The 115,343-nt window shown below is 36.4% G+C and carries 116 protein-coding genes, 1 pseudogene and 2 other annotated features (2 of these 119 cut by a window edge); of the genes and pseudogenes, 77 read left to right on the top strand and 40 right to left on the bottom strand.

The genetic code is table 11. From position 1 onward, the window contains the following. The 3 genes in view from AC3A54_RS00875 to AC3A54_RS00865 are tightly spaced (at most 23 nt apart) and all read right to left on the bottom strand, a layout consistent with a single transcriptional unit that may run on beyond the window. On the bottom strand, positions 1-582 hold the 5' portion of the coding sequence (locus AC3A54_RS00875; protein ID WP_487653050.1) for a GerAB/ArcD/ProY family transporter. 519 nt of this gene lie to the left of the window's left edge; only the first 582 of its 1,101 coding nucleotides appear in the window; it begins with the start codon at positions 580-582; the stop codon falls past the left edge of the window. A gap of 23 nt (positions 583-605) precedes the next feature. Next, positions 606-2,171, bottom strand: coding sequence for a spore germination protein (locus tag AC3A54_RS00870; RefSeq protein ID WP_420489873.1), 1,566 nt, complete (start codon positions 2,169-2,171; stop codon positions 606-608). A gap of 6 nt (positions 2,172-2,177) precedes the next feature. Continuing rightward, the gene (locus tag AC3A54_RS00865; RefSeq protein WP_487653049.1) at positions 2,178-2,303 is read right to left on the bottom strand and encodes a hypothetical protein; all 126 of its coding nucleotides are present in this window, start codon (positions 2,301-2,303) and stop codon (positions 2,178-2,180) included. Positions 2,304-2,924: 621 nt separating this feature from the next. Here AC3A54_RS00865 and AC3A54_RS00860 point away from each other — a divergent pair. Next, positions 2,925-3,548, top strand: a pseudogene (locus AC3A54_RS00860) (hypothetical protein); the annotation flags it as partial. Between the two features lie 2 nt (positions 3,549-3,550). On the opposite strand, the gene AC3A54_RS00855 reads toward AC3A54_RS00860, so the two are convergent. Next, positions 3,551-3,718, bottom strand: a complete 168-nt coding sequence (locus AC3A54_RS00855; protein ID WP_487653048.1) for a hypothetical protein — start codon at positions 3,716-3,718, stop codon at positions 3,551-3,553. Between the two features lie 189 nt (positions 3,719-3,907). On the opposite strand from AC3A54_RS00855, the gene AC3A54_RS00850 reads away from it, so the two are divergent. The 4 genes from AC3A54_RS00850 (at position 3,908) to AC3A54_RS00835 (ending at position 6,447) form a co-directional block, all read left to right on the top strand. Beyond that, a complete protein-coding gene (locus AC3A54_RS00850; RefSeq protein WP_308083517.1) occupies positions 3,908-4,081 on the top strand; it encodes a YozD family protein in 174 nt (57 codons plus the stop codon). 367 nt (positions 4,082-4,448) lie between these two features. Beyond that, positions 4,449-5,237 (top strand): serine/threonine-protein kinase, encoded by a 789-nt coding sequence (locus AC3A54_RS00845; RefSeq protein WP_487653047.1) that lies wholly within the window; start codon positions 4,449-4,451, stop codon positions 5,235-5,237. A gap of 17 nt (positions 5,238-5,254) precedes the next feature. Further along, the gene (locus tag AC3A54_RS00840) at positions 5,255-6,025 is read left to right on the top strand and encodes a sporulation protein (protein ID WP_487653046.1); all 771 of its coding nucleotides are present in this window, start codon (positions 5,255-5,257) and stop codon (positions 6,023-6,025) included. Positions 6,026-6,138: 113 nt separating this feature from the next. Then, positions 6,139-6,447: a YodL domain-containing protein gene (locus AC3A54_RS00835; protein ID WP_487653045.1), complete on the top strand. Its 309-nt coding sequence runs from the start codon at positions 6,139-6,141 to the stop codon at positions 6,445-6,447. 35 nt (positions 6,448-6,482) lie between these two features. Here the strand turns inward: AC3A54_RS00835 and AC3A54_RS00830 are convergent, their stop codons facing one another. After that, positions 6,483-6,611, bottom strand: a complete 129-nt coding sequence (locus AC3A54_RS00830; protein ID WP_308083521.1) for a hypothetical protein — start codon at positions 6,609-6,611, stop codon at positions 6,483-6,485. Between the two features lie 152 nt (positions 6,612-6,763). On the opposite strand from AC3A54_RS00830, the gene deoD reads away from it, so the two are divergent. From deoD to AC3A54_RS00800, 6 genes are all read left to right on the top strand, one after another. Beyond that, positions 6,764-7,465, top strand: a complete 702-nt coding sequence (deoD, locus tag AC3A54_RS00825; protein ID WP_308083522.1) for a purine-nucleoside phosphorylase — start codon at positions 6,764-6,766, stop codon at positions 7,463-7,465. A gap of 365 nt (positions 7,466-7,830) precedes the next feature. After that, positions 7,831-10,026 (top strand): heavy metal translocating P-type ATPase, encoded by a 2,196-nt coding sequence (locus tag AC3A54_RS00820; RefSeq protein WP_487653044.1) that lies wholly within the window; start codon positions 7,831-7,833, stop codon positions 10,024-10,026. A 213-nt stretch (positions 10,027-10,239) separates the two neighbouring features. Further along, positions 10,240-11,742, top strand: coding sequence for a lmo1851 family serine protease (locus AC3A54_RS00815; RefSeq protein WP_487653043.1), 1,503 nt, complete (start codon positions 10,240-10,242; stop codon positions 11,740-11,742). Between the two features lie 319 nt (positions 11,743-12,061). Continuing rightward, a complete protein-coding gene (locus tag AC3A54_RS00810; protein ID WP_487653042.1) occupies positions 12,062-12,871 on the top strand; it encodes an LCP family protein in 810 nt (269 codons plus the stop codon). A gap of 96 nt (positions 12,872-12,967) precedes the next feature. Then, positions 12,968-13,891 carry a CobW family GTP-binding protein gene (locus AC3A54_RS00805; protein WP_487653041.1) on the top strand — a complete coding sequence of 308 codons (924 nt, stop codon included), beginning with the start codon at positions 12,968-12,970 and terminating at the stop codon, positions 13,889-13,891. A gap of 78 nt (positions 13,892-13,969) precedes the next feature. After that, positions 13,970-14,791, top strand: coding sequence for a hypothetical protein (locus AC3A54_RS00800; RefSeq protein ID WP_487653040.1), 822 nt, complete (start codon positions 13,970-13,972; stop codon positions 14,789-14,791). A gap of 60 nt (positions 14,792-14,851) precedes the next feature. On the opposite strand, the gene AC3A54_RS00795 is transcribed toward AC3A54_RS00800, so the two are convergent. After that, complete coding sequence (locus AC3A54_RS00795) at positions 14,852-15,097, bottom strand: DNA alkylation repair protein (RefSeq protein WP_487653039.1); 246 nt, start codon at positions 15,095-15,097, stop codon at positions 14,852-14,854. 96 nt (positions 15,098-15,193) lie between these two features. On the opposite strand from AC3A54_RS00795, the gene AC3A54_RS00790 reads away from it, so the two are divergent. Together AC3A54_RS00790 and AC3A54_RS00785 are read left to right on the top strand one after the other, a co-directional pair. Beyond that, on the top strand, positions 15,194-15,472 hold the full coding sequence (locus AC3A54_RS00790; protein WP_487653038.1) for a hypothetical protein: 279 nt from the start codon (positions 15,194-15,196) through the stop codon (positions 15,470-15,472). Positions 15,473-15,482: 10 nt separating this feature from the next. Further along, entirely contained in the window at positions 15,483-15,956 is a 474-nt protein-coding gene (locus AC3A54_RS00785; RefSeq protein ID WP_487653037.1) for a FixH family protein, read from the top strand. 24 nt (positions 15,957-15,980) lie between these two features. Here AC3A54_RS00785 and AC3A54_RS00780 read toward each other — a convergent pair whose 3' ends face one another. From AC3A54_RS00780 to AC3A54_RS00765, 4 genes are all read right to left on the bottom strand, one after another. Then, positions 15,981-16,385 (bottom strand): hypothetical protein, encoded by a 405-nt coding sequence (locus AC3A54_RS00780; RefSeq protein WP_487653036.1) that lies wholly within the window; start codon positions 16,383-16,385, stop codon positions 15,981-15,983. Positions 16,386-16,484: 99 nt separating this feature from the next. After that, a complete protein-coding gene (locus AC3A54_RS00775) occupies positions 16,485-16,955 on the bottom strand; it encodes an Hsp20/alpha crystallin family protein (RefSeq protein WP_420489741.1) in 471 nt (156 codons plus the stop codon). A 22-nt stretch (positions 16,956-16,977) separates the two neighbouring features. Further along, positions 16,978-17,220 (bottom strand): spore germination protein, encoded by a 243-nt coding sequence (locus tag AC3A54_RS00770; protein WP_309861500.1) that lies wholly within the window; start codon positions 17,218-17,220, stop codon positions 16,978-16,980. A 15-nt stretch (positions 17,221-17,235) separates the two neighbouring features. Next, complete coding sequence (locus AC3A54_RS00765) at positions 17,236-17,478, bottom strand: spore germination protein (RefSeq protein ID WP_307287127.1); 243 nt, start codon at positions 17,476-17,478, stop codon at positions 17,236-17,238. 221 nt (positions 17,479-17,699) lie between these two features. Between AC3A54_RS00765 and AC3A54_RS00760 the strand changes: the two genes are divergently transcribed. Further along, a complete protein-coding gene (locus tag AC3A54_RS00760) occupies positions 17,700-18,467 on the top strand; it encodes an SDR family oxidoreductase (RefSeq protein ID WP_487653035.1) in 768 nt (255 codons plus the stop codon). A gap of 102 nt (positions 18,468-18,569) precedes the next feature. After that, complete coding sequence (locus AC3A54_RS00755) at positions 18,570-18,728, top strand: hypothetical protein (RefSeq protein WP_487653034.1); 159 nt, start codon at positions 18,570-18,572, stop codon at positions 18,726-18,728. Positions 18,729-18,782: 54 nt separating this feature from the next. On the opposite strand, the gene AC3A54_RS00750 is transcribed toward AC3A54_RS00755, so the two are convergent. Both AC3A54_RS00750 and AC3A54_RS00745 read right to left on the bottom strand, forming a co-directional pair. Continuing rightward, the gene (locus AC3A54_RS00750) at positions 18,783-19,343 is read right to left on the bottom strand and encodes a GNAT family N-acetyltransferase (RefSeq protein ID WP_487653033.1); all 561 of its coding nucleotides are present in this window, start codon (positions 19,341-19,343) and stop codon (positions 18,783-18,785) included. Between the two features lie 308 nt (positions 19,344-19,651). Continuing rightward, positions 19,652-20,779, bottom strand: a complete 1,128-nt coding sequence (locus AC3A54_RS00745) for an amidohydrolase (protein WP_487653032.1) — start codon at positions 20,777-20,779, stop codon at positions 19,652-19,654. Positions 20,780-20,964: 185 nt separating this feature from the next. Here AC3A54_RS00745 and AC3A54_RS00740 point away from each other — a divergent pair, with 185 nt between their 5' ends. From AC3A54_RS00740 to dapF, 7 genes are all read left to right on the top strand, one after another. Continuing rightward, positions 20,965-21,288, top strand: a complete 324-nt coding sequence (locus AC3A54_RS00740; RefSeq protein ID WP_487653031.1) for a DUF4870 domain-containing protein — start codon at positions 20,965-20,967, stop codon at positions 21,286-21,288. A gap of 96 nt (positions 21,289-21,384) precedes the next feature. Next, positions 21,385-21,582: a PLD nuclease N-terminal domain-containing protein gene (locus AC3A54_RS00735; protein ID WP_309861524.1), complete on the top strand. Its 198-nt coding sequence runs from the start codon at positions 21,385-21,387 to the stop codon at positions 21,580-21,582. Beyond that, positions 21,582-22,490: an ABC transporter ATP-binding protein gene (locus AC3A54_RS00730; RefSeq protein WP_487653030.1), complete on the top strand. Its 909-nt coding sequence runs from the start codon at positions 21,582-21,584 to the stop codon at positions 22,488-22,490. The genes AC3A54_RS00735 and AC3A54_RS00730 overlap by 1 nt, the downstream gene beginning before the upstream one ends. Then, positions 22,487-23,266, top strand: coding sequence for an ABC transporter permease subunit (locus AC3A54_RS00725; RefSeq protein ID WP_487653029.1), 780 nt, complete (start codon positions 22,487-22,489; stop codon positions 23,264-23,266). Before AC3A54_RS00730 ends, AC3A54_RS00725 begins: the two co-directional genes overlap by 4 nt. Positions 23,267-23,396: 130 nt before the next feature. After that, on the top strand, positions 23,397-24,251 hold the full coding sequence (locus tag AC3A54_RS00720; protein WP_487653028.1) for a patatin-like phospholipase family protein: 855 nt from the start codon (positions 23,397-23,399) through the stop codon (positions 24,249-24,251). A 113-nt stretch (positions 24,252-24,364) separates the two neighbouring features. Beyond that, positions 24,365-25,156 carry a hypothetical protein gene (locus AC3A54_RS00715; protein ID WP_487653027.1) on the top strand — a complete coding sequence of 264 codons (792 nt, stop codon included), beginning with the start codon at positions 24,365-24,367 and terminating at the stop codon, positions 25,154-25,156. A gap of 81 nt (positions 25,157-25,237) precedes the next feature. Then, complete coding sequence (gene dapF, locus AC3A54_RS00710) at positions 25,238-26,221, top strand: diaminopimelate epimerase (RefSeq protein WP_487653026.1); 984 nt, start codon at positions 25,238-25,240, stop codon at positions 26,219-26,221. 9 nt (positions 26,222-26,230) lie between these two features. Here dapF and AC3A54_RS00705 read toward each other — a convergent pair whose 3' ends face one another. Beyond that, positions 26,231-28,075: a DNA ligase D gene (locus tag AC3A54_RS00705; RefSeq protein WP_487653025.1), complete on the bottom strand. Its 1,845-nt coding sequence runs from the start codon at positions 28,073-28,075 to the stop codon at positions 26,231-26,233. Positions 28,076-28,202: 127 nt separating this feature from the next. On the opposite strand from AC3A54_RS00705, the gene ku reads away from it, so the two are divergent. From ku to AC3A54_RS00680, 5 genes are all read left to right on the top strand, one after another. Further along, positions 28,203-29,051: a non-homologous end joining protein Ku gene (gene ku / locus AC3A54_RS00700; RefSeq protein ID WP_487653024.1), complete on the top strand. Its 849-nt coding sequence runs from the start codon at positions 28,203-28,205 to the stop codon at positions 29,049-29,051. A gap of 126 nt (positions 29,052-29,177) precedes the next feature. Further along, positions 29,178-30,140, top strand: coding sequence for a nucleoside hydrolase (locus AC3A54_RS00695; RefSeq protein WP_487653023.1), 963 nt, complete (start codon positions 29,178-29,180; stop codon positions 30,138-30,140). 122 nt (positions 30,141-30,262) lie between these two features. After that, complete coding sequence (locus AC3A54_RS00690; RefSeq protein WP_487653022.1) at positions 30,263-31,156, top strand: NAD-dependent epimerase/dehydratase family protein; 894 nt, start codon at positions 30,263-30,265, stop codon at positions 31,154-31,156. Between the two features lie 188 nt (positions 31,157-31,344). Next, the gene (gene cspD, locus AC3A54_RS00685) at positions 31,345-31,545 is read left to right on the top strand and encodes a cold-shock protein CspD (RefSeq protein ID WP_309861551.1); all 201 of its coding nucleotides are present in this window, start codon (positions 31,345-31,347) and stop codon (positions 31,543-31,545) included. Positions 31,546-31,683: 138 nt separating this feature from the next. After that, complete coding sequence (locus AC3A54_RS00680) at positions 31,684-31,887, top strand: cold-shock protein (RefSeq protein WP_335528524.1); 204 nt, start codon at positions 31,684-31,686, stop codon at positions 31,885-31,887. A 34-nt stretch (positions 31,888-31,921) separates the two neighbouring features. Here AC3A54_RS00680 and AC3A54_RS00675 read toward each other — a convergent pair whose 3' ends face one another. Beyond that, positions 31,922-32,215: a DUF6509 family protein gene (locus tag AC3A54_RS00675; RefSeq protein ID WP_487653021.1), complete on the bottom strand. Its 294-nt coding sequence runs from the start codon at positions 32,213-32,215 to the stop codon at positions 31,922-31,924. A gap of 247 nt (positions 32,216-32,462) precedes the next feature. On the opposite strand from AC3A54_RS00675, the gene AC3A54_RS00670 reads away from it, so the two are divergent. The 7 genes from AC3A54_RS00670 to AC3A54_RS00640 all read left to right on the top strand — a co-directional run bounded on the left by AC3A54_RS00670 (position 32,463) and on the right by AC3A54_RS00640 (position 41,006). Next, positions 32,463-33,134, top strand: coding sequence for a TorD/DmsD family molecular chaperone (locus AC3A54_RS00670; protein ID WP_487653020.1), 672 nt, complete (start codon positions 32,463-32,465; stop codon positions 33,132-33,134). Then, positions 33,127-35,520: a DMSO/selenate family reductase complex A subunit gene (locus AC3A54_RS00665; RefSeq protein WP_487653019.1), complete on the top strand. Its 2,394-nt coding sequence runs from the start codon at positions 33,127-33,129 to the stop codon at positions 35,518-35,520. Before AC3A54_RS00670 ends, AC3A54_RS00665 begins: the two co-directional genes overlap by 8 nt. 13 nt (positions 35,521-35,533) lie before the next feature. After that, on the top strand, positions 35,534-36,112 hold the full coding sequence (locus tag AC3A54_RS00660) for a DMSO/selenate family reductase complex B subunit (RefSeq protein ID WP_487653018.1): 579 nt from the start codon (positions 35,534-35,536) through the stop codon (positions 36,110-36,112). A gap of 8 nt (positions 36,113-36,120) precedes the next feature. Beyond that, positions 36,121-37,029 carry a 4Fe-4S dicluster domain-containing protein gene (locus AC3A54_RS00655; protein WP_487653017.1) on the top strand — a complete coding sequence of 303 codons (909 nt, stop codon included), beginning with the start codon at positions 36,121-36,123 and terminating at the stop codon, positions 37,027-37,029. A 428-nt stretch (positions 37,030-37,457) separates the two neighbouring features. Further along, positions 37,458-38,210: a DeoR/GlpR family DNA-binding transcription regulator gene (locus AC3A54_RS00650; protein WP_487653016.1), complete on the top strand. Its 753-nt coding sequence runs from the start codon at positions 37,458-37,460 to the stop codon at positions 38,208-38,210. After that, on the top strand, positions 38,207-39,121 hold the full coding sequence (pfkB, locus tag AC3A54_RS00645; RefSeq protein WP_487653015.1) for a 1-phosphofructokinase: 915 nt from the start codon (positions 38,207-38,209) through the stop codon (positions 39,119-39,121). The genes AC3A54_RS00650 and pfkB overlap by 4 nt, the downstream gene beginning before the upstream one ends. A gap of 13 nt (positions 39,122-39,134) precedes the next feature. Continuing rightward, on the top strand, positions 39,135-41,006 hold the full coding sequence (locus AC3A54_RS00640) for a PTS fructose transporter subunit IIABC (protein ID WP_487653014.1): 1,872 nt from the start codon (positions 39,135-39,137) through the stop codon (positions 41,004-41,006). A gap of 204 nt (positions 41,007-41,210) precedes the next feature. Here AC3A54_RS00640 and bcbE read toward each other — a convergent pair whose 3' ends face one another. Next, a complete protein-coding gene (gene bcbE, locus AC3A54_RS00635; RefSeq protein WP_487653013.1) occupies positions 41,211-42,491 on the bottom strand; it encodes a bacillibactin exporter BcbE in 1,281 nt (426 codons plus the stop codon). 191 nt (positions 42,492-42,682) lie between these two features. Beyond that, positions 42,683-42,931: a binding site (T-box leader), on the top strand. Positions 42,932-42,967: 36 nt separating this feature from the next. Further along, positions 42,968-43,219 (top strand) — a binding site (T-box leader). Positions 43,220-43,279: 60 nt separating this feature from the next. On the opposite strand from bcbE, the gene trpE reads away from it, so the two are divergent. The 11 genes from trpE (at position 43,280) to AC3A54_RS00580 (ending at position 54,102) form a co-directional block, all read left to right on the top strand. Then, positions 43,280-44,668 (top strand): anthranilate synthase component I, encoded by a 1,389-nt coding sequence (gene trpE / locus AC3A54_RS00630; RefSeq protein ID WP_487653012.1) that lies wholly within the window; start codon positions 43,280-43,282, stop codon positions 44,666-44,668. Further along, on the top strand, positions 44,665-45,276 hold the full coding sequence (locus AC3A54_RS00625) for an anthranilate synthase component II (RefSeq protein ID WP_335548028.1): 612 nt from the start codon (positions 44,665-44,667) through the stop codon (positions 45,274-45,276). Before trpE ends, AC3A54_RS00625 begins: the two co-directional genes overlap by 4 nt. Further along, on the top strand, positions 45,248-46,276 hold the full coding sequence (gene trpD / locus AC3A54_RS00620; RefSeq protein ID WP_487653011.1) for an anthranilate phosphoribosyltransferase: 1,029 nt from the start codon (positions 45,248-45,250) through the stop codon (positions 46,274-46,276). The genes AC3A54_RS00625 and trpD overlap by 29 nt, the downstream gene beginning before the upstream one ends. Next, a complete protein-coding gene (gene trpC, locus AC3A54_RS00615) occupies positions 46,277-47,068 on the top strand; it encodes an indole-3-glycerol phosphate synthase TrpC (protein WP_487653010.1) in 792 nt (263 codons plus the stop codon). Beyond that, the gene (locus tag AC3A54_RS00610; RefSeq protein ID WP_487653009.1) at positions 47,065-47,712 is read left to right on the top strand and encodes a phosphoribosylanthranilate isomerase; all 648 of its coding nucleotides are present in this window, start codon (positions 47,065-47,067) and stop codon (positions 47,710-47,712) included. Before trpC ends, AC3A54_RS00610 begins: the two co-directional genes overlap by 4 nt. Continuing rightward, positions 47,687-48,886 carry a tryptophan synthase subunit beta gene (gene trpB / locus AC3A54_RS00605; RefSeq protein WP_487653008.1) on the top strand — a complete coding sequence of 400 codons (1,200 nt, stop codon included), beginning with the start codon at positions 47,687-47,689 and terminating at the stop codon, positions 48,884-48,886. The genes AC3A54_RS00610 and trpB overlap by 26 nt, the downstream gene beginning before the upstream one ends. A 1-nt stretch (position 48,887) precedes the next feature. Then, a complete protein-coding gene (gene trpA, locus AC3A54_RS00600) occupies positions 48,888-49,673 on the top strand; it encodes a tryptophan synthase subunit alpha (RefSeq protein ID WP_487653007.1) in 786 nt (261 codons plus the stop codon). Positions 49,674-50,566: 893 nt separating this feature from the next. Then, a complete protein-coding gene (gene mnmH / locus AC3A54_RS00595; protein WP_487653006.1) occupies positions 50,567-51,643 on the top strand; it encodes a tRNA 2-selenouridine(34) synthase MnmH in 1,077 nt (358 codons plus the stop codon). Positions 51,644-51,853: 210 nt separating this feature from the next. Then, entirely contained in the window at positions 51,854-51,982 is a 129-nt protein-coding gene (locus tag AC3A54_RS00590; RefSeq protein WP_308083566.1) for a hypothetical protein, read from the top strand. A gap of 30 nt (positions 51,983-52,012) precedes the next feature. Continuing rightward, positions 52,013-52,690, top strand: a complete 678-nt coding sequence (locus AC3A54_RS00585) for a response regulator transcription factor (RefSeq protein ID WP_308083567.1) — start codon at positions 52,013-52,015, stop codon at positions 52,688-52,690. Then, positions 52,687-54,102 (top strand): HAMP domain-containing sensor histidine kinase, encoded by a 1,416-nt coding sequence (locus tag AC3A54_RS00580; RefSeq protein ID WP_487653005.1) that lies wholly within the window; start codon positions 52,687-52,689, stop codon positions 54,100-54,102. Before AC3A54_RS00585 ends, AC3A54_RS00580 begins: the two co-directional genes overlap by 4 nt. Before the next feature lie 73 nt (positions 54,103-54,175). On the opposite strand, the gene sda is transcribed toward AC3A54_RS00580, so the two are convergent. Continuing rightward, a complete protein-coding gene (sda, locus tag AC3A54_RS00575; RefSeq protein WP_374121069.1) occupies positions 54,176-54,301 on the bottom strand; it encodes a sporulation histidine kinase inhibitor Sda in 126 nt (41 codons plus the stop codon). A 237-nt stretch (positions 54,302-54,538) separates the two neighbouring features. On the opposite strand from sda, the gene AC3A54_RS00570 reads away from it, so the two are divergent. Then, complete coding sequence (locus tag AC3A54_RS00570; protein WP_487653004.1) at positions 54,539-56,179, top strand: AMP-binding protein; 1,641 nt, start codon at positions 54,539-54,541, stop codon at positions 56,177-56,179. Between the two features lie 97 nt (positions 56,180-56,276). Next, positions 56,277-56,480 (top strand): DUF6501 family protein, encoded by a 204-nt coding sequence (locus AC3A54_RS00565; protein WP_308084150.1) that lies wholly within the window; start codon positions 56,277-56,279, stop codon positions 56,478-56,480. Positions 56,481-56,565: 85 nt separating this feature from the next. Here AC3A54_RS00565 and yidC read toward each other — a convergent pair whose 3' ends face one another. After that, positions 56,566-57,351, bottom strand: coding sequence for a membrane protein insertase YidC (yidC, locus tag AC3A54_RS00560; RefSeq protein WP_308083571.1), 786 nt, complete (start codon positions 57,349-57,351; stop codon positions 56,566-56,568). Between the two features lie 532 nt (positions 57,352-57,883). Here yidC and AC3A54_RS00555 point away from each other — a divergent pair. Then, the gene (locus tag AC3A54_RS00555) at positions 57,884-59,461 is read left to right on the top strand and encodes a Na+/H+ antiporter (RefSeq protein ID WP_487653003.1); all 1,578 of its coding nucleotides are present in this window, start codon (positions 57,884-57,886) and stop codon (positions 59,459-59,461) included. 66 nt (positions 59,462-59,527) lie between these two features. On the opposite strand, the gene pflA is transcribed toward AC3A54_RS00555, so the two are convergent. From pflA to AC3A54_RS00540, 3 genes are all read right to left on the bottom strand, one after another. Continuing rightward, positions 59,528-60,280 carry a pyruvate formate-lyase-activating protein gene (pflA, locus tag AC3A54_RS00550; protein ID WP_487653002.1) on the bottom strand — a complete coding sequence of 251 codons (753 nt, stop codon included), beginning with the start codon at positions 60,278-60,280 and terminating at the stop codon, positions 59,528-59,530. 68 nt (positions 60,281-60,348) lie between these two features. Next, a complete protein-coding gene (pflB, locus tag AC3A54_RS00545) occupies positions 60,349-62,574 on the bottom strand; it encodes a formate C-acetyltransferase (protein ID WP_487653001.1) in 2,226 nt (741 codons plus the stop codon). Between the two features lie 333 nt (positions 62,575-62,907). Continuing rightward, a complete protein-coding gene (locus AC3A54_RS00540) occupies positions 62,908-63,360 on the bottom strand; it encodes a cupredoxin domain-containing protein (RefSeq protein WP_335549109.1) in 453 nt (150 codons plus the stop codon). 269 nt (positions 63,361-63,629) lie between these two features. On the opposite strand from AC3A54_RS00540, the gene mprF reads away from it, so the two are divergent. Both mprF and AC3A54_RS00530 read left to right on the top strand, forming a co-directional pair. Beyond that, positions 63,630-66,146 (top strand): bifunctional lysylphosphatidylglycerol flippase/synthetase MprF, encoded by a 2,517-nt coding sequence (gene mprF, locus AC3A54_RS00535; protein ID WP_487653470.1) that lies wholly within the window; start codon positions 63,630-63,632, stop codon positions 66,144-66,146. Between the two features lie 346 nt (positions 66,147-66,492). After that, the gene (locus AC3A54_RS00530; protein ID WP_487653000.1) at positions 66,493-67,665 is read left to right on the top strand and encodes a D-alanyl-D-alanine carboxypeptidase family protein; all 1,173 of its coding nucleotides are present in this window, start codon (positions 66,493-66,495) and stop codon (positions 67,663-67,665) included. A 41-nt stretch (positions 67,666-67,706) separates the two neighbouring features. Here the strand turns inward: AC3A54_RS00530 and modB are convergent, their stop codons facing one another. The 3 genes from modB to AC3A54_RS00515 form a co-directional block, all read right to left on the bottom strand. Further along, complete coding sequence (gene modB, locus AC3A54_RS00525; RefSeq protein WP_487652999.1) at positions 67,707-68,372, bottom strand: molybdate ABC transporter permease subunit; 666 nt, start codon at positions 68,370-68,372, stop codon at positions 67,707-67,709. After that, a complete protein-coding gene (modA, locus tag AC3A54_RS00520; protein ID WP_487652998.1) occupies positions 68,372-69,166 on the bottom strand; it encodes a molybdate ABC transporter substrate-binding protein in 795 nt (264 codons plus the stop codon). The genes modB and modA overlap by 1 nt, the downstream gene beginning before the upstream one ends. 136 nt (positions 69,167-69,302) lie before the next feature. After that, positions 69,303-69,566: a hypothetical protein gene (locus tag AC3A54_RS00515; RefSeq protein ID WP_335548272.1), complete on the bottom strand. Its 264-nt coding sequence runs from the start codon at positions 69,564-69,566 to the stop codon at positions 69,303-69,305. A 160-nt stretch (positions 69,567-69,726) separates the two neighbouring features. On the opposite strand from AC3A54_RS00515, the gene AC3A54_RS00510 reads away from it, so the two are divergent. Then, positions 69,727-70,215, top strand: a complete 489-nt coding sequence (locus tag AC3A54_RS00510) for an Hsp20/alpha crystallin family protein (protein ID WP_335548273.1) — start codon at positions 69,727-69,729, stop codon at positions 70,213-70,215. 125 nt (positions 70,216-70,340) lie between these two features. Further along, entirely contained in the window at positions 70,341-70,763 is a 423-nt protein-coding gene (locus AC3A54_RS00505) for a hypothetical protein (RefSeq protein ID WP_487652997.1), read from the top strand. Positions 70,764-70,880: 117 nt separating this feature from the next. Here the strand turns inward: AC3A54_RS00505 and AC3A54_RS00500 are convergent, their stop codons facing one another. After that, on the bottom strand, positions 70,881-71,123 hold the full coding sequence (locus AC3A54_RS00500; protein ID WP_308083584.1) for a YkuS family protein: 243 nt from the start codon (positions 71,121-71,123) through the stop codon (positions 70,881-70,883). A gap of 100 nt (positions 71,124-71,223) precedes the next feature. Here AC3A54_RS00500 and AC3A54_RS00495 point away from each other — a divergent pair, with 100 nt between their 5' ends. Then, positions 71,224-71,364 carry a YuzL family protein gene (locus AC3A54_RS00495; protein WP_308084151.1) on the top strand — a complete coding sequence of 47 codons (141 nt, stop codon included), beginning with the start codon at positions 71,224-71,226 and terminating at the stop codon, positions 71,362-71,364. Between the two features lie 54 nt (positions 71,365-71,418). On the opposite strand, the gene AC3A54_RS00490 is transcribed toward AC3A54_RS00495, so the two are convergent. Then, a complete protein-coding gene (locus AC3A54_RS00490; RefSeq protein WP_487652996.1) occupies positions 71,419-73,038 on the bottom strand; it encodes an ABC-F family ATP-binding cassette domain-containing protein in 1,620 nt (539 codons plus the stop codon). Positions 73,039-73,216: 178 nt separating this feature from the next. Between AC3A54_RS00490 and AC3A54_RS00485 the strand changes: the two genes are divergently transcribed. Next, a complete protein-coding gene (locus tag AC3A54_RS00485; RefSeq protein ID WP_308083586.1) occupies positions 73,217-73,351 on the top strand; it encodes a hypothetical protein in 135 nt (44 codons plus the stop codon). Positions 73,352-73,437: 86 nt separating this feature from the next. Here AC3A54_RS00485 and AC3A54_RS00480 read toward each other — a convergent pair whose 3' ends face one another. Next, a complete protein-coding gene (locus AC3A54_RS00480) occupies positions 73,438-74,040 on the bottom strand; it encodes an SCO family protein (protein ID WP_487652995.1) in 603 nt (200 codons plus the stop codon). Positions 74,041-74,219: 179 nt separating this feature from the next. Here AC3A54_RS00480 and AC3A54_RS00475 point away from each other — a divergent pair, with 179 nt between their 5' ends. The 3 genes from AC3A54_RS00475 (at position 74,220) to AC3A54_RS00465 (ending at position 77,579) form a co-directional block, all read left to right on the top strand. Further along, a complete protein-coding gene (locus tag AC3A54_RS00475) occupies positions 74,220-74,615 on the top strand; it encodes a CidA/LrgA family protein (RefSeq protein ID WP_335549319.1) in 396 nt (131 codons plus the stop codon). After that, positions 74,599-75,276 carry an LrgB family protein gene (locus AC3A54_RS00470; RefSeq protein ID WP_335549320.1) on the top strand — a complete coding sequence of 226 codons (678 nt, stop codon included), beginning with the start codon at positions 74,599-74,601 and terminating at the stop codon, positions 75,274-75,276. Before AC3A54_RS00475 ends, AC3A54_RS00470 begins: the two co-directional genes overlap by 17 nt. Positions 75,277-75,653: 377 nt before the next feature. After that, entirely contained in the window at positions 75,654-77,579 is a 1,926-nt protein-coding gene (locus AC3A54_RS00465) for an endonuclease MutS2 (RefSeq protein ID WP_487652994.1), read from the top strand. A gap of 42 nt (positions 77,580-77,621) precedes the next feature. On the opposite strand, the gene AC3A54_RS00460 is transcribed toward AC3A54_RS00465, so the two are convergent. Together AC3A54_RS00460 and AC3A54_RS00455 are read right to left on the bottom strand one after the other, a co-directional pair. Continuing rightward, positions 77,622-77,792, bottom strand: coding sequence for a XapX domain-containing protein (locus AC3A54_RS00460; RefSeq protein ID WP_308083591.1), 171 nt, complete (start codon positions 77,790-77,792; stop codon positions 77,622-77,624). Between the two features lie 72 nt (positions 77,793-77,864). After that, the gene (locus AC3A54_RS00455) at positions 77,865-78,284 is read right to left on the bottom strand and encodes a hemerythrin domain-containing protein (protein ID WP_487652993.1); all 420 of its coding nucleotides are present in this window, start codon (positions 78,282-78,284) and stop codon (positions 77,865-77,867) included. A gap of 161 nt (positions 78,285-78,445) precedes the next feature. Between AC3A54_RS00455 and AC3A54_RS00450 the strand changes: the two genes are divergently transcribed. The 4 genes from AC3A54_RS00450 to narI are packed head-to-tail and all read left to right on the top strand — an operon-like array spanning position 78,446 to position 84,919. Then, positions 78,446-82,135 carry a nitrate reductase subunit alpha gene (locus tag AC3A54_RS00450; RefSeq protein ID WP_487652992.1) on the top strand — a complete coding sequence of 1,230 codons (3,690 nt, stop codon included), beginning with the start codon at positions 78,446-78,448 and terminating at the stop codon, positions 82,133-82,135. Then, on the top strand, positions 82,125-83,651 hold the full coding sequence (gene narH, locus AC3A54_RS00445; protein WP_487652991.1) for a nitrate reductase subunit beta: 1,527 nt from the start codon (positions 82,125-82,127) through the stop codon (positions 83,649-83,651). Before AC3A54_RS00450 ends, narH begins: the two co-directional genes overlap by 11 nt. Continuing rightward, complete coding sequence (gene narJ, locus AC3A54_RS00440) at positions 83,644-84,174, top strand: nitrate reductase molybdenum cofactor assembly chaperone (RefSeq protein WP_487652990.1); 531 nt, start codon at positions 83,644-83,646, stop codon at positions 84,172-84,174. The genes narH and narJ overlap by 8 nt, the downstream gene beginning before the upstream one ends. A 13-nt stretch (positions 84,175-84,187) precedes the next feature. Continuing rightward, positions 84,188-84,919, top strand: coding sequence for a respiratory nitrate reductase subunit gamma (gene narI, locus AC3A54_RS00435; protein ID WP_335548879.1), 732 nt, complete (start codon positions 84,188-84,190; stop codon positions 84,917-84,919). A gap of 190 nt (positions 84,920-85,109) precedes the next feature. Here narI and AC3A54_RS00430 read toward each other — a convergent pair whose 3' ends face one another. After that, positions 85,110-85,247 carry a hypothetical protein gene (locus AC3A54_RS00430; RefSeq protein WP_308083597.1) on the bottom strand — a complete coding sequence of 46 codons (138 nt, stop codon included), beginning with the start codon at positions 85,245-85,247 and terminating at the stop codon, positions 85,110-85,112. Positions 85,248-85,333: 86 nt separating this feature from the next. Here AC3A54_RS00430 and AC3A54_RS00425 point away from each other — a divergent pair, with 86 nt between their 5' ends. Beyond that, complete coding sequence (locus AC3A54_RS00425; protein WP_335535101.1) at positions 85,334-85,519, top strand: cold-inducible protein YdjO-related protein; 186 nt, start codon at positions 85,334-85,336, stop codon at positions 85,517-85,519. Positions 85,520-85,564: 45 nt separating this feature from the next. Here AC3A54_RS00425 and AC3A54_RS00420 read toward each other — a convergent pair whose 3' ends face one another. From AC3A54_RS00420 to yhfH, 3 genes are all read right to left on the bottom strand, one after another. Then, positions 85,565-85,816 carry a transcriptional regulator SplA domain-containing protein gene (locus tag AC3A54_RS00420; RefSeq protein ID WP_487652989.1) on the bottom strand — a complete coding sequence of 84 codons (252 nt, stop codon included), beginning with the start codon at positions 85,814-85,816 and terminating at the stop codon, positions 85,565-85,567. Between the two features lie 16 nt (positions 85,817-85,832). Beyond that, positions 85,833-86,000: a hypothetical protein gene (locus tag AC3A54_RS00415; protein ID WP_335548877.1), complete on the bottom strand. Its 168-nt coding sequence runs from the start codon at positions 85,998-86,000 to the stop codon at positions 85,833-85,835. A gap of 114 nt (positions 86,001-86,114) precedes the next feature. Next, entirely contained in the window at positions 86,115-86,249 is a 135-nt protein-coding gene (gene yhfH / locus AC3A54_RS00410) for a protein YhfH (protein ID WP_307287180.1), read from the bottom strand. Between the two features lie 298 nt (positions 86,250-86,547). Here yhfH and AC3A54_RS00405 point away from each other — a divergent pair, with 298 nt between their 5' ends. From AC3A54_RS00405 to AC3A54_RS00395, 3 genes are all read left to right on the top strand, one after another. Further along, positions 86,548-88,701 carry a PAS domain S-box protein gene (locus tag AC3A54_RS00405; protein ID WP_487652988.1) on the top strand — a complete coding sequence of 718 codons (2,154 nt, stop codon included), beginning with the start codon at positions 86,548-86,550 and terminating at the stop codon, positions 88,699-88,701. 302 nt (positions 88,702-89,003) lie between these two features. After that, complete coding sequence (gene fdhF, locus AC3A54_RS00400) at positions 89,004-91,061, top strand: formate dehydrogenase subunit alpha (protein WP_487652987.1); 2,058 nt, start codon at positions 89,004-89,006, stop codon at positions 91,059-91,061. Between the two features lie 245 nt (positions 91,062-91,306). Continuing rightward, on the top strand, positions 91,307-92,134 hold the full coding sequence (locus AC3A54_RS00395; RefSeq protein ID WP_487652986.1) for a 3D domain-containing protein: 828 nt from the start codon (positions 91,307-91,309) through the stop codon (positions 92,132-92,134). 53 nt (positions 92,135-92,187) lie between these two features. Here the strand turns inward: AC3A54_RS00395 and AC3A54_RS00390 are convergent, their stop codons facing one another. Together AC3A54_RS00390 and AC3A54_RS00385 are read right to left on the bottom strand one after the other, a co-directional pair. Then, positions 92,188-93,489: a NarK family nitrate/nitrite MFS transporter gene (locus tag AC3A54_RS00390; protein ID WP_487652985.1), complete on the bottom strand. Its 1,302-nt coding sequence runs from the start codon at positions 93,487-93,489 to the stop codon at positions 92,188-92,190. A gap of 227 nt (positions 93,490-93,716) precedes the next feature. Further along, the gene (locus AC3A54_RS00385) at positions 93,717-95,210 is read right to left on the bottom strand and encodes a nitrate/nitrite transporter (RefSeq protein WP_487652984.1); all 1,494 of its coding nucleotides are present in this window, start codon (positions 95,208-95,210) and stop codon (positions 93,717-93,719) included. 476 nt (positions 95,211-95,686) lie between these two features. Between AC3A54_RS00385 and AC3A54_RS00380 the strand changes: the two genes are divergently transcribed. The 3 genes from AC3A54_RS00380 to AC3A54_RS00370 all read left to right on the top strand — a co-directional run bounded on the left by AC3A54_RS00380 (position 95,687) and on the right by AC3A54_RS00370 (position 98,255). Then, positions 95,687-96,340, top strand: a complete 654-nt coding sequence (locus tag AC3A54_RS00380) for a potassium channel family protein (protein WP_308083604.1) — start codon at positions 95,687-95,689, stop codon at positions 96,338-96,340. A 98-nt stretch (positions 96,341-96,438) separates the two neighbouring features. Further along, positions 96,439-96,990: an RNA polymerase sigma factor SigX gene (gene sigX / locus AC3A54_RS00375; RefSeq protein WP_487652983.1), complete on the top strand. Its 552-nt coding sequence runs from the start codon at positions 96,439-96,441 to the stop codon at positions 96,988-96,990. Between the two features lie 119 nt (positions 96,991-97,109). Next, positions 97,110-98,255: an acyl-CoA dehydrogenase family protein gene (locus AC3A54_RS00370; RefSeq protein ID WP_420489839.1), complete on the top strand. Its 1,146-nt coding sequence runs from the start codon at positions 97,110-97,112 to the stop codon at positions 98,253-98,255. Positions 98,256-98,299: 44 nt separating this feature from the next. On the opposite strand, the gene AC3A54_RS00365 is transcribed toward AC3A54_RS00370, so the two are convergent. From AC3A54_RS00365 to AC3A54_RS00355, 3 genes are all read right to left on the bottom strand, one after another. Continuing rightward, entirely contained in the window at positions 98,300-99,979 is a 1,680-nt protein-coding gene (locus tag AC3A54_RS00365) for a putative bifunctional diguanylate cyclase/phosphodiesterase (protein WP_335545422.1), read from the bottom strand. A gap of 227 nt (positions 99,980-100,206) precedes the next feature. Continuing rightward, complete coding sequence (locus AC3A54_RS00360) at positions 100,207-100,386, bottom strand: small, acid-soluble spore protein, H family (RefSeq protein ID WP_487652982.1); 180 nt, start codon at positions 100,384-100,386, stop codon at positions 100,207-100,209. Positions 100,387-100,503: 117 nt separating this feature from the next. Further along, positions 100,504-100,692: a hypothetical protein gene (locus AC3A54_RS00355; RefSeq protein WP_487652981.1), complete on the bottom strand. Its 189-nt coding sequence runs from the start codon at positions 100,690-100,692 to the stop codon at positions 100,504-100,506. Positions 100,693-101,104: 412 nt separating this feature from the next. On the opposite strand from AC3A54_RS00355, the gene ltaS reads away from it, so the two are divergent. Continuing rightward, on the top strand, positions 101,105-103,063 hold the full coding sequence (ltaS, locus tag AC3A54_RS00350; RefSeq protein ID WP_487652980.1) for a lipoteichoic acid synthase: 1,959 nt from the start codon (positions 101,105-101,107) through the stop codon (positions 103,061-103,063). 113 nt (positions 103,064-103,176) lie between these two features. Beyond that, the gene (locus AC3A54_RS00345) at positions 103,177-103,689 is read left to right on the top strand and encodes an HD domain-containing protein (protein ID WP_487652979.1); all 513 of its coding nucleotides are present in this window, start codon (positions 103,177-103,179) and stop codon (positions 103,687-103,689) included. 48 nt (positions 103,690-103,737) lie between these two features. On the opposite strand, the gene AC3A54_RS00340 is transcribed toward AC3A54_RS00345, so the two are convergent. Continuing rightward, positions 103,738-104,220 carry a hypothetical protein gene (locus AC3A54_RS00340; protein ID WP_487652978.1) on the bottom strand — a complete coding sequence of 161 codons (483 nt, stop codon included), beginning with the start codon at positions 104,218-104,220 and terminating at the stop codon, positions 103,738-103,740. 209 nt (positions 104,221-104,429) lie between these two features. Between AC3A54_RS00340 and AC3A54_RS00335 the strand changes: the two genes are divergently transcribed. After that, on the top strand, positions 104,430-107,837 hold the full coding sequence (locus AC3A54_RS00335) for a hypothetical protein (protein ID WP_487652977.1): 3,408 nt from the start codon (positions 104,430-104,432) through the stop codon (positions 107,835-107,837). A 188-nt stretch (positions 107,838-108,025) separates the two neighbouring features. Beyond that, positions 108,026-109,186: a cation:proton antiporter gene (locus AC3A54_RS00330; RefSeq protein WP_487652976.1), complete on the top strand. Its 1,161-nt coding sequence runs from the start codon at positions 108,026-108,028 to the stop codon at positions 109,184-109,186. 75 nt (positions 109,187-109,261) lie between these two features. Here AC3A54_RS00330 and AC3A54_RS00325 read toward each other — a convergent pair whose 3' ends face one another. Further along, positions 109,262-110,728, bottom strand: coding sequence for a cbb3-type cytochrome c oxidase subunit I (locus AC3A54_RS00325; protein WP_487652975.1), 1,467 nt, complete (start codon positions 110,726-110,728; stop codon positions 109,262-109,264). Position 110,729: 1 nt separating this feature from the next. Next, a complete protein-coding gene (locus tag AC3A54_RS00320) occupies positions 110,730-111,266 on the bottom strand; it encodes a cupredoxin domain-containing protein (protein WP_308083616.1) in 537 nt (178 codons plus the stop codon). 257 nt (positions 111,267-111,523) lie between these two features. On the opposite strand from AC3A54_RS00320, the gene AC3A54_RS00315 reads away from it, so the two are divergent. The 5 genes from AC3A54_RS00315 to hppD form a co-directional block, all read left to right on the top strand. Beyond that, positions 111,524-111,652: a hypothetical protein gene (locus AC3A54_RS00315; protein ID WP_487652974.1), complete on the top strand. Its 129-nt coding sequence runs from the start codon at positions 111,524-111,526 to the stop codon at positions 111,650-111,652. A gap of 237 nt (positions 111,653-111,889) precedes the next feature. After that, entirely contained in the window at positions 111,890-112,888 is a 999-nt protein-coding gene (locus AC3A54_RS00310) for an ABC transporter substrate-binding protein (RefSeq protein WP_335547309.1), read from the top strand. A gap of 120 nt (positions 112,889-113,008) precedes the next feature. Beyond that, a complete protein-coding gene (locus AC3A54_RS00305) occupies positions 113,009-114,040 on the top strand; it encodes an ABC transporter permease (protein WP_335531509.1) in 1,032 nt (343 codons plus the stop codon). After that, positions 114,015-114,809, top strand: coding sequence for an ABC transporter ATP-binding protein (locus tag AC3A54_RS00300; RefSeq protein WP_487652973.1), 795 nt, complete (start codon positions 114,015-114,017; stop codon positions 114,807-114,809). The genes AC3A54_RS00305 and AC3A54_RS00300 overlap by 26 nt, the downstream gene beginning before the upstream one ends. Before the next feature lie 251 nt (positions 114,810-115,060). Then, positions 115,061-115,343, top strand: partial view of a 4-hydroxyphenylpyruvate dioxygenase gene (gene hppD / locus AC3A54_RS00295; RefSeq protein WP_335531513.1) — the 5' portion only. 833 nt of this gene lie beyond the right edge of the window; 283 of the gene's 1,116 nt are visible here — the first part of the coding sequence; it begins with the start codon at positions 115,061-115,063; its stop codon lies beyond the right edge, outside the window.

Below are 115,343 nucleotides of genomic sequence, written 5' to 3'. Positions count from 1 at the left end.
AGAGGAGGTTGTTAACCCATTTAAGACAGGCTTAACCCCCGATCCTAACACCGGACGTAAATTATCAACCTCAAATAATTCAATGCCTAAAAACATGACCAAAAGAAAAAAAAGAACCGTAATTGGAAAAATAATTTCTAATAAACGAGCAATGGCATTCACCCCGCCTTGAACTAAGTATAGACCAATCCATAAAAATGGCATCATGATAGCCCATGGTGGAGTTCCCTGAAGTAAGAATAATCGTGTAGTTTCAGCCATTGTTCGAAGCTCATATGCAGACAAAGCAATATAATAGCAGACAACTGTTAAACTTAGCATCGATCCTATCCATTTCCCAAGAAGTCTTTGATTAAATTGGAAAAAAGTTTCGGTCGGGTATCTTTGGCATAGTTTTAAAATTATTACTGCTACAAGAATAATAATTAATCCACTAACAATTACTGCGATCCAAGAATCGGGGGTTTTGATTTTCTCTGTCGTGGTTCTGGGTAGCGTTAAAATCCCTGCACCGAGAATAAAATTTGTGATAAACATTACTGCTTGATGAGAAGTTATTCGATCTAAAGGACTGGAAGTCATAATTAGTCACTCCTTTCGAAACGTTATCTTTTTCTTACTGAATCTTTTGGATGCAACAATTTAGGACGGCGTTTCATCAGAAAAAGAGGGAGCCGAATCATGAAGTCCTTCCAATCTCTCAATCGAAATGATACAGCAGGGCTCACATATGGAATGCCAAAACTTTTAAGCCTGACTAAATGGCTGCTAAGCAACAGGAAGAACAGAACAACTCCATATAATCCAAACACACTAGCAAATAGCATGGAGGCAAAGCGAAGAATTCTTAATGCAATCCCTACATTATATTGTGGGAGTGTGAATGAAGATATGGCCGTGACAGCAACTACGATGACCATGATTGGACTAACTATTCCTGCTTGAACTGCTGCTTCTCCAATGATTAAACCGCCCACGATCCCTAGCGATTGTCCAATTGGTTTTGGTAGACGAAGTCCGGCTTCTCTTAAAACTTCTATAGATACTTCCATTATTAGTGCCTCAATTAGAGGGGGAAAAGGAACCCCCTCTCTGGTGGCTGCAATGGAAAAAACGAGCTTGGTTGGAATTAATCCCGGATGAAAGGAAATAAAAGCAATATATAAAGAAGGAACAAATAAAGCAATAAAGGCTGCAAAATATCGTAATATACGAATTAATGTCGCACCCATCCACCTTTCGTAATAGTCCTCAGGTGACTGCAACAGCATATGGAAGGTAACAGGAACAATTAAGGAAAAAGGTGAGCCGTCCAATAATAAAGCTATCCTTCCTTCCAACAATGCACTCATCACACGATCAGGTCGTTCTGTACTTTGCACTTGCGGGAATGGACTTAAAAAATTATCTTCGATTAATTGTTCAATATAACTAGAGTCCTGTACATCATCAATTTTTATATTATTAATCCGTTGCTTAACCTCTTCTAATAAATGAGGGTCCACAATATCCTTCATATAGGTAATGACTAGTTCTTTTTTGGACCTCTCTCCTACCTGAAAACTGATTATTGATAAGTTTTGATCTTTTCCATGCCGCCGAAGAAGAGCTGTATTATCCTTTAAATTTTCAATAAAGCCTACCCTGGGCCCACGTACCAAAGCCTCAGTAGGCGGCTCATCAATATTTCTTGTTTTAGCTTTAGCACCGCCAACCAGGAAAACGTCTTCTAGACCATCGACTAAAATCGCAATTGACCCAAACATTACTCCGGAGGTTATATCTTTAAGAGTACGAACTTCATTTAAGCCGGAGACAGAAAGGGCTTGGTTTTTAATATACTCTTTTAAGGAGGAGTTTTTTAGAGGATGGCCTGTTTCTTTTGGTGAAGCCGACATGAAATCAACCAAAATATGATTACTAATTACATCCTCATCTGCAAACCCATCTATAAAAATAACGGCAATACGAATACCCGTTGTTCCCATTTGAAACTCACGAAATTTCACATCTGAATTATGCCCAATCTCTTTGCGAATTAAATTCAAATCTGCCGTAAGATTTCCGGTCATTTCATTAATAGATTCTTGAAATGACTGGTTATCCTGTTTTGCTTTTTTTTCAGATTCTTCAATCTTCATCTGGTTTTTGTTTAGCTTCCGCCATTTCACTAACCATCACTCTTTCTCTAATGAATGAATCCATTTGAAAAATTTAAAAAATCCAAATGGAACTAAAAATGTAATAAATGCTTGTACGAAGATGATATAGTCCGGTATTAGAGAAAGAATTTTCTTGAACATTAAAACCTCTCCTATAAACGCTCTAAAGAATTTTTTTATTAAAATACATTGATTGTATTATTTACTTTTTAAGTTAAAATAATCGGATTATTGGAAGTGCTTTGGAATAATTATCTTTTTATATAAATTGAATATAGTTAATAACCATTATTCAGAAATATATTACAGACAAGATACCAAATATTTCTTGAAAGCATATTTTACTATGAGGTGATTTCATCATGAAGGTGAAATATGCAGAAAGAGGAACTTTTGACGCGGAAAAAGCAGCTAGAGGGCTGATTGAGTTGACAAATAAAATTAAAAAACAAAATTGTCAAAAAAATGAAAAATTAATCTAAGCTCATGTACCAATTATGGTATATGTGCTTTTTTTTGAAGCACTTTTTATCTTTAGGCTGTGTTAAAGAACAGTGTTGATATTTATACTCTGTTGATTGGAGCGGAAGGCGCGAAGACTCCTGTGGGAGTACGGTTCAGGGGAGACCCCGCAGGCGCAAGCGCCGAGGAGGCTCGCCGAAACGCCCACGGAAAGCGAAGAGCCTGGAGCGGAAATCAACAGGCAAGTTTAACAGAGCATATCTTTAATTAACAAACGTTTAGGTATCCTGTAAATTTAGAAGAATAACAGATGTCAAATGGCTAGATGGGAAATATGTTTATGAAGTGAATAAAAGTGATGGTTTATTTTTGGAATCTGCCTTACAAATGCTATCAGAATATGAAGGTACTGTTGTGGAACAGGAGCAAATTGATATTGAATATAAGTTTTTTTTCGGTGATTTAGTTCAGGTAAGTGGTTATGGTGCTGATTTATTTAAAGTTGTCGGCTTTCGGACAGAAATTTGGCGCTACAAAGAGGACGCCTGGGAAGATGTTATTTACGAGCTTTCAAGGGTAAGTGACGGAGAATGGCTGGAGGCAGGCGAAGAAGAATTAACACTAGTAGCGGACGCTGAAAGTGCAGATACATTTATACAAAAATTAGGTCTTTTATACTTAGTAAATAAACAGGATCAAGCAGTGAAAAATACAAACTTAAAAAATTTAATTAGAAAATCAGAGTTTGAAGAAATAGAAAGAAAAAAAGAAAAGAAAGAACTCATCGATAATCTCTTAGATATATTTAATGATTATCGGATCCTATATGAATTGTTTCATGATCAGGAATACTTCCAAGTTATGCGGGTCATTCTTAGGAAGTTAGAAAGTCTTGTAAATAATGATGGCAAAAGCCCTGTATAATTCTACCACCTAGCTATTTCAAATAATAAATACAAAACAAAAGGAATTCCACCCCATTTAATTAGGAGAAACATCGTTGCTAATATTTTCTCAAATAGTTGGAGGGTAAAACTATCCTCCTGATTCACATCTTCAACCCAGGCCTCTAACATCAATTGTAATTTAGACATTGTTTTCACCCCATCGTTTTCTTTTTACTAATCCTATGCTTGTCCAAGCGATAAAAGACATGTTTTTTTCATTGAAACCTCTTTATTCAATTTCAGTAAAGAGAACTGGTTTATAGGCAACTGCTTACCAAAGTAAATAGCATGAAAAGGCCATGTACATCATACATTCTGTAAAAAGGGGGCGATGCTATGAGAGAAATTGAAGTATTTATTGATACAGAAGAAATTGCCGAATTTTTCTTTCATGAGCTTGTAAAAAGGGGATACGTTCCTAGTGAAGAGGAATTAGAGGAATTAGCCGATATTACTTTTGAATATTTAATTGAAAAGAGTATTATCGATGAGGAAGTACAGGAGGATTAGTAAATGAATATTTTAGGGAGAAATGAAATGTTTCTACCTTTATGATAAAAGAACACGAAAGCCGAGCATAAGTTGCTCGCTTTTTGTTTTTTATAGACTATTTGAAATATTTTTACCATCGTGAAACCTTGTTGGAGTTTCATCGTATTAAGGAGTGTGAATAAAAGGAGGAGGACTTTATGTTTAAAAAAATCCTTAAATCAATTTTAAAAAGTAAGATGACTCACAAGTACAGTTCCTCAAGCGATGCATGGAAGAAGCACAAACATCATAAGCACAGTCATTTAGGACATCATCATTATAAAAAGAAATATAAGAGCAGAAGTTCTATATCTAGTTTTTTTAGCAGCTAGCAAGGTGTGTGAATATGCTTAGGAAATTTACATTATTTATTTCCAAGATGATGGAGAAGCCACTACCTATTGATGAGGTTATTGCTGACCGTTATAGGGTAGTGGAGTATCTCGGAAGCGGAAGCTACGGACATAGTTATTTAGTTTTTGATTTCTTAAGCAAACATATTAAAGTATTAAAATCCCTTCGGTATCATAAGAGAATAACCCATTCTGGAAGAAAGGAATTTGAACTAGAAAAAGAATTATTAGGCTCGATTAATCATCCAGGATTTCCTAGATATTTTGAGGATGGCACCTTTAAAAACATTCCCTATTATACAATGGAATATATTAATGGGAAGAATTTTGAACAGCTTATTTTTCACGAAGGTAAGAAATTCACTGAAACAGAAGCTTTTAAGTTTGCAGATGAATTACTACAGTACATCGAATTCTTGCATGGCCATAACATCATTCATAGAGACATTCGCATTCCGAATGTAATTTTTGATGGAACGAGAATTCGCCTGATAGATTTAGGATTAGGAAGGTATCTTAAACCGAGAGACGGAGATCTACAAAAAATAGAAGATGTAAGAAAGCAAATTAACTACCAAGCAGATTTTTACGGACTTGGCCATTTTCTTTTGTTTCTCCTTTATTCCAACTTTACTTTCGAAGATGACAGGAAGGAAAAAAGCTGGGAAGAAGAACTAGATATTACAGTTGAAGCCAAACAAATCATTAGAAGGCTCTTGCAGATAGAATCCGCGTATGATCAATGCGCACAAATAAGAGCTGATATAAAAAATTTCACTTAATTTAGGAGGAGAATTTTATGTCTTTCTTTGACAAAGTATTTGCTAGCGTAGGTATTGGTGCTGCATCAGTGGACACAAAACTAGAAAAAGACACTTATATGCCTGGAGAAACCGTACAAGGGGTTGTTGAAATTAAGGGTGGAAAGGTTGAACAGCAAATTGATGAGATTTATCTTTCACTCAATACAACTTATTTAAAAGAGTCAGATGATCGAAAATATAACGTAACTGCTACTATCGACCGATTTCGTCTAACTACACCTTTCACAATCAGGTCCAACGAAAGAAAAGAAATTCCGTTTACCTTCCAGTTGCCGTATGATACACCATTATCTATTGGCAAGTCTAAAGTGTGGGTAACAACAGGACTGGAAATAAAAGGTGGGGTGGACCCAAGTGATAAGGATTTTTTAAAAGTAATTCCTAATCAATTAATGACTGCTGTTTTTAACGCGGTAGATAATTTAGGCTTTAGAATTAGAGAAGCGGACTGTGAAGAAGCACCACGACGCTTACGCGGCAGGTTACCCTTCGTTCAAGAATTTGAATTTGTCCCAACATCAGGTCTATTTCGTGGTAAATTAGATGAGTTAGAAGTGGTGTTTTTATCTTCAGGTAATGGCACACTAGATTTGATGTTCCAAGTGGATCGACGTGCAAAGGGACTTTCAGGATTATTCTCAGAAGCGATGGGAATGGATGAAACGAACGTAAGATTTACTGTATCTAATGCAGATCTTCCTAATTTACAACAAAAAATCCAGAGTGTAATACAAAGATACTCATAATAAACAAAAAAATGGGTTCTCGACAAAAAAAGTTAGTATTCTACAGAGGATTCGACAAGGTCTACATCTAATTATTAGAATAGAAAATAAATTCTAATAATTGGAGGTATAAGATGATCAGAGTATTAACGAGAAAGCCCTGTATCAAATATGATGTGACGATCTTTCAAACTCCAAAGTACCGTGAAAATAAAGGCTATAAACAGGTCTATAGAACCACCATTCCTGCTGCCGGCCGCGAACACTGCTTGGAAGAAACCTTTAGCCGCTTTAATGTGACTGACAGAATACCTTCAAATTATAAAGGGAGATTTCTCTCAACCGGTGACATTATATTAATTGATGAGGGGCGCGGCGGTCAGCACTATTATCAGTTACAAACTGGCGGATGGACCCCAATTAATAGAATAATGATACGTTAAAAACCTAAGGGAACAGCCTTAGGTTTATTTTTATATTATCGCTTTCTTCCACCATCTGCGCGGTTCTCTTTTGCATGCGCTTCGTGCTCTGCCACAATAGCCTCGGCTGGAATGTGATTATTTTTCTTTTGACCATTTATGCGACTTCTATGTTTTTTTCCCATTATCATACCTCCTTTTACATCTAAAGATAGCTTCCCACAAATCAGAAAAAACATAACTATTTCTCAGAAGTGTTTTTCAATAAAAACGGTTTATGATATATTGTCTATGGTACGGAGTGAAACGTACTTATTTTGATTGGAGGTTAAATTTAATGAGTGTACATATTGGTGCAAAAGAAAATGAAATTGCAGAAACGGTCTTGTTGCCCGGGGATCCGCTGAGAGCAAAATATATTGCAGAAACCTTTTTAGAGGATGCTAAATGTTATAACGAAGTAAGAAATATGTTTGGTTACACAGGAACCTACAAAGGGAAAAGGATTTCAGTTCAAGGAACTGGGATGGGTGTTCCGTCGATTTCTATTTATGTAAACGAGCTCATGCAAAGCTATAATGTGCAGAACTTAATAAGAGTAGGTACGTGCGGGGCGATCCAAAAGGATGTAAAAGTACGTGATGTTATCCTTGCTATGACAAGTTCTACAGACTCGAACATGAATCGTCTAACTTTTGGACATGTTGATTTTGCACCTTGTGCCGATTTTGACTTACTTAAAAAGGCGTATGATGCAGGAGTCGAAAAGGGTCTTAATTTAAAAGTTGGGAATATCTTTACTGCAGATTCTTTCTATAATGATAATGCGGAACTTGAAAAATGGGCCAAGTATCAGATTTTGGCCATTGAAATGGAAACGACAGCATTATATACATTAGCAGCCAAATTTAATCGTAAAGCTCTTTCTGTTCTAACTGTTAGTGATCATATTCTAACAGGAGAAGAGACTACAGCAGAAGAAAGACAATTAACTTTTAATGATATGATTGAGGTAGCTTTAGAGGCTGCCACTAAGTAATAAAGAAGAAAATGCCTCTTCCAAATAGGATGAGGTATTTTCTTTTATAAAAAGGAACTTAGGGCCATGATGGAGAATTAAAATGTAGGTTGTGTTAAAGAACATTGTTGATTTTTACACCCTGTTGATTGGAGCGGAAGGCACGAAGACTCCTGTGGGAGTATGGTTCAGGGGAGACCCCGCAGGCGCTTGCGCCGAGGAGGCTCGCCGAAACGCCCCACGGAAAGCGAAGCATCTGGAGCGGAAATCAACAGACCAGTTTAACAGAGACAAAATGTAAAATAAAAAGGCAAAAATGTGACTAATTAAATGATTATATTGATATAAATAGGGTGCAGGGGTATAGTGCAAATGAGGTGAACGAGATGAAAGAGCAACTCAAAGTTGATATTACGGGAATGACATGTGCAGCCTGTTCAGCCAGGATTGAAAAGGTTTTAAATAAGGTAAATGGTGTTGAAGCAAATGTCAACTTGGCTTTGGAAACCGCATCCATTTCATATGATAAAGATTTAGTTTCAAGTAATGAAATCATTACGAAAATTGAAAACCTTGGATATGGTGCTCGTTTAGAAGAGGATCAAAGAGAAACAAAACAGCAATATAAAGAAGAGGAGATAAAGCATAAGAAACGCATGTTTTCCCTTTCTGTGCTCTTGTCTTTGCCACTTTTGTACACTATGCTTGCCCATATACCAATGGATATTGGCTTCCCAATGCCTGAAGTGATGATGAATCCGTGGTTTCAATTGTTGTTAGCCACACCTGTGCAATTTTATATTGGTGGACCTTTTTATATGGGTGCTTATAAAGCACTTAAAAATAAGAGTGCAAACATGGATGTTCTTGTAGCTTTAGGTACATCCGCAGCCTATTTCTACAGTCTTGCAGAGGGCATTAAAACCATTAGCAATCCTGTTTATATGCCGCATCTATATTTTGAAACAAGTGCTGTTCTTATTACTTTAATTTTACTAGGAAAATTATTTGAAACTTTAGCAAAAGGGAGAACAACTATCGCCATTTCTAAATTACTAAGTCTTCAAGCAAAGGAAGCAACAGTCATAAGAGATGGTAAGGAATTTCAAATCCCAATAAATGAAGTGCAGGTATCAGATCGAATACTAGTGAAGCCAGGAGAAAAAATTCCAGTAGATGGACAAGTTTTATTAGGGCAATCCTCCGTCGATGAATCCATGATTACAGGCGAATCGATCCCAGTGGAGAAATCAGTGGGGGATCATTTAATAGGTTCGACTATTAATAAAAATGGAACGATAACAATGAAAGCAACAAAGGTGGGAAAAGACACAGCTCTTGCGGGAATTATAAAGATTGTAGAAGAAGCTCAAGGATCGAAAGCACCCATTCAACGAATTGCTGATATCATTTCTGGCTACTTTGTACCCGTTGTTGTTTGTATTTCATTCGTTACTTTCTTGATTTGGTATTTTATAGTGAATCCCGGTGATTTTCCAACCTCTTTGGAAACGGCTATCGCTGTTCTTGTGATCGCCTGTCCATGTGCTCTAGGGCTGGCAACCCCCACATCTATAATGGTGGGAACAGGAAAAGGTGCAGAGATGGGCATCCTTTTCAAGGGTGGAGAGCATTTAGAAATTGCGCATAGGATAAACGCCATAGTCCTTGATAAAACGGGAACGATAACAAAAGGTCAACCAGTTGTTACTGATTTCATCGCATATAAAGAGGAGAAAAAGGTCCTTCAATATTTAGTCTCTGCTGAGAAATCATCAGAACATCCGCTTGCTGAAGCTATTGTTAAATATGGTATGGAAAGACGATCTAGTACTCTCCCGGTCAAACGCTTTAAGGCTATTCCAGGTTATGGAATTGAGGCAAAAATAGGCGATGATGAAATATATGTGGGAACTGGGAAGCTAATGGATTTAAAAGGTATTTCTTATACAGAGAAAGAAAAAGAATTACTTCAATTTGAAACCGAAGGTAAGACAGCGATGTACATTGCAATTAATTCAACCATCATGGGACTTGTTGCAGTTGCTGATACAGTAAAAGAGACAGCTATGCTGGCAGTTACTCAACTATGCGAATTAGGCATCGAAGTTTATATGCTTACAGGGGATAATGAACGGACAGCAAAAGCCATTGCTTCTCAGGTAGGAATTACGAATGTTATTGCTGAGGTTCTTCCGGAAGAAAAGGCAAATCATATAAAAGAACTTCAGCATAAAGGAATGAAGGTTGCAATGGTAGGGGATGGAATAAATGATGCACCCGCTCTTGCAGTTGCTGATATAGGTATTGCCATTGGTTCAGGTACAGATGTCGCTATTGAAGCAGCAGATATCACCATACTAGGTGGAGAACTGTCATTGATTCCTAAAGCTATATCTTTAAGTAAAAAAACAATGAAAAACATTCGTCAAAACTTATTTTGGGCTTTGATCTACAACTCTGCAGGCATTCCAATCGCTGCTCTAGGATTATTAGCCCCGTGGGTAGCTGGAGCGGCAATGGCATTTAGTTCTGTATCTGTCGTGACTAACTCACTTCGTTTGAAACGAGTCAAGATTTAAAAAAAAATGATGAATTTTTGAAGAGGCTGACCAATCAGCCTCTTTTATCGTATCTGAAATTTCTCTATTATTTATTTCTTATCAATTTCATTAACTTTTCTTTGTTAATTTTAATAAAAAGATGTTATTCTAATCACTAAGGGTTTGCTTTTTGCTTAAGACAATTGTTAAGACTAGCTAGTACATATCTTATTTTTATGGTAAACGAAAGTGGTGAAAGCTTTGGAAGGTAAGAACGTTGAGCAAGAAAAGCTTGAAGGAGAGAAAGTTGAACAGGAGCAAGTGACTGAGAACAGATCCGGATATATCCGATTAAAGAAGTTTCACTTTATTATGCTGTTATTTTTAATGGTGTTTTTATCAGCTGGAATTACAACAATTGCCTTTGCATTTGGTAAAGAAAAAGTGGTAACAGTTGGAGCAGAAAGAACAGAATTCAATAAACTTTATGAAGCATTTGATACCTTGAAAAATGGTTATTTTAAAGAAGTAGATCAGAAAAAGCTTATTAATGGGGCAATTAATGGAATGGTGGAATCGCTTGACGATCCCTATTCTGATTATATGAGTAATGAGGAAGCAAAAAGCTTTCATAGTAGTATTTCTTCATCTTTTGAAGGAATTGGGGCAGAAATCCAAGAAAAGGATGGACATATTGTTATTGTTTCTCCAATCAAAGGTTCTCCTGCTGAAAAAGCAGGGTTAAAGCCAAATGACATGATTATATCAGTAGATGGAAAAAGCCTTCAGGGAATGAACTCTACTGAGGCAGTTACCTTAATCAGAGGTAAAAAGGGAACGAAGGTAGAATTAACTATCCAACGACCAGGAACAGAAGCTCCAATGACCGTTCCTATTGTTCGTGATACGATACCAATCGAGACTGTCTACGGAGAAATGGTTGATGACTCTATTGCAAAGGTACAAATCACAAGTTTTTCAAGTAACACTTCAAAAGAATTAGTTACTACTTTAAATGATTTACAAAAGAAGGGTATGAAAGGTTTAGTATTAGACCTGCGACAAAACCCTGGTGGATTACTAGATCAGGCAGTAAGTATCACAAGTATGTTTGTTCCTAAAGGGAAAATTATCGTCAAAGAAGAAGATAGAAACGGAAAGATTAAGGAAATTGGTTCTCAGAGTCAAGGTAATCCTGACTTACCGTTAGTTGTATTGATTGATAAGGGTAGTGCCAGTGCATCTGAAATTTTTGCTGCTGCTGTAAAGGAATCAGCAGGAATCCCGCTTATAGGTGAGAAATCCTTTGGTAAAGGTACTGTACAAACGGCAGAAGATTTTAAAGATGGTTCTAACCTAAAATACACAATCGCCAAATGGTTAACACCAAATGGCAACTGGATTCACAAAAAAGGAATTGAACCAGACGTAGCAGTAGCACTTCCCGAATTTGCTACATTACCGATTATTGATCCAGAAAAAGAGCTGGCCATTTCTAACTCTTCAACAGAAATTCAAACAGCACAGAAGATGTTAAAAGCGATTGGCTATGATCCGGGTCGTGAAGATGGTTTCTTTGATGAAAAAACAAAACAGGCTGTCATTGCATTACAAACGGCACAAAAGCTTCCTGCAAATGGAGTATTAAAAGGTGAATCGACCTTGAAATTGATGGAGCTATTACGAGAAAAAATTAAAACAAGTGATACACAAATGCAAAAGGCTGTTGAGGTTTTAAAAGGAAGAATGAAATAAAAATAAGATAAACTCGGCTCATACAAGAGCCGGGTTTATTTTTTGGGCTATGTTAAAGAACAGTGTTGATTTTTACACCCTGTTGATTGGAGCGGAAGTCTCGAAGACTCCTGTGGGAGTACGGTTCAGGGGAGACCCCGCAGGCGCAAGCGCCGAGGAGGCTCGCCGAAACGCCCACGAACCGCTCGAGTCTGGAGCGGAAATCAACAGACAAGTTTAACAAAGCCATTTTTTTAAATGAAAAGAATTTATTGTGTATATTTATTAACCATCTTTCCGAGAATGGACAATAAATAAATGGGATGGGTGGTTAAGTAAATTGAGAAAGCTTTGTATTGCTGTTATTGCATTTTCATTTTTAGGTTTTGGTCCCTTGAAATCATTTTTTCAAAATGATGTAAAAACAGATGGTAATCAAATTGGTGAAGATTCGTTTATGCAAAAATTGAAAGAGACAACCCAATTTCTTCCCTTAAGTGGAGAAAACTCAAAAGTAGAAACATTTTTAATAACGGAAAATGAGATTAATAATAATTCTTCAAGACCGAATCTAGCTATTATTATTAGTCGTGATGCTGCTAACAAAAAATTATCTTATGGAACTGCTCAAATTCCTCCTATTAATGATGAAGGGGACTTTGGCACCCTAAAAGAAACGGTTGAAAAAAATTATCACATACCAATTGACTATTGTTTTATTATTGATTCTTCTGGTGCAGCTAGAATTCTTGATTTACTAGCTCCAAATGGAATTCCGAGTCCACTTGCAACAGACCATGATGTGTCAGACCCAGAAGTCCTGAAAGGAAAAGAAATTGTTGACCTTATAAATCAACTGCGTGAACTACCTAATAGTGAGGACTACCTTGTGGGGGTAATTTCAGCGATAAGAAATGAAGTGAATAAGAATCAAGCTGCAAATCAATGGTTTTCAATGGTTCCAGCACTCCTTAATGAAGCGCGACATAGCGTAAAAACGGATATTGCTAAGGGAGAATTATTGGAGATAGGTCTCTCAGCCATCATGAATCCTATAACTAAATTCGAACTGATTCACATGAATGAAGAACAGTCAAAAGCAGTCAATGGTGTTTTCGAGGACAAAGATCAAAAACCAATGATTAATTAACGACTAAAAAAGCGAATGGAATCATTCGCTTTTTTGGATTCTTATCCACTTATTCATATATAATAAAGGGAACAAGATAGAAGAAGGGATAGAAAGATGAAAAAAGCAGAGATTTATATTTTATCAGGATTTTTGGGAAGCGGAAAAACGACCTTACTAAAACGATTACTAGAGGATGAACGGAGCCTAGGTAGAAAAGTAGCTGTCATGATGAATGAATTAGGACAAGTCTCGATTGACTCCGATGCGATAGACGATGACGTCGAGTTGAAAGAGTTACTTGGGGGATGTATCTGCTGCTCCATTCAAGATAAACTTGAATCCCAGCTTCAAGGTTTATTAGTAGAAGAGAAACCGGATGTCATTTACATAGAAACAACGGGAGCGGCCCATCCTGTGGAAGTATTAGATGCCATCCTTTCTCCATTATTTGCAGATAAGTTATTTGTTAAGGGTATTATTACGACGATAGATGGTACGAGGTGGAAAGATCGAAAGGCATTAAGTCCACAGTTACAACAGTTAATTTTAGAGCAAGTAAGGCATGCGGATTTTATTATTGTAAATAAAATAAATGAATTAGAAGAGAAGGACCATGCAAGTATTACCTTTGAAATTCAATCCATTAATTCAAATGCAAGATGTCTTCTTACAAACTATTCACAGGTAGCAATAGGGGATATTCGAAAGCTCTCCGTTTCATTTGAGGAAGCTAAAAACAAAAAATCCCAACGAATACCACTAAACCTGACAACATTTGTTTATCAGTTTAAAAGCGCAGTCAGTCACTCTGATTTTGAAGTGTTTTTAAAACAACTCCCTGAAACAATTTACCGAATAAAAGGTTATGTGAAATTTAGTTCATCTGACTTTCCAACTTTATTTCAATTTTCATATGGTATGCCTTTATACATGAAGGAAAACATGAATTTACCCTTAAACCTTGTGTTTATTGGTGAGAATATCGATTGGAATAAGCTTCAACAACAGCTCAACGTTCTTGAAAAAAATAAAGAATAATGAAACTAGAGTGAATGATAAAAGTCTCTTCAGGTAACTCTTTTAATGTAGTCAAAACCATTAAAAGGGGGATTTCAATTGAAGAAGGCAGCTAGTATTTTAATATTACTCTATATCCTCTTTAATGGACAAAGGGTTCTTGCTCAATCTGATATTGACTATAAAATTGAAATGTTAAATTGGGATGAAGTCAATCAAATCTTACCAAAGTACTCAAAATTTATTGTCCTCGATGTAGAGACCGGAAAACAATTTCATGTGCAAAGGCGAGCAGGTAGTCACCATGCGGATGTACAGCCGTTAACCCCAAGGGATACGAAAATAATGAAAAAAATATATGGGGGTAAATGGAGCTGGAAACGACGGGCTATAATTGTTATCCATAAGAATCAGTGGATTGGAGCATCGATGCATGGAATGCCCCATGGAGCAGGTGCGCTTAAAAATAATTTTCCTGGTCATTTTTGCATTCACTTTTATGGTAGTACGACTCATCGAACAAATTCCATGGATTTATCACATATGCTGATGATCTTAAAAGCATCTGGAAAATTAAATGAATACTTGGGGAAAGCAAATCCTTATGACGTAATTGACGCCTATATTGCAGGTATAAAACAACATGATACAAGAATTACCTCACAAATTTCTTTGCAAAAGAATAAGTGGAGATCAGTATTTAAATTAGTCGAAAATATTAGATTAGCTCGAATGGAACGTCTACCAGCAGAGGATTTAGTAAGCGAAATAAGTTTGGATGTTCCAGTTGAAGTTGATTGGTACATAAAAAATAGGGGAAGACAAACCTATAGAGAAACGATTCATTTAGTTCGCTTTTCACCATCAGATGCCTGGAAAGTGGATTCAGAGCATTTTTTAACTAAGAACAATCTCCCATAGATAAAAAAACACCTTTATATGAGGATTGCCTCAAATAAAGGTGTTTTTATTATGTGAAAATTATCTAGGTTGTTCACCAAACTTAATGAACGTTCGCTCATCTTCAATTAACCCGCAGGCTCCGCATTGAACTCGGTAGTCTGGTCCATTGTAGGGGAGATGAAATGGTTCTAGAGTGCTTTCCTCGTATTCACGAACCACTTCTCCAGACTGAGGATCTAGCTTTACCGAATGGGATACTTGCTGAATGATATTAAAACGACTTCGATTCGTTTTGCAACTTGGGCATTTAAATGGGGTTGTCATTGCTTTTCTCCTTTCTATAAATTGTTAAAATCTATTTTTTGCAATAATGTTAGTAAATATGTAACAATGCAATTGAAGGCTAAAGGAGGAATAGAGTTGCAGCAAGAGTTGGAAAATTTCGATCAATTATTAGAGGAGTACCGTTCTATTTGGAATAACCGATTATTACATAAAGGAGAATGCAGTAGCGAAGAATTATTAACCGAAGCAATTAAACGAGAGCTGCTAGATGAAAACTCACATCCAAGAATCAGAAAAAATAAGTACGAAAAATACTTTTTTGCGATAAAAAGGATAATAAATTCTTCAGTCTCCGATTCAACAAAAGTAGCATTAATAAAAATTCACATGGAAATTATGGAAACGATCAGTTAGGGGGAGAAAGATGAAAAAACTTGTATTGGTTTTTATTTCAGTTTTAATTTTAAGCCTTATGGCAGCCTGTAGTAATCAACATGAAAATCATTCAGTACAGCCTCAAATGCTAGATGTAGACTTGACTGTTAATCCCGAAAAGGGAGAGATTAATGAACCAATAACATTCAATGCAAAAGTTACACAAGGTAAGGAAATGGTTAATGACGCGGATGATGTCATATTTGAGATTTGGCGTTCAAAAGATGAAAAACATGAAAAAGTAGAAATTAAAAACCCAAAGGATGGTGTCTATAGTCTGGAAAAGGCCTTCCAGCAAGAAGGGACATACTATATTATCTCTCATGTCACCGCAAGAGATATGCATAATATGCCTAAAAAGGAATTCATCGTTGGAACACCGAGTGAACCAGAAGATGCAGATGTAAAAGATTCGATGGATGGAATGGAAATGGATCAAAAGGAACAAGAAAATCATAATTAAAAAACAGCCTCTTGGGGCTGTTTTTTATGAATCTTCCTCTTTTTTTGCTCTTAAATTCACTTTAGCTTTGCTCCCAAGCTTATCATTTAGTTTTTCATTTACCTTTTGGCTAATTTTATCTAAAAGTTCTCCTTCATAGTTGGTTCCAATATTTAATCGCCCTGATAATTCCTTAATTCCTAATTGTCCGAAGTTGTTGGCGTAATCTACATTGTGAATAACTATTTGATCTACTTTTAATTGCTCAATTAAAATGGTTGGAGGGCTTTCTCTTTCCTTTGAGTTTGTAGGTGGACTATTGCTTTCTGGTTCTGCCGTATGCTGAAATTCATTTATAGACGCTTCTAAGAAAGAGAGCTTTTTTTCCAATTCTGTTATTCTCAGTGTCAATTTTTTATTTACTTTAAATAAGCGAAAGAAGAATCGCATATAAACCCTCTATTCAGAATTGGAATATGAAAGGTAAGATGAAGGGGACCTACTTTCATCATATTTAACTTTATAAGAAACATGCAAAAAAAAAGACGTTTACAAAATTTCTGTGACGTCGATTTGGGAATATTGCATATCAATATTTTTAGGGATTTTTACCTCAAGCATATTATCTTTATAGTTGGCAGCTGCTCCCTTTTTTCTCACAATGGCTGGCAGGGTAATGACATGTTTATCGTCATGCTGTGGGATATGTTCAACAATCAGCTGATTTGTTGTATGGTAAATACGAAGATTTTTTATCCATTCATCATGTTTGATCGGTATACGAACGAAGACAAAATCATGTGTTTCGAAGGCTGTAGAATTCAATCCTCCTGTTGCTGCCGGTTGTTGAACGGATGATTGAACCCCACTAAAAAAGTCTTGAGGATTCATTCCGCGCATATTTGAAGGCATGATTTTCCCCAATAAATCCTGTACATAGTTATCAATTTCCTCAGGCTTCATTTTCTGCATTTTGTCTTTCATATCCTTATTGAAGGGGAAAATATTCCAAGGGAACATCACATTTCATCCTTTCAGTTTGTTAAAATTGATTAGTAATCGGTGAGGATGGGTTCAGAATTTGGTCCTGATCACTTATATCTGTATCCGCAACTCCATTTGTTGAAAAAGAAGTGCTTGGAGAAAAATCTCCAAGTGCCATGTTTGTTCCTACCCATTTTGTATTTGCAGTATGGCTATTATGGACTGCGGGCCCTAAAGAGATATTGGCATTGTTATTTAAGGAATTCGTTTTGATATTAAAAATATTTATTTGAAAAGGCATGGATTTTCAGTCCTTTTACATTTGATTAGAAACAACGTTTGCTGGATTTGCAATATCCCCCATATCATTTACATCCGGATCAATAAATACATTTTCCATGGCTGCAGTAGGAGGGGCAAAATCTCCAAAGGATGCATTTTGTCCTTGTGATTTCTGATTGGCAGTATGCGCATTATGAAGGGCTTCACCGATGTTGACAGACCCGTTGTTAGATACACTGTTTATTTTGAGACTAAAAATATTTATTACAGTCTGCATCCTGTCACATCCTTTTTTAGTTTTCCATTGGAGCACAATCTCGGGGCTCCGCTTTGGTTGTTACCTCATACTATGCAATTGATTGCCCATCCGTTATTACTTCTTATGATAATCCCATATCGAATCGGGTTACATTCTCCAAAGTTTATTATTTGCATATATAATTGAATCTTTTTAACATATAGTATAGAGAAGGATTCTAAAATAGAGAGGTAATGTTCGTGAAAAAGAAAACGGCTTTGATTACAGGAGGAGCATCTGGTATTGGCAAAAAAACGGCAGAGCATCTTGCGGAAAATGGATATCAGCTTGTGATCAACTACCGAAATAGTGAATCAGAGGCTCTATCATTAGTAAAGCATCTGAACGAAAACTATGGGACAAAAAATATAGTTGTTCAGGGGGATGTAGCTAAAGAAGAGGATTGTCATCGTATAGTAAGTGAAGCTTTTTCCTTCTTTACTTCCATTGATGTCTTAATACATAATGCTGGACCCTACATACATGAAAGAAAAAAGTTGACTGAATATTCATCTGAAGAATGGAATTATCTATTAAGTGGGAACTTAACGTCAGTTTTCTGTTTGTCGAAATTAGTTATTCCTTCCATGCGTAAACAAAAATGGGGAAGAATTGTTACCTTAGGTTATGATCGAGTTGAAACAACACCTGGTTGGATTTATCGTTCAGCTTTTGCGGCAGCAAAGGCAGGATTGGCCTCTTTAACTAGGACAATTGCAATCGAAGAAGCAGAATTCGGAATAACTGCTAATATGGTTTGTCCTGGAGATATTACAAATGAGTGGAAAGTAAGCAATATTAAAGAGTCTTATGAAGCTAATAATGGATTAATTGGCAGGCAGGGAACTGGGGAGGACGTTGCAAGAGTCATTGCCTTTTTAACAGATGAAAAGTCTGATTTTATTACAGGGAGTATTATTCCAGTCACAGGTGGGGTGGATGTATTAGGAAAGGTATCAAAATCATAAATTTCTGATAACCAAATTTTTAGAACAATTTGATTTTCGGGAATGAAAACAATTCCTTTTGTGGATAATAGAAAGTAATCATCCATGAAAGGAGCACAGAATATGAGTTTTAATATAAATAGAATTAATCCAAATCAAACACAAGTATTTTTTCATGATGGCCGCTTTGAAACATTAACAAATGAGGAATTAGAAGACTTTATGCTCCAAATGGGTTTAACTGATGTGAATGAAACGATAGAGCAAAACGTGACGGACTAATATCATTACTAAAATAAGTAAAAAAAAAAGCAATCGGGATTGAACCGATTGCTTTTATGCTTCCAATAATTGTTGGTCGTCTGTTTGTGATAGGCCATTGCGCAAATGATATAAAGTGTATAAATCTTTTGGTATCTCGTATAAATCGTATATATCGCCACTAGCATTTAATTGTTCATAAATTGTTTTTCTTGTCTCGTTAGCTTTCACTACATAAGGTAGTTTTTCTGCTGCTTTTAATGAGCGAACATTTACCTTTCGAATACGCATAAAAACAGTTTCAATTCCTACTTCGTAAAAAAGCTCGTTGAAAAAGGCGTCTTTAGCTGGGCTATTGTATCCTTTTCCATGGTAAGGTTTCCCAAGCCATGTGCCTAAAAACCCAGCGTTATCTTCAATATCAAATAAATTAATGGTACCAATCGGCGTACCCCATTCATCAAGAATCGTTCTTGAGATTAATTCACCGCGCTCTTCAGCTTCAATCGTTTGTTTTGTAATAAATAAGAATTCTTCATATGAATCAGCTTTATGACGTACAAAAGGGAAGACATCTGGGTGCGTCATTAATTCGTATAATGTGTGGCTGTCATGAAGATCACGTTTTTTAAGCATGAATATCCCTCCATTAGGGCATACCGATCCCATGTCAGAAGAAGAAGCGGCCCACCCTCGAAATTTTTTATAAAGTTACTTAAAAAATTTCGGGGTGGGAATCGAACCCACTAGAACCAGTAAAACTGGTGGCGCACCATTTGCCTTCCCTATATCATTTTTTTTGTTAATGGATTTATGAAAAAACCCCCAAAATTCTTCAGTCCTAAATGGACTCACTTAGAGTATGATACAAGAAAAAAAGAAAAAAAGGAATAGTTTTTTTGGTGGAATTTCGATAATATTTTTTACCAATTTTCAACAAAATTCTACGTTTCTGAATACACTATTTCTCCACCAATCATCGTCCATTTCGGCTTTGCTAAGTAATGGAAAGGATGATGGCTCCAAAGGACTAAATCGGCATCCTTCCCTACTTCAATACTTCCTACACTTTGGTCTATTTTTAAGTTCTTTGCTGGAAGAATAGTGATACCTTCAAGGGCCTTTTGTTCAGATAATCCTTCCCGTACAGCAATCCCTGCACAAATATTTAAATATTGTATAGGTGTATAGGGATGGTCTGTTGTAATGGATACTTCTACACCATGGTTGGTTAACTCTTGATATGTTTTCCATGTTTTGTTCTTTAATTCAACCTTAGACCTACGAGTTAAAGTTGGACCCACAGAAACTTTTAGATTTAAATCGGATAGCTCATTAGCAATTAAATGACCTTCTGTGCAATGTTCTATTCGTAAATCCAAATTAAACTCCTCAGCAAAGCGAAGGGCAGAAATAATATCATCGGCACGGTGAGCATGAATTCTTACAGGAATCTCCCTTTTAAGTGCCATAACAATTGGAGCCGTTCTAAGATCCTCTGGGGTATCAGAATGAAAAGCTTTATAAAAAGCCTCTCTTAGCATCCCCATAATCCCCATTCTAGTTATGGAATCATTATTTCCTTGACTGTGTATCCGCTTTGGATTTTCTCCTAAAGCAATTTTTAATCCTGCCACTTCCTGTACAATCATTTTCTTAATATTTTTACCTGTTGTTTTAATTACAGAGGTAGTCCCGCCAATGACGTTTGCACTTCCTGGCATGACATGTACGGTTGTTATTCCGCTTTTAACTGCATCGGTAAACGCCTGGTCTAATGGATATACCCCATCCATAGCCCTAATATGGGGTGTTAAAGCTTCAGCAGTTTCATTAGCATCATTTCCAGCCCAGCCAGTTCCTTCATCATATAGACCTAAATGGGTATGCACATCAATAAAGCCAGGAAAAAGAAAGTGCTGATGACAATCAATAATTTTAACACTAGAATCTGTTTTGATATTCAAACCCACTTTTTTAATTTTACCGTTTTCAATCAGCACATCCCCTGATTGAATGGGATTGGTGGTAATTGGATGAATAGTTGCGTTTTTTAATAGTATTTTCATCATAATAGAACCTTTCTTCTAGGTGATAATGTATTTTATCTATTTTAGCAACATATGTGCCTAAGGAAAAGCAGGAAATTGTTAGTATTATTATATTTTTCCGATTTCTTATGATTTTTGAAACATTTAGAAGGATGAAGCGTAAATAATAAGGTAAGATTAAATATTTCCAATTGGGGGAAAAGAAAATGGCTCAAAGTGAAGAAAGGTTATTGGCTGCTGGTATCTATGTTTTAAGTTTATTTTTTCCAGTTTTGGCTCCATTAATCATTTGGTTGATAAAGAAGGATCAGTCTTCATTTATTGATTATCATGGCAAAGAATATTTTAACTTCTTAATTTCTTATACAGTTTACTTTATCATTAGTGGATTATTAATGATCATTCTTGTAGGATTTGTGACCACTCCGATCTTAGGAATAATGCTACTTGTATATACAATTATTGCGGCTATAAAAGCTTATGAAGGAAATGAGTACCGATTCCCGCTAATATTCAGATTAATTAAATAAAAAGGTCTGCCCGGCAAAATTTTTTGTCGGGTTTATATTGCGTTTATAGTACAATAGTCTTATGAAATGAAGAAACTATGGAAGGGAGAAATAAGAATGGATTCTATCGTAAGTAATCTTCCGATTATTGCACCAATCTTGATTATCCAGCTTATTTTAATTGTTGTTGCAATCATAGATCTGGTTAGGATCGATCAAACCAAGGGACCGAAATGGTTATGGGTAATTATCATCTTGTTCGTAAATATAATTGGACCGATTCTTTATTTTGTGATTGGAAGGAGAAATAACTGATGTCTCTTGTCCAAATAAGTGGGTTGAAAAAGAGTTTCCAAGGGACGAAAGTAATTAAGGGGCTGAATTTTACACTAGAAAAAGGGAAATGTATTGCCCTATTAGGTCCAAACGGGGCAGGGAAAACCACGACACTTAGGATGCTTTCAGGTTTAATGAGGCCAACAGAGGGATCAATTATCTTTAGTGACGCTAAAAAAGGAGAAGACATACGTCATTTAATTGGTTATCTACCGCAATTTCCTGTGTTTTACGAATGGATGACTGGATTAGAATTTTTGTCATATACAGGGAAATTGGCAGGATTAACAGGTAAAGAGGCCAAGGAGCGGTCAAATGAACTTTTAGAGCTGGTAGGAATAGTAGAGGCGAAAAATAGAAGAGTAGGTAAATATTCTGGAGGGATGAAGCAAAGGCTCGGAATTGCTCAGGCTTTAATCCATCGTCCTCAGCTCATCATGCTGGATGAACCTGTTTCTGCATTAGATCCAATTGGCAGGAGAGAGGTATTAGATCTTATTGAGGGATTAAGAAAAGAAACTACTATTCTATTTTCTACCCATATATTAAGTGATGCTGAAGAAGTGTGTGACGAAGTTCTGTTTTTACATAAAGGGGAAATTGTTGAAGCTGGGTCCATGTCAGAATTACGTGAACGTTATCAGCAAGCTAAGATTGATTTGTATTTTAAAGGTAAAGCAGAGGAATATGCCTCATTTTTTTCAACCCATGTGGTAACACACTCTGTTATGAACGAAGGCAATAAGATGAGCATTTATGTTGAAAATTTAGTTCTTGCCAGGTCGGCATTTTTAAAGTTAATTTCTGATCATAATCTCCCCCTTGAAAAGTTTGAGATTAGTAGTATGACCCTCGAAGATGTGTTTATGAAGGTGGTGGGGAAATGAACCAATGGATGATTTTGCTGCAAAAAGAAATGCTGGAAATGTGGAGAAATTTTAAATGGATTTGGGTACCGATAACTTTTATCCTACTTGGCGTTCAAAAACCTTTAACATCTTATTATATGGAGCAAATCCTTGACTCATTTGGAGGTCTTCCTGAGGGAGCTAAGGTCGAAATTCCAACACCTTCTGCAGCTGAGGTATTAATTCAAAGTCTTGGAGAATACACCTCTCTCGGTGTATTAATTATTGTTCTGACTACTATGGGGATTATTGCTGCTGAAAGAAAAAGTGGAGTCGCTGCTATGATTCTAGTGAAACCTGTTTCCTATCTTTCCTTTATAACTTCCAAATGGATGGGTGCTCTACTTTTAATATGGTTTTCTTTCTTCATGGGTTACTTGGCTACTTGGTATTACACTGGTATTTTATTTGACTGGATATCGTTTGCAAGCTTTTTCCAATCGTTTTTACTATACGGTTTATGGCTTACAGTTGTCATAACAATTACGTTGTTCTTTAGTGCTTTACTCTTAACGCCAGGGATTGCTGCTTTCAGTTCATTGGCAGTTGTAATTGTTATCAGTCTAGTTAGCAGTACCTTATCTAATCGTTTGGAATGGAGTCCAGCTCAACTAACAAGTTATGCTAATGAAGTACTTATGCATAAAGGATTTTCAGATTATACTTTACCAGCAAGTTTAACTGCCATCTCTTGTATCATTATTCTATTATTTTTAAGTGTATATGTTTTCAGAAAAAAAGAGCTTGCCGTCTAGTGGTAAGCTCTTGTTGCATTTGATTCTAACAATTTTATTTAGAAGTCTTTTCGTTAGGCAAAAATTCTTTCATGGTCTATAATGACTATTATTGGAATTTGCAAAGGTAAAGAGAAAGGACGAAGCAACCATGTTCAATCAAGTCGGCTTGGTTTTAGAAGGTGGCGGGATGCGTGGGGTTTATACCGCTGGGATCCTTGAATATTTCTTAGAACAAGAATTATTTTTCCCTTATGTTATTGGTGTATCAGCTGGTGCTTGTAATGCGGCCTCTTATTTGTCAAAGCAAAAAGGGAGAAATAAAACAGTAACGATAAAGTATGCAGCGGACCCAAGGTATATTTCATGGCAAAATTATTTTAAAAACCGTCAGTTTTTTGGAATGGATTTTATTTTTGATGAGATTCCCAATAAACATGTTCCATACCATTATGATGAATTCTACAAAAATCCTTCTGAATTTGTTGTAGGGACGACAGACTGCCTAACGGGAGAGCCTGTCTATTTTAAGAAGCAAGATTATGATAAGGATCTTCTTACCGTATTACGGGCATCGAGCTCCTTGCCATTTATAGCCCCTGAAGTTCGGTTTAAAGACAAGGTCCTGCTTGATGGGGGAATAAGTGACCCTATTCCTATTAAAAAAGCTCAAGAGGATGGTTTTAAAAAGAATATTGTCATCCTTACAAGAAATGAAGGATATTTAAAGAAACCTTCCAAGTTTCACTTTCTTGTGGACCGTAAGTATCCGGAATATAAAGGCTTACAACAGTCCTTAAGAAATCGATATCAAATATACAATGAAACACTCTCCTTTTTAGAAAAAGAAGAGAAAGCTGGAAACGTCCTTATCATTCGCCCTTTACAACCATTAACGGTAGGGAGAATGGAAAGAAACCCAACAAGGTTAGAAGCGTTGTATCATCAAGGGTATGAGGACGCCAAAGCATCTATGTCATCCATACGTCAATATATTGAAATGTAAGAGAAGTGTCCCTAGAAGGCACTTCTCTTTTCTCATTTATATGAAAACTTCTATCATTTTTTTGCAGTCTAGTAAATAAACTAGTATAAGAGAACTGATAAGGAGTTATCTTAATGAAAATACATGAATATTACCGAGATACAGCCAATATAAACTTAAATGGTAGTATTGCAGCTCTAGTACCAGCCATCATAATCGTGGCAGGCAATCTCTCTTTTTTTAAAAGTAATGAAGTTATGTTATTAACCATTCCATTTCTTATTTATAGTTTGATCTCATTTCAATTCTGTCTATTTAGACTAAAGCAATCCATTTCAATTAGCAGACATATGGGAGAAGCTAAGTCTAAGTACAGATCTTACTCTATAGCCTCTGCTAGGAATCTTTTAGTATTTTACATGAGTACACCTACAGTACGTTTATCTCTTTATTTTCCTGACGGTCACTTAGCAGGTGTTCTTAAAAAACATGATGGAAAGTGGTTGGATAGGATTAAGTTTAGAAAAATGTATGTACTTTACAATTCGGAGGAAGAACCCATTGGATTCTATAAAGTAAAGGGAGGAAGCGTTCTAAAGATAGAAGTATATGATGAACAGCTGACATATTTGGGATGCTTTAAACGAGAAAAGAACGGTTTTCTAAAATATAAAAAAGAATTTTTGGATCAAGCAGGAAAAACGATTGGCTTTATCCAAGGAGCTACTACTTTTATGGATGAAAAGGTTTTAGATCATAGTCATCATCAACTAGGAAGACTTCGAAGAGGTTGGATGCCGGTATCGTGGAGTCCATTATTCCCAGATCCCAATACTCCTGTACTTTCCTTTAAAGAGGTTCTTTCAGAAAAGGACAAGCTGTTAAAAATGTCGTTATTAATTAATGAATACTTTATTGAGAGATAAAGGAGTCAGATGGTTTCCCTCATTACTAATGTTTGATATGATATATTAAACAAATTTACATCTTCAAGTGGGGGATATACAGTGCAAATTGAACTAATAAAAGGTCATGGGTCGGGCAATGATTTCCTGATTATCGATGAGATATCCAATGAATATTCATTTACTGAAAGTGAACGGGCTAAAATGGCACAGGTGCTTTGTAATAGAAATACTGATTTAGGTGCAGATGGAATACTTTTTGTTATGAAGAGCGACCATGCTGATGGGAGAATGCGTGTATTTAACGCGGACGGTTCGGAAGCATCTATGTGCGGCAATGGATTACGTCTTGTTGCGAGATATATATGTGAATTACTCGGCTTAAATGAAGCAGTTATAGAAACAATGAAAGCAAATTTAAGGGTTTGTAAACAAAATGATTTATTTCCAAATATAAATACCTATCAAGTGGAAATTTCCCCTGTATTGTTCAATTTATCAGCTTTACCGTTAAATTTAGAAAAACCAACTCTTTTTAATGAGCGAATAGAAGAACTTTCTGATGAGTTGAGGTTTACTGCACTTGCGGTTCCTAACCCACATTTAATTACAATTGTAGAAACAGAACAAATACAAGGGGACCTGCAAAAGAACCTAAGTGAGAGAGTAAATGGACCGAATCATTTGTTCCCAGACGGAGTAAATGTCAGTTTTGTCAAATCCTTGGAACCAGGTTCCATTTATGTTAGAACATACGAACGAGGTGTAGGGTTTACTAATGCTTGTGGTACGGCTATGTCTGCGTCCTCACTTGTGACGTGTTTAACAGGTTTAAATACATTAGAAGAGGTCATACAGGTTTATAATAATGGAGGTAAGGTCCAGTGTGTTGTCCATGAAAAGGAAGGAAAATACACGATAGATTTAATAGGAAATGCAACTTATCTATACAAGACTGAGGTTACAGTTGATCTTGGTAATGCATTATTTTCAACCAAAATTAGGAATGAATTTTCCGAACAAAGGACCTATGAGAAGCTTCAAAAACAAGCGCAACAATTTATAGAGAATAACATGAAAGGATAAGGGCTCTCCTTATCCTTTTTTTACTATACCTTTTTTTAAAAACTCAAGTACCGGTCCAAACGGTTGAAGTTGTTTGGTTTGGAAGTAATCATTAAAAGGGTCTCCTTGCTCTCGTATACGTTTTAGGGCATTTTCCATGTTAAAGGAAATCAGCTGTAGACTTTCATCTACTTCCTCCCAGTAAAGTGGTGTCGCTACCCCACCATGCTCATTCCCTCTCATAGAATAGGGAGCAACAATGGTCTTGCCCTCACTATGCTGAACATAGTCTACATAGAGGCGATTTCCCCGATTTTTCTTCATTCTTTCAATGGTAAAGGAGTCGGGATCCTTTGAAATCAAGTAGTCTGCAATAAAGCTGGTAAAGAGTCTCGTATCCTCATAGGAGTATGTGTTCTCCGGCAAGGGAAGATAAATTTGTAAACCCTTATTTCCAGAGGTTTTAATAAACCCAATTAAATTTAATTGATCAAGAACTTCTTTTATAAAGAGGGCGGCTCTTATGGCTAAATGGAAGTAGTCCTTTGAAGGAGGATCTAAATCAAAAACAATTTCACTTGGGCCCTTGCTATTGGTTGTTTGAAAAGGGATATGGAATTCAATGGCAAGCTGGTTACCAAGCCAAACGAGAGTTTTTAAATTATTGCAAAGTATGTAGTCAATTCCTTCTGAAGTAAAGGTTTGTACAAATTCAGGTGCATACTCAGGACAGTTCTTTTGATAAAAAGCTTCACCGAACATTCCGTGAGGATACCGAATGACTGTTAATAACCGGTTTTTTAAAAATGGCAGCATATACGGGGAAATTTCCCGTAAGTACAGGATATAATCTGCTTTTTGAATCGCCAGTTTCTCCCAGAGTGGTTTATCTGGATGGGTAATCTCAAGGTCTGCTGGTAAGTTCTTTTGTGCAAAAATAAATCGTTCATATGTGCAAGAAGATGGTTCAATTTCAAAGCGAAAACGGTCAAAATGAGGTTCACGGAGCTGGTTATCGTATAGTTCCAAATACTTCACTTCAAGACAGATAGCAGGTTCGACATAAATAAACTGTGCATCTTCACGTATCATATTTTGCTTAATTGTTTGTTGCAGTGCCTTTTTTTCCTCAGGTTTAAATCCGAATAGGACTTGCCCTACACTATAAACCTTTTCATCCCTATATACACCAACATAAAAATATCCATTTGTTTTATCAAAAGTTGTGATGAAACAGTTGACATATTTCCAGTTTTTATACTTCAACCATTGTATAGATCGTTTTCCTTCCTCCCATTGGCTTTTTTTATACTTAGCAATAATTCCTTCACCATCATATAAGATAATTTTCTCCCAAAGTTCATTAAAATTCTCATATGCATTTACAAATTGAAGTAATTGGTCATTATACGGGTCGGAATCTAAGTCAAAACCCATGATGATAAATAAATTCCTTAATTCTTCTTTTCGTTTTTCTAATGGTTGAATAGAAATAGGATTTCCGCGAAGGAGCAATAAATCAAAGACCATTAGGCGACAAGGAAAGCGTGTAGCTTGGTCATTGATTTTTTTTTCAGATTTTAATCGGCCACGAACTTGGATAGCCGAAAAATTTGCTTTGTGCGTATTTTCTAGTGATACAAGTTCTCCATCTAAACGAAGAGGGAGATATGGTTTAAATTGTTCTTCATGTTTCAATAAAAACTCCTTTATTTCAGGAAATTGAGGTAAAAGGGTCTTCCCATTTCTGCTTGTTAGCTCAATCCCCTTGGAGGTCCAGTCTAAAATGGCACGAAAACCGTCGTATTTCACCTCGTACACCCAATCGGGACGAACGGGCAGTTCAAAAGTCAAACTAGGCAGCATCGGCTTCATATCAGTTCGTCCTCTCTTTTTTATTATTTTGTTACAATTTTAGTTTCTTCATCCTTTTCCAATTGTTTTTATGAATGTAAGAAACGAAGAAACACAAAATAAAAACAAAAAGAATGGAGAATGATTTATGCATACGATGTGGAAGGGAAGTATCAGTTTTGGACTTGTTAATATCCCCATCAAGCTCCATACGGCAACAGAAGATAAAGACATAAAGCTTCGCACCTTGCATAACAAATGTCATGCCCCAATTAAATATGAAAAAATTTGCTCCGTTTGTGAAGAAGAAGTGAAACCGGAGGATATCGTAAAGGCATATGAATACACAAAGGGAAAATTTGTTGTTCTTGATCAAGAAGAACTTGAAAAATTAAGAAAAGAAAACGAGGAAAAGGCAGTAGAAATTATTGATTTTGTAAAAATAGAGGAAATTGACCCGATTTATTTTGATAGAAGTTATTACATGTCTCCTAATGAAGGAGGAGGTAAGGCATACTCCTTGTTACGAAAGGCATTGCAGGAATCACAAAAAGTAGGGTTGGCCAAAATAATAATTCGTTCAAAAGAACAGCTTGCAGTTATTCGTGTATATGAAAATACATTAGTGATGGAAACAATTCATTATCCTGATGAAGTTCGTAAAGCTGGTGATGTGCCGAATGTCCCTTCAGAGGATAAAGTGACACATAAAGAACTAGATACAGCTATTTTATTAATTGATCAGTTGACTTCCGTTTTCGAACCTGAAAAATATACGGATGATTATCGAACCGCACTTCTTGAATTAATTGAATCCAAGCGGACTGGTAAAGAGACAGTTACTACGGCTGCAAAAGAAGTACCTTCAAATGTGACAGACTTAATGGCAGCTTTACAAGCATCAATAGACCGTACGAAGCCAAACAAAGTAGCGGCACCTAAGAAAAAAGCAGCAACCAAGGCAACAAAAGTGCCTAAAGTAAAGAAGGAAGCATAAAATATATGATTCACAATAGGCTGATTCTATATATAAGAGTCAGTTTTTTCTGTGCCTATCCATGTTCTTGTATTTTTGTTTTAAGCATAGGTTTATAAATATTAGCAACTAAATGGAGGAGAGGCAATGGCTTATAATGTGCTTTTGTTTGCAGATCCCGGAGTAGATGATTCATTTGCAATAATGTACGCATTACTTAATCCGAAAATTAATTTAGTTGGTGTGGTAAGCGGATATGGTAATACACCAAAGGAGCAGTCAATCAGAAATACCGCGTATCTTTTAAGTCTAGGTGGTAGAGGAGATATCCCCATTATTGGCGGAGCGGCAGGTCCCTTATCAGGAGAACTCGTGCAATACTATCCAGAAATACATGGGAAGGAAGGATTAGGCCCCATTAAACCTCCTGATACGTTAAAAAATGTAAAGGTTTATGACTTTAATAAGATTCTTGATATTGTTAATCAATATAGAGGAAATCTTATTATTGTCTCTGTTGGTAGATTGACTGAATTGTCCTTGATGTTTATTCTCTATGGAGATAATGTTTTAAAAGATGTCGCTGCATTTTATATAATGGGTGGGGCCTTTTTGGTGCCAGGAAATATCACTTCAGAAGCGGAAGCTAATTTTTTTGTGGACCCAATCGCGGCTTATACAGTCATGGAAAAAGCGCATAATATATACCTGCACCCATTGAATATCACCAATAAAGCAATTATTACACCAGAAATCATTAATTACCTCTCAAAGAATAGTCCTACTCCTTTTAAACCACTAATTAAACCAGCCTTTGATTATTATTTTAATGCTTATCAAACAAATGTCCCTGGAATAAAAGGCGCCCCCCTTCATGATGTTGTCCCCCTTATGGCCTTGACCAATCCTGAACTAGTAAAGTATATCCCAAGGCGTGTAAGAGTTGAGCAGTTTGGTAATGCAAAAGGAAAAAGTATTGCAGATTTCCGCCCAAAACCTGACAAAGAACCAATTGAAAGTTTAGACTACATTGGAATGGAAGCAGATATTCAGAAATTCGCCCAGAATTTTACGGAAACTTTTTTGCGTGGTGAATTTCAAAAAGAATGAAACTCTTATGGGGTTTCATTTTCTTTATTGTGAACGGTAGTTTTTCATGTTGGGATTTAAAAAAAGGAATTTTTCAATTGGACGGTGAATATTAAAAAAGAATGGAAAGGGGGAAAAGTGAAATGGAACGAGTGCTGGTTTTAGGGGGGACACAATTTTTCGGGAAGTTGCTTGTGGAAAAGCTGCTCAACGAAAACATTGCTGTGACAATTGCGACAAGAGGGCAATCGAAAGACCCTTTTGGTGAGAAGGTAGAAAGATTAATTATTGATCGTGAGGATCGGGATTCACTTATCCATGCATTTAGTGAAAGGAATTGGGATGTTGTTTATGACCAATCGTGCCTTTCCCCGCAAGAAGCAAAAGATGCTGCGGATGCACTGAAGGGGAAGGTAAAGAGGTATATTTTCACCTCAACTATGGCTGTTTATGAGTATGGGGATAAGCATGTAGAAGAAGATTTTGACCCATTCAGCTTTCACTTTCAATTTAAAACAAGAAGGGATTATCCAGGATATTTGGGATACCAGGAGGCAAAAAGGGCTGCTGAAGCTTATTTATTTCAAGAGACCGAATTTGATGTAGTGGCCGTTCGTTTTCCACTTGTCATAGGTAAAGACGATTATACGAATAGACTCAAGTTTCATGTAGACAGGGTCTTAAACAAGAAGCCAATAGGGATTAAATTTCCGGATGCGAAATACAGTTTTATTACATCAGATGAAGCAGCTAAATTCCTTTTACATATGGGGCGTGATGTGTTTACAGGACCTATTAATCCAGGGTGTAAGGCCGATATTTCCTTAAGGAGTTTTCTCGGAAAAATAGAGGACATAACCGGGGAATCAGCAGACATAACTTCAGAATTAACAAAGGAAAATTCCTCACCATATGGTATGGATGGTTCTTGGTCTATTAATACTGACAAGGTGAACCATTTAGGATACCAATTTACTGATTTATATGAGCTATTGGATGAATTAATTCAGTATTTTATGAGAGTTAAAATAAATTGACTATTAGTGTAAAGTGTAATAAACTAAAATTACGCTTATAAGTTCGTTAAATATTTATTCGTTTAAGTAGCCGTAACTGCACGGAAATGTGGGTGATGTCTATTGCCCAAACGTGTCAGTACGTCTTTTTTATTATTTTTAAATGTTCAGATTAACTTAAAGTGAACAAAATCTTGGGGGTTATATTGATGAGTAACGGTAAAGTAAAATGGTTTAATGCAGAAAAAGGTTTTGGATTTATTGAAGCAGAAGGCGGTCAAGATGTATTTGTTCACTTTTCAGCGATCCAATCAGAAGGCTTTAAAACATTAGAAGAAGGCCAATCAGTTTCTTTTGAAATCGTGGAAGGCGCTCGCGGACCACAAGCTTCTAACGTAAAAACAGCTTAATCTTTAGAAAATAAAAGGGTGATGCATACGACTAAAGCATCACCTTTTTATCTATATTTTTTCACTAGAAAAAGAGCTTTAGAGCTAACAAACAAAGTGTTCATACCATTTATTAACTAAGTACAAGGGGTGATCGTTTTGGCATTTGGTAGAAAAAATGACGAAGAAATTAAATTAGAAGAAACGAAAATTTGGGAATGTACTTCTGATACTTGTAAGTGCTGGATTCGCGACAATTTTAAAAGTACTGAAGTACCCCTTTGTCCTATTTGTAAAAGTGAAATGAGACAAACGACGAAAGAACTACAGGTAATTCATAACCATAGTAAAAATTTTATGTGATTTTTCAAAGCAGGGAGCTAGACTCCCTGTTTTTTTATTCTACAGCGTTTTCTCTACAATAAGCTAAGACAAGCTCTTCTTCGTCTTCTTCCAGTTCGAAATCAAGAATTTTTTCACTTTCGCGCTCATAGAAATAATAGTTAGTAATCTTGTCTCCATTTTCATCAGAAACGTAAATTACTTTTAACCCTACTCCCTTCTCGGAATATAGCTCGTCGTCTTCTTCCACATCAAGTTCTATAAAAAATTCATATCGGTCACCTGAAAGTAAACCAAATGGATCTTCAAGTTTTTCAACTTCATGACCTGTAATATTCAAGGTAATCATCCTTTTCTTTTTATTCGGCTTTATTATTATACACATATTTTTGTCATAACAGAAAAAGATGTGTATCAAATTTTAAGTAACATTAAAATTACTTTAAGGAATTTGAATTTATTGTGAATTATTGCACAAAGTTAATCAAACTAAAAAAGTTTAAGGTAAGATAAAACATATAAGGAATAATGGGAAAAAGTAGGTGAAAAAATTTTCAATTATATTGTGAATAATTTCACAAAGAGGAGAGGGTAAAATGGCTAACATGGCCGCATCAGTACATATGGAGTTGTTACAGCCTCTATTAAGGTCTAGAAAGAATTTTTATCAACTGCTTCATTTATTATTTCAAATGCCTACTAGTGGTATTGAATATTTTGAGATCCGCGATAAAGGCAATTTACAAGAATTAGAAGAAATTCATGAGGGCGGTAAAATATTAAGTGATTTTTTTCAACAACTATCCAACAAGTATCTCGAGAAAGAGCGAGAAGAATATCAACGCCTTTTCATTGGGCCGGGACCATTACCTGCGCCACCATGGGAGTCATATTATCGGAGTAAAGAGCAACTCCTATTTGAGGAATGGACCTATCAAGTTAGAGAACAATATCATCAATTTGGACTCAAATATGTGAGAGAAAATAATGAGCCAGATGATCATTTATTACTAGAATTGGAGTTTATGATTAATCTTATTGATTTATGCTTGTTGGAAACCCAGCTTGATCGGTTTATTGAATTAATTTCTAGTCAACACCAGTTTCTTGAAAAACATTTAATAGTTTGGATTCCATACTTTTGTAAACGAGTAATTCAAACTACTAATAGTCAATTATTTTTAGGAGCAGCCATGCTCCTTGATGATTTTATCAATGATGACTTAACAACTTTATATGAGATGAAGGAGGCATTAGCAGATGTCTGAAAATGGCCATATTAGCAAACTTCTAAAAAATAAAATGCAGAGAAGAACATTTTTAAAATGGTCTAGTGCAATTGGAATTCCCGTTATAGCTGGAGGAGTAGGTACCAAGCTGTTGGTGGAGCGCCAACAAAAAGAGGAAGTAGCAAGTGCAAAAGTAGAAGAAAAGATTGTTTCTACCTGCAGTATTAATAATTGCGGCGGACGCTGCGTCATTAAGGCGCATGTGAAAGATGGCGTAGTTGTTAGGGTCACCACGGACACTCAGGAAAGTGGTGACTTGTCCACCCCTCCATTACGGGCTTGCGTTAGGGGAAGAAATTACCGGAGTTTGTTGTACCATCCAGACCGCTTAAAATATCCGATGAAGCGAGTTGGAAAAAGAGGAGAGGGAAAATTTGAAAGAATCTCCTGGGAGGAAGCGATCGAAACCATTGCAACAGAAGTGAAACGAATTGGCGACCATTACGGTCCAGAGTCAAGATATGTAAACTATGCATCCGGACAGAGCTGGGGGCTACATGGGGGTAAAAATGCAGCCAGAAAGCTTTTATCACTTACTGGCGGTTTTTTAAATTACCGTAATGATTATAGTTCAGGGGCTGGAAATGTAGCTACCCCTTACACGTATGGCACAAACAATTCCGGCAGCAGTTTTGATTCACTCTTACACTCCAAATATATTATTCTGTGGGGACAAAATCCTTCCGAAATGATATTTTCAACCCCTTATAGGGAGTATTTAATGCAGGCAAAAAAAAATGGGGCAAAAATTATTGTTATTGATCCTAGATATACAGATACAGCTATAGCGTTCGCGGATGAATGGATTCCCATTCTCCCTACAACTGATAATGCCATGATGGATGCAATGGGTTATGTAATTATAACCGAAAACCTACATGATCAAGAATTCCTAGATAAATATTGTCTTGGGTTTGATGACAGTCACATGCCAGATGGTATACCAAAAGAGGAATCATTAAAGAATTACCTGTTAGGTATAAAAGACGGTGTCCCTAAAACACCGGAGTGGGCAGAAAAGATTTGTCGCGTGCCTGCCGAAAAAATCAGGGAAATTGCTCGTAACTATGCCAACATAAAGCCTGCAGCGCTTATACAAGGATGGGCAGCACAACGTCAGGCATATGGTGAACAGTTTATGAGGGGGGGAGCACAGCTAGCTTGTCTAACTGGAAATGTTGGTAAGTTAGGTGGTTGGGCTGCAGGAACTGGGTATTGGAGTCGATCGGATATTGTGTACCCCTTTTCGTTTGAGAATCCAGTAAAAGCCTCCATCCCCTGTTTCTTATGGACAAAGGCAGTTGAAAAAGGAATTGAAATGACAGCAGAGGATGGATTAGAAGGTGTTGAACAGCTGACGTCCAATATCAAATGTATCTTTAACATGGCTGGAAATATGTTAATCAATCAACATTCAGATATTAACAAAACAAGTGCTTTATTGGAAGATGAAAGCAAAGTGGAATTTATTGTTGTAAGTGATCTATTTATGACTCCAAGTGCGAAGTTTGCTGATATTTTATTACCTGGAACCACCTTTTTTGAACGTTGGGATATAGGGGTCCCATGGTGCTTTGGAGATTATGTAGTCCTTGGTGAAAAGACAATCGATCCTTTATATGAATGTCGAGATGAATATGATGTATTTGCTGAAGTGGCAGAAAAGTTAGGGATCAAAGATAAATTCACCGAGGGAAAAACCACCTTTGATCTGGTGAAGGAAAGTGTGGAAAGAACAAAAAAAGAGCTAGATCCAAATTTCCCGAGTTTTGAAGAGTTTAGAGATAAAGGAGTGCATCACTTTAAGTTTGACGAACCACTTGTTGGATTCAAAGAACAAATTGATGACATTGAAAAACAGCCATTTGAAACTCCTTCAGGAAAAATTGAATTATTTTCAAAGGCATTATGGGATATGAATCAGCATGATGAGATTCCTGCCATAGCAAAATATATTCCTTCATGGGAAGGTCCAGAAGATCCATTAACAGAAAAGTATCCTTTACAGTTAATTGGCTGGCATTATAAACGAAGATGCCACTCCACCTATGATAACCAATCATGGCTAGAGGAAGCTGCAAAGCAGGAAATGTGGATGAATCCTTTGGATGCGGAGAAACGTGGAATGAAAAACGGAGACCGTGCAAAGGTGTTCAATGAGCGAGGGACCTTGGTAATTGATGTAAAGGTTACTCCACGTATAACTCCAGGTGTAATAGGAATTCCTCAAGGGGCATGGTACACACCTGATAAAGATGGATTGGATCAACGGGGGGCATTAAATGTTCTTACATCTCAGAGGCCAACACCACTTGCAAAAGCAAACCCGCAACAAACCAACCTTGTTGAAGTGAAGAAAGCATAAGGAGTGAGGAAGTTTGGCTCAATTAGGATTTTATATAAATCAAAGTCTTTGTACGGGGTGTAAAGCCTGTAGTGTCTCCTGTAAGGATAAAAACAATCTTGATGTTGGTATTAACTTCCGAAGAGTATACTCCTATGAAAACGGTAGCTTTATACAACAGCAAAGCAAGGGGCTGGTTCAAAACGTACAAGCCTATTATTATTCTATTGCTTGTAATCATTGTACAAATCCAAAGTGCATCCCAAGTTGCCCTACGGGGGCCATTATGAAGAATAAAGATAATGGTGTTGTAACGATTGATCAAAAGGTTTGTCAAGGAGCTCAATTATGTGTGAAAGCATGCCCATATGGAGCTCCACAATATAATCCAAAAGAATTTAAATCTGATAAATGTGATTTTTGCATGAATCTTCAAGAAAAAGGTGAGGAACCGGTTTGTGTTTCCACTTGTCCGATGAGAGCTATTGAATTTGGTCCCGTGGAAAAGCTACGGAAAAAGTATGGAAGTATAAGTCAAATAAAAGGCATGCCAAAAGCTTCAATTACCCATCCAAATATTGTGATTACGCCTCACAAGGATGCCAAATTGTAGGTGATAGTATGTCTCTATTCATTCATTTGCTGGAAAGTATGCATATGGATTTGAAGATAACGGAGAACTGTTCAAGGCAAAGGAATCTTCACTCATCCTGCACTTTTTGTGTAGAGGCATGTACAAAGGGGGCACTATCTCTTAATCTACAATCAATAGAAATAAATCTTGAAGGATGTAACTCCTGTGGAGAGTGTGTGATTGCTTGTCCATTATCAGCAATCGAAGGAATTGTCGATTCAAGAGATTTTTCTAAAGGATCACTACTATATAACGAAAGCTACACCCCGACCGTAAAAGAATTATTAATATATTTAAAAAGGGGAGTAAAGAGCATACAGACTCAAAATTTACCACTGAATGACCCGTGGAAAAGGGTACTAACTGAAACAAATAAGGTTCTAGAAGTTGTGGGTGAACCTGTAATAGAGGTTGTTCAAAAGGCACAAGAAGAGGAGAAATTTTCGAGAAGGTCTTTTTTTACCTCTTTGCAACGAGAAGGGAAACAGTTAGCAAAAAGTATGGCGCCAGCATCTTGGAAATTTGAAGTGAATCAGTGGCAACTTGCAATCTATTATCCTGAATATCAATTTTACACCATCCAGATGGATAGAAAAAAATGTACACTTTGCCAAGCGTGTATTACGTTTTGTAGCCAAGAAGTATACCAAATTGTAAATCAAACGCTGCAAATAAACCATCAAAAATGTGTAGGATGTACGGCATGTAGTGATATTTGTTCGGAGGATGCTATTCACATTAGAACAGAAGTAAAGAAAATGAATGTGGAGTATGTAGGGCTTTATTCAAAAAGCTGTTTAAATTGCGGACAGTCTTTTGTTACTTTTCACCCTGAAACCTTGAAATGTCATGTGTGTAAGGATAGAGACCCTTCATGGCTAAGTCCATATCAATAATACAATGAAAAACGCCAGAATATTCGTTCTGGCGTTTTTTTATGGTGATTTCACTTTCTATTTATATTGCTGTGTTAAAGAACAGTGTTGATTTATACACCCTGTTTATTGGAGCGGAAGGCACGAAGACTCCTGTGGGAGTATGGTTCAGGGGAGACCCCGCAGGCGCGAGCGCCGAGGAGGCTCGCCGAAACACCCACGAACCGCTCGTGCCTGGAGCGGAAATCAACAGGCAAATTTAACAGAGACGTTTATATAAAAGAGCCTATTGGGAAGAATACCATCTGATTCAAAAACTAATTACGCCAGAAGTTTTCTGAAAACGTTCAAAAACGTCCAAAAAATTATTGTTTTTGAAAGAAAATGATTGATTTGTGGAATCGTTTTCAGTATGATAAAAACAAATAAACAAGTTGAAGGTGATTTAAGTGTTAACACCAGAACGGCATCGAATTATTCTTCAATTATTAAAAGAAAAAAGCATTGTTAAAATTCAAGAGGTAATGGACCTGACAAAGTCCTCCGAATCAACAATCCGAAGAGATTTTTCTCTGCTAGAAGAACAACGGTTCCTAAAAAGAATCCATGGAGGAGCGTCAAGATTACAAGGCAAGCTTCAAGAGCCAAGCATGATTGAGAAATCTTCCAAAAACCTTCAAGAAAAACGACAGATTGCAAAATATGCAGCTGGGTTAGTTGAAGAAGGGGACACTATTTATTTGGATGCAGGATCAACGGTAATGGAAATGATTGAATTTTTACCTAATAAAAATATTGTTGTTGTAACAAATGGATTAATGCACTTATCACCGTTACTAAATAAAGGGATCTCTACTTACTTGATTGGTGGATTAATAAAGCCGAACACGAATGCATTCATTGGAAGAGGTGCTTTAGCGAGTCTCGATCTCTATCGTTTTGATAAATGCTTTATGGGGATTAATGGTATACACCCACAGCTTGGCTTTACCACTCCTGACCAGGAAGAGGCAATGGTAAAGCAAAAGGCAATATCACTTTCAAGAGAGGCCTATATATTAGCAGATCATACAAAGTTTGCTGAGATATCGTTTGCGAAAATTGCTGATATACATGAAGCAGCCATTATAACCAATGATTTAGAAGATGAAACTCAGGAGCAATATCGAAATAAAACATCAATAAAGGTAGTGACAGCATGATTTACACATTAACTTTAAATCCATCAGTTGACTATATTGTTCAACTTGAAAACTTTCAACTAGGTGAATTGAACCGTACAGTAAGTGAAGCTAAGTTTCCAGGTGGGAAGGGAATAAATGTTTCTAGGGTTTTAAAACAATTTGAGACTAAAAGTAAAGCACTTGGTTTTATTGGTGGATTTACTGGTACCTACATTGAACAATTTCTTCAAAGAGAAGAAATTGAAACGGATTTTGTTGAGGTGTTAGAAGATACTCGAATTAATATCAAGCTAAAAACAGGAAAAGAAACAGAAATTAATGCAAAAGGACCAAACATATCAGAAGATGCTTTCGAACTTTTAAAGTCCCAGATTGAAAAGCTGGATTCGACAGATTTGTTGGTATTGGCTGGAAGCATCCCTTCATCCTTACCAAAAACCACATATGAAGAAATAGTTAAAATCTGTAAAGAAAATGGGGCTCAATTTGTTGTTGATGCGGAAGGAGATCTTTTGAAAAAAGTCCTATCCTATCGACCATTCCTAATTAAACCTAATCACCACGAGTTGGGTGAACTGTTTAATACAGTGATTTCAAGCGTGGAGGAAGTCGTGCCCTATGGACAAAAACTAGTAGATTTGGGTGCAAAGAATGTAATTGTTTCTCTTGCAGGAGATGGAGCAGTTCTGATCAATAAGGATACTGTTTTATTTGCAGAGGTACCAAAAGGGGTTGTGAAGAACTCAGTTGGTGCCGGGGATTCCATGGTGGCAGGATTTTTAGCTGCCTATCAATCTACTTCAAATATTGAAGAGGCATTTCGCTATAGTGTTGCTTCAGGAAGTGCAACCGCATTTTCATTAGGACTTTGTACAAAGGAAATAGTTGAAGAACTGCTTCCACAAGTTTGTATAAGAGAGATAAAGTAGGGGAGGATAAATGATGAAAATTACAGAATTGTTATCAAAAAATACGATTCTATTAAATATTGAAGGGAATCAAAAAGAAGAAACGATTAACCAGCTTGTTGATATTTTATTAAAAGCAGATAAAATATCAGACGCATCTGAATTTAAAGCAGCTATTCTAAAACGCGAAGAGCAAAGCACCACAGGAATTGGTGATGGAATTGCCATTCCGCATGCCAAAACTAAAGTTGTGAAGGAAGCTGCTATTGTATTTGGTAAATCGGCTTCTGGTGTGAATTATGAATCACTTGATGGAAAACCTGCACATTTATTCTTTATGATTGCTGCCCCTGAAGGTGCAAATAATACACATTTAGAAGCATTAGCAAAGCTTTCAGGATTATTAATGAAAGCTGAAGTGCGTTACGAACTTTTAAAGGCAACGACACCGGAAGAAATTATTGAAACAATTAATCGATACGATAAAGAGGATAAAGAAGAAAAGAAAGAAACAAACACCCCTAATAATAAGCACTTCATTGTAGCTGTTACGGGGTGCCCAACAGGGATTGCCCATACGTATATGGCAGCAGATTCATTAAAAGCAAAAGCTGCTGAAATGGGTGTAGATATTAAAGTAGAGACCAATGGTTCAGGCGGAGCAAAAAATGTCCTTACTAGTGAGGAAATTAAACAGGCAACGGCTGTCATTATCGCTGCAGATATCAATGTAGTAATGGAACGGTTTAAAGGTAAGCACGTTATACAAGCAGCTGTTGCTGAGGGGATCCGTCGTCCACAGCAATTAATTGATCAGGCAGTAAAACAAGATGCACCTATCTATCATGGAAATGGGAATAATAGTAATCAAGAATCTGAGAAAAAAGGTTCACGTACTGGATTTTACAAGCACCTAATGAACGGTGTTTCTAATATGCTACCATTTGTTGTGGGTGGTGGGATTTTAATTGCCATCTGCTTCATGTTTGGGTATAACTCATTTAAGCCGGATGATCCAACTTATAACCAGATTTCTGAGGCATTAATGACCATTGGTGGTGGGAATGCTTTCGGGCTAATAGTTCCAGTCCTTGCAGGATTTATTGCACTTAGCATAGCTGATCGTCCAGGCTTTGCTCCAGGTATGGTTGGCGGAATGATGGCAGCAAGTGGCGGAGCGGGTTTTCTAGGAGGCTTAGTAGCCGGTTTTCTAGCAGGCTATGTCGTCCTTCTTCTTAAGAAAATATTTGCGGGGCTTCCGCGTTCATTGGAAGGCATAAAAAGTATTCTGCTTTACCCGCTATTTGGTATTGCGATTACAGGATTTATCATGCTATACGTCGTAAATAAACCAGTTGCATGGTTAAATGGAACGATTGCAGATTGGTTAACAGGTCTAGGAACAGGAAATGCAGTTTTACTAGGAATTGTGCTGGGACTTATGATGTCCTTTGATATGGGAGGCCCAGTAAATAAAGCAGCATATGTTTTTGGAACTGGTTTATTGGCAAGTGGTGTTTATGGGCCAATGGCAGCAATAATGGCTGCTGGAATGGTACCACCACTAGCAATTGCAATTGCAACGACCTTATTTAAAAATAAATTTAATGACCAAGATAGAGATGCTGGAAAAGCATGCTATGTTATGGGATTATCTTTCATTACAGAAGGAGCTATTCCATTTGCAGCGGCTGATCCGCTTCGTGTAATCCCTTCAGTAATGGCTGGTTCAGCCATTGCAGGTGCACTTTCAATGGCATTTGGTATAGGACTGCGTGCACCACACGGCGGAATATTCGTTGTCCCATTGGTTGAAGGTGGAGCACTGCTTTATGCTCTTGCTATTTTTATTGGGTCAATTGTAGCAGCATTATTAATCGGTTTCCTAAAGAAACCAATTAAATAACTTTAAAAGAAGGCGGACTCTCATTTTGAGTCCGCTTCTTTGTTACAGGATAAGAAAGCATAAACTTCGAATTTGAGAATTGTCCAGCTCCAACGCCTAGCCCCTCGGGTCAAATAACCTTCTGCAATAAAAATCAAAGAGCGACTTTTCTTGCAGAAGAACATTTGCCTGTCGGGGCTGGCCAAGGCGTTTCCGCTTTTCTTATCAATTCTGAGCTTCTGATTGAGGCTTAATGAACAGTAGTGCAACAAGTGCAGCCAAAATACTTAAGCTGCTTAATAATATAAATATCCAATGACTTGATTGCTTTAACAATAACGCAATAATTGGGGGACCAGCAGCGACTCCAATAAATCTCATCGAACTGTAAATCGAGGAAATCGTACCCCGTTCTTCTTTTTCAATTCCTTCAGTAATTAGAGCATCGAGACAAGGGAGACTGATTCCAATTCCTATTCCACTTATTAAGAACATCGAGAGCATATACCATAGGTTTATTGAAAACCATAGCGCTGCAATGGATAATGCTGCAGCTAAGATCCCGATAAAGGTCAGCCATTTCATTAAGACTTTATTCTTTTTAATTACCTTCCCACTAATAAACGATGACAAACAAAGAGCCCCAAGGGGCAAGGCTAAAAAAAAGCCCTTTTTAATATCCTTAATGTCATACTCCTTCTCAAAGACTTCTGAGAGATAAAATAAGATCCCGAAAAGAACGAGCATAAGGATGCCCCCAATAAAAAAGATGGCATAAAGCCAACGGCCTTTCTCGGTAAAGGTTTTTTTTACATTGATAAAGAATTGTTTGAAGGGTATTGGTTTCTCTGTAGTTTTAGGACATTTAACCAGTATTAACATCATAATAACAGATATAGCACAAAATACTGGGATGGAGAAGAAAGGGAGAAACCAAATAAAACCAGCAAGAAACGCTCCTAAAATGGGACTAAGTACCTTGCCGAAGGTATTAGCGGTTTCAATTAGTCCTAAACAACTACTCACATCATCCTCGTTCTTAAACATATCTCCGACAAGAGGAAGGACAATTGGTGCTGCACCGGCAGCTCCAGCCCCTTGAAGTGCACGGCCAAGTAAAATTAACCAATAGGCAGAATCTAATTTCCAAGCAGCCCAACCGGATATAATGCCACCTATTCCCGCAATAATAAGGCTCGGTATAATAACTTTTTTTCTTCCAATATGATCAGATAAATAACCTGCAACAGGTATTAAAAAAATCGCCACAATAGAATAAACCGTAATAATCATACTTGTTTGAAAGGACGAAATCGATAATTTTTTTTCCATTGAAGGTAATACAGGAATCAACATTGAATTTCCTAAGGTCATAACCAAAGGAATAGACGACATTGAGATGATTGCCCACTTTTGGTTTGATACCTCACTGGATCCCTTTTTTCCAGCTGCTGCTTTCTTCTTATCAGCTGTTGGGTTTTGGCATAAATGTTCAACATGTTCCATTTATCATCTATCCCGCCTTAAATTATTTTCTACAGTTAATATTCTCACTTTTAAATTAAAAAAACTCCAAACAAAAATCCTTTTAATGGAAGCTGAATTAAGTGAAGATATTTTATATTTTGAAAATTTATTTTACAATATCCTTGACATTAGATGGGGATATATAATAACATAATAAACAATAAAATGAATGAAGGGCATTGACGAAGAGTAGTAACTTTTACGGATTCTATAGAGAGCTGATGGTTGGTGTAAATCAGCGTAGACGTATAAGCGAATGGACTTCTGAGCCTCCAAACCGAACTCCTATATGGTCAGTAGGCTTTGGCGAAATTCTCGTCGTTACAAGAGACAGATATTCAGGCAATTGCTTCGATATCGGTAAAGTGAGCTAAATTATTAGCTAATGAAGGTGGCACCACGGGTCTCCCGTCCTTTTTGGATAGGGGGCCTTTTTGTATTCAAAAAATTAATAGTGTAAATCGTTGAACAAGAGGAGTACACATGTTTTATTCTTTTCAGAGAGTCGGGGGAGGTGAGAGCCCGATAAGAATGGATTTGTGGAATGGACTTGTAAGAGACATCTTGAACAATAAAGTAGGGATGTACGGAGTTCCACCGTTAAAAGGATAGGGTATCGAATTCATTTTCTGTACCTGAAAAGAGGAAGTGGATTCGTATTTCTACTTCAATGGAGGTGGCACCGCGGTCAAAGAATCGCCCTCTATATGCGTAATTCGTTACGCATATAGAGGGCGATTTTTTATTTTTTTGAAAAGGGGTTCGTTATGAAAACAAAAACAAGTCTTATTATAAATGAAATAAAGGGTGACACCCTTACACCAATCTCAATATTACAAAAAATAAGAGGTGATAAGAAATTCTTATTGGAAAGCTCCCTTAAATACAATGACACGGGGCGTTACTCGTTTATTGGTGTAGACCCAGCCTACGAACTTATTTCTAGAGGGGAACATAATGAGATTATCAAACGAAATGGCGAAAAAGAGGTTGTAAGCGGAAACCCGCTAGAGGTGTTAAAAGAGCTAATTCCGGTACAGAACTCCGATGAATTTCCCTTCCCGTTTATTGGAGGAGCTATAGGTTTTGTAGGGTATGACATCATCAGACAGTTCGAAATAATTGGTGAAGAATACCTGAACGGAATGGAAATGCCAGATGTTCATTTGATGTTTTATGAAGAGGTCATCGTCTTCGATCATTTAGAAGAAAAGGTATTGATTTGCGGATTTCCACTTTCCTCTGACAGTGATAAAGAAGCGATAGAAAATAGGATGCAACAAAGGATCAAAGAAATAAAACAACCTACCTTTTATCACGAGGAGGAGCCCTATCATTTATCGGAATTTGTTTCAGAAACTTCAAAAGAAGATTTTATTCACAATATCAAGGTTGCAAAAGAACATATTCTTGAAGGTGATATCTTCCAGGTCGTACTTTCAAGACGTATGAAGTCTACCTTTAGCGGAAATCCATTGTCTCTCTACCGCAAACATCGTTCCCATAATCCAACACCATATATGTTCTATATCGAATTTGACGGATATACGGTTATTGGGTCATCACCAGAAAGCTTAATTAAAACAAATGGCAGGATAGTAATCTCCAATCCAATTGCAGGAACAAAAAAACGGGGAGAAGATCCTGAAGAAGATCAATTGATTGCGATGGAATTGCAGCAAGATGAAAAAGAGCTTGCTGAACATAAGATGCTTGTGGATCTTGGGAGAAATGATTTAGGGAAAGTTAGTGAATTTGGGAGCGTCCATGTTAACAAGTATATGGCAGTTGAAAAATATCGTCATGTGATGCATCTAGTGTCAGAAGTGAGCGGTAACCTTTTTCAAGATAAATCAGCCATTGATGCACTTGCTGCATGCCTTCCTGCTGGTACTGTTTCAGGTGCTCCTAAGGTTAGGGCGATGGAAATAATAAACAAATTAGAAAAATCAAAACGAGGCTTGTACTCTGGAGCAGTTGGTTATTTATCTGCAAATGGAAACATGGATTTTGCACTAGCTATCCGAACATTGATCTTAAAAGATGGAAATGCCTATATCCAAGCAGGTGCGGGGATCGTTTTTGATTCAGATCCAGAGTCTGAGTACCAAGAGACATTAAATAAATTAAATTCCTTCCTGGAGGGTGAAAAATGATCTTATTGATTGATAACTTCGATTCATTCACTTTTAACCTTTATCAGTATTTAGGTGAACTAGGGGAAGAATTGGTTGTTTATAGAAATAATCAGCTAACTACAGAACAAATTGTAGATTTAAACCCTAAAGCAATTATCCTTTCTCCTGGTCCTGGAAAGCCGGAGGATGCAGGAATATGTATGGATGTGGTCCGAGAATTTTTTAATAAGATTCCAATTCTCGGTATCTGTCTCGGACACCAAGCCATTGGCGCAGCTTTCGGAGGTGTAATTCAGAGGGCAGAAATAATAAAACATGGGAAAACATCACTGGTTACACATAATGACTGTGAACTATTTTCTGATCTTCCTGACCACTTCGAAGTCATGCGTTACCATTCCTTAATCGTGGAGGAGGTCAGTCTTCCTGAACAGCTTGAATGTATCGCGCACTCCAACGATGATCAGGTAGTAATGGCTATCAAACATAAACAATATCCTGTTTACGGACTGCAATTTCATCCAGAGTCAATTGGAACACCATCAGGAAAACAAATATTAAATAACTTCTTACTTGAAGTAGAAAGGATGAGCGGAAATGAAAAAGTACTTACTCCAGTTAGCTGAAAGGGAGTCATTCTCTGAAACCCAAATGCAAGAAGTCGTTGATTTTATTTTAGGAGAAGAAGTTTCTGAATCAGAAATTGCCGCCTTTTTAATGGGCTTGAAATCTAAAGGAGAAACAGTGGAAGAGATAACAGGTATTGTAAAAGCGATGAAAGCAAACACAGTGACATTTAAGAAGAAATTCTCAGGTGTTTTAGATAATTGTGGTACAGGTGGAGATGGTTCCTCGAGCTTCAATATCAGTACTACCTCTGCTTTTGTTATTGCTAGTGCTGGTATTCCGGTTGCTAAACATGGGAATAGAAGTGTTTCCAGCAAGACAGGAAGTGCGGATGTACTTGAGTACTTAGGGATTAATTTAAATTTATCACCAGAAAGAACCGAAGATATTCTTCATGAAATTGGAGTGTCCTTTTTGTTTGCTCCGAATGTCCATCCTAAATTGAAAAAAGTTATGGCAGTTAGAAAACAATTGAAAATCCCAACTGTTTTCAATTTTATTGGACCACTAACTAATCCAATGGAATTAGATTTCCAATTGCTCGGTGTGTACAGAAGAGATTTACTTCCGGTATTTGCAGAAGTCTTGAATAAACTAGGTCGCAAACGTGCGACGGTAATAAATGGAGCTGGATTTATGGACGAAGCCTCACTTCAAGGGGAGAACTACATCACGATACTTGAGGACGGCATCATTACCAATCGGTCATTTTCCCCTGAAGAGGTTAATCTTCCTCGATATGATAACAGCTGTATAAAGGGTGGAGATTCGAAGGAGAATGCTGAACTATTAATTAACGTTTTAAAAGGTGAGAAAGGTGCCCATCGGGATACTGTACTTCTTAATTCTGGAATTGGAATCTATACAGCTGGTAAAGCAACCACTATTCAGAATGGTATTGAAATAGCTAGAGAAATGATTGATTCCGGCGCTGCGTTTGAAAAGCTAAAAAAGCTGATTGAAAGAACTCAAGCAGTAGGACAGAAGGAGGCGATATAAGTGGGGACCATCTTAGATAAAATTATTGAACAGAAAAAGAGAGAGGTTCTCCTTCTCCGTGAAGGAAATCGCCCTTTACACACTAAAATACATCCCAATAGGTCACTTATTAAAAGATTGCAAACAGCAAATGAAATTTCAATAATTGCTGAATTCAAACGTGCATCACCTTCTAAAGGGGTGATTAATAATACTACTCTCCCTGCGGAACAGGCAAGATTATATGAAGAGTATGGGGCATCTGCCATTTCTGTTTTAACAGATCATACGTTTTTTAAAGGGTCATTCACTGATTTATCGACGGTACGAGATACAGTGGATCTGCCGATCTTATGTAAAGACTTTATTATTAATCCTATACAAATTGAATTTGCTGCAGCCAATGGGGCAGATATTATCTTGTTAATTGTTGCTGCATTAGATGAAAAAAGGCTAGTAGAGCTTTATGAATATGCTAAAGGATTAGGATTAGAGGTATTGGTAGAGGTTCATAATCAAGTTGAGCTAAAAATAGCACTTAAAACGGGAGCAAAGCTAATTGGAATAAACAATCGAGATTTAAAGACTTTTCATGTCTCCCTAGAGGTGACCGAAAAGATGGCATCTATTGTTAAAAGCTCTGGAGCCTTTCTCATAAGTGAAAGTGGAATCTTCCATCAAGAGGATGTTGAGAGAGTAAGAGACTCAGGAGCAAACGGCATCTTAGTGGGTGAGGCGTTAATGAAAAGTCCGGATGTGAAACAATCATTTTTAAGCTTCCGTTTGCCCTTATCAAAAGAGGTAGGAAGATGAAAGTTAAGATTTGCGGGATAACAGATGAATTAACAGGAATAGCTGCTGTTCAATATGGTGCAGATGCAATAGGACTCGTATTTGCTGAAAGCAAAAGAAGGATCTCAGTAGAAAGGGCAAAAGAAATTGTTTTGCAACTACCGGAACAAGTTTATAAGGTAGGTGTTTTTGTAAATGAAACAAAAGAGCAAATAGAAAAAATAGCTGCCTCTGTGGGACTTACTCATATTCAATTACATGGTGACGAAACAGCTGCTTTTTCTAAATCACTATCCTTACCTGTTATTAAAGGAATTAGCTTTCAAGACAACGATAGCTTGGGAGATATGGCTAATTTTCCTAGTGATTATATTTTACTCGACAGTCCTAAAGGTAAATATAGAGGTGGAAATGGAACTACATTTGAATGGGAAAAAGTGAATCAAAAATTAATTGATGGAAAAAAAGTAATCCTTGCAGGTGGCCTGAATATTGAAAATGTAGAAAAGGCAATAAAAATCATCAAACCGTTTATGGTAGATGTAAGCTCTGGAGTAGAAACGAATGGAACGAAGGATCTGGCTAAAATGAAAGCCTTTATTGAAAAGGTAAAAGGTAACTTAACGGGAGGGAAACAAAATGAACACATATACATTACCGAATGAAAAAGGACATTATGGGAAATTTGGAGGAAGATTTGTTCCTGAAACACTCATGAAAGCAGTGATTGAACTTGATGAAGCTTATAAGAAGGCAAAAAATGATCCGAGTTTCCAAGAAGATATAAATCGATTATTAAAGGACTATGTCGGAAGAGAAACCCCCTTATATTTTGCTGAAAATCTTACAAAATATACTGGTGGAGCAAAGATTTACTTAAAAAGAGAAGATTTAAACCATACAGGTGCACATAAAATTAATAACGCTATTGGTCAGGCATTACTAGCTGTACGAATGGGAAAAAGAAAAATTGTGGCTGAAACAGGAGCGGGACAGCATGGTGTAGCAACGGCTACTGTTTGTGCCCTATTAAACCTTGATTGCATTATCTTCATGGGGGAGGAAGATATCAAAAGGCAGGCATTAAATGTATTTAGGATGGAATTACTCGGTGCAAAGGTTGTTAGTGTTACATCAGGTAGTGCTACATTGAAGGATGCCGTTAATGAGGCCCTAAGATACTGGGTAGCAAATGTTGATGATACCCATTATTTATTAGGATCAGTTATGGGGCCACATCCATTTCCTCAAATGGTAAGAGACTTCCAAAGTGTTATTGGTAAAGAGACCAAGGAGCAATTTTTACAAGCCCAAGGTGTCCTTCCGGATGCCGTGGTAGCATGTATCGGTGGGGGAAGTAATGCAGCCGGGATGTTCTACCCATTTATAGAGGATGAAAGTGTCAGTCTCTATGGTGTAGAAGCAGCAGGTCAGGGTGTAGATACAGATTATCATGCAGCTTCTTTAACCAAGGGAAAACCAGGAGTTTTACATGGTGCATTAATGTATTTACTGCAGGATCAAGATGGTCAAATTCAAGAAGCGCACTCGATTTCTGCTGGTCTTGATTATCCAGGTGTTGGACCAGAGCACAGCTATTTAAAGGATATCGGTCGAGCAAACTACCATTCTATTACCGATAATGAAGCACTTGATGCTTTTCGTCTTCTATCGAAGCTAGAAGGAATAATACCAGCGTTAGAAAGTTCACATGCAGTTGCCTTTGCTGTAAAACTTGCCGCCGAAATGCAAGATACACAAAACATTGTCGTTTGTTTATCAGGACGTGGAGATAAAGATGTAGATACTGTGAAAACTAAGCTTGAAGGGGAGAAATAAGATGAATCGTTTACAACATACCTTTTCTTTATTAAAGGGAAATAATAGAAAGGCTTTCGTTCCCTACATAATGGCTGGGGATGGAGGATTAGATAATTTAGTTAATCGGATGGTATTATTAGAGAAATTCGGTGCAACGGCAATAGAACTAGGTGTACCATTTTCAGATCCAGTGGCTGACGGGCCAACCATTCAACGTGCTGGGATAAGAGCTCTTGAAAATGGAACCACTTTAAAAGGAATCATTTCAGAAGTGGCAAAAGCACGGAGGGTTGTATCTATACCTATTATTCTTATGACCTACCTTAATCCAATATATTCTTTTGGGATAGAGGCTTTTGTTAAAGAGATAAGTGATGCAGGTGTCGATGGTTGTATTATTCCAGACCTTCCTATTGAAGAGGAGGACATGATTGCACCAAATCTAGAGAATGTTGATGTGGAATTAATTCGCTTAGTAACTCCAACCACTCCTATGGAGCGAATCAAGTTAATATCCAGTAAAGGTAATGGATTTTTATATGCAGTAACTGTGAAGGGAATAACGGGGGTAAGGAATGAATATGATGCTGAATTGTATCAATTTCTAAAGGCAGTACAAGAAATAAGTCTGATACCGGTGCTTGCTGGTTTTGGAATTTCCAGTGAAGAGCAAATTAATTTGTTAACCAAACACTGTGATGGGGTAATCGTAGGGAGTAAAATAGTGGATTTATTTGAGACAAACAATCTAGACGAGATGGAAGAGCTGATGTCCAGCTTTAAACAAAAATCGAAGATAGTTTAAGTGAAAAAGTCTATTCTTTTTTAAGAGTAGACTTTTTTGTTGGTGTACGTGTTAAATTAAGGTTCTTTTCGTAAGCTTTGTTGCTCTCTGTACTTTTTTTATCCTGAATCAAATGCAACTTCGGACAGTGCAGGCGAAAAAAGCAGAAACACTGTCAAAAGGCCGGGCAACTTTGGACAGAGTAAGCGAAAAAAATAGAAACACTGTCAAAAGACAAGGCAACTTTGGACAGAGTAAGCGAAAAAAATAGAAACACTGTCAGAAGGCAAGCCGACTTCGGACAGAGTAGGCGAAAAAAATAAAAACACTGTCAAAAGGCAAGGCAACTTCGGACAGAGTAACCGAAGAAAACAGAAACATTGTCAAAAGATCGGCCAACTTCGGACAGAGTAAGCGAAAAAAATAGAAACACTGTCAGAAGGCAAGCCGACTTCGGACAGAGTAGGCGAAAAAAATAGAAACACTGTCAAAAGGCAAGGCAACTTCGGACAGTGTAGGCGGAAAAAACAGAAACATTGTCAGAAGGAAGGCGGACTTCAAACAGAGTAGGCGAAAAAATAGAAACATTGTCAAATGATGTGAGACTACAATTGGTAAACATAAGTATGAATAACAACAATCTTTACGAAAACAGCATAATTTTAAAATTAACACGTACACCATTTCGCTAATTGAAGATGTAATGCTACGATAGGCATATTCTACTTCTTGATAGTGATATCTAACTCCTATATAATATAGTTAGACGTATGATGAACTCTTTCTTAGAATACGTAATTTTAATTCGTTCGATAGGTCTTGTTATGTTTGAAACTTCCCGTTGTGGAAGTTTTGTTTGTTTCTAAACAAATATTATATGGGGATGACCCATTTTTTGTAGGAGTGCAATATAGATGAAAGAAATTACTGTTGAAAATCTTTTTACGCTAAAGACCCCAATTATTATAGATATACGTTCACCGATTGAGTTTAAAGACGGTGCGATACCTGGAGCAATTAATGTCCCATTATTTTCAGATGAAGAACGGCATGAAATTGGTATTATCTACAAGCATGAAGGTCAGGCTGCAGCAAAGTGGAGAGCAATGGAACTCGTCTCACCTAAAATTCCTGAATTGTTACATACCATTAAAGACCATCATACCAATGGGGAATTAGTCATCCATTGTTGGCGTGGAGGGATGAGAAGTAATGCAGTTGTGACTTTCTTGGAGTTTGCTGGGATATATGCGTGGCGTTTAATCGGTGGGTATAAAGCTTATAGACATCATATACTTGAAAAAATACCGACAATAATTCCCCAAAATGCAGTAGTACTCCATGGGATGACAGGTGTAGGAAAAACAGAGGTGCTAAAGCTTCTGAAACAAAGGAGTTATCCAATCTTAGATCTTGAAGAGATGGCTGGGCATCGTGGGTCCATCTTTGGCACTATTGGTCTAGGTGAGGGTCATAACCAAAAAACTTTTGACTCGCTCTTATTTAAAGGGCTTCAAGAAATACAAGGATCAAATTATTTTCTAGTTGAGGCCGAAAGTAAACGAATTGGAAAAGCTGTTCAGCCTGAGGAACTAATGGAGATCAAATTTAAGGGGATAAATATTTATATTCATTCTCCGATTGAACAAAGAGTGCAGCAACTAATTTCCGAATATGTACTGCCATATGAGAATGAACCATGGTATGAGAGTAAAATATTAAGTAATATGGAGAAGGTATTAAAAAGGGTCAGGGATTTGGAAGTAAGAAACAAACTATTGAGCTTTTTAGATGAAAAAAACTATTACGAATTAATTCGAATTTTACTGGAACATTATTACGACCCTCGTTATGACCATGCAAGACAAGAATACGAAGGAGAATTCTTCGATATTTTTGCCGATAACCCGGTTGATGCAGCCGAAAAAGTTGAAAAAAAACTTACTGATCTATCCTTTCGACCACAAATCGAAACAAATAAATTCATGTAATACTTAAAGCTCGGCTAAGAAGAGGCGGACTCAGAAAATGAGTCAGCCTTTTCTTATTCTTAAGCTTTCTAAGAAAATTCTAATCTCCCTCTCATCAAGGTCTCCTTTCAAAAAGGTAAAATATTTTTATAATCCTTTTAATCCACCCACTTCTTCCCTACCAATTATTCCATGTTTATGTTCAAAATGTATAGTAAGGAGGAATGTAACATGTTATGGGTTAGACTAATTATGGTTGGATTTTTCTCTTTAACGGCACTTTCTCTCATGTCATATCAATCAGTTGAAATTCTTCATGCATTTATTGATTTTTTTAAAGACAAACATCAGTTAAAATAGAAAGCAAAAATGAATTGAGAGCGTGGATGTATGCAAAATATACTAATTATTGAAGATGAAAAGAATTTAGCTAGATTTATTGAGCTTGAACTGAATCATGATGGTTACAACACCACCGTATCATCAAATGGACGTAGTGGATTAGAATTGGCACTCTCAAAAACTTGGGATGCCATTCTACTCGATTTAATGCTTCCAGAATTAAATGGAATGGAGGTGTGCCGTAGAATTAGACAGGCAAATAAAACGATTCCCATCATTATGATAACGGCAAGAGACAGTGTACTTGATCGTGTTTCTGGTTTAGATAGTGGGGCAGATGATTATATAGTTAAGCCATTTGCTATTGAAGAATTATTGGCCAGATTAAGGTCCTTGTTTCGGAGAATAGAGGCAATCAATTCAAATGAATTAACAACGCTTACCTTTAAGGATTTAGAAGTCGAACTTGAATCATGTATTGTAAAAAAAGCAGGAAAAATTATTGGTCTTACTAAGCGAGAGTTTGACTTATTAATCATTTTTATGAGTAATATTAACATTGTATTAACAAGAGAAGTACTATTAAATAAAGTCTGGGGTTACAGTACTGGTGTTGAAACAAACGTTGTAGATGTATATGTCCGATATTTAAGAAACAAAATAGATGATCAAGTTAATGGAAGCTACATTCATACAGTACGCGGTACAGGATATGTAATGAGATGATTAAGAAAATAACACGAATGTTTAATAGATTGCCATGGCAAACCAAACTGGTGCTAAGTGGTTCATCAGCCATTTTTCTTACGTTCTTCTTGTTTAGTTTTTTAGAATATCATACTGTTTCGAAATGGATGATGAATCGTGAGGAAATTGCTATTAATCGAACGATTAAGGATATTGCCACCTTTTATAAAGCAAAGGCGGAAACGTTAAACCGTACTGACATAATTGATAGTGAAGACTTTTTACGGAACATGAATGATAAAGACCAATTAATTCGAGTCTATGACAGTAAGGGGAATATTCTAGTATCTGATAAAAACGGTAACTTTCCTGTACTGGAGCCCGTTCCGACGAGGGTTAGTACAACCGATAGGATCTTAATTGAGGGAAAAGAGGCTATTGTAGCAAGATACCCAATCAATGGAGACAAATTTAAAGGGACACTAGAGGTCGTCCGTCATTTAAATAACTATCATAAAATGATGAGCAATCTCTTTTGGGTAATGACTATCTTTGGAATTGCAGCTATCCTTTTTAGTGCCATTAGCGGCCTAATTCTTGCTAAACAGTTGTTAAGGCCTGTTAGACGGTTAGCAAGAGGAATGAAAAAAATAAAGGAAGATGGCTTTCAGGGAAGAGTGGAGGTCTATAAACAAAAGGATGATTTAACTGAACTTACAAATGTGTTTAATGAAATGATGGACGAAATTGAAAAATCCTTTCAGGCCCAAAAACAATTTGTAGAGGATGCTTCTCATGAACTAAGGACACCTGTTTCTATTCTGGAGGGCCACCTTTCCTTATTAAATCGGTGGGGAAAAAAGGATCCTGTTATTTTAGAAGAATCATTAGATGCTTCATTACAAGAACTATCAAGATTAAAAAAATTAATTAACGACCTCTTAGTATTAACACGTGCAGAAAACCAAAGAGTTGTAACTGCTGAGAAATCAGATATAGTTAACCTTGTTTTAAAAATAATTAGTAAACTAGAAATCATTCATCCGGATTATCAGTTTGAAATTAAAATGGAAAAGCATTTACCGATGATTCCTATGGCAGAACATCATTTTGAACAAATATTAATTATTTTATTAGATAATTCAATAAAGTACTCGAATGGAAATAAAACAATCTCCATTTCTGCAGTCCGAGAAGAGGGGGATGTGATTGTATCTGTTTCAGATCAAGGGATTGGGATTGCTAATGAGGATATCCCAGACGTGTTTAACCGTTTTTATCGAGTAGATAAAGCACGTGTTCGTGAAAACGGTGGTACGGGTTTAGGCCTTTCCATTGCTAAGCAGTTAGTAATAAAATACAATGGGTCAATATTAATTGAAAGTAAAGAAGGGATTGGAACAAAAGTGAGTATCACTTTACCAATCGTAGCTAATAAAGGGAAATCCTAATACCAATGCAATGATGTTGAAAATGATAAAAGACCGCTGAAACATGTTTCAGCGGTCTTTCAATGTTAGATAGCTAACGTTTCTTAATCGCCCTTAGTCCACGACGTTGAATCTCATCTTTTAGAATCTTAATCCATTCCTTTTCCTTACCTGACTTCAATGCATCCCGGTACGAAACAACCAATTGCTCGTTACTCATAATTTTCAAGTTAAGAAGGCCTCCTTGGAAAGTGGATTGAATATTCAGTTTTTATTATTGTAACGGTTTTCATCCATTTTGAGAACCCTTATTTATCATTTTTTTAAGGTTCACAAACTTGTAAAAAAAGGAAAATTATATTTTAAAAATATTGAATATTCTCATAAATATGGTAACATACTTTTGAAAGCGTTTTAATTTGTCGCTTGGTTTACTTGTATTGAGGGGGATGAAAAAATGACAGCTTTATTAAATTGTACTATTGGTAAATTATTAGAAGAAAAAGCAGAATTACATCCAGACCATACAGCAGTAATCTATTCAGATCGAAATTTAAGATGGAGCTATCGTGAATTTGACAGTATTTGTAGAAAAGCGGCTAAGGGCTTTATGAAGCTTGGTATAGAAAAAGGGGAACAATTAGCAGCGTGGTCGAGTAACACACCTGAATGGCTTGTAACCCAATTTGCTACAGGTAAAATGGGGGCTGTTTTGGTTACTGTGAATACCAACTATCGTACAGCTGAACTCGAATATTTATTAAAACAATCTGATTCTACCACCATTCTTTTGATGGATATTTGGAAGGATTCATCTTATATAGATATGATTTACGAAATTGTTCCTGAATTGAAGAACGCAGAACCTGGGAAGGTGAATAGCAGCAGACTTCCTTTTCTAAAGAATGTAATTGTTCTTGGTGATAAGAAGTATCCAGGAACCTTTTCCTGGGAGGATATCATGCTACTGGGTGAAGAGGTCACCAATGAAGAATTAAACCGACGGATGGACTCCCTAGAGCCTGATGATGTGATTAATATGCAGTATACCTCAGGGACAACTGGATTTCCAAAAGGTGTTATGCTCACACATTACAATATCGTCAATAACGGATTTAATATTGCTAATTGCATGAAACTGACTGTTGAAGACAGACTTTGTATCCCTGTTCCATTTTTTCATTGCTTTGGTTGTGTTCTTGGTACGATGGCATGTGTTTCTGTCGGTGCAACAATGGTTCCAGTTCAAGATTTTAATCCAAAAAAAGTGCTTCAAACAGTTCAAGATGAAAAGTGTACCGGTCTCCATGGTGTGCCAACGATGTTTATCGCAGAACTGAATGAGCCGGATTTTGATAATTATGACCTATCAACGTTGAGAACGGGTATTATGGCTGGATCCAACTGTCCGATTGAGGTAATGAAGGCTGTTATTGAGAAAATGGGTGCTAGAGAAATAACGATTGCTTATGGACAAACAGAGGCTTCACCAGTCATTACCCAAACCAGAACTGACGATCCAATTGAATTACGAGTCGAATCAGTTGGGAAAGCACTTCCAAGGGTTGAGGTGAAAATTGTTGAACCTGGATCAAACAGAGAAGTGGAACGAGGTGTGCAAGGGGAATTATGTACAAGAGGTTACCATGTGATGAAGGGATATTATAAAAATTTAGCAGCGACAAATGATGCAATTGATCAGGATGGATGGTTACATACGGGGGATTTAGCCATTATGGATGAAAATGGGTATTGCAAGGTTACAGGTCGTTTGAAGGATATGATTATCAGAGGAGGAGAAAATATTTATCCTCGTGAAATTGAAGAGTTTCTCTATTCCCATCCAAAAATACTCGATATCCAAGTAATAGGTGTTGCAGACGAAGTGTACGGTGAGGAAGTCATGGCATGGATCATACTAAAAGAGGGGGAGAAAGCATCTGCAGAAGAGATTAAGGAATATTGTATGGGTAAGATTTCTAAGCATAAAATCCCTAACTACATTGAGTTTACAGAGTCATTTCCAATGACAGCATCAGGAAAAATTCAAAAATACCGTTTACGAGAGAATGCGAGAAATGTAGTGGCAAAGCATTAATTTTTTTCAAGGGTAGATGAATGGATATTGTTGCGTATCAAGGGTTGTATTGATTATACTAATAATTGGACAAAGACGGAAAGGAACGATGGCAACGATGATTCATTTATCTTGGCGTGAGCGGGAAACCGTTAAGAAAGTAAAATGCGTTCATACAGATGCGGAGAAATACCTGGTCAACAATGCACTGACAGCAGGGAAAGTTTATGATGTAAAAAATGAAACAGAAGAATTTTATTATATCATTGACAATACTGGCAAGGTCGGTGGCTTTTACAAGGATTACTTTCAAAATGTATAAATAAATTTTGTTTCCCTAGAAGGGGAAACAGTACGGAAAAAAGATGCCTGGTACTTGTACCAGGCATCTTTTTGTTAACCTTTTATTATTGTTTAACCTGTACTTTAGGTTTTTTGCTTTGATATAGGCTGCGACTAATGTAGGTTTGAACAATTAAAAATGTACCCCCTACAACCCAATAAAGAGGGAGAGCGGCAGGTGCATTAAAAGAGAACATAACAATCATTAATGGAGAAAGCAAGCCCATATATTTCATTTGATCCTGCTGTTGTGTAGGCATGTTGGATTGGGATACTTTAAATTGAAAATAATAAATGATCCCAGCAATAATGGTAATGACTATATCAGGATGTCCAAGACTAAACCATAAAAATTCGTGTGTTTTAATCTCCTCAGAACCTCTAATCGCATAATAGAAGCCAGTTAAAATAGGCATTTGAATGAGAATAGGTAAACAGCCCATATTTAGTGGATTGACACCATGCTTTTGATAAAGGCCCATCATTTCTGCTTGAAGTTCTTGTTTTTTCTTTGGATCTTTTTCGGCCTTCATTTTCTTTTGTATAACATCCATCTCAGGTTTTAGTACATCCATTTTTTCTTTCATACCCATTTGATTCTTATATTGTCTTAACATTAAAGGCATTAGGATAAGTCTAATAATCAAGGTTACAAGAATAATCGCTAAGCCGTAATTTCCACCAAAAAAATCTGCTACTGAATGAATAGTAAATGAAAATGGATTCACAAAATAAGTATGGAAAAATCCGTCGTTTTTACCGCTTTGAGCCTGAGCTGAACAAGCAGATAATAGGAATGTTGTAATAGTAAGAATAGAGATAATTATAAGTGAAGAACGTTTCGTTTTCATATTTCCTCCTAATGTGTAAGTGATTTTTTCTTTATGAATATAGGAAGGAAATAGGTTCTTCAGAATCATCCTTAGAGCATTCTTTTCTACGAATATATTTAACAATTCTATTTAAAATCATATTGCCATTTAAACAGCTTTTTTTTCGGTAAAAAAACAAAGGCTGAATCATTTTTGTGTCGGCAGGATTAGTTTGAGAACTACTAAATGAATATTCAACGCCCCATGCCCATAAAAATTTTAATGTAATACCTACGTATATACTGACGTATAGCGCGTTTAAGGCATGAATATCTGAATGATCGATGAGCAATTGAAACAAAAATAATCACCTCTTTTAAATGCCAATGATATGAGTATAAAGGAGAATAGATAAAGAATCAATTTATTGTTTGGCAAAATACCAGAATATGAAGAGTTTGCTAAAGTTTTATCAAACTCAGTTAGAAGGATGTTGTTTAAGTTTTTACTTTTAACAAATATTAAGTAGGATTAACTGTACTTTTTTCTAAATAGAGTAAGGTGGTGCCATGTGGAGCATCTAGATTTACATCATATTTTTGTGATGTCTTTATTTCTTGTTATGATAGCGGCGGGTATTACGGCGATTGCCAAGAAGTTTAAGCAACCATACCCTATTGCTTTGGTGATAGTAGGGGCTTTGATCGGTTTAATGAATTTTCCTACGTTAGAGCCATTAAAGAACTTTATTACACAAGGAGAAGTATTCCATTTTGTCATTGTCACTTTGTTTTTACCAGCCCTGTTAGGTGAAGCATCGTTAAAACTACCTTTTGACGAGTTGAAGACCAATAAGATACCTATTCTTTCTCTGGCGTTTGGTGGAACATTATTGTCGTTTCTCATTGTTGGCTTCTCGACCTATTATCTTTTGGGGTTAACAATTACAGCAGCCTTTGTATTTGGGGCTTTGATGAGTGCTACAGATCCGGTAAGTGTTTTAAGTATTTTTAAAAGCATTGGTGTAAATAAAAGATTGGCAATAGTCGTAGAAGGGGAAAGCTTATTCAACGATGGAATGGCAGTGGTTCTTTTTCAACTATCTGCTTTTTATTTATTGTCTTATCTAGACTTAGGGTGGGAAGGGTTAGGTCTAGGAGCATGGACTTTTGTGAAAGTCATATTCCTAGGCCTACTAATCGGGGGTGCGCTTGGATATGGGTTTTCAATTTTGACAAAGTTCTATGATGATTATCCTCTTGAGATTATTTTCAGTATTATTTTATTTTATGGATCTTATCTTTTAGCAGAAAGTATACATGCTTCTGGAGTCATAGCTGTTGTTGTTGCTGCGATGATTTTTGGGAATTTTGGAGCAAGGATTGGAATGACGCCTACTACCAAATTAAATATCGGGAATTTTTGGGACGTCGCCGCTCTACTAGCGAATTCAATTGTTTTTTTAATGGTAGGGCTTGAAATAACAAGAATTGGGATCTTTAATAAATGGGGAACAATTTTTGCAGCAATAGGTATTGTTTTGGTAGCGAGAAGTGTGGCAGTCTATGCAAGTTTAGCATTCATCAAAAATTTTCCTCATTCCTGGAAACATATCATTAATTGGGGGGGACTAAAGGGTTCGTTATCGATTGCACTTGCATTGAGCCTTCCTTACGACTTCAAAGGAAGAGACGAGTTATTAGTATTAACTTTTTTCGTGGTTTTCTTCTCCCTGGTCGTTCAAGGCTTATCAGTTAAAACACTAATCAGATTTCTTGGTGTAAACCCAAAAGTAGAAGCGGCCAGTGAATATGAGTATTTAATAACCAAAATTCATCAATTTGAAGCTGCAATTGATGAAATTCACAAAGTGAGGAAGAGGCTTTTTATTACAGAATCACTTTCTAATGAGCTTGTTAAGGAGTATGAAGATAAAAAGGGATCCGTTGAAAAGCAAATTCAAAAATTATATCAGGATCATACTGAATTAAAAGAAAATCAAAAGAAATTACTCTTAAGGCAGGCATTGTATGCTGAATACGAAGCGATCAGTGAGTTAACTAGAGATGATGTTATCTCAAATGAAGTAGCAGATAAAGAACATGCCAAAATTATGGATGTACTAGTGAATCTCGACGAAGAACATTAATAACAAAAGGCTGACACCTTAATAAACAGGTTCAGCCTTTTATGTTAGAATCAGCCTCGTTACACGTTATTCTTTCTCTACTGGAGTCCTCCAATGAGCGGTTAGCATCTGATAGGCATATTCTACTTTAGCCTCTGATGGTGGTACTACATGCTTGAGAGGATATTCAAGTCCAAGTGCTTCCCATTTATAAACCCCAAGTTTATGATAAGGAAGAATTTCAACCTTCTGAACATTTTCAAGGGTTCCGATGAATTCTCCGAGCTTCTGGAGGTCCTCTTGATCATCTGTAACTGTTGGGACAAGAACGTGTCTCACCCAGATTGGTATTTTTCGATCAGATAAAAATTTCGCAAATTCAAGAATGTGATCATTTGCCATTCCTGTAAGCTGAATATGTTTCTTCCGGTTAATATGCTTCAAGTCTAGAAGAACAAGATCAGTGTAAAGCAAGAGCTCTGCAAGCTGTTCGATGAAAAGCTTAGAATGGGAGAAACAGCCTCCGGAAGAATCTATAGTGGTATGAATTCCTTTCTTTTTGCACTCCTTGAATAATGCAGTAAGGAAAGGGATTTGTAATAAGGGTTCACCACCACTAACAGTAATACCGCCACCTGAAGCCTGAATGAAGGGGAGATAGCTCATGAGATCTTCCATTATGTCAGAAACAGTCATTTGCTTACCAGAGCCGATTTCCCAAGTATCTGCGTTATGACAGAATTGGCACCGTAATAAGCAGCCTTGTGTAAAAATCACGTACCTTATTCCAGGTCCGTCAACTGTTCCTAAAGTTTCAATGGAATGTATATTTCCAATCATGATAATATCCCCTTTCATTTATCAGGAGGCTGACCCTTTTGTATTTGAGTCGGCCTCAGTTAGCTTTTTTATAATGACTCATGGAAAGTCCGATTAATAACGTCAAGCTGTTGTTCTTTAGTTAATTTAATAAAGTTTACCGCATAACCAGAAACACGAATGGTTAATTGTGGATACAGCTCAGGATGTTCCATTGCGTCGATTAAAGTTTCTCTATTAAAGACGTTAACGTTTAGATGATGTCCAGATTTGATGGCATAGCCATCTAATATAGAAACAAGGTTGCGAATCTGATTCTCTTCTTCTTTTCCTAGTGCTTTTGGTACAATGGAGAAAGTGTTGGAAATTCCATCCATTGCGTAGCTGTATGGAATTTTTGCAACAGATGATAAAGATGCCAAGGTTCCCTTTGTATCACGACCATGCATTGGATTAGCACCAGGAGCAAAAGGTTCTCCCGCACGGCGTCCATCAGGAGTGTTACCAGTTTTCTTTCCATAGACCACGTTTGAAGTAATTGTTAAAACAGATAAGGTATGAAGTGAATCGCGATAGGTTGCATGTTTGCGTAATTTCTTCATAAAGGTCTCAACAATTTCAACTGCTATACTATCCACGCGATCATCATTGTTTCCGTATTTAGGGAAATCCCCCTTAATTTCAAAGTCAACTGCAATCCCATTTTCATCACGGATTACTTTCACTTCACCATATTTAATGGCACTTAATGAGTCAGCGACTACACTCAAACCAGCAATTCCAGTTGCCATAGTACGAAGTATTTTTGTATCATGTAAAGCCATTTCAATGCGTTCATAGCTGTATTTATCATGCATATAGTGGATAACATTTAGGGTATTAATATACAAACCTGCTAACCATTCCATCATTTGGTCAAAGCGTTGCATAACTTCTTTATAGTCCAGTACTTCTGCTGTAATTGGCATATATTGTGGACCAACTTGAATTTTTAATTTTTCATCTACACCACCGTTAATTGAGTAAAGGAGAGCTTTAGCCAAATTTGCGCGAGCACCGAAGAATTGCATTTGCTTTCCAATTTCCATCGCGGATACACAGCAGGCTATTCCATAATCATCGCCGTATTCAGGGCGCATGATATCATCGTTTTCATATTGAATGGAGCTAGTTTTAATCGACATCTTTGCACAATATTTTTTAAAGTTTTCAGGTAGCTGCGGAGACCATAGAACGGTTAAATTGGGCTCTGGGGCTGGTCCTAAGTTATCTAGTGAATGTAGGAATCGGAAAGAGCTTTTAGTTACAAGAGAGCGACCGTCCTGTGCCATTCCTCCGATAGACTCTGTTACCCATGTAGGGTCACCGCTGAATAATTCATTATAATCGGGAGTACGGGCGAATTTCACTAAGCGAAGCTTCATAATAAAGTGATCAACGATTTCTTGTGCATCTTCCTCAGTGATTGTGCCATCCTGTAAATCTCTCTCGATGTATATATCTAAAAATGTTGAAACCCGTCCAAGACTCATTGCTGCACCGTTTTGCTCCTTAATAGCTGCAAGGTACCCAAGATATAGCCACTGGAATGCTTCTTGTGCGTTAACAGCAGGTAGAGACAGGTCGAAACCATAGCTAGTACCTAATTCCTTTAGTTCATGTAAGGCACGGATTTGCTCTGCAATTTCTTCACGGAGACGCATATTGTCTTCGTTCATTACCTTGCTTATATTTTTTTTATCTAGTTGTTTTTCCTGGATAAGGAAGTCAACACCATATAAAGCTACACGACGATAGTCACCTATGATACGTCCACGTCCGTATGCATCTGGAAGTCCAGTAATAATCGCTGCCTTTCGAGCAAGCATCATTTCATCAGTATAGGCATCGAAAACACCCTGATTGTGAGTTTTCCGATAATCTGTGAAGATTCTTTCAATTTCAGGATTCAAGTGATAACCGTATGCATCACATGCACTTTTAGCCATCCGAATACCGCCGAAGGGCTGTAAAGAACGATTAAATGGTTTGTCAGTTTGTACTCCCACTACTTTTTCGAGGTCTTCATTAAGGTAACCTGGCCCATGTGAAGTAATAGTAGAAACAGTTTCTGTGTCCATATCAAGGACACCGCCGTTTTCACGCTCTTGCTTTGTTAATTCCATTACCTGTTCCCAAAGGTTTTTTGTAGCTTCAGTTGCATCTGCTAAAAAAGAATCATTTCCTTCATAAGGCTTATAATTTCTAAGTATAAAATCTCTAACATTAACTTCTTTCGTCCAAGTACCTTTATCAAATCCTTGCCATTGTTCCATTATTTTTCACCTCTTCAATTTATAGAAAACATTAAACTGTTTTACTGTTTATATCTTACATTGAGTATAACAGTTTAAAAGTGATTAATGTCACCGGAAAAACGGATAAATGTTAAGATATTGTGAAGTCTGGATTTTCAGGGGTTTTCTGTGTTGTTTTTTGAACTTTTTATGAACGGATAAAGAGAAAAGTATAAACTGTACTATAAAAAAATAAGAAAAAATGACATCTGTTATACAAGAAGAATTCAATAATAACAACGTATGTATAGTGGAAACCTATGAAACAGAGCAACGGAAAAAAAGAAATAAGCAGGAGATTGTCTCCTGCTTTTAATCTACTACTATATAAGCAATCATTGGTCCATTATGAACTCTGTCCGGATGGATTTCACATATGAGACGATACGTTCCTTCTTTTTTAAACTCTAGGGGGACAATTGTATCTTCTCCTTTTTTTACTTTTCCTTTAATGGCAGTTCCTTCAATATAAAATGGGTGCTCCACACCGTTGATTCCACTAATAATTAAACGGACCTTTTCCCCTTTTTCTATTAATATTGTGCCAGGATCCCAACGGTATGCCTCTATTTCTTTTCCATCTTTCATTTTTGATTTGAATTCACCTGTTACCATATGGATTTCTCGGATATTCTTATCTGCTTTTTGATTAAAAACAGTAGTATCGCCTGCTTTTAACATCAACCAAGCAGAAATACTAGCTATTACGGTACCTAACGCTAAAAAAAAGAGCAGGGTCTCTTTCTTAAACACTACAAACTTCATTAATAAACGCCTCCTAAATTTGTCCTATTTAATACTTATGCATAATAGGTTAGAAAACTTGTCTTTTTTTTAAAACTTTTCATCTTGCTAAAGGCTAGGACAATAGGATGCGTACTATTGAATTACAGAGAAAACGGTTGAACCTAAGAGAAAATGTCTACAATGAAGAATAATAAATCATCTATACCAGAATATATTTCTTTGTTTTTACAGTTGAAAAGTTTATATTTAAGTCAGGAAAAAAATAATAGGTGGTCATATTGTTGGGAATGAAGAAAGAAAAGATAGTTAAAATAATTAAATTTATCTTTCCGCTATTATTATTAATTTTTGCAATTATAGAAATGAAAAGGTTTACTGGAGATTTGAATGTCGAACTACTGAAGAACGAAATCAATCAGTTAAATATATGGGTCTTATTGCTGATTTTAATGATCACATTTATAGCTGTTTTACCTATGTTGCTTTACGACGTTATACTTGTACGGATTTTAAAGTTAAAGGTAGTTAGTAGGGAACTGCTAGAACAATCCTTTATTGCAAATTCATTTTCAAATTTAATAGGATTCGGTGGTCTAGTAGGGGCCATGCTTAGAACATATTTTTTTCATAAACTTGAACAAGATAAACGCAAACTTCTTGGTGTGATTGCATCAGTTTCACTTTTTTATTTAACAGGTATATCTGTGCTCGCATGGATTGTAACCATTGGCTTTCGTCATTTTCCATTGTTTGTTGATACTAAATGGCTATATTTTGCAGTATTAGGTGTTGGTTTGTACCTACCTATTTTCTTTAGTGTACACATGATAAAGTCCAGGAAGGAGTCAGTGATTACTGCTAAGGTAGGTATAGAACTGGTCATTGTTTCGGTCATAGAATGGTTGGCTGTGTTTGTAGCCATTTTATTATTGAGCCGGTTATTAGGGATTCCTGTAGCCACAAAAGATTTGTTTCCGGTCTATATTGTGGCCGCTTGTGCAGGTATTATTAGTATGATTCCTGGGGGATTAGGTTCCTTTGATTTGATATTTCTATGGGGGATGCAGGAGTTACACGTTCCGGATGAGAAGGTACTAGTATTGTTGTTATTTTACCGATTGGGCTATTACTTTGTACCATTTTTTATTAGCCTTGTTTTTTTTGTAAAGCTTTATTGGGAAAGATGGAATCAATCATGGAATCAACTTCCGAAAGCGATTATTCAAGGGTTAAGTCACGTGATATTAACGATGCTGGTTTTTCTATCTGGCTTAATTCTTCTTTTGTCTGCGAGTGTTCCGGGAATTATGTCAAGACTTAAGATTGCTCAGGAGTTATTATCATTCCCAATAATAAATGTATCCCATCAATTATCAGTTGCTGCTGGTTTTTTGTTATTAGGTTTGTCTCGCGGTATTGAATACAGTGTGAAAAGAGCATATGAGTTAACGATGCTTGCTTTAATACTTGCTGCTTTATTCTCCATATTTAAAGGGATAGATTATGAAGAAGCTACTTTTTTAATCATAGTAGCGCTTTTACTTAGAATTTCTAAGGGGCAGTTCTACCGTGAAAGTTATGTTTTAACATGGGGGAAAACAATTTTTGATGTTACGGTGATACTAGTGATCACTTCAATGTATATTTTAATCGGTTATTTAAATTTACCAATCTCGAAATTAACCATACCTGATAAATTTCTGCCATATGTAATCTTGGATTATCGTGATTTGTTTACTAGTGCAATTATTGGACTTGTGATTGCAATGATGATTTTATTTACAGGTTATTTAATTAGCTTGCCAAAGAAATGGAAGCTAGAGAAATCAATCGATCATGAAAAGGAAATTTATAATCATTTAAAAAAATATCATGGAAAGGTTTTATCTCATCTTATTTTTTTACATGATAAATATATCTTTTGGAACAGCAAGAAAAATGTGTTAATTCCTTTTCAGAAGTATGCTGATAAATTAGTCATTCTCGGTGATCCTATCGGTGAACAAAGTGAAATTTCTAATGCAATTGAGGAATTTCAAGAAATAGCCGATCTTTATGGTTTTACTCCTGTTTTCTATCAAGTTAGTGATGAAATGCTCCCATATTTACAGGGACATGGCTTTGCGTTTTTTAAACTTGGAGAAGAGGCCTTTGTAGACCTAAAAACATTCTCACTATTTGGTAGCAAGCAGAAAGGGTTAAGAGTATTAAAAAACAAATTCAATCGAGAAAGTTTTGTTTTTGAACTTATTAAGCCACCATACTCTAACGAATTTATTGAAGAATTACGCGAGGTCTCGAATGAGTGGCTTCAAGGTAGAAGAGAGAAAGGTTTTTCTCTAGGTTTTTTTGATGAAGAGTATCTAGATAAAGCACCAATTGCAATAGTTAGAGATGAAGAAAAGAAGATTCTCGGCTTCATGAGTCTTATGTATGTATACGATAATAAACAAACCATCTCTGTAGACCTAATGAGATTTAGACCTAACTCACCAGCTGGAATGATTGATTTTCTCTTTTTATCATTAATTGATTGGGCTAAGGAACAAGGATATGAGAAATTTAATATGGGGATGGCCCCTTTGGCTAATGTTGGTTTATCTCGATTTGCTTTTTTAAGTGAGAAGATTGCTGCGCAATTATTCTTACATGGTCACTTTATTTATCAATTTCAAGGTCTACGACAATTTAAACAGAAATATACAAATATTTGGGAACCAAAATATCTTGCTTACAGAAGAAAATCTTCATTACCGATTATTATGGCCCAAATAACATTATTGATTTCCAAAAAAAGGGCATAGCTTCAAACCGGTTGCAATTACGCAGCCGGTTTTTCTTTTTATTTAGGCTGTGTTAAAGAACATTGTTGATCTTTATACTCTGTTGATTGGAGCGGAAGGCGCGAAGACTCCTGTGGGAGTACGGTTCAGGGGAGACCCCGCAGGCGTGAGCGCCGAGGAGGCTCGCCGAAACGCCCACGAACCGCTCGCGCCTGGAGCGGAAATCAACAGACAAGTTTAACACAGCCTTTATTCATAATAATTTGAAATCCTTCCAATTCATAACATTTTCTTGGAAAACTATTTATTTATTCAAATTATCTGTTAAAATCAAATAGGGATTAAATGTAATAGTAAGGGTGTAATAATGAAAAAAATTTATTCGTACCTCATAATAATTGTTTTACTCCTATTTTCCTATCAATCCAATGTCTTCGCAATGGATACGCAGGAGCAATTGGACTTGAAAAGTGAAGGAGCTGTTTTATTAGATACTGAAACGAATGCTGTTCTCTATGCGAAAAATCCTAATGAAAGAATGTACCCTGCTAGCCTTACAAAAATTGCAACAGCAATCTATGCTATTGATAAAGGAAATTTAGACAGCCTTGTTACGGTGAGTGCAAATGCAGTTAGACAGGATGGTACGAGGGTTTATTTAGTTGAAGGGGAACAAGTGCCTTTAAAAAAGCTTATTCAAGGAATGCTAGTTAATTCAGGAAACGATGCAGCTGTCGCGATCGCAGAGTTTTTGGATGGCAGTGTAGAAAAATTTTCTGAGAACTTGAACGAATACCTTAAAACAAAAATTGGTGTTACTAATACTCACTTCACTAATCCTAATGGATTGCATGATGATAATCATTTTACAACAGCAATGGACTTGGCATTAATGACAAATTACGCTATGAAAAATCCTATCTTCGCCGAAATCTTCGGGACCAAAGTACTCGATTGGCAGGGTCAATCTTGGAACACAAAAATATTAACCCATCATCGTATGCTCAAAGGAGAGCTGCCGTATCCTGGAATTTCAGGAGGGAAGACAGGGTATACAACCGAAGCAAAACAAACGTTGGCAACGACCGCAGATAATGGAACTTTAAAGTTAACTGCTGTTGTACTTAAATCGAATTTAAAAAACGATAAATATCATGATACCGCTACATTGTTTGATTACGGTTTTAAAGGATATCAGCATGAAATGCTTAAGCAAGGGGAAATTTTTAAGGTAGATAATAAGGAATTTTACTCTGAAAATGATATTCTGATCACAGAGAACATTAGTGGGAATGTAAAGAAGATAAATAATGAAGGGCTACTTTCTATTGAGAATAATAATGGTCAGGTGATTCAATCGGTCCAATTAACATTAAAAGAACCTCCTAAGCCCAAAAAAGCACCTGTAATAAGTAAGAAGGTGAACAAAAAAGAATCACCGCTAATACTTGTTAATACGTTAATTGGTATACTAATTATTCTGTGTACGGCGACTTTAATTGGAATGCGAAGACGCAAGGTATTTACTAGAAACTTTTAAAAATTATAAAAAAGCCATGGAGGGTACAGAACCTTCCATGGCTATTTTTGTGTAATTGTTGTGAGTAACAAGAAAAAAAAGGAGATAAAAACCATGGTTGCAACTAAAAACCAGGCTAAATTCATATTACCAGATTCCATTGCAATATATATTGCAGTAGGTGCTGTTTGAGTTTTTCCAGGGATATTTCCGGCAAACATAAAGGTAGCACCGAACTCCCCTAGTGCTCGTGCAAAACTTAGAATTAATCCTGCAAATATTGATTTAATAGATAATGGGAGAGTGATATATAAAAACACTTTTATTTCGCCAGCACCGTCTACCCTTGCTGCTTCTTCAATTCCTCTATCTACTGCTTGAAAACCGATTTTGACTGTTTGATACATTAATGGAAAGGCAACAACGGTTGATGCAATTACTGCTGCCGTTGGGGTGAAAATAATGGGATAAGCAAATACTTCTTCTAAAATTATTCCAAATGGACTATTTATTCCAAATAGGTATATTAGTAAGAACCCAATAACAGTAGGTGGCAAGACAATCGGAAGAAGAAGGAAAGTTTCGAGTAGAATTTTGCCCTTGAATTGCTTTCTTGCAAATAATCTGCCAAGTAAAATACCGAGGAAAAATACTATAGTTACTGAAATGGCTGCTACTTTTATAGATAACACTATGGGTGTCCAAAATTCATCATGAAACAAAGTCATCAATCCAATACTGTAAAACCATATTTTTTGAAAATTTCTTTAGCCGTGTTGCTTTGTAAATATTCATAGAAGTGGATGGCGGCATCTTTCTTTTTAGATGCATGAATTACCCCTGTAGAGTAAATGATTGGCTCATGGAAGCCTTCCTCTGAAATGGCTATTACTTTTACCTTTTTTGATATACTTACATCCGTCATATAAACTATACCCGCATCAACGCTGCGCGTTTCGACATAAGTCAATACTTGTCTAACATCTTTTGTCTGGATTAATTTTGGCTGCAATGCTTCCCAAACCTGATATTTTTTTAAAGCTTGCTTAGCATACATGCCTGCTGGTACAGATTCTGGAGTACCGATAGCTACTTTATGTATTTCATTATTATCAAGGTCTTCAAACTTTTTTATCGGTACTTTATTGTTTTTATTAGTTATTAAGACTAACTGATTACTAAGTAAATCCATATGTTCTTTTGAGTCTATTAAATCCTTCCTCGTTAATGCATCAAACTGATCCTTAGAAGCGGAGATAAAAACATCAACAGGAGCTCCCTGAATAATTTGTTGTTGTAAGGCTCCAGAACCACCTAAATTGAAAAGTGGGATAATTTGTTTGTTTTCTTTTTGAAACTCAGTTTTTATTTCCATCAATGCATCTTTTAGGCTTGCTGCAGCAGAAATCGTAATTTCTACCTGATTTATTTTACTCTTCTTCTCAGTAGTATCAGTGGATGAACATGCTGAAACGAGAAAAATAAAGAAAAACATCAACCAAGGGATTATTTTTTTGTACATTCAATACGTCCTCTCAATAACAATCACATATTCCACATTATTATAGCTAAATGTAGTGGAATGTTAAAGATGAGAATATAAAAAACTGCCTAGGCAGTTTTCGTTATGACTATTTTTCTCTGCAAGCGGTCAGAATTCATGGGCAATCATTTTCATAATGAAGTGGACGGGCATTAAAGGAGGATGGGGAGTCGATTTGATCTTTGTCATCGACAAAACTTCTAGTTCCGACAAAATCACTTTTATCTCCAAAATTTTGTCCGTAGCCTTGATTTTTCTTATCGGAATTATGCCATTCGGCCAAAAGGTTTTGACCAATATTTACGGCAGAGGCATTTTCGAAGGAATTAATTTTAATCATAAATATATTAATATTTATATACGGAACTGGTGCCGGCATTTATATCTCCTCCTTTTCCTTGTTTATTAATATATGTCTTTCGTGTCCGTTTATGAAGGAAGAGTAATATCTGGATTAAATTATAAATATCGTTAGTAAGATAATAGTAATGAATGAATATCCTCTATTGTGTAAAACACGAAGTAGGAGGTGGGATTAGATGGACATGGATAAATTAAAGCAATGGATGGAAGTAGCCAAAAATATGAATGGAGGAGATTTTTGGAACAATATATTTGATCAGGACTTTGCTAAGCAATTTATGAATGAGCAGCCTTATACTGCGCCAAATTCGAGTACGGCAAAACAATCTGGAAGGGAAGAAAAAAATACACCCCCATTCCCCGCTATCGATATATTGGAAGGTGAAAGTGAAGTCCTGGTGGTGATTGAGGTTCCTGGAATGAAAAAAGAAAATCTTGAACTTGGCCTGAACGGAAATTCCTTAACGATTAAAGGAAAGGCCATATTAAACCATACTGATTTGAAGCTTACCTATTCAGAAAGGTTTTATGGAGATTTTCAAAGACAAATTAGGTTGCCTGATACGGTTAGTCCTAATCAATTGAGTGCTAAATTTTGGAATGGATTATTATTTGTTAGTTATCAACGAATCATTGAAAAAGGAGAAAGCATTCCAATTGATTAGGTAGTGCTGAATGTGATTTCTGAGATAAATCTCAATTTTAGATCGTCCTTTTAATAGTGGACATGTTAGACTAAATTTCCCATATATATAATAGTAAGGTAAAAAATAAGGGAGCGTTTGTGAGCATGTCATTAAAAGATTTATTCCTAATCTTTAATAAAAGTGATTATGAAAAGGATTTAAAGAAAAAATTGACTTCCTTAGAATTAAACATAGAGGAATTAAAGAAGTCGCTACAAACCCTCCAACAACAATCTCCCCATGAAGAGACAGGCAAAACAAAAGATCCGCCAATTATCATTGAGAAGATAAATATTGAAAAGATTATTTTAGATAAATACGAACTAAATAATAATTTTGGCCAACTGGGAATTAAAGAACTTAAAGGGAAATTAAATATTGGAGCAACTTATGGAAGTGAATACCAACCTAATTTTGAAGAAGAAGGGCAAGGGGAGCAACAACAAAAGAATAATTTAAAAAGTACCCCTTCCCAAAAAGGTCCTAAAATAAATTTCCAATCAAATAAAAAAGAGGCTGACTCATAAGGGGTCTGACCCCACAGGAAAAACAATATCTAGACTAGATCAATCTAAGTTTTAACTAGATATTGAATCGTGGGGTCTGACCTCTTTGCTTTTGAGTCAGCCTCATTTGAAAATGTGTTATTGAAGTCTGCTTTCCACCTGTTGACATACTTCATCAGCGGACATCCCGTTTGCATCAATAACTGCACCTTTTGTAACTGTATCTTGCATTCCCATCACGTTTGAATCGAGACCAGTTACAACGCAGCAATCGCAGTTTTGTGCATCTGATTCCTGCTTAAGTTCAACTACATCGTAGCCTTTTTCGCGTAGTGCTTGTTGAATATTTGTAAGAGATTGTTCTACTCCAACTTTTGCCATACAAAACACCTCCTCCTGTAGATTATCATGCCTAAGTTTACCGTAAATATTCGGTATAAGTAGCAATAATCTTCCAAAAGCTATTAGGGGAGGTGTAATGATGGGTAAACGGAGTAAAAAGAAAGCTGATCCTTCGACAATTGGACTTAATTCACCCCAAGTAGAGGGACAAGGTACAACAACTACCGAAACGGGATCAAGAGCTGAGCCTTCTTCACGAAGAAAACAAAAACAAATGTAAGGTTAAAAAGAAAGAGGCTGTCCTAACTTTGCAACTAGGTCAGCCTCTTATAGTTTATTTATACATTTCTGCTACTTGCTTTTGAACCTCATCATTTTCTAAGTATTCATCGTAGGACATTTGTTTATCTACTAATCCTTTAGGTGTTAATTCAAAGATCCGATTTGCAACTGTCTGAATGAATTGATGATCGTGTGATGAAAAGATCAATGAGCCCTTAAAATTAATTAAACCATTATTGAGTGCCGTAATAGATTCTAAGTCCAAGTGGTTCGTTGGCTCGTCTAGAAGTAGAACGTTGGCACCATTTAACATCATTTTTGAGAGCATACAACGAACTTTTTCTCCTCCGGAAAGAACGCTAGCTTTCTTTAATACTTCTTCTCCGGAAAATAACATTCTTCCTAAGAATCCGCGTAAGAAGCTTTCACTTTCGTCTTTTGGAGAGAATTGGCGTAACCAGTCTACTAAATTAAGCTCGGAGTTTTCAAAGTACTCGGAGTTATCTTTAGGGAAATATGCTTGTGAAGTGGTAATTCCCCATTTAAAGGTACCGCTGTCTGGTTCCATTTCACCCATTAAAATTTTGAAAAGTATGGTTTTCGCAATTTCGTTTGTTCCTACAAGAGCAATTTTATCGTTCTTATTCATAAAGAAACTAATATTATCAAGCACTTTTACGCCATCAATCGTTTTTGTTAATCCCTCAACTCTTAGTAAATCGTTCCCGATTTCACGGTCCGGTGTAAATCCAACAAATGGATAACGGCGAGAGGAGGGCCTAATGTCATCGAGTGTTATTTTATCCAGTAGCTTCTTACGAGAAGTAGCCTGTTTGGATTTCGATGCATTTGCACTAAACCGGGCAATAAAGGCTTGCAGTTCCTTTATTTTTTCTTCTTTCTTTTTGTTTGCGTCCGAGGTTAATCTTGATGCTAATTGGCTTGATTCATACCAAAAATCGTAGTTACCCACATAAATTTGGATTTTCCCATAGTCCAAGTCAGCAATATGGGTACAAACTTTATTCAGGAAGTGACGGTCATGGGATACAACAATAACTGTATTTTCAAAGTTAATTAAGAATTCCTCTAGCCATTGAATCGCTTTAATATCCAAGTGGTTAGTAGGCTCGTCCAGAAGCAAAACATCTGGTCTGCCAAACAATGCTTGTGCAAGTAGAACCTTTACTTTTTCAGAACCAGTTAATTCAGCCATCGTCTTATAGTGAAGGTCTTCACCAATTCCAAGGCCCTTTAAGAGGATTGCTGCTTCAGGTTCAGCTTCCCATCCGTTTAATTCAGCAAATTCACCCTCAAGTTCAGCAGCTTTCATGCCATCCTCATCAGTGAAGTTTTCTTTCATATAGATCGCGTCTTTTTCCTGCATAACTTCGTAAAGTCTTGAATGACCCATGATTACCGTTTTTAAGACTTCAAATTCCTCATATTCAAAATGGTTTTGTTTTAACACAGTCATTCGTTCATTTGGTCCAAGTTGAACAGTTCCCGTTTGTGATTCAATTTCTCCAGAAAGAATCTTTAAAAACGTGGACTTACCTGCACCGTTTGCACCGATTAGACCATAGCAATTACCAGGTGTGAACTTAATGTTCACATCATCAAATAATTTCCGGTCACCATATCTTAAACCTACATTACTTACTGTAATCATATTTAATATCCTCCAAAACAAAATATCTTCTAATTATATCACTAAAGCAGTCGAAGAGCGAATTCTTTCATTAGGATTGGTAGTAAGAAAATTTTTCTAAAAATTTTTTTCATTTTCACACTTTATTCATAATTTTGTTGTAGAATTGGATTAAGAAGTTTTAAAGAAGGTGAGAAGTATGGCGAAAAAACAGCTTACTGAACTCGTAAATAAATTAAAAAAAGCTGGAATAAAAGCGAGCTTAACTAAACCTAAGTCCAATTATCTTTTAACTTTGCAGCAAATTAAAAAATATCCTTCATCTGTGAATTAGTGAATTAAATAGGAAAAATTGGTAATGAAAAGCGATTAATCCTAAGGACTAACCGCTTTTTTTATTTATAAGCAAACCATTTTGGACTAATCTAGCTTATCCATAATTGTTTCATATACTTCTTTTTTATTAAAGTCATTTCCCATAGGAAACTTTGCTATAAAGTTATTGTCTTGATTGACTAGGTACGTAAAGGTGGAATGTACGAATTGTCCATTTCCAGGGTCTTTGTATTGAAATTGCAAGGCATCTGTTACCTTTTGAATTTGCTCTTGGTCTTTTTTAATATTTTGTTTGTTTACCGTTAAAAATTTCCAGTTTTTATCGTTGTTTATTCCAAAGCCTTGCATGTACTCTTGTAATATCTCGGGTGTGTCACGGTACGGGTCAATGGTAATGGTGAGGAACTCAATCTCCTTGCCATAAACCCCACTCTTCTCTAAATCTTTCTTTAATGCAACCATCTTTTGTGTGGTGGTAGGACATATATCTGGACAATGGGTGTAGATAAATTCAATTAATTTCAATTTAGTATGATCCTTACCAAAATTATATGTAGTACCATTTTGATTGATCAAACTTACTTCTGCGGGTATTTCCGCATTTGCGTCTCTAATGAGAAAGAAGGAGATTCCCCCTGCAATTCCCAAAAATATTGCTAGACCGCAAATGAGATAGATTTTTTTCATAACGATCCCTCCTAACAATAAGATAATGAAGTTCTCAAAAAAAAGATATGGATATTTTGTGAACAAAAGTTTATGCCTTCAAAAGAATAATCAATTATACTTTAATAGTAATAGAGAGTATGTATTGGTTCGGCAAAAAGTATAATTGGATTTTAAATCTTAGAGGATAGGTGTTTGTTATGGTAAAACAAGCGTTTAAATTTACTTTACAGATGGTGATACTGATTGTCATATACGAGCTGGGGAATCTTATAGTAAGATTTTTTAAGATGCCTATTCCGGGGAATGTTATTGGGATTGTTCTTCTTTTCCTTTTTCTTTTGATGGGTATTATTAAAGTGGACCACATAGAAACAGCAGCTGGCTGGCTATTAAAACACCTTGGGTTCTTTTTTATCCCCATTTCAGTTGGATTAATGACCTTAGGGAATACCTTAGTTAATAAGGCGTTACCACTCATGTTTATACTGATTGTCAGTGCATTTATAGGGCTTTTGTCGGCGGGTAAAGCGACGCAAGCAGTAATAATAAAAAATGAAAAGGATAAAGTGAGCCATCATGATCACGCTATATAATATTATCCTAACTGTTTCTGTCTATTATTTAGCAAGAGTCATTTCAAAAAAATATTCCACTCCGTTAACTAGTCCTGTTTTTTTAAGTACAGTCATTATTATTGGATTATTAGTTGCATCTAATCTGTCCTATGAAGAGTATATTCCTGCGAAAAACTTCTTAACTTTTTTCCTGGGCCCAGCAACAGTTGCACTTGCTTTACCCATTTATAAAAATCGTCATCTGTTCACAAAATATTTTACTGCAGCTTGTGTGGGTCTAATTATCGGGACAGTTACAACGATTACCTCTGCTATTATACTAGCTCATTGGTTTGATTTATCGGAGATGTTTATTCGAGGGTTAACCGTTAAATCTGTTACCGTTCCAGTTGCTACCGAAATTGGGAAAATCATAAAAGGCAATGTTTCACTAATTGCAGCTTTTGTTATTATAACAGGAATGATTGGAGCCATGTTTGGTGCAAAACTCTTAGATTGGTTTAAAATAAATCATCCGTTTGCTCGAGGATTGTCAATTGGAACCATTGCCCATGGAATAGGAACAGCAGAGGCGGTGAAAGAAGGGGAGATACAGGGAGCTGTGTCAGGTGCTGCAATGGGAATCGCAGCGGTATTAACCTCTCTAATCATTCCGTATATTATTAATTTCATCAGTTGAATATCTGAATTGACAAATAATTGAATATTATTGTATAATTTATAAGAATTTTAATTTTTTCTAAAGGGAGTATGTTTTATGTTAGGTGTCGTTCTTAACTAATCCAATCAATTGGATACACTCATTCTATAATAGCCAGTATAACCTTTTATTTGAGAGCCAATAAAGGTTTATTTAGGTGTAGTTATGGAGTGAAGTTAAGAACAATGGGCAAACATACGCATACATTCTTCAACCAATGTAGCCTGTGTACACTCGTGTAGACAGTTTTTATTTTGGTTAAATTTGGGTATGGAAAATTGAACGTATTTATCGTTTTATTTAGCCGCAATGACATTGTTCATTGCGGCTATTTTTATTATTAGGAGGTTATACAATTGAATCAACATACTTTTCAAGTATTACAATTTGAAGAAATTAAAGAAGCCATTTCAACCTTTGCGTTAACAAAAGAGGGAAAAACAAAAATTAGGTGCATGACACCATCGACCAATCAAAAGCAAATTGAAGCATGGCTAGACGAAGTTTCAGAAGCGGTTGAAATTATAAAAAAGAGTGCTAGTGTTCCTGTCCATGGGTTAGAGGGGATGGAACAGTTACTAAATAACATGAACAAGGGGGTTGCATTACGAGCAGATCAGCTAGTGAAGCTTTACGATTTTTTAGATTGCTGTGGGAAAATGAGAAGATATATGAAGGATAAGGAGTATTACGCTCCAAGAGTGTCTGCTTATGTAGATGCGATCGATGAATTACCTGAACTCGCAAGTGAGATTATTCGCTGCATCCGCAATGGAAGGGTGGATGATTACGCAAGTAAAGAATTATTAAAGATTAGAAAACAAATTGCCATTCAAGAAGAGCGTTTGAAAGAAAAGACACTGCAGCTAATCCGATCAAATAAATATAAATCTTTTCTACAGGAAAATGTGGTTAGTCAGAGGAATGGAAGATATGTCATTCCCATAAAAAAAGAATATCGAAATAAATTAAAGGGTACCGTGCTGGATACATCCGCATCAGGTTCCACTCTTTTTATTGAGCCCGAGGAGATTGCCGTTTATCAGGATCAATTAACGTGGTTAGTAGAGGATGAAGAGGTAGAGGTACAAAAAGTTCTTAGTTATTTAACCGGGTTGGTGGAAGAAAAGGAGCAACAAATTCTAAGTGCCATTGAGACCATGGTGCATTATGATTTTTTGTTCGCTAAAGCTAAGTATTGTCGCTCTATAAATGGAACAAAAGTAGGGGTCAATCAATCAGATGAAATTGAATTAATTCAAGCAAAACATCCTCTTTTAGGTGAAAAGGCTGTCCCGTTGTCGTTTAAAATGGGTAATGGGCAACATGCATTAGTTATTACTGGACCAAACACAGGAGGAAAAACAGTAACAATAAAAACTGTAGGCCTTTTGACGATTATGGTCCAATGTGGTCTTCATATACCAGCGGCTAAAGAGAGCAATCTTTGCCTCTTTGAACGGATTTTAGTTGATATAGGTGATGGGCAAAGCATTGCTGAAAATTTAAGTACGTTTAGTTCAAGAATTGTAAATATTATTGATATTTTAAAGGAAACAAACAATCGGACATTGGTCTTATTAGATGAACTGGGTTCGGGGACAGATCCAGGAGAAGGTATGGGGCTTGCTACAGCCATATTAGAAACCTTATACGAAAAAGGGGCAGTGCTTCTGGCAACTACTCATTATAGTGAAATAAAGGATTTTGCTGACACGCATGAAGGATTTTTAAATGGATCGATGGAATTTGATTTAGCAACGTTAAGCCCAACTTACCGGTTAATTATCGGGCGAGGGGGCGAGAGTCAGGCGTTTGCCATTGCATTAAAACTTGGCATCCATCCAAAAATAATCGAGAGAGCACATTTCGTTACCTACAAGGAAGCAAAAGAATATACAACGGAAATTACAGATACGTGGAGATTGAAAGAGATAGAAAAACAGGTAATTATTAATAAACATCGTAATGAAAAAAACGCTTCAAAAACAGAGACGAAAGTACAACAGTACCAACAAGGTGATAATGTAAAGATTTCCCCTTCTAATGAATTCGGCATAATTTATAAGGGTCCAGATCAATTTGGAAATTATATAGTCCAAGTGAAAGGGGAAAAAATGTCAATCAACCATAAAAGAATTGGTTTGTATATTCCTGCAAGAGAGCTTTATCCGGAAGATTATGATTTTGATATTATTTTTCAATCAAAGGAAAATAGAAAGAAAAGTAAAATAATCAGTAAAGGTCATGAAGAAAATCTAACAATTGACTATACAGAATAAAAAAACGTCAGCTAGGAGTAAATTTCTAGCTGACGTTTTTCTTCATTTTATATAATTTTGCATAATCCAGTCTACAAAAACTCCTCCAAAATAGACGCCAAATACACCTACAACAGCGGAGAAGACCGGAGGAGCTGGTAAGGGCAGTTTTAAAAATCGAAACAAAATTCCAACAGCCATCCCGGCAATTAAGCTTAAGACTAACTCTTTCATTTGGTTCCCTCATCACCTAATTTAGTTGAACTTACAAAGCTCTTTTTCTAAGTATGAGTTATTTTTTATATCTTATTCGGTAATGAACAGATTGTTTTCTTCCTCATGATTATGTAGCTCGAAAACAACAAGTAAAGCATCGAAATAGGGGAGAATATCTTCTGTTACTCCCTTATTATCAATCTTCACTTTAATCGAGTGTACGATGATTTCTAAAATTTGATGGTCCCTCTTCAATTTTATAATCATCTCATTAAGCTCAGGATTTTCCTTCAATTTTTCAATAAAAAATCCTTCCTCTTCTGATTGCGCGTGGGCAAGTGTTCTCGTCTCCCAATGTTCAATTAGAGCATCACAAATTTCCTTTGTTTCTTTCGCTTTATTTTCTAATAAAAGTTTTTTTAGCACTTTTGTTAAATCGCGGGCTTCTGTATATATGCCATCATGAATTGAATGATGAGAATGTTTTTTTCTTAAAGACGGTCCAGACATATGTGTTCTCCTTCGTAAATACTATATCCCATTCTTGTCCAAAACTTATATTTTTAAAACTAATAAGTTCAAGATTGACCTTTCTAGGAGTCTTATTTTTTGTATACATTTACATTTTGGGGAAACGGTAATAAGTAAAAATGTCGTAGGAAGGTGAGTCTATGGGTCGAAAACGAACGCCACTAATGAAAAAAATAAAATTCTTTGGAAAATCTAGGGATGTAGCTACGCATGCCGTGATGTCTCCAATGGATAGAGATTCAGAAAAGATTTATCGCAGAAGATGGCAGCATGATAAAACGGTTCGAACGACGCATGGGGTTAACTGTACAGGATCATGCAGCTGGAAGGTGCATGTGAAGGATGGAATTATCGCATGGGAAACACAGCAGACCGATTATCCATCAACAGGACCGAACATGCCCGAATATGAACCGCGTGGATGCCCAAGAGGGGCAAGCTTTTCTTGGTATATTTATAGCCCTCTCCGGGTTCGTTACCCATATATTCGTGGTCATTTATTAGATATGTGGCGTGAAGAGTTGCAAAAATCGAACGATCCTGTTGCTGCATGGCGGGAGATCACTACAAACCCAGAGAAATCAAAACGATATAAACAGTCAAGGGGAAAAGGGGGGCTTGTCCGGGCATCATGGGATGAGGTGAATGAACTAATCTGTGCTTCTCTTATTCATTCAATTCAAGAATTTGGTCCAGACCGTATTTTTGGATTTTCACCCATCCCAGCAATGTCAATGGTTAGTTATGCAGGAGGCGGCCGATTTTTATCACTACTAGGCGGTTCCTTATTAAGTTTTTATGATTGGTACGCAGACCTTCCACCTGCCTCTCCACAAGTATGGGGAGAACAAACAGATGTACCAGAGAGCTCTGATTGGTTTAACTCTTCTTATCTATTAGTATGGGGTTCTAATATTCCACAGACAAGGACTCCAGATGCTCATTTTATGGTCGAAGCACGGTACCGTGGGACAAAGGTCGTTGCTGTTAGCCCTGATTATGCTGAGTTTGTAAAATTCGCTGATAACTGGCTAAATGTTCAAGCAGGTATGGACGGAGCCCTAGGCATGGCAATGACTCATGTTATTTTAAAAGAGTTTTATGTGGACCAAGAAACAGAATATTTTTATGACTATGCGAAAAAATTCACGGATCTCCCATTCCTGGTGAAATTAAAACCACATGGAGAAAACTTCGTTTCCAATACGTTTTTAAGAGCTAGTGAGCTTGACACGACTCTTTCAAATGGGGAGTGGAAAACAGTTGTTTGGAACAAAGAAACCAATCAGCCTGCATTTCCTAATGGAACGATTGGACATCGATGGGAGGAAAAAGGTCAATGGAACCTCCACTTAAAAGACACAGAACAAAACATATCTGATTTAAACCCATTATTAACTATGTTAGGAAATGAAGATACAGTTGTTAACGTTGAATTTCCTCACTTTGAAGTGGAAAAAAGAGAAACTTTCAAACGTGAGGTACCAGTAAAGGAAATTCAAATAAATGGAGAAAAAATCTATATAACTACTGTGTTTGATTTAATGCTTTCTAAATTTGGGGTAGCAAGAAATGGGCTCCAAGGTGATTTTCCAAAGGATTATGATGATCCAAAACCATACACCCCTGCATGGCAAGAGGCCCTCACTGGAGTGGACCGAAAGCTAGCAGCACAGATAGCGAGAGAGTTTGCACAGAATGCCGATGAATCAAAAGGCCGTTCCATGGTTATTATGGGTTCTGGCATAAACCAATGGTATCACGCTGATGCGACATACCGTACCGTTCTAAATTTAGTTCTATTAACAGGTTCTCAAGGAGTGAACGGAGGCGGCTGGGCTCATTATGTAGGACAGGAAAAGGTTCGTCCTCTAGAAGGTTGGCAGACTCTTGCAATGGCAAGAGATTGGGGTGGACCTCCGAGGCTTCATGCTGCCACGCCGTTCTTTTATTTTGTTACAGAACAGTGGAGATACGATGATCAATCCATTGAAGACCAAATATCACCTTTAGTTAGTGAACCAAGATATAAGCATACAGGTGATTACTATTATTTGGGAACAAGATTAGGATGGACACCAGCCTATCCACAGTTTGATAAGAATTCAATTAAACTTGTAGAAGAATCGAAAGGAATTGATAAAGAGCAAATAATTCAATCCATTGTAGATGATGTGAAAGATGGAAGAACAAAATTTGCGATTCAAAATCCTGAGGACCCTAAATCATTTCCAAAAGTTATGTTTGTTTGGAGAGGAAACTTAATTGGTAGTTCTTCCAAAGGACACGAATATTTTTTGAAATATATGCTTGGAACCCATCATGGAAATTTAAGTGAGCAAAATACAGAATTAAAAACTGAAGATATAAATTGGGACGAACCGTCAACAGAGGGAAAACTCGATTTAATGGTAAATATAGATTTTCGCATGGCAGGAACAGGGTTATACTCGGATATCATTCTTCCAGCAGCTACCTGGTACGAAAAATATGATATAAGCAGTACGGATATGCACCCGTTCATCCATCCGTTTAACCCGGCAATTGCCCCTCCGTGGGAATCGAAATCAGATTGGGACACATTTAGAGGATTGGCTAAAAAGTTTTCTTCCATGGCCGAACAATATTTTAGCGGGCCTGTACAAGACGTTGTGGCAACACCTATGCTTCATGATTCTAGGGATGAAATTTCCGAGGCATGTACATTTGGGAAAATTCCAGATTGGCAAAACGGTTCATTTGAGCCAGTTCCTGGACAGAATTTCCCGCGGTTGCACATTGTCGAACGTGACTATACAAAGGTCTATGAAAAATTTATAACCCTTGGACCTGTTATCAAGGAACAAATTGGAGCTAAGGGTATTGGCTGGAATGCAAAAGAAGAATACGAAAAATTAAAAAAGATACTTGGAACAGCAAATAAAACCTCTTACAAGGATTGTCCAAGTCTATACACTGCTCGGGATGCTGCTGAAGCAATTCTATCTCTTTCTAGTTCTACAAACGGCTCTCTAGCTATGAAGGCATGGGATGCGCTGGAGAAAAAATCAGGACAGAAATTAAAAGATTTAGCAGAAGAAAGAGCAGAAGAGCATATGTCATTTAGCGAAATCACAGCCCAGCCACGGCAAGTCATTTCTACACCTGTTTTTAGTGGAACGGAAACCGGGGGTAGACGGTATTCTCCATTTACAACAAATGTGGAACGTTTAATTCCATGGCGTACATTAACAGGCCGCCAGCACTTTTATTTAGACCACGAAACCATGTTCGAATTTGGAGAAGAGTTTCCAGTATTTAAGGCACCTTTAAAAAAGTTGGCATTCCGGTCAAAGGATCGAAAACCAATTAATATGGGCAAGGAAATAAATTTACGTTATTTAACACCACACTTTAAATGGTCATTCCATAGTACCTATTTTGATACTCTTCCGATGTTAACACTATTTAGAGGCGGACCGACTGTATGGATGAATCTTCATGATGCAGAAGAAGTTGGTATTGCAGATAATGATTGGCTTCAAATGTATAACCGAAATGGGGTTGTCGTTGCAAGGGCAGTTGTTTCCCATCGATTACCAAGGGGAGTAGCCTTCATGTATCACGTTCAAGAGCGGCATATTAACGTCCCCGGTTCAACCATTACGAACGAACGTGGTGGTACATTTAACAGTCCAACGCGATTACAAATGAAGCCAACGCACGTAATTGGCGGATATGCCCAGCTAAGTTATGGGTTTAACTATTATGGTCCATGTGGAAGCCAGCGCGATGAGAGAGTTATTATTAGTAAACTAGATAGGGATGAGGTGGACTGGCTTGAGAATTAAAGCACAATTTGGAATGGTGATGAACCTAGATAAATGTATTGGGTGTCATACGTGTAGCATCACCTGTAACAATACGTGGACAAACCGTCCCGGAGCGGAATATATGTGGTGGAATAATGTTGAAACAAAACCAGGAATCGGTTATCCAAAAGAATGGGAAAACCAAGAAAAATATAAAGGGGGCTGGGTGTTAAAGAATGGGAGGCTTGAACTAAAGGCAGGTGGTAGAGTTTCGAAGCTCTTAAATATTTTTCATAATCCTGATTTAGCCCAATTAGATGATTACTATGAACCGTGGACCTATGATTATGAAAATTTAATAGATAGCCCTGAAAAAGAACACCAGCCAGTGGCTCGACCAAAGTCTCAGGTGACAGGGGAGTATATGGATATTAAGTGGGGGCCGAATTGGGAAGATGATTTGGCCGGTGTATATCAGACTGGGAAAAATGACCCTAACATAAAGGGTATTGAAGAAAGAGTGAAATTTGAGTATGAACAAACCTTCATGATGTATCTGCCAAGAATCTGTGAGCATTGTGTCAATCCAACTTGTGTAGCTTCCTGTCCCTCTGGTGCCATTTACAAAAGGGAAGAGGACGGAATTGTATTGGTAGATCAAGATGCATGCCGAAGCTGGCGGTATTGTACAACAGGTTGTCCATATAAAAAGGTCTATTTTAATTGGAAAACACATAAAGCAGAAAAATGTACCTTTTGTTTTCCGAGAATAGAGGCTGGACTTCCAACTGTTTGTTCCGAAACATGTGTAGGAAGACTTCGGTATTTAGGGATTGTTTTTTATGATTTAGATAAGGTTGAAGAAGCGGCATCCGTTACCAATGAAAAAGATTTATATGAAGCCCATTTAGGAATCTTCTTGGATCCCCATGATCCAGAGGTAATCAAGGAAGCGCGAAAAGCTGGTTATCAAGAGGATTGGATTGAAGCTGCACAAAGGTCACCTGTCTATAAATTAGCAGTGGAACAACGGATCGCTTTACCCCTTCATCCAGAATATAGAACATTGCCTATGGTGTGGTATATTCCACCGCTCAGTCCAGTGATGAGCGCATTTGATGGAGGCTTAGATGGGGTTAATCCTCATGTTATATACCCTCAAATTGACCAGCTTAGAATTCCCATCGAGTATCTAGCCAATATGTTAAGTGCCGGGGATACAGAAGTTATTCGGAAAGTTCTTAAGAAGATGGTAGCGATGAGAAGTTATATGAGGTCACTAAATCTAGGGAAGAAACCAGAGAAAAGTATACTAGATGCTGTTGGAATGACAGAAGAAACAATGCATGAAATGTATCAACTTGCAGCAATTGCGAAGTACGATGATCGCTATGTTATTCCATCTTCACATCGGGAGGATGCTGCAAACCAATATTTAGGACAAGGAACCGGAGGGTTCGATTTTATGGAGGCGTGCTCTGGCTGCTCGGTTACACCAGGGGTACCGGGAGATTATAAAGTAGGGGACGATTATTGGGGGGAGTTAAATGGATGAGTATCAACGTATTTTTGGTCTAGCATCTATTTTACTTCAGCATCCTGAAAAAGATTGGTTTGAAACAAATGAGTTGAAAGATGAAATTGCCTTAATTGAAAATCAGCTAGTGAAGATCTTATTTAAGCAATTTCAATCATATTTGGAATCAACTACCTATTTAGAGCTATGTACTGGATATGCGAAAACATTTGATTTCAGTGATAAAACAACCCTTTATTTAACCTATCCACTTTTTGGTGAGAATCCAGATCGAGGTAAAGCCCTTTTGAAATTAAAGAGTGAGTTTTATGAAGCGGGTCTCCCGATAAAAAGTGAGGAGCTCCCAGATTATTTACCTTTAATACTTGAATTTTGCTCTTTAGTACCCACAAAACCTGCACAAAAAATGCTATTGATTCATCGCAGGTCCATTGACAATTTATTAAAAGAATTATCATTAATCGAAAGTCCATACCAAATGATTTTGCAAGCATGCGTACAAACAATTGAAGACATGCAAAGAAAACAAAAGGCTTCGTAAAGGGGACTGTATAATGACATTTTTTCAAAATTTCTTTTGGGTGTCTTTCCCTTATATCATGTTGACGATGTTCGTGGTGGGGCATATATATCGATATAACGTTGATCAGTTTGGATGGTCAGCAAAGTCAAGTGAGTTTCTTGAAAAAAAACAGTTGAAATGGGGAAGTATTCTATTTCACTATGGGATTGTCTTCGTTTTCTTTGGACATGTGGCTGGCTTACTCGTTCCAAAGGTATTTTACGATGTTATTGGAGTTACAGATCATATGTACCATTTTGGGGCAGTATGGATTGGTGGACTTGCTGGAATTTCTACTATTATAGGAGTTGTATTACTTATGATTCGCAGATTTACCGTAAAGCGGATCTATATTCATAGCACCTTTCGGGATATTATTGTTCTCGTTTTATTAACACTTATTATCTTTTCAGGCTTTGTTAACACAGTCTGGTATACAGGTAGAGGGGTAGCATTTGAATATAGGGAAACAATTAGTCCATGGTTCCGTGGTATTCTTTCTTTACGTCCGACACCAAGCTTAATGGTAGGTATTCCTCTAGGTTTTCAAATTCATGTGGTATCAGCCCTGTTACTTTTTGGTATTTGGCCATTTACCAGATTAGTTCATGTATGGAGTCTCCCACTAGAGTATTTAAGCCGAAAATTTATTGTATATCGTTCCATTATCGGAAGACGCCCAATCGCGATGTCAACGAACCGATCTAAAAATAAAATGGAATAAGAAAAGCGCAAGCGCCTTGGACAGCCCCGACAGGCAAATGTTCTTCTGCAAGAAAAGTCGCTCTTTGACTTTTATTGCAGAAGGTTATTTGACCCGAGGGGCTAGGCGCTGGAGCTGGACAATTCTCGAAGTCGATTTTTATACTTTCTGATTAGTTAAGAAAGTGGAACCTAAATTGGTTCCACTTTCATTATTTATTCTGAAGATAGTTTAAAGCGAGCAATTTTTTCACTTCATTATAACTTAAGCCTGATTGGCTATTTAATCTTTTTACTTCTTCAATATTAGTGCCAACTTTTGTGTAACGACTATGTTTAGTACCATCCATGGTTTAGACCTTCCTTTGAAAAGGGATATTTATGAAATGAAAAGTCACATTTTTGTCCATACTAACTATTAAAGGAGGCGGTTCCAATTTTTTACGGTAAACGAGCTAAAGAAGAAGAGATTGAAATAATACTGGTGGATACCGAAATCTATTCTTGTATGGATGACTCATGTATTGGCTGGATGAGAAAAGAATTTGTTGCAGATGATTTATTATGTCCGATGTGTGGCAATGAAATGATACAGGAAATGAGAGAGCTTCCCAAAATCTAATAAAACATGATGGAAAAAAGACTGTCACAGCAATGGGACAGTCTTTTATTCATCGTAGGAACTAAAGAAATGATCATCATAAGCCTGTTGTGCTGCTTCAGAGGTTGAAAATAATGCGTCATCATCCTCAATGACATGGAACGTCTCATTTAAAAATAAAGCCAATGCATTAGGGTCTTTTGGATGCTGAACAATTTCAGCAGCCTTTACATTTGCTACCGAGGGAACATGTGGATTTCGATAAATGACATAGACTTCATCGCCTGGTTTTGCGTTATTCATATCGATATAACTCATTTATAATAACCGTCCTTTAAAGATTTTCATTTTGCTGCCGAATTTCATCACCTGTTAGAGTAATATTGGCTTCCTCTAAGAATGTGTGCTCATCCACCGATTCTCCAGCTACATATTTTATCTTTGAAAGTGTAGACCTGTTATTAATGTTTGAGGCTGTTAAAGAATCTTCAATCTTGGTCAATGACATCATCTCCTTACATAAAGCATTTGCTATGTTATAACAGATTATCCTTGCCTAATTATTTACGAAAAGGAAACAAATAAAAAACTCTCCAATTATTGGAGAGTTTTACAACTACTCTTCTTTTTTCGCTAAACAGTGGTCACATTCCATAAAATAACTTTCAGCCTGTTCCTCCATATGCTGACCACACTCTGAACATTCCTTCTTAGGTAAATTACGGAAAAACTCAACCGGACTCATTAACATGTAAAACTCCTCCTTTATTAGTACAGTTTATTAATAACCGACTTGTTATAGTACAGTATAAACAAAAAATAAGAAATTGTGTAGACTTTTTTTAAAAAAAACAGAAAATTTTATAAAAATAAGTCTTTTATCACAAGTTCTTTTTTTACGAAGAGAATAATTATTGTCTTGTTCAAGAAATTAAGGGTTAAAATAAGGTGAAATGGGTCTTGATTATTAATTAATACTTCCATATCTTAATTGTTTACATTACAATCATAGTAGAAATAAAATGTAGAATTTGGGGGGATGCTGGTTAATGAATGCGATGATTGGAACTTTTCATCCTTATTTTATTATTATTGCCATCGGATTAACCATAATGGCATCATATACAGCTTTAGATATGTTCACCTTAATCAGGTCGACTGACCAAAATAAAAGACTGCTTTTTCTTGGTGGAACATTTTCCATGGGAATTGGCATATGGATCATGAATTTTATTGGACATATTGCTGCTGATACAAATAGATTCGCTAGTTACCATATTCCACTTACTATTCTTTCTATTTTTATTGGAATTGCATTTACAGGAATGGCGTTCCTTTCGTTTTTTGGAAAATCAATTGGATACTACCATTTAATTGTTGGTAGCACATTTTTGACGTTTGCGGTGCTTTCAGTCCAGGTCATTAGTTTATATGCTATGAATGTAAGCATAAAATATAATTTTCCACTTTACTTGTTTACAGTCTTGTTAATATTTGGATTATTTTTATTTTCCTTTTGGATCCTTTACTCCACAAAAAGCTTTAACAAAAGTAATCAGGTTTGGTTAAAACCGTTAAGTGCAATCATTATGACTGCTTCCATTGCTCAAGGGCATTTTCTTCTAAAAAGAGCCACGATTACTACTAGTGAAGTGGTTAGAGGATCAAGTACGGACAGTCCTTTTTTTATTTATTTAGTATTATTTGTTGCGGTTCTAATCATTGGAGGACTCATCATTTCAAGTGCACTAATAAGTAAACAATTAGCTACAACAGATACTAATTTAAAGGATATTAAGGCAGCACTTGACGCTGCAGCCATTGTAGCTATAACTGATCCCTACGGAACTATTATTTATATTAATGATAAATTCGAAGAGATTTCTAAGTACAAAAAGGAAGAGATTCTTGGGAAAAATCACCGAATATTAAATTCAGGATACCATTCAAAGGAATTTTTCAAAAATTTATGGAAAACCATTCAATCAGGCCAAATTTGGCGGGGAGAAATTCGTAATAAAGCAAAGGATGGTTCTTTTTATTGGGTTGATACGACTATTGTTCCGTTCCTGAATTCAAAAGGGAAACCAGTTCAATATATAGCAATTAGATCTGATATCACCAATAGAAAAAAAGCAGAAGAGCATCTAAAAGAAACGATTAAAGAAATTAATGATATAAAATTTGCTTTGGATCAATCCTCTATTGTAGCCTTTACAGATGCAAAAGGAATCATTACAAGTGTCAATGATAAGTTCTGCGAAATATCTAAATACAGCCGTGAAGAAATTATAGGGAGGGACCATAATATCCTGAATTCTGGATACCATTCTAAAGACTTCTTCAAAAATCTTTGGAGAACTATTGGTGAAGGAAGAGTATGGAAGGGTGAAATCAGGAATAAAGCGAAAGATGGGACCTATTATTGGGTAGACACAACTATTGTTCCCTTTTTAAATGAACATGGGAAGCCCTATCAGTATCTTGCAATTCGAAATGATATTACTGAGCGAAAGAAAACGGAAGAGGTTTTACACCGACAGGATAAGCTTGCTGCAGTTGGTCAACTGGCTGCTGGAGTTGCACATGAAATTCGAAACCCTCTTACATCCATGAAAGGATATGCTGAATTCTTACAGTTAGATGAGAAAGATCCTGAACGGATGGAATTCCTGAATATTATTCTTGATGAAATTGAAAGGGTAAATACCATTGTTGAAGATTTCATGGTTTTAGCAAAACCAAAGGCAGTAGAATTAGAAGAAAAGAATGTTGTTCCTGTCATAAAAAATGTGGTTTCTCTACTTGAATTCGAAGCTAGAAAGAAAAATGTTCACTTGTCCTTTGACTGTAATCAAGAGATTATTCAAATTGAATGTGATGAAAACCGCTTAAAACAAGTATTCTTAAACTTTATTAAAAATGGAATTGAAGCCATGCCGAATGGTGGAGACCTGCATGTTAAGACCATCATTCATGAAAATAATGTGCAAATATCCATTCAAGATTCAGGGGTTGGAATTCCTAAAGAGAAATTAAAGAAGCTAGGGGAGCCATTTTTCACTACGAAAAAGAATGGTAACGGCTTAGGCTTAATGGTTAGTTTCAAGATTATTGAAAGCCATAATGGTAAGGTATTTGTTGAAAGTGAACCTAATAAAGGAACAACCTTTAATATTTTATTACCAGCAAAAACTGCTTAAAACGAGAGTACCCCTCTCGTTTTTTTACATTATAAGAAAGTATAAAATTCGACTTCTAGAATTGTCCAGCTCCAGCGCCTAGCCCCTCGGGTCAAATAACCTTCTGCAATAAAAGTCAAAGAGCGACTTTTATTGCAGAAGAACATTTGCCTGTCGGGGCTGAACAAGGCGCTTACGCTTTTCTTATTTCCCTTGATTCCGTCGAAAAAATGCCATAATTTTCGTAAAAAAGAAAGCTACAAATGTAATAAATAGATTAAGATAGTTATATAGGTAATAATGATTGTAAGGGAGGAAAGAACGTGGGGGAACCAAACTTTGTTAAAACAATATGCGGCTATTGTGGTACAGGTTGTGGCTTAGTCCTGGAAGTTCAGGACAATAAAATAATGAAAATACGAGGTGACAAGGAAGCACCTGTAAATAAGGGGCAAACATGTGTAAAAGGTGCATTTGCCTATGAATATGTGCATGCCAAGAATAGGTTAACGTCGCCACTGATCCGTAAAGCTGGTAAGCTGGTGGAAACAACATGGGAAGAAGCCTATCAATATATTGCGAAGAATCTAGATCAAATTAAAAATACTTGGGGCTCAAATGCTATTAGCATGTTTGCCTGTGCAAGAAGTACAAATGAATCCAATTTCATTACACAAAAGTTTATGAGGACAGTTATTAATAGTAACAATATAGATGGTTGTAACCGAACGTGACATGCTCCTAGCGTTGCCGGTCTGGCAACTGTTTTTGGAAGCGGTTTCCCAACGAATACACTTGAAGATTTTGAAAAGGCAGAAGTTTTACTTCTAATGGGTTCAAACACAACAGAAGCACATCCTATTATAGCCAATCGAATCAAGAAAGCAGCAAAGTCAGGATTAAAGATAATTGTCATAGATCCAAGGAAAATAGATATGGTAAAAGTGGCACATCGCCATTTACAAATTAATGTAGGTTCTGACATTGCTCTTATAAATGCCTTCATACGAGTCATTTTGGAAGAAAATCTATTTGATCCAACGTTTATTGAGCAGTTTACTGTTGACTTTGAAAAATTAAAAAAACAGGTGGATCCGTACACTCCTGAATATGCTGCTGCAATAACCGGTGTAAAAGCTGAGGATATTATAGCAACTGCTAGAGAATATGCTGCTTCGAATGGTTCCATGATTGCATATACATTGGGCATTACTGAACACCATTGTGGGGTAAATAATGTATTTGATATTGCGAATTTAGCCTTACTAACAGGTAATATTGGTAAACAAGGTGCAGGAATTATGCCACTAAGAGGGCAAAATAATGTCCAGGGTGCCGGTGACATGGGATGTTTACCGAACCAGTTGACTGGAGCATTGAGCCTGGCAAATGATGAATTCAGAGCACGTTTTGAGAAGGAATGGAATGTGGTCCTTAATCCACAGGCGGGTGACACACAAACACGTACCTTTGACCGTTTAGAGATGGGTGAGTTAAAGGCACTCTATGTCATTGGAGAAAATCCAATCCTAGCCGATGTCCATATGAACCATACAAAAGAAATATTTAAAAAGCTTGATTTATTAATTGTGCAAGATATTTTCTTAACAGAAACAGCTAAATTAGCTGATGTTGTTTTACCTGCCCGATCCTGGGGAGAAGTAGAAGGGACATATACAAATACAGATAGAAGAATTCAACGCGTTCGAAAAGCTGTTGATGCACACCCTAATACAAAAGAAGACTGGGAAATCCTTTGTGAACTGTCTACCCTGATGGGCTATTCAATGCATTATGAAAATAGTGAGGAAATTTGGAATGAAGTAAGAAGGTTAGCTTGGGAAATGTACGGTGGAATTTCTTATGAGAGACTGGAAAATGAGTATAGTCTTCATTATCCTTGCCCTGATGAAGTCCATCCAGGCACATTTGTTATGCATGAGAGGTTCCATCAACAAGACACTGTGGTGAAAAAAGCGCCATTCGTGCCTGTTGACTATACAAAGCCTTTAGAGCTGCCAGATAATGAATATCCTTTTACGCTAACGACTGGACGGCGCTATGAGTCATATAATACCCACACTCAAACACGCTACTATGCTACTGGAGTAAAAGTCAAGCAAACAGAAGAGACAGTCGATATACATCCAGAAGATGCAACTAAACTAGGAATTTCGGATGGGGAGATCGTTCAGGTTCGATCTCGAAGAGGTGAACTTAAGGTTAAGGCGAAGGTAACCGATCAAGTGGTTCCTGGACTTGTTTTTATGAGTTTCCACTGGAGTGAAACACCTACGAATGTCTTAACATTAAATGAGTATGATCCAATATCCGGGACAGCGGAATATAAAGCATGTGCTGTTGCAATCTCGAGAATTTAAAAGAGAATATTTTTGTAAAATAGTGCAGGGTTAAACCTGCACTATTATTTTTTATCTATTATGTACAAAAATTCCCACTGTAGGAAATGATTTCATTAAACTTCTATGATACAGCTGTTCGGAAATGTTATTGTAATATAACTGCCATTCTTGTAAACGAATTAACATGCCCTTGTTCTTTGTATCAAAAAATTTCATGTTAAGATGATTAAAGTTAGCTGCGAAAGAACATGGGAGGTAAAAAAATGATAAATAAAATTAGAACTTTCATTGCAGTTGTTGCACTCTCAGGAACTGTAGGTGCTAATGTACAAGCGGCAGAGTTAACTGTACAAAATGGAGATACCTTATGGGATCTTTCTCGTGTACATAATACATCTGTCGAAAACATTCAAAAGTGGAATCACCTTTCCACTGACCTTATTCATCCTGGGGATGTATTAACGATTGCAACTGAAAAGCAATACACAGTGGTGAAGGATGATACACTTTGGGATATTGCAAAGGAATATCAAGTATCGGTTGCAATGATTAAAGAATGGAATAAATTAAATACTGATCTGATTCATCCAGGGTTACAATTAGTGATCTATGATGAAATAAATAACTTTTCTTCTGGGAAGATGGTTGAACCAGCAAAAGCTCCAGTAGTCTCAAAAGCTCCGGAAGTTTCTACTAAGGAATCAAATACGCCAAAGAGCGAGGAGACAAAAGTGGAGACCGCTTCAACAAGTGTTGCTAGTAAACCTGTAGTTCCAGTAACAACAAAAGCAGAGGAAACTTCAAAGGAAATCACCGTTAAGGCTACTGCATATACAGCATCGTGTGAAGGGTGCAGCGGAACTACTGCAACAGGACTTGATTTAAATGCTAACCCAGGTGCCAAGGTAATTGCAGTTGACCCCTCTGTCATTCCACTAGGAAGTAAAGTTCTGGTTGAGGGATACGGTGAAGCAATCGCATCAGATACAGGTGGAGCAATCAAAGGGAACCGAATTGACGTTTTTATCCCTTCAGAAGAAAAAGCACTTGAATGGGGTAGGAAGGAAATAAAAGTTAAAATATTAGATTAAAACAAAAAACTGCCGAATTTGGCAGTTTTTTTGTGATAAAAAAACAAGCCGGATTAGCCGGCTTGTTTTACAAGTGTTTTGGCTGTGATTGTTTTTCTTTGGTAGAAGAACCAGTTCAAACCAAATGCGACAACATAGAATCCAATAAAGAAATAGAACGCAGTAACAGGTGTTCCAGTTGCCTTAACAGACCATCCAAATAACTTAGGAATAAAGAATGAACCATATGCTGCAAATGCTGCAGAAAAACCGATTACAGGTGCTGCCTCTTTTGGAATAAAGATGGTTGGAATCATTTGAAACGTTGAGCCTGAGCCGATTCCAGTTGCAAGGAAAAGAACTAGGAAAGCAATTAAGAATCCAGCAAATTGTTTGTCATTTAAGAAGTAAATAACACCTGCTGCACCAATTCCCATTATAACTAAGACATAAGCCGTTACTTTCGCGCCGCCAATTTTGTCAGCTATCCAGCCGCCCACAGGTCGTGCTGCAGCTGCCACTAATGCCCCAAGGAAGGCAAGTGAAATGTGTTCAGGAAATTGAGATTTTAATAAAAGTGGGAATGCAGCTGAGTAACCAATAAATGAACCAAAGGTAGCTACATAAAGTGCTGTCATAATCCAAGTGTGTTTCCGTTTTACAACCACAAATTGATCAGCAACGGATTGCTTTGCTCCTGGAACGTTATCCATTTTAAAGATTGCTAAAAGTGTCATAATGACAATGGGAATGACCCAGATAAACGCCGCGTTTTGTAACCATACTTCTTGACCATTTGCTAAAACTTGTTTATCGCCAACCAGTGCAAAAGTTCCTGATGTAATAATTAATGGTGTGACAAACTGTACGACAGATACACCCATATTTCCTAAGCCGCCATTAATTCCAAGAGCTGTTCCTTTTTCCTTTTTTGGAAAGAAGAAACTTATGTTTGCTGAAGATGATGAAAAACTTCCTCCACCTAGACCACAAAGGGCTGCAAGGAGAAGCATGATTGAAAATGGTGTATCAGGATTTTGGACTGCAAAACCTATTCCGATTGCTGGTATGGCTAAGATTGCTGTTGAAATCACTGTCCAATTTTTACCACCAAAAGACCCAACTGCAAATGTATATACAAAGCGGAGTGTCGCACCAACAAGGCCTGGTATAGCAGCAAGTGTGAATAATTGTTCTTCTGTAAAATGGAAGCCAATATCGTTAAGTCTGACGGCTACAACTGACCATATTTGCCATACAATAAATGCAAGCATCAAAGACGGGACGGAGATCCATAAATTTCTTTTAGCGTGTTTTCTTCCTTCTTCATTCCAGAACTTTTCATCTTCTGGATTCCAATAATTAATTCGAGCCATGATTTTTTCCTCCTATATGTGCAATCTAATTCATTCACAAATATCATGTTGTTCCTTGTGTTATTACTATAAGACACATGGTAACATGATTTTTGTGACGTTCGTCACAAAAATAGTGAAGGAACTGTGAACTCAGCTCGTTTGACAAAAAGTTGTTAAAATTTATCACCCAAAACAAAAGAGACCTTCATCTATGAAGATCTCTCTGCTTATCACATATAGTTACGTTACGATTCTTTTTCTTCATTGAACATTCCAACGTAATTTTTTGTATCCCCTACATCATCTTTAATTGCAGTAATAGTTAACCATTCTTTATAAATCTCATTATTTTTGCGTTTATTCCAAATATACCCTTCCCAAAATCCTTCTGTTTTTAAACGATTCCACATTTGCTTATAAAATTCATTGTCATGTTCGCCAGATTGAAGGACACTAGGTGTTTTCCCAACCACTTCGTCCTCACTAAAACCTGTAATTCTTGTAAAAGCCGGATTTACGCTCTGAATTATTCCATTTAAATCTGTAACGCAAATACCGTCAACAGCATGGTTTACGATTTTTGCAGAAATATCTAGTTTATCCTGATAGTATAGCCAAACAACAATGACTAAACTTGCAAGTGAAAACTCGGAAAGGGACATAAATCCAATTGCGTAATGACCAGTCCAATCAAATAGAATAGTCAGAATGATTGGAGGGAAGAAACCACCTAATCCTCCCATTGCTGCAACAATTCCATTTACTATGCCAGCCTGCTTTGAAAAATAAAATGGTACAAGCTTAAAAATCGCACCATTACCAATGCCGGCGAAAAAAGCAACTAACAAACACCCAAAGGAATAAATAGGTAAGGATGGGGTAAATGAGAGTAGAAAGCCTGCAAAAGTTAAACTGAAAAAAACCGCCATTAGGATTAGAAAAGGATTAATTTTATCTCCTAGCCATCCGCCTACTGGTCTAAAAAATGTTGCAAGTGCTATAAAACCAGCTGTACGTAAACCAGCATCAACTTTATCTAGTTCAAAATGATTAACTAAGAAGGACGGTAAGTAGATAGTGAACGCCACGAAAGAACCAAACGTAATAAAATAAAATAAACTTAAAAACCAAAGTTTAGGATTTTTATATACTTCTTTCACTTGTTCAGATAAAGAATTGTTTACTTTCTTTTCTTTCCTATCTCCAAATAAGAAATTGACAATTGTAAAGATTAACATGATAACTAAAAAAATCTTTACGGTATTTCTCCATCCATACATGTTGGCTAGTACTGGTGCTGAAAAGGAGGTAATAGCTGTGCCAATGTTTCCTGCTCCATAAATTCCATTTATGAAACCATGCTTAGCTTTTTCATAATATTTAGGAAGAGAAGTAACACCAATGGAAAAAACTGCTCCACCGATCCCAAGCATAAAACCACCAAGTATTAACATGAATAATGAATTTGCGTAACTAATAATTGCAATAGGAATCAGTAAAACGATAAAGCTAATTGTGAATAGTATGCGTGCTCCATAGCGATTAGTCCAATAACCTATTGGAACCCTAAGGAGTGACCCGAGTATAACCGGTACCGCTGTTGCCCAAGCGATTTCTGTGGATGAGAGCGGTATATCTGCCTTTATATAAGGCATAAGCGAAGATATGAGCACCCAAACCATAAATCCTGCGACAAGACTTCCCGTTTGAATAAAAAGTTGTTTTGTTCCTTGATTCATATTTATCCCCCTTAACTCCCATGTGTATTATTATTGCCAAAACATCCTGTCTTACTTATATACTCTTCAGTTATGGAAAAATTTTCTTCAGTATTATAGAACACTTTTTAAAATAATACAGTGAGGTATGACACATAATGTGCATTTGATAAATAAAATTTATTTTATCATTTTTTGTGTATCTGTGAACAAAGAGCTAAATATTTGGCTCTGTTACACTTGCCTGTTGATTTCCGCTCCAGGCACTTCGCTTTCCGTGGGTGTTTCGGCGAGCCTCCTCGGCGCTTGCGCCTGCGGGGTCTCCCCTGAACCATACTCCCACAGGAGTCTTCGTGCCTTCCGCTCCAATCAACAGGAGATAAAAATCAACAATCTTCTTTAACACAGCTAAATATTTTATTCTTCCAATGGTAAAAGTAGTATAAATAACCCATCTTCTTAATGTTCTTAGGTTGGGTTCAAGGAGGGACTTGAAAATGGCTAATCAATACGCGGTTATTGGTCTAGGTAGATTTGGTATAAGTATTGCTCAAAAGTTATTCGAATCTGGACAAGAAGTGTTAGGTGTGGATGTAAATGAGGAACGAGTGGAAGATTCGCATTCTTTTGTTACGCATGCTGTTATTGCGGATTCAACAGATGCAGAAGCATTAAAATCTATCGGTATACGAAATTTTGATACCGTCGTTGTGGCTATAGGAAACGATATACAAGCAAGCATTCTCACTGTTTTACTTTTAAAGGAACTGGGAGTAAAAAGGGTAATTGCTAAAGCCTTAAATAAGCTTCATGGACAGGTTTTAGATAAGGTAGGGGCCGATTGGGTTGTATTTCCTGAGAGGGATATGGGTATGCGAGTTGCCCACCAGTTACTTTCACCCAAAGTGCTAAATTTCATTGAAATTTCAAAAAACTATAGTGTGGAAGAAGTGAAAATACCTGAATACATGATTGAAAAAACATTAAGAGAGCTAGACTTAAGGGCTAGGTTTAATTTAAGTGTAATAGCTATCAGGCATGAAGATGAGATTAATATATCACCATCACCAGATAAGATCATAAATCATGGTGATGTATTAGTAGTGATAGGAGAAAACCGTGACTTAGAAAAATTTGCAAATCTAGAATGATCTTTTTTTTTAAAACATTGATAAACAATAAAATTATCCCTGGAGTGTAACTTTTAATGGCCAAATTTCGCCTTATCCAATGAAAGGGGGCGAATTTTTTGCCAGGTCAATTTGAGGAGCTCTATGAAAAATATCATCAGGACCTTTTTTCTTTTCTATATTATTTAGTTAATAGCCGTGAGCAAGCTGAAGACCTCATACAGGAAGTATATATACGAATATTTAAATCATATGGGACTTTCCAAGGCAAGAGCAGTGAAAAAACTTGGCTATTCTCTATTGCCCGGCATGTTGCCATTGATTCCTTTCGCAAGAATTTAGGCTGGAAAAAAAGAATTATTAGTACGTTTGATTGGGATAAAAATGAATTTAAAGATTTATCACCATTACCTGAAGAAATTTCCCTTCAAAATGAACAAATCCATATCCTTTATTCTTGTTTAGATAAATGTTCTATTGATTATCGATTGGTATTAATTTTAAGATATATTCATTCAATGTCCATTAGTGAAACTGCTGTAGCACTCGAATGGTCAGAGAGCAAAGTGAAGACCACTCAACATCGTGCATTAAAAAAGATAAAAAAACTAATGGAGGAAGTAACGATAGAGGAAAAAGAATTACGTGACAAACATATATATATTTCCTAAAAAAGCATTCACATGATTGCTTTTTTATTTTTTTGTAGCTTTCAAACAGCCCAATGAGAATTTTATGGTAATGTAAATATTAATATATACTTTTTAAAATAGATTTGGGAGGGAATGACGTGGACTTTCGAGCGGTTGAGACAATGGAAAAGCGATTGGAGCTCATGAGAAATCTTTCGAAAAAGTTTCTAACAAGGGCGCATCAGGTGGATGTAGAAGGAAGTTTTCCATATGAAAACATTCAGGAATTAAAAGATGTGGGCTACACAACTCTAACAATTCCAACTAAATATGAAGGAAAGGAAATATCTCTTTATGAATTTATTCGCTTACAGGAAATAATAGCAGAGGGTGACGGTGCCACAGCACTTTCCATTGGATGGCACATGGGGATTATATTTAATCTACATGAAAAGAACTCATGGAACGAGAGCATGTTTAAATATCTTTGTGAACGTGTAAAAAGTGGTGCTTTAATAAATAGCGCTGCAACTGAACCAAATACAGGGAGTCCGACTCGAGGTGGTAAACCAGAAACTAGGGCAGAAAAAAGAGATCAAAACTGGGTCATTAATGGAAGAAAAACTTTTACCACCATGTCGCCTGTTCTTGATTATTTTATAGTTTCTGCTACCATAAATGATTCCGATAACATAGGAAATTTTCTAATCCCCCGAGGTACAAAAGGAGTAAGTATTGATGAAACGTGGGACAGTATATCCCTTAGGGGAACAGGAAGTCATGATTTAATTCTTGAAGATGTAATTGTACCAAAAGAGTTTCTTGTGGAAAGATTGGTTATTGAAGGGAAGAGGGCAAACGGGTGGCTGCTCCATATCCCTGCCTGTTACCTTGGCATCGCCAAAGCAGCCAAGCGTTATGCGATTGAATTTGCAAAAAATTATACTCCAAATAGTATCACTGGAGCAATTATAGAATTACCAAACATACAACAAAAAATAGGTGAAATAGAATTAAAGTTGATGCAAGCAGAATATTTTCTATATGGAGTAGCTAAACAATGGGACCTTTCAAATGAAGAGGAAAGGAGCAAGTTAGGTCCAGCATTAGGAGCTGCCAAATTAACTGTTACTAATACAGCTATTTCAGTGGTTGATTTAGCTATGAGAATAGTCGGTGCAAGAAGCTTGTCAATCAGTAATCCGTTACAAAGGTATTACCGTGATGTTAGAGCAGGACTTCATAATCCGCCTATGGACGATGCAACAATTCAATTACTTGCAAAATACAGTACTGTCGATTAGTAATAAAACCAGCCGTTCTTCCAGCGGCTGGTTATTATACAAGTCTAGGATACATATTCAATGGCACTAACTTTTTTCTTGTTTTCTTCAAATAGTCTATATAAATCCTTCATCGGTAGTGGCGCAGAGAATAAATATCCTTGTGCATAACCACAATCGAAGGATTTTAATAACTCTAATTGTTCTTCTGTCTCAACACCCTCTGCGATTACATTAAAACCGAAGCTTTTTGCAAGAGAGATGACACTTTCCACTAATGCCCTGTCTTTTGTGTTATTTAACATATTTTGTACAAAGGAACGGTCAATCTTTAATGTATTAACAGGAAGATATTTTAAATAACTGATAGAAGAATATCCCGTACCAAAATCATCAATGGAAATACTAATACCCATTTCTTTTAATGAATTAAGTTTAGTAATTACCGTGTCCATATTATCCATAGAAACACTTTCAGTTATCTCAAGTTCAAGCTGGAAAGGGGGAAGTTTTGTTTCTGATAGTACATGCTGAACAATTTCTACAAAGTTTTCTTCTTGAAATTGTTTGGAAGAGATATTTACAGCAATTTGAATAGGTTCCCGGCATATTTTAGAAAAGGTTTTTGCTTTTATACATGCTTCTTTTAACACCCATTCACCAAGCTGACTAATCATACCTATTTCTTCAGCGAGAGAGATGAATTCTGAGGGTGGAATCATACCTAAATCGGCATTGTTCCATCGAATGAGTGCTTCAAATCCAAAGATCCTTCCATCTTTAATATCGACTAAGGGTTGATAGTTTAATGTGAATTCGTTTTGTTTTAATGCCTTCCTAAGTTGCGTTTCGATTTTAACCATATCATGGATTTCTTGTTGCATGTCACTGTTATACCATTGATAGCCATTTCCGCCATTTTCTTTAGCTGTATACATAGCGATGTCTGCCTGTTGAATTAAATCATCCCATACAGACCCATTAGTTGGATATATACTTATCCCAATACTTGAAGAAATAAAATATTCCTGCCTTCCAATTTTAAAAGGCAATTGTATGGACTGATGGATGGAGGAGACAATAGATTCAATTTCTTTTTTTGTGGTGGAACCCGTTAAAAATAAAATGAATTCGTCTCCACCTTGTCGTGCAAGACAATCCTCTTCCTTTATTGTGAGTTGAATCCTCTTTGAAACGTCCTTTAATAATTGATCTCCTACAGCGTGCCCTAAACTATCATTTATTAACTTAAACCTGTCCAAGTCGACGAAAAGGACAGCAACTAATGAATTTGTCTTAGATGCCTTCTCTAAGGCAGTTTTTAAATTCATCTCAAAATGCCATCGATTGGGTAATCCCGTTAAATAATCGTGATAGGCCATATACTCCATCTTAGCTATTACTTTTTGTAAGGAGTGTTGCTCGGATTTTAATTTATCAACTAACCTCCCAATGGTAATCGCTACCGTGATATTTACAAGGGTAAGTATGGTTAAACTCCAAACCTCCTTCATTGAATAAACATTATGTTTGTAAACGATTTCAATAAACTCGTTTATACCATGAATCAAGGTTCCAAATAATGCAGCATGTAATCCGCCTTTTAAGCCGTAAAAGAAGGCTAGCCATACAGAAGGGAAAATATAGATAAGCCAAATAAGTTCCTCAGATTGATTGGTTTGATCTAAGAAAAGGGGAATTAGGTAAATGAGGATAATGGTAAACCATCGCTTATTAATTGTCATATTCCGACATACACTCCCATAAACTTCCTTTTGAATTATATTTTAATAATAGAACTAGTTCATTTCATATGACAATATGTATACGAAAAAGTTCATAAATCTTTAATAAGATACAGAAAGAACAAGAGGCGGAAGCGCCTCGTTCAGTTATCCAAACTAGGACCTTTTCATATTTTTTTCTAAACAATGAAAAATGCCACCCGGTTGAAACCAGGTGGCATTAACTTCTATTCTTCTACTAACTCTCCAATTTCAACAGTCGACCTTTCTTCAAGTGGTCCTCTTAAGTGAACCGTAGCGGTTCTCCCATCTTCATTTAATTGATCAATCCAGACTGAGGCACCATTATATTTAACATCAATATCTTTAGTGGATGATAATATTTGTTTTACGCGATTAACATTCATTGAATTCACTCCTATATTTAGTCATTTAATATAAAAAATTAGATTTTTTAGGTGTTTTTAACAGCTTTCTTCTATTATATAAAGTGGACTGTAATAGACTCTCGTTTTAAGGAATTATTAATGATAAAAAGGATAATCAATTTGAATTCCATTTATTGTTCCAGGTTCATCCACATCCTCTAAACTGGACAAATAATTCTCAAATTCCACTTTCAGTGCCTTTGGAGCCCCCGGTTTTAAATGCCAATTTCCCGGTTCATCCACAAAATAAGGACTTTTTGTAAATTCAGGCCTAATTCTAGGCATGTTTCAATCCCCCTAAAAAGATAAGTCTAAATTCATATTGCTTACACAACCGTTTGAGGTTTATTATATGTAGAAATGATTCCTCTTAAACGTACAAATGAAGAATCTGTTTTAAGGAAACGAAAAAATTGTGAAACCTTTAACAGTTTCTTTCGTCATATATAGATGATAAATGAAAAAGAGTCATGTCCAACATGAGTCTAACATAAAGATAAAAGGGAAAATCAAATAAAGGGTATACTCCAAGGATGTAAGATTGAAAATGTCGAAATCGAAAAAAATGGCGTAAATTATGCGTTAATAAATACATAAAATGGCATAATTTATGTTTTTATTTTTATAGAAAGTATGATATAGTAATTGAGGTTCGTTTACCGGAGCATGATTGGTAAGTGAGAGGAGAGTAGAGAATATGAATAAAATAAAACTGCCTATAAAATTAAAAAATAGCCATATTACATTTTTTGCTATTGCTGTAGTGTTATTTTGGATTAAAACATATGCAGCTTATCAAATTGAATTTAACCTAGGAATTGATAATAGCCTACAGAAATTTTTATTACTAATAAACCCACTTAGTTCGGCGCTTTTCTTCTTTGGAATTGCACTTTTATTTAAGAAAAGGACAAAGCTTGTCATGATTATCACAAACTTCCTTTTGTCCTTCTTATTATATGCAAATATTGCATATTACCGTTTTTTTAATGACTTCATAACAGTACCTGTTTTAATGCAAACTAAAACAAATGCTGGACAGCTTGGCGATAGTGCACTATCTTTAATGTCCCCATTTGATGTATTTTATTTTACGGATATGTTTATCTTAATTGCTCTTGCGTTAACAGTTTTCAAAAAAGTTACAGTTTCAAATAGAAAGTCATTTAAGATTGTTCTTTTATTTTCAATCACTACCTTCTTATTTAACCTTGGATTAGCTGAAAAGGATCGTCCGCAGCTACTTACGAGATCATTTGACCGCAACTATTTGGTTAAATATTTAGGTGCATATAACTTTACCATATATGACGTGATTCAAAACATTAAGTCCTCATCACAGCGTGCATTAGCAGACAGTAGTGATATTACTGAGGTGGAGAACTACAGAAAAGCAAATTATGCAGCTCCAAATCCAGCTTATTTTGGTAAGGCAAAAGGAATGAACGTTATATATATTTCAATGGAGTCATTCCAAAGCTTTATGATTGATTACAAAATGCCTGATGGTCAAGAAGTTACACCGTTCTTGAACTCTTTAGCGCATGATAACAATACTTTTTATTTTGAAAATTTCTTCCATCAAACAGGTCAGGGTAAAACATCAGATGCTGAATTCTTGATGGAAAACTCTTTATATCCAATGGCTCAGGGGGCAGTGTTTGTTAATAAAGCTCAAAATACTTTCCAAGCCGCTCCGGCTATTTTAAAAGGATATGGTTATAATTCAGCCGTATTCCACGGTAATTATAAAACTTTCTGGAATCGAAATGTCATGTATAAAGCGTTGGGATATGATCAATTCTACGATGCAGAGTACTATAGCATGTCTGATGAAAATACCAAGAATTATGGTATGAAGGATAAGCCTTTCTTTAAGGAATCGATGCCGATTCTTGAAAATATGAAACAGCCGTTTTACACAAAGTTTATCTCATTATCAAACCATTTCCCATTTGAAATGGATCCAGAAGATACTGATTTCCCTGCAGGAGATTACGGAGATACAGTTGTTAATCAATATTTCCAATCTGCGCATTATATGGACCAATCCTTTGAGCAGTTCTTTAATGATTTAAAGGCATCTGGTCTATATGAAAATACCGTAATCGTTATGTATGGAGATCACTATGGTATTTCTGAAAACCACAATGATGCGATGGCAAAAGTACTGGGAGTCGACGAAATTACTCCAGCAATAAATGCGAAATTACAGCGTGTACCATTGTTTATTCATGTTCCAGGTGTTAAAGGTGGCGTTCAAAAGCAAATTGGTGGTGAAGTAGACGTTCGTCCAACTCTTCTTCATTTACTAGGTATAGATACCAAGGATTACATGGAGTTTGGTTCTGATTTATTATCGAAAGAACACCGCAATTGGGCTACATTTAGAAATGGTGACTTTGTTTCATCAGATGCTATTCAAATCAATGAAAAGTGTTATTCATTTGAAACAGGTGACCTGTTAGATAAAAATGATGCTTGTAAGGCCATTGGTGAAAAAGTGAATACAGAACTTCAAATGTCCGATGAAATTGTTTATAAAGACCTTTTACGTTTCTATAAACCACAAGGCTACACACCAATCAATCCTAATGACTACGAATATTTAGGGCCAAAAGGAAATAAAACGGTAAAAACATCTGAAAACAATTAGCCTAAGAGAGAAGAAAATTTTTCTTCTCTCTTTTTTTATATAATTAACAAGGAATTGTTGATTCTCATATACTAAATAAAATATACTATATTACAAAAGTAAGGAGGGAACGTATGAGAGACGTCACCTTATTAAATATATTTAACCATCATATCGCCCAAAAATATTTGAATCGTTCTGGGCTTGCCCATGCAATTGCTGTTGCCTATCATGCTTTCCATTTAGCAAAGGAGCATCAACAGGATGTGGATATTGCTGTAAAAGCAGGACTACTCCATGATATGGGACATTACACTTGGTATAAAAATGGAAAATGGGATTATGATTTGTATAAACAAAATGATATTCATGCCATTAAGGGGGCAGAAAGAGCTCATAAGCTTTTGATTCGGCTTGGTGAAAACCCGATTAAAGCGAAAACCGTTGCACTTTCCATACTATTCCATACCGACTCCTTTTTGCCTTCAAACGATATTGTGCGAACCCCACTTCAGCAGATTGTAAAATGGGCAGACGAAAAGGATGAAGAAGAAGGAGGTCTCCATCATTATCGAACAATTGATTACGAACGAGCAAAACAAAGTATTCTTCGTTTAGATCAAATGATTGATAAGGAATACGATTAAAAAAGGTCTGTGCTTAAATTGTCCAAGCACAGACCTTTGTTCATTGTTTTAACCTTTGCGTGAAAATCCTTCTTCTTTCAAAAATTCAACCGCTTCCTCATAGGTATCGAAGCTATTATCAAGATTCAACCCAAAGTAAATATTCCAGGCATCATTTTCATTTATCACTATTAACTGATTGTTTTCACTATCTACCCAGCGTTCCTCGTCTTTCGAATCTCCTATGATTGCTTCCTCAAATTCAATTTTTTCATTGGGTGATAACCTTTGTATAGAATCCTTTAAAATCTCGCGCAGTTGATCACTTGTAAAATCACGAATATTGACCAAACCTTTTTCATCTGTATCATATTGATCTAAATGTCCTGCATATATGAAGCCATTCCCATTTGGATGTAAATGATAAACAATATTCTTCTTATCAGAAATACTATTTGGGTACTGAAAATTGATTCTTCCTAAAGAAACGTTCTTTCTTTCTAATTCAGGGAAAGATTCGATAATAGCTAATTTTTCATTAAATGTAAGCATGCAATTCCTCCATTAGTTAATTCACATATTTTTAATCATACAGATTTATTGGCTAAAGGTAAAACTTTTTTAATATTTGACGGTACATTTTATTTTTAGAGAATATATTGGAAAATATTCAAAAAGTAGTGTAATATTACACTAAAGGAAAAATTAGGGATTCCTATATACTGATGTTTTTTATAGGAGGTTGAAATGGGGGGAATCAATTGGAGCCTATTAAAAGAGATGAAAAAAGAAAAATATTTAGACAAGAGCTATTCACTTTAAAAGATGAGGGTTATTTATCAGATGATATTGTGGGAACTGTGGCGAAAGCCCATCATCAATATCATATGGATTTAATAGAATCAGAGGCTAGTCAGCAAGTATCAGAAATAAGTACACCTATTCAACAAAAGGTATCAGCCAAACCACCAAAAGTGAAAAAGTCACTGACACCAGAAGAGATTCGTGAAAGAAATATTACCTGGTCATTAAATATGGGTGTGATTTTCCTGTTAATAGGAGGCTTGTTTGTCGCAACGAGTAATTGGGAGTCAATGACAAGCCTTATGAAGAGTGGGTCGATCGCTATTGTTGCACTAGTTTTTTATGGGATTGCTTTCTTAGCGAAACGAATCTTACATATAGATAAAACGGCCTTTGCCTTTATAGTCTTAGGTAGCTTGTTCTTACCAATCTTTATTCTGTCTCTGGGATGGTTTGGCCTTTTAGGGTCCTATTTATCCATTTATGGAGAAGGACGCTACCTTCTCGGAATGCTCGGAAGTTTTTTGCCTATTATTATGTACCTACTCTTCGCGAAGAAACTAGGCTCAAGATTGTTTGTGTGGTTCACATATGTATCATTTTCTGCTGGGATGGCATTTTTATTAGCAGGTGTCAAGTTAGAAATTGATTTTTTCTATTTTGGTATGATGATTTTTAATGCTGTTCTTATACTTGTATATCACCGGATAAAGAACACGGAATCCTTAAAATTATTTACAAAAGAATTTGTTCCATATGTACAGGTGAATCTTGTTCTTTGCACACTTTTTATGCTTTTTATCTTTAATAATGAAGTTATTTATAGCTTCAATCTATTCCTGACAGCAATCATATATTTATCAATGATGTATATCAGTGGAAAAAAGGAATATCATTTTATTTTCAGTGTATTAATTGTTTATGGGGCATATCAGTTAATTGAACATAGCTTCCTTGACTATTTCGGAGAAATTTTCTACGCTTTGATTGGTTTTGGTATAATGTTTGTTCCAAAAACTCTTGATGGGAAATTTAAGTTAGAAAAGGTCTTTCATTATACAAGTGCAGTGATATCAGGGTTTGCCTTTATTTATATTACTTTAGAAGGGATTCTACTTAGAGCTGGAGAACCTTCTATTGTACTTATGCTCGCGTATTTTATTATTGCAATCAATTTTGCGTATCTTTCTTATAATAACCCAAAATGGTTATTTCCTTATTTAAGTTCAGTTTTTGTTGCAACGGGTATTTACGAGGCTATTTCATATTGCGCTCAATCATTGTACTCGATCAACTTTTCGATAGCTCTTTCACTTACAGGATTTATTTTATTGACTGTATTTGGGCTTGCACCATTATACAAGTACTTAACAATCATCCAAATTGCCTCTAGAGATATTGGGTTAGCCATTATGGGGGTTGCCATGTTGGCCGCAGTCGCTTTCTTTTTCTGGTGGGAATTAGGGGTTATTCTCCTCCTGCTAATGGTAGCCGTCTATCTCCTATATAAAAAGGAAAAAAGAATAGTATTAAAGGGACTATTTGTATGGATATTACCATCCTCACTAGGTTTGTCAGTTGTCGCTTTTGGTGAAGAGTTATGTTCTACATCTACTGTTTATTATGAAGATTATGGTTATGCAGTTAATTTTGCAGCTAGTGCCTTTCTTGTCTTAGGGTCCAGATTTGTGTGGAATAGAATAGGTGAAATGGAAATAAACATAAAATCTCTTTACGTTGCACCAGTCCTTTATACCATCGCCATTTTTCATGCATTTATGAATCCTATTAATGAATTATGGGTGCAGCCTCTAGTATTAGTAGCGGGAATTGGAATGTATGGCTATCTATATAAAAAGGTTCAAACAAACTGTATTCCATATACAATCAGTGTGACAACATTACTAGCTTATTTTTCAATTATTCAAGCCATAAATGCAACTATTCCATTTGCTAGAGTTGTCGATTCTTTAATTCCCACAATCAGTTCTGTCCTCTTGTTGTTCATTGCCTTTCTTTACAGAATAAAGGACCGGAACTTAGCAAGTGCGTTTGCTTGGAATGGGCATATTTTGTTACCATTAGCCCTCGCTTTTACTTTGATTGCATACCAATCTGATGCCAGTTTCAGTTTCATGGTGGCTACCTTGGTATACGCACTAAGTACCAGAGTTGCTTCGAAGGAATGGGTTATCAAAGTATCTCTTTATGGGTGTTTCCTATCCTTCTTTGTTGTTGTATCAACAGGATTAAACACCTTTCTAAATCACTATAATGGGTTGTATGAATTCCCTATTACCAGCGGAATCATCTTCATGTTCATACTTCTCACCAATGAACTACATAAAAGGCGTACTATGTATTTTTTCGTCCCGTTCTCCATTATTGGAGTTACAGGTATGCTTTCGACCTACCCATTTGGCTTGGTTCCTTTTCTAGTAACGTGTGTCTATGTAATCTTACTCGTGTTTTATTTACACAAGAATCAGTGGGATATTTTAGGCATAATACCACTATTTTTAGCTTTTGTAGCAACAGTGGAATTTGTTTTCCTTACTGAAATGGATGAATGGGTTAAATTGCTTCTAGTAGGCGTATTAGGAATAATCATGACTTTAAGTGGTCATATGATCTATAAAAAACTATTTGAAAATGGTAAAAAAATGCACGAAATAAAGTTAGATGGGTATACATTCGTTTCGTTTTTATATTTTGGGTGTATGTACTTTTTGGAGAATCAATATTTTTGGAGTGATGCTTTACCTGGATTTCTAATTGCTCTAACACTATGGATGCAAAGGAGAAGAGTCCCCGCAGCTGTTTCCTATGTGATGTCAATTCTTGGGGGCACTTATTTACTTCAACCATATTATGCAATAATAAACGAATTAAATATTCCGCCTTTATGGGATCGAGAGGTACGTGTACTTCCTTTTATTGTTTTGGTTATATTTATCCGAAAAACTTTAAAAGGACGCTATTCAGAGATGTCGAAAATATTACAATGGGCAGTATTAATTATTGTGTCAATGTTATTAATACAGGATGGATTAGCGAGCAATACAATTTATGACGCCATCATTATTGGTTCCCTTTCCTTACTATCGATGATCGCTGGGATGTTCCTACAAATAAAATCTTATTTCTTTGTGGGAGCAGGGGTCCTGCTTTTAAATTTATTTCTCCAAACAAGACCGTACTGGGGCAATATGCCATGGTGGTTCTATTTACTAATCACCGGGCTAATTTTAATAACGATAGCAAGCTTTAATGAATGGCATAAACAAAAAGTTCAAAAAGGAGAATCAACCTTTATTACCTTCTTGAAGCAAAGGGTAATTAATAAGATTAAGCAATGGGATTAAGTAAGTTGATTAAAATAAAAAAGTTTGATATAATGAAATTAATTAAATAACTGTTGTACTTGGAGGAGTCTGTCACCAAGGGATATTTATGTCCTTTGGTTTGACAGACTTTTTTGTGTTTTTAAGGAAAGAGTCTGTTTGTAACTAAACAGACTCTTTTTAATTTTCTAAAAAGGAAAGGTGATTTTATGGAATTAATTTTCGAATTAGCAATTATTCTACTTGCCTCTAAATTAGCAGGGGACATAAGTGTAAAATTAGGTCAGCCATCCGTTTTAGGAAAGCTGTTGATCGGAATCCTTTTAGGTCCAGCTGTGCTAGGACTTGTCTCAGAAACAAAAACGTTAGAAGAAATAAGTCAAATCGGTGTCATTTTATTAATGTTTATAGCTGGACTGGAGACAGATGTTAATGAGTTTAAACGATCTGGGAAAGCTTCGGCATTAGTAGGTGTAAGTGGGATAGTTGTACCCTTGTTTGTAGGTTATATAGCCGGAATCATAATGAATATGACGAACATTGAGGCCATGTTTTTAGGCTTATTACTCTCAGCTACAAGTGTAAGTATTTCTGTTCAAGCTCTTAAAGAGTTAAATAAGATGCAGTCGAAAGAAGGAATAACCATTTTGGGTGCCGCGGTAATCGATGATGTTCTTGTCATTATCGCATTAGCGTTTTTAATGAGTATGGCAGGTGGAGACGTTAACTTAAGTATGGTCATTATTAAAAAGGTACTATTCTTTGGAGGCGCAATTTTAGTAGCTTGGAAGATTGTCCCGTGGGTCCTTGAGAAATTTGCTCCGTTAAAGGTAACTGAATCCCTCATTTCAGCTGCACTAATTATTTGTTTTTTGTATGCATATGTTGCGGAATTAACAGGTGTTGCTGCAATTATTGGAGCGTATATTGCTGGAGTAGCTATAAGCGTGACCAATTACAAGCACGAAATCTTTGAAAAGGTAGAGACAATTGGCTATTCTATTTTCGTACCTGTTTTCTTTACTTCTATCGGCGTGAAGGCAAGCTTTGATGGAATCACTCAACACATAGGTCTTATTATTGGGCTTAGTGTACTTGCGATTTTAACTAAATTGGTTGGATCAGCTTTAGGAGCAAGAATGGCAAAATTCACTTGGAGAAGCTCTCTTGGGATTGGAGCTGCAATGGTCTCACGTGGAGAAGTCGCCTTAATTATTGCGACAATAGGACTTGACACTAAGTTAATTAACCAAGAACTTTTTGCGATCTTAGTTATTGTGGTCCTAATAACTACTATAGTTACTCCACCAATGATGAAGTACTTTTTTAATACGCGTTCTGATGTGAGAGAAATGAAGCCATCTGCTTGAGGACAATAAAAAGAGGCTGACTCAAAAGCAAAGGTGTCAGACCCCTTATGAGTCAGCCTCTTTTTTACTACTTTTTTACGAGGCAGCTTTTGAAATTGTGATGTCTGTTTGCTTACCAACCGTTTTTAATCCATTGAAAAATCTAATGGTAAAAATAATTGAGGCTGCAATGACAAAGATACCACAAAGGGCTCCCACTTGGTCTGAACCGGTCCATTCTGGTAAATGTTCAGCCCACCGTCGTGGGGCACTTATTTTTCCTGCGTAAAGAAACGAGCCAGCAATTCCAGTAAAGAATAAGAAGTAAATTGAAATCGCAAATTTATCAAGTCCAGTTTGCTTTTGTGTACCTTCTGTTTTATTAAAGTAATACATAAATCCGAAAATCATGGCAACTACACCCATGCCCATGTACGTGTGAAAATGTCCAGGAACCCATTTAGTATTATGCATAACGTGGTTTACAACTATAGTCGCGTCAATAATGGCAGGAACCGCACCAGCCACCCATCCGAACATAGCTAAAAACATCATACTTGATGCAAAATCCCATTTAACAGCAGAACGAAATATGATCATTAATGCGCCGTATGCGGTAACAACCATTACCGGTAACCCATTTGCATATGAAAAAATTTGACCGATGATTAACATCCACTTTGGTACTGCAAAGTCCATTAATAAATGGTGAGTATAAATCATTAACGTGAATAACGTTGAGAAGTTCCATGCAATCAAAAAGGCTTTATTTGATTTCCACGGACGTCCTGTATACTCTGATAAAATTTCATAGACTGCAATAACAGCCATATAGATAGTGCAATTGGCAAAAATATGACCGAAAGCATAGGTTAGATGCTTTGCTAACATCGGATCAAAGGTCAAATTAGGATTTAAAATATTTAAGATTGATTCTACCAATGCAGTAGCTCCTGCAAGAATGCCTGTAGAATTTGCGATAATGACCATTGTTGTGGCAACCACTGCAGCAGGTGGCCCGTATCCTTTTTTTCCTCTAAAAATATAATCCCAACCAAGTGATTTACCTAAACCTCCAAATTCTTTTATGAGTCTAGCGGCTAAGTAAAAATACATGACCAAATATCCAACACCTAAAATGAGAAGACCAAAAAGAAATAGTAATGCACCAGTTGTTCCATTAATCTTCGCTGAAAAGGATGGAAGTGGGTAAAGAAAGGTCCAACCATCTGAAAAATTAAAGACAAAAATGGCTGTAAGAATCATTACGACACCGATCAAAGATAAGATGAGGTTTGTAAAAAACACCTTATGATTTAAGTGAATATACTTTGATAAAAAATACCACATGATTGCGCTTCCACCTAAAGCTGCAATACCGACCATTCCTGTTCCGTGTACGGTCATAATTTTATAAAATAATTGTGGTGAGATTTTAAATACATTTCCTTGATTTAATAACATCATGACGCCAAAAGTCATCATAAGTACCAGTACAACAGAGGTAACAAGTAAGGATAACGACACGCCTTTTTTTATGTAATTTCTAGACGAATTTTCCATTTTATTTACCTCCTTTCGGTTTAACAATGATATCCTTCATCATTACATGATGACCCGTACTGCAATACTCTAAGCATAGAATTTTATATGTTCCTGGTTTTTCAAATGTAATCGAAACAGTATTGGTATAATCTGGCATAGCTTGTGTTTGTGCGATTAGCTTAAGGTCTCTATCATAAAGTCCAAAACCATGTGTTACATCTTTACTAGTCACACGAAACTGTATAGGTTCTCCAACTACAAAGTCCTCATTGCTTAAAATCCAGCTAAACTGCATTCCTGTCACATCAACAACTTTACCATTCGCTTCAGCATGTGCATGCTGGTCATGGTAAGGAAGTTTGCTTAGTGATATCGCTGAAGCAAAACCCATTACAGCTAGTAACCCAAGAAAATAGAACTTACGAATCTTGTAGCCTTTTTCTTGAATTGGTCCATACTCTTTAAATTTTCTCGATTCCCCGTACACAAAAGAAAAAGCAAGTGCTAAGAGGAATACGAAAAATAATGTAGCGTACCACGCAATAGATTGGTACATAAAATCCCCTCCCGTTATATGAATATCAAACAAAAAGTCCCCCAACTACTTGTCTGATTCCAAATCCCATTGTAAACCCCTTTTTGTGAAAAAATAGTGAAATTTATCATACCTTACTAGTAATCTTTGAAAAAAGGACTTGTTCCTATGGAGTTTTGATTATTTTAAAACGACCCCCATGTTTAATAGAGAATAGACGAATCATTTTGTAAAGGAACCAACGATAGGTTCAAAACAAAATTCCATGGAGGTTAGATATGGGAATCGTTATTATTGATATCGACAAATTACTAGAAGCTACTTCGGGTCTAACATCTGAGAAAAGTGGTTATAAAGTAAACGCTGTTGAGATAGATCAATTACTTGAGAATACTCGCGATTGGTAAAACACATATTTTTGTTTCTCCACTCATAATCTTATATATATTCACTAAAGCCTTCTATTTAGATAGAAGGCATTTTTGTTTTCAAATAAAAAATTTCACACTAACTTGGTATGACGCTTTAAAGTGAAAAAATATTTTTTGTATTTCTATTGCTTTTGTCCAAAAAAAATACTAGAATAATTTCTAATATAAAAAATTTTTAGAAAATTAATTTTAAAGACATTAAGGGGGATCTAAATGAAGAAAACAGCTCGAGCATTATCCTTTGCATTAGCAGGTATGCTGATGTTAGCAGGTTGTGGAAGTAAGGAATCTTCAGGAGAAACAGGAAAGGGCGGGGCAGAGAAAGAATTTAAAATTGGCATTACCCAATTTGCGCCTCATCCATCTTTAGATGCTGCAACAGAAGGCTTTAAAAAAGCATTAAAGGACAAGGGAATTAAAGCTACATTCGACGAACAAAATGCACAAGCTGATATGAATAACACCCAAACCATTGCCAATAACTTTGTTGGAGATAAAGTGGATTTAATTTTTGCAAATGCTACTCCGAGTGCGACAGCAGCATTGAATGCGACGAAGGAAATTCCTATCATTTTCACTTCTGTTACAGACCCTGTAGGAGCGGGATTAGTTAAAGCATTCGATAAACCAGGGAAAAATATTACCGGTACCACTGATAACCATCCGGATGCAACGAAAAAAACAATTAACTTTATTACAGAAGAAGTGAAAGCCAAAAAGGTAGGAGTCATCTACAACTCTGGAGAACAAAATTCTGTTGTTCAGATTAAAGAAGTGAAGAAGCTGGCAGAAGAGAAGGGAGCAAAACTTGTAGAAGTTTCCGTGTCTACAACTGCTGAAGTAAAACAGGCCGCTGAATCTCTTGTAGGTCGAGTGGATGCAATCTACATACCAACAGATAATACAGTTGTTACTGCCCTTGATTCTGTAATATCTATTGCAAATAGCAAAAAGATTCCATTGTTCGTAGGTGAACTGGATTCGATGAAAAAAGGAGCGGTAGCTGCAAGTGGTTTTAGTTACTTTGATCTCGGTTATCAATCTGGTTTAATGGCAGCTGAAATTTTATCTGGAAAGAAAAAGCCATCCGAAATCCCAGTTGCACTTCCAAGCAGCTTAAAACTAGTCATTAATAAGTCTGCAGCTGAAGCACAAGGATTAAAGGTTAAAGATGATTGGAAGAAGCTAGGAGAGTTTTACGACGGAAAATAAGATTGAAACTATTTCAAGGAGGAGAACATTTCGGGGTTCTCTCCTTGATTTATACATAGGATAGTAAAGTAATGGTGTTTTTTTATGTAAAAAAATAGCCATAAAGAAGGGATGATTTCAATGTTTACAGCCATATTTGGATCTTTTGAGGCAGGTATCATCTATGCGATTATGGCGCTGGGCGTCTATCTTTCCTTTCGCATTTTAGATTTTCCTGATTTAACAGTGGATGGAAGTTTTGTAACGGGAGCAGCGATTTCGGCTGTCATGATCGCAAATGGGGCAAATCCATTTTTAGCGACAATCATGGCTTTGTTTGCCGGATTTGCAGCTGGCTGTATGACAGGCCTTCTACACACATTTGGAAGAATTAATAACCTGCTTTCAGGTATCCTTATGATGATCGCTCTTTACTCTATTAACCTTAGAATCATGGGTCGTTCAAATATACCTTTATTAAATACGGATACGGCTTTTACAAAAGTAAGTAGTTTATTTGAAAAGACAGGGATTGATTCTTTTTTTAATAGTATTCTTTCACTGATAGGTCTAGGTGATAGTCTTCCAGAAACATGGGGGATATTGATTTTTATGATTATTGTTACCTTGCTGATTAAGTTCTTAACCGATGTTTTCTTACAAACAGAAATTGGGCTTGCTGTAAGGGCAACAGGTGATAATAAACGAATGATTCGCAGCCTTTCAGCCAATACCAACCTTCTTGTTGTTCTTGGATTAGGCTTATCCAATGCTTTAGTTGCGTTCTCAGGTGCACTCATCGCACAACAAGGTGGATTTGCGGATGTTGGTATGGGAATAGGAATGATAGTCATTGGTTTGGCATCAGTAATAATAGGTGAAGCTTTATTTGGTACAAAGACGATTGCGAGAACTACACTCGCCGTTATTGGTGGATCCATTATATATCGAATTGTCATTACATTAGCTTTACGGGTTGAATTCTTAGATCCAGGAGATATGAAACTAATTACTGCACTCATTGTTATTATTGCTTTAACTACACCGAAAATCGTAGATGGTTCTAGAGAGAGAAAGCGGAAAGCAAAAAGACGAAACGAAAGAATAAACATAGTACAGGCTTCCGCAGTGGCAAAGGGGGAAAATCATGCTGCACTTAAGTCAGATTCATAAAATCTTTAATGAGGGAACACCAGATGAGAAAGTTGCCATTGATCATATTAACCTTGCTCTCGAACCAGGGGATTTTGTCACAGTGATTGGCAGTAATGGGGCAGGTAAGTCGACACTAATGAATATTATCTCGGGTGTACTATTTCCGGATATCGGGGAAGTTCATATTGGTGGTAAAAATGTGACTCAAATGTCTGAATTCAATCGTTCAAAAATGATTGGTCGTGTCTTTCAGGACCCTATGGCTGGAACAGCTCCTAGTATGACCATTGAAGAAAACTTGGCAATGGCTTATTCTAGAAATAAAACTAGAACACTTAGGTGGGGCGTAACAAAAAAAAGACGTGAATATTTCCGTGACGTTCTGGAATCTTTGCATCTAGGGTTAGAAAATCGTCTCAATGCAAAGGTTGGTTTATTGTCAGGTGGGGAACGGCAGGCTCTATCCTTATTGATGGCCACATTTACAGAGCCTTCAATCCTGTTATTAGATGAACATACAGCAGCTCTTGACCCATCGAGGGCAGAGCTTATAACCGCACTGACAAAGGAAATTGTTGAGAAATACAAACTGACCACACTAATGGTTACACATAATATGCAGCAGGCTATTGACCTGGGGAACCGTTTAATTATGATGGATAAAGGCCAAGTAATCCTTGAGGTCAACGAAGAAAATAAGAAGCATCTTACAATCGAAAGTTTATTAAGTGAGTTTAAGAGAATTCGTGGGTCACAAATGGCAAACGATCGGGCCATTCTGTCATAGAAAAAAATTTTTTTTTAAAGTTTTTTTTGGATAGACGCCCTCTTAGAGGAATATTTCCAACGTGTATTTGTTGCAAACTACCTGTTTATTCAGGTAGTTTCTTTTGTGTTTTTAGGGAAATAACTGATTCAAATGATATTTCTTTAGTGCCCAAAAGCGGTATTGCTGTACTTTCTACTCTTGAGAGGACAAGACAACTTCAATTAAAATTAATTCTGAATATTATTACTTTATTTAATGGGGGTTTCTCGATGAAAGAAAATAGATTAACAGCAGAACAACTTGTAGATGATTTTTTTCCTGTAAGAGATGTGGATTATATTGAAATCTACACTGGAAATGCTAAGCAGGCTTGTCACTTTTTTTGCACCGCTTTTGGTTTTCAACCGGTTGCTTATTCTGGTCTTGAAACGGGAAATCGTGAAAACGTTTCCTATTGTTTAAAACAACGAAATATTCGTCTTGTTATTACTGGCACCTATAAAGAGGACAGCAGGGTTGCACAGTTTGTAAAGAAACACGGTGATGGTGTGA

The organism is Neobacillus sp. Soil_C_43, from assembly GCF_057656715.1.
Note: the sequence above shows the minus strand (reverse complement) of the source record. Positions and strands in the feature narration are given on the sequence as shown.

What these genes read in the sequence shown, in the direction of transcription:
- AC3A54_RS00865 (WP_487653049.1), bottom strand. Translation starts at nt 2,303, where the DNA reads ATGTTCAAGAAAATTCTTTCTCTAATACCGGACTATATCATCTTCGTA.
- AC3A54_RS00855 (WP_487653048.1), bottom strand. Translation starts at nt 3,718, where the DNA reads ATGTCTAAATTACAATTGATGTTAGAGGCCTGGGTTGAAGATGTGAAT.
- AC3A54_RS00850 (WP_308083517.1), top strand. Translation starts at nt 3,908, where the DNA reads ATGAGAGAAATTGAAGTATTTATTGATACAGAAGAAATTGCCGAATTT.
- AC3A54_RS00845 (WP_487653047.1), top strand. Translation starts at nt 4,449, where the DNA reads ATGCTTAGGAAATTTACATTATTTATTTCCAAGATGATGGAGAAGCCA.
- AC3A54_RS00840 (WP_487653046.1), top strand. Translation starts at nt 5,255, where the DNA reads ATGTCTTTCTTTGACAAAGTATTTGCTAGCGTAGGTATTGGTGCTGCA.
- AC3A54_RS00835 (WP_487653045.1), top strand. Translation starts at nt 6,139, where the DNA reads ATGATCAGAGTATTAACGAGAAAGCCCTGTATCAAATATGATGTGACG.
- AC3A54_RS00830 (WP_308083521.1), bottom strand. Translation starts at nt 6,611, where the DNA reads ATGGGAAAAAAACATAGAAGTCGCATAAATGGTCAAAAGAAAAATAAT.
- deoD (WP_308083522.1), top strand. Translation starts at nt 6,764, where the DNA reads ATGAGTGTACATATTGGTGCAAAAGAAAATGAAATTGCAGAAACGGTC.
- AC3A54_RS00820 (WP_487653044.1), top strand. Translation starts at nt 7,831, where the DNA reads ATGAAAGAGCAACTCAAAGTTGATATTACGGGAATGACATGTGCAGCC.
- AC3A54_RS00805 (WP_487653041.1), top strand. Translation starts at nt 12,968, where the DNA reads ATGAAAAAAGCAGAGATTTATATTTTATCAGGATTTTTGGGAAGCGGA.
- AC3A54_RS00795 (WP_487653039.1), bottom strand. Translation starts at nt 15,097, where the DNA reads ATGACAACCCCATTTAAATGCCCAAGTTGCAAAACGAATCGAAGTCGT.
- AC3A54_RS00785 (WP_487653037.1), top strand. Translation starts at nt 15,483, where the DNA reads ATGAAAAAACTTGTATTGGTTTTTATTTCAGTTTTAATTTTAAGCCTT.
- AC3A54_RS00780 (WP_487653036.1), bottom strand. Translation starts at nt 16,385, where the DNA reads ATGCGATTCTTCTTTCGCTTATTTAAAGTAAATAAAAAATTGACACTG.
- AC3A54_RS00775 (WP_420489741.1), bottom strand. Translation starts at nt 16,955, where the DNA reads ATGTTCCCTTGGAATATTTTCCCCTTCAATAAGGATATGAAAGACAAA.
- AC3A54_RS00770 (WP_309861500.1), bottom strand. Translation starts at nt 17,220, where the DNA reads ATGCCTTTTCAAATAAATATTTTTAATATCAAAACGAATTCCTTAAAT.
- AC3A54_RS00765 (WP_307287127.1), bottom strand. Translation starts at nt 17,478, where the DNA reads ATGCAGACTGTAATAAATATTTTTAGTCTCAAAATAAACAGTGTATCT.
- AC3A54_RS00755 (WP_487653034.1), top strand. Translation starts at nt 18,570, where the DNA reads ATGAGTTTTAATATAAATAGAATTAATCCAAATCAAACACAAGTATTT.
- AC3A54_RS00750 (WP_487653033.1), bottom strand. Translation starts at nt 19,343, where the DNA reads ATGCTTAAAAAACGTGATCTTCATGACAGCCACACATTATACGAATTA.
- AC3A54_RS00745 (WP_487653032.1), bottom strand. Translation starts at nt 20,779, where the DNA reads ATGATGAAAATACTATTAAAAAACGCAACTATTCATCCAATTACCACC.
- AC3A54_RS00740 (WP_487653031.1), top strand. Translation starts at nt 20,965, where the DNA reads ATGGCTCAAAGTGAAGAAAGGTTATTGGCTGCTGGTATCTATGTTTTA.
- AC3A54_RS00735 (WP_309861524.1), top strand. Translation starts at nt 21,385, where the DNA reads ATGGATTCTATCGTAAGTAATCTTCCGATTATTGCACCAATCTTGATT.
- AC3A54_RS00730 (WP_487653030.1), top strand. Translation starts at nt 21,582, where the DNA reads ATGTCTCTTGTCCAAATAAGTGGGTTGAAAAAGAGTTTCCAAGGGACG.
- AC3A54_RS00725 (WP_487653029.1), top strand. Translation starts at nt 22,487, where the DNA reads ATGAACCAATGGATGATTTTGCTGCAAAAAGAAATGCTGGAAATGTGG.
- AC3A54_RS00720 (WP_487653028.1), top strand. Translation starts at nt 23,397, where the DNA reads ATGTTCAATCAAGTCGGCTTGGTTTTAGAAGGTGGCGGGATGCGTGGG.
- AC3A54_RS00715 (WP_487653027.1), top strand. Translation starts at nt 24,365, where the DNA reads ATGAAAATACATGAATATTACCGAGATACAGCCAATATAAACTTAAAT.
- AC3A54_RS00705 (WP_487653025.1), bottom strand. Translation starts at nt 28,075, where the DNA reads ATGAAGCCGATGCTGCCTAGTTTGACTTTTGAACTGCCCGTTCGTCCC.
- ku (WP_487653024.1), top strand. Translation starts at nt 28,203, where the DNA reads ATGCATACGATGTGGAAGGGAAGTATCAGTTTTGGACTTGTTAATATC.
- AC3A54_RS00695 (WP_487653023.1), top strand. Translation starts at nt 29,178, where the DNA reads ATGGCTTATAATGTGCTTTTGTTTGCAGATCCCGGAGTAGATGATTCA.
- AC3A54_RS00690 (WP_487653022.1), top strand. Translation starts at nt 30,263, where the DNA reads ATGGAACGAGTGCTGGTTTTAGGGGGGACACAATTTTTCGGGAAGTTG.
- cspD (WP_309861551.1), top strand. Translation starts at nt 31,345, where the DNA reads ATGAGTAACGGTAAAGTAAAATGGTTTAATGCAGAAAAAGGTTTTGGA.
- AC3A54_RS00675 (WP_487653021.1), bottom strand. Translation starts at nt 32,215, where the DNA reads ATGATTACCTTGAATATTACAGGTCATGAAGTTGAAAAACTTGAAGAT.
- AC3A54_RS00670 (WP_487653020.1), top strand. Translation starts at nt 32,463, where the DNA reads ATGGCTAACATGGCCGCATCAGTACATATGGAGTTGTTACAGCCTCTA.
- AC3A54_RS00665 (WP_487653019.1), top strand. Translation starts at nt 33,127, where the DNA reads ATGTCTGAAAATGGCCATATTAGCAAACTTCTAAAAAATAAAATGCAG.
- AC3A54_RS00655 (WP_487653017.1), top strand. Translation starts at nt 36,121, where the DNA reads ATGTCTCTATTCATTCATTTGCTGGAAAGTATGCATATGGATTTGAAG.
- pfkB (WP_487653015.1), top strand. Translation starts at nt 38,207, where the DNA reads ATGATTTACACATTAACTTTAAATCCATCAGTTGACTATATTGTTCAA.
- AC3A54_RS00640 (WP_487653014.1), top strand. Translation starts at nt 39,135, where the DNA reads ATGAAAATTACAGAATTGTTATCAAAAAATACGATTCTATTAAATATT.
- bcbE (WP_487653013.1), bottom strand. Translation starts at nt 42,491, where the DNA reads ATGGAACATGTTGAACATTTATGCCAAAACCCAACAGCTGATAAGAAG.
- trpE (WP_487653012.1), top strand. Translation starts at nt 43,280, where the DNA reads ATGAAAACAAAAACAAGTCTTATTATAAATGAAATAAAGGGTGACACC.
- AC3A54_RS00625 (WP_335548028.1), top strand. Translation starts at nt 44,665, where the DNA reads ATGATCTTATTGATTGATAACTTCGATTCATTCACTTTTAACCTTTAT.
- trpD (WP_487653011.1), top strand. Translation starts at nt 45,248, where the DNA reads ATGAAAAAGTACTTACTCCAGTTAGCTGAAAGGGAGTCATTCTCTGAA.
- AC3A54_RS00610 (WP_487653009.1), top strand. Translation starts at nt 47,065, where the DNA reads ATGAAAGTTAAGATTTGCGGGATAACAGATGAATTAACAGGAATAGCT.
- trpB (WP_487653008.1), top strand. Translation starts at nt 47,687, where the DNA reads ATGAACACATATACATTACCGAATGAAAAAGGACATTATGGGAAATTT.
- trpA (WP_487653007.1), top strand. Translation starts at nt 48,888, where the DNA reads ATGAATCGTTTACAACATACCTTTTCTTTATTAAAGGGAAATAATAGA.
- mnmH (WP_487653006.1), top strand. Translation starts at nt 50,567, where the DNA reads ATGAAAGAAATTACTGTTGAAAATCTTTTTACGCTAAAGACCCCAATT.
- AC3A54_RS00590 (WP_308083566.1), top strand. Translation starts at nt 51,854, where the DNA reads ATGTTATGGGTTAGACTAATTATGGTTGGATTTTTCTCTTTAACGGCA.
- AC3A54_RS00585 (WP_308083567.1), top strand. Translation starts at nt 52,013, where the DNA reads ATGCAAAATATACTAATTATTGAAGATGAAAAGAATTTAGCTAGATTT.
- AC3A54_RS00580 (WP_487653005.1), top strand. Translation starts at nt 52,687, where the DNA reads ATGATTAAGAAAATAACACGAATGTTTAATAGATTGCCATGGCAAACC.
- sda (WP_374121069.1), bottom strand. Translation starts at nt 54,301, where the DNA reads ATGAGTAACGAGCAATTGGTTGTTTCGTACCGGGATGCATTGAAGTCA.
- AC3A54_RS00570 (WP_487653004.1), top strand. Translation starts at nt 54,539, where the DNA reads ATGACAGCTTTATTAAATTGTACTATTGGTAAATTATTAGAAGAAAAA.
- AC3A54_RS00565 (WP_308084150.1), top strand. Translation starts at nt 56,277, where the DNA reads ATGATTCATTTATCTTGGCGTGAGCGGGAAACCGTTAAGAAAGTAAAA.
- yidC (WP_308083571.1), bottom strand. Translation starts at nt 57,351, where the DNA reads ATGAAAACGAAACGTTCTTCACTTATAATTATCTCTATTCTTACTATT.
- pflA (WP_487653002.1), bottom strand. Translation starts at nt 60,280, where the DNA reads ATGATTGGAAATATACATTCCATTGAAACTTTAGGAACAGTTGACGGA.
- pflB (WP_487653001.1), bottom strand. Translation starts at nt 62,574, where the DNA reads ATGGAACAATGGCAAGGATTTGATAAAGGTACTTGGACGAAAGAAGTT.
- AC3A54_RS00540 (WP_335549109.1), bottom strand. Translation starts at nt 63,360, where the DNA reads ATGAAGTTTGTAGTGTTTAAGAAAGAGACCCTGCTCTTTTTTTTAGCG.
- mprF (WP_487653470.1), top strand. Translation starts at nt 63,630, where the DNA reads ATGAAGAAAGAAAAGATAGTTAAAATAATTAAATTTATCTTTCCGCTA.
- AC3A54_RS00530 (WP_487653000.1), top strand. Translation starts at nt 66,493, where the DNA reads ATGAAAAAAATTTATTCGTACCTCATAATAATTGTTTTACTCCTATTT.
- modB (WP_487652999.1), bottom strand. Translation starts at nt 68,372, where the DNA reads ATGACTTTGTTTCATGATGAATTTTGGACACCCATAGTGTTATCTATA.
- modA (WP_487652998.1), bottom strand. Translation starts at nt 69,166, where the DNA reads ATGTACAAAAAAATAATCCCTTGGTTGATGTTTTTCTTTATTTTTCTC.
- AC3A54_RS00515 (WP_335548272.1), bottom strand. Translation starts at nt 69,566, where the DNA reads ATGCCGGCACCAGTTCCGTATATAAATATTAATATATTTATGATTAAA.
- AC3A54_RS00510 (WP_335548273.1), top strand. Translation starts at nt 69,727, where the DNA reads ATGGACATGGATAAATTAAAGCAATGGATGGAAGTAGCCAAAAATATG.
- AC3A54_RS00505 (WP_487652997.1), top strand. Translation starts at nt 70,341, where the DNA reads ATGTCATTAAAAGATTTATTCCTAATCTTTAATAAAAGTGATTATGAA.
- AC3A54_RS00500 (WP_308083584.1), bottom strand. Translation starts at nt 71,123, where the DNA reads ATGGCAAAAGTTGGAGTAGAACAATCTCTTACAAATATTCAACAAGCA.
- AC3A54_RS00495 (WP_308084151.1), top strand. Translation starts at nt 71,224, where the DNA reads ATGGGTAAACGGAGTAAAAAGAAAGCTGATCCTTCGACAATTGGACTT.
- AC3A54_RS00490 (WP_487652996.1), bottom strand. Translation starts at nt 73,038, where the DNA reads ATGATTACAGTAAGTAATGTAGGTTTAAGATATGGTGACCGGAAATTA.
- AC3A54_RS00485 (WP_308083586.1), top strand. Translation starts at nt 73,217, where the DNA reads ATGGCGAAAAAACAGCTTACTGAACTCGTAAATAAATTAAAAAAAGCT.
- AC3A54_RS00480 (WP_487652995.1), bottom strand. Translation starts at nt 74,040, where the DNA reads ATGAAAAAAATCTATCTCATTTGCGGTCTAGCAATATTTTTGGGAATT.
- AC3A54_RS00475 (WP_335549319.1), top strand. Translation starts at nt 74,220, where the DNA reads ATGGTAAAACAAGCGTTTAAATTTACTTTACAGATGGTGATACTGATT.
- AC3A54_RS00470 (WP_335549320.1), top strand. Translation starts at nt 74,599, where the DNA reads ATGATCACGCTATATAATATTATCCTAACTGTTTCTGTCTATTATTTA.
- AC3A54_RS00460 (WP_308083591.1), bottom strand. Translation starts at nt 77,792, where the DNA reads ATGAAAGAGTTAGTCTTAAGCTTAATTGCCGGGATGGCTGTTGGAATT.
- AC3A54_RS00455 (WP_487652993.1), bottom strand. Translation starts at nt 78,284, where the DNA reads ATGTCTGGACCGTCTTTAAGAAAAAAACATTCTCATCATTCAATTCAT.
- AC3A54_RS00450 (WP_487652992.1), top strand. Translation starts at nt 78,446, where the DNA reads ATGGGTCGAAAACGAACGCCACTAATGAAAAAAATAAAATTCTTTGGA.
- narJ (WP_487652990.1), top strand. Translation starts at nt 83,644, where the DNA reads ATGGATGAGTATCAACGTATTTTTGGTCTAGCATCTATTTTACTTCAG.
- narI (WP_335548879.1), top strand. Translation starts at nt 84,188, where the DNA reads ATGACATTTTTTCAAAATTTCTTTTGGGTGTCTTTCCCTTATATCATG.
- AC3A54_RS00430 (WP_308083597.1), bottom strand. Translation starts at nt 85,247, where the DNA reads ATGGATGGTACTAAACATAGTCGTTACACAAAAGTTGGCACTAATATT.
- AC3A54_RS00420 (WP_487652989.1), bottom strand. Translation starts at nt 85,816, where the DNA reads ATGAGTTATATCGATATGAATAACGCAAAACCAGGCGATGAAGTCTAT.
- yhfH (WP_307287180.1), bottom strand. Translation starts at nt 86,249, where the DNA reads ATGTTAATGAGTCCGGTTGAGTTTTTCCGTAATTTACCTAAGAAGGAA.
- AC3A54_RS00405 (WP_487652988.1), top strand. Translation starts at nt 86,548, where the DNA reads ATGAATGCGATGATTGGAACTTTTCATCCTTATTTTATTATTATTGCC.
- AC3A54_RS00395 (WP_487652986.1), top strand. Translation starts at nt 91,307, where the DNA reads ATGATAAATAAAATTAGAACTTTCATTGCAGTTGTTGCACTCTCAGGA.
- AC3A54_RS00390 (WP_487652985.1), bottom strand. Translation starts at nt 93,489, where the DNA reads ATGGCTCGAATTAATTATTGGAATCCAGAAGATGAAAAGTTCTGGAAT.
- AC3A54_RS00385 (WP_487652984.1), bottom strand. Translation starts at nt 95,210, where the DNA reads ATGAATCAAGGAACAAAACAACTTTTTATTCAAACGGGAAGTCTTGTC.
- AC3A54_RS00380 (WP_308083604.1), top strand. Translation starts at nt 95,687, where the DNA reads ATGGCTAATCAATACGCGGTTATTGGTCTAGGTAGATTTGGTATAAGT.
- AC3A54_RS00365 (WP_335545422.1), bottom strand. Translation starts at nt 99,979, where the DNA reads ATGACAATTAATAAGCGATGGTTTACCATTATCCTCATTTACCTAATT.
- AC3A54_RS00360 (WP_487652982.1), bottom strand. Translation starts at nt 100,386, where the DNA reads ATGAATGTTAATCGCGTAAAACAAATATTATCATCCACTAAAGATATT.
- AC3A54_RS00355 (WP_487652981.1), bottom strand. Translation starts at nt 100,692, where the DNA reads ATGCCTAGAATTAGGCCTGAATTTACAAAAAGTCCTTATTTTGTGGAT.
- ltaS (WP_487652980.1), top strand. Translation starts at nt 101,105, where the DNA reads ATGAATAAAATAAAACTGCCTATAAAATTAAAAAATAGCCATATTACA.
- AC3A54_RS00345 (WP_487652979.1), top strand. Translation starts at nt 103,177, where the DNA reads ATGAGAGACGTCACCTTATTAAATATATTTAACCATCATATCGCCCAA.
- AC3A54_RS00340 (WP_487652978.1), bottom strand. Translation starts at nt 104,220, where the DNA reads ATGCTTACATTTAATGAAAAATTAGCTATTATCGAATCTTTCCCTGAA.
- AC3A54_RS00330 (WP_487652976.1), top strand. Translation starts at nt 108,026, where the DNA reads ATGGAATTAATTTTCGAATTAGCAATTATTCTACTTGCCTCTAAATTA.
- AC3A54_RS00325 (WP_487652975.1), bottom strand. Translation starts at nt 110,728, where the DNA reads ATGGAAAATTCGTCTAGAAATTACATAAAAAAAGGCGTGTCGTTATCC.
- AC3A54_RS00320 (WP_308083616.1), bottom strand. Translation starts at nt 111,266, where the DNA reads ATGTACCAATCTATTGCGTGGTACGCTACATTATTTTTCGTATTCCTC.
- AC3A54_RS00315 (WP_487652974.1), top strand. Translation starts at nt 111,524, where the DNA reads ATGGGAATCGTTATTATTGATATCGACAAATTACTAGAAGCTACTTCG.
- AC3A54_RS00310 (WP_335547309.1), top strand. Translation starts at nt 111,890, where the DNA reads ATGAAGAAAACAGCTCGAGCATTATCCTTTGCATTAGCAGGTATGCTG.
- AC3A54_RS00305 (WP_335531509.1), top strand. Translation starts at nt 113,009, where the DNA reads ATGTTTACAGCCATATTTGGATCTTTTGAGGCAGGTATCATCTATGCG.
- AC3A54_RS00300 (WP_487652973.1), top strand. Translation starts at nt 114,015, where the DNA reads ATGCTGCACTTAAGTCAGATTCATAAAATCTTTAATGAGGGAACACCA.